Origin of the sequence: Heyndrickxia vini, from assembly GCF_016772275.1 — a bacterium.
In the GTDB taxonomy this organism is placed as follows: Bacteria; Bacillota; Bacilli; order Bacillales; family Bacillaceae_C; genus Heyndrickxia; species Heyndrickxia vini.
Genome location: NZ_CP065425.1, coordinates 230,686 through 346,028 on the forward strand (window position 1 = coordinate 230,686; position 115,343 = coordinate 346,028).

Genomic DNA, 115,343 nt, shown 5'->3' on the forward strand with positions numbered 1-115,343 from the left:
TTTTTTGTTGGTATACCAGTATTATCCCTTTCAAGAAACTTCGATGGTTTTATACAATTGTATGGTACAATAAAATCGAATGTTAAGAAAATTCAATTACCAAACTAACGGAGGCATTCCTTTAATAAGGAATGTTCTTTTCTTATTGAAGAAAAGAGGGAGGTTGGTGGAAGAAGGATTTCCTCTTTTATCGAAAAGAATATAAACCAGGTACTAACTAGAATAGTTTCCTAAAAGGATATTGAAAGGATGGTACTCAATTAATGAATATTAGAAAACCAAATGATTTGGAACTCAAAAAGATTATATCACTTTCTCCACAAGCTGTATTTGATGGCACGTTAGGTGAAGTAAGACCCACAAATCAAAAAATTGAACAACTTATTGAACAACTCTTAAAGAAGGGAAACTATTACTTAATCGCAATAGAAAACGATAGATTAATGGGTTGGATTCTAATAGGGACAAGCAAAGATCAATTTACTGATAAGATCAATGGATTTATTTATGAATTATTTGTTTTAGAAGAATTTAGAGGGAAGGGAATTTCCAAAATGTTAATGAGAACAGGTATTGATTATCTCAAACAAGATGGATATTCAGAAGTTCGTCTAAGTGCATTTGCGGGAAATCAAGCAATTAAACTGTATGAAAAGCTTGGATTTAACATCAGAACAATTACAATGAGTTTGCCAATATAAACACTCTATTTCTTCACTAACGGGGTAGTAGAGTTTAAGATAAAATGAATAAGGGGTGATTTTATGGAGAGAATTGGCTTTGCAGAATTTATTGAAAGTGAAGAAGAGTTACGTTCTTTAATTGGACACCCAAGTGAATTAGTGAAAAACAAAGTAATTACTTATTTAGATAACCATTGTAAAGAATTTATTTCTAAATCCTCGTTTTTGACCATTGCTACTGCAGATAAATTTGGCTTTTGCGATGTTTCACCAAGGGGTGACTATGCTGGATTTGTGCAAATTTTAAACGAGAAACAATTAGTTATCCCAGAAAGACCAGGGAATAAAAGAATTGATTCAATGCGAAATATCTTAACTAACCCTAGAGTCGGTATTCTTTTTTTTATCCCAGGTCTCGATGAAACATTAAGAGTAAATGGTAAGGGTTATTTAGTAAAAGATAATTACTTGCTTGAGAAAATGACTTTTAAGGAAAAGAAGCCACTATTGGGAATCGGTATAGAAGTCGAGGAATGTTTTATTCACTGTGCAAAAGCATTTAAAAGGTCTCATTTATGGGATCCTGATACTTGGTCAAAAAAAGAAACATTACCAAAGGCTGCAAAGATATTATTTGACCACGCAAATCTCCCTAATACAAGCGAATACTCTATTACTGAACAGTTAAATAAGAGTTATACAGATAGACTTTATTAACTAACGGGAATGAAACCAATCTTTTCAAGAACTATTGAAAAAAGGAGAGGGCCTGGTTAGAGAAGCAGGTAATTCACGCATAGATAGCGAAAACTGTTAAGAGAAAATTATGACGCTTTAGGAAAAAGGGAGGGAATAAATTGAGTTATGAAATTATAACGTTACCTGCTTATCGGACAGTAGGATTAAAATGGGAGGGAACATTCTCGGAAATTGTACCGAATTTAAAAAACGTCATTCAACACGTTGAAGACCGTGCCGATGAGTTAGAGAATAGGGTGAATCCTAATGTTCAATTAGGTCTATCTTATCATGTGAGAGTGAGCAAAGTTGAAAGTAAAACAACAAAAGAGAGGGAAATTAGGTAAAACGATTCAAGTGCGTTTAGTTTCAGATTTAAAAAAATCACAGGAATACTCCGGCAATAAGTCATACTTCCTTTGTTCATATTCTAATAATAAAATAACTATTACTTAGCTTAAGGAACAAATATAGGGGTTGTAGATCAATTATGATTACAGCTTTTTTTAATTAAATTTTATGGTTTATAGGTGATATAATGGCAAAACATTGGAAAAACCCTATACTTTTAATATCAGGAATTGGAGTCTCTAACTTGGGTAACTGGATTTATTTAATTGCTCTTAATATTTCCATTTTAAATTTAACGGGTTCTGCCGCTTCAGTAGCGGGTCTTTATATCATTCGACCTATCGCTGTTTTAATTACAAATTTTTGGTCAGGGAGTATCATTGATCGAGTAAATAAAAGAAAATTGATGATAGGTATTGATATTGTCAGAGGAATTTTGGTATTTTTTATCCCATTTATTGGTTCTATCTGGCTTATTTACTTTTTGTTATTGTTGATCAATATGGTTGGGGCATTTTTTGGCCCAAGTTCATCGGTTTATATAACTAAATTGGTTCCTCCTGAAAGTCGAAAGGGATTTAATTCCATTTTGGACATGACTAGTTCGGGGGCATTTTTATTAGGTCCAGCTATTGCGGGGTTCATCATTATGTATTCTGGAACAACTGTATGTATTATCATCAATTCAATTTCATTTCTTATATGTGCTTTTTTCATATACCTTCTCCCAAATGTTGATGAAAAGAAAGAAAATGTTCGTGATCCAATACATTGGAAAACACTAATAAAGGACTTGGCAGCGGTTAGAGACTCTTTAAAGAAATTAAAATTTTTTATGGTTGTCTATCTATTATTCCAAGGTTCCATGCTCATTGGATTTGCTTTGGATTCGCAAGAGGTAACGTTTATTAAGCAAAATCTGCACCTTTCCGATAAAGATTATGGATTAATCGTAAGTATTACAGGAGTAGGATCTTTAATCGGAGCATTTATTGCAGCCGTTTTGGCGAAGAAGATCAGTTTAAAAGTATATTTGGGTCTAGGAATGTTTTTAACGTCAATAGGATATATTTCGTTTTATTCATCGGTTGGCTTCATTACCGCCACCATAGCATTTGTCTTTCTCGGCTTTTTCCTTGCTTTTGCAAATGCAGGATATTCTACGTTCTTTCAAAATAATATATCAATCGATATTATGGGGAGGTTCGGCAGTATTACGGATATGGTGCAAGGGGTCATTCAAATTGTATTCACGCTCATTCTAGGATTTTTTGCAGAATGGTTTTCCTTACAATTCACTTGTATTATTTTCTCTATTGTAGGGGCATTGCTTTCATTGGTCCTATTTATTACATCGATGCAGTCATCAAATGCAAGGTATTTTACAGAAAATATCAACAAAGGAGAACTTGCAAAAGTGGTACAGTAAAAAGTTTTATTTTATCTCCTATTTATATTATATCTACAACGGGATTTGGAAAATTAGCTACTTGTTTTGGTAAAGGGGGGACACTATGCTAGCAGCAATAATTCATGGAATCGTATTAGCCTTTGGATTAATCCTTCCGCTTGGTGCACAAAATGTGTTTGTATTTAATCAAGGAGCTTCTCAACCAAAATTTAAAGGTGCAATTCCGGTTATCATAACTGCTTCACTTTGTGATACTTTTCTCATCTTACTAGCAGTGTTAGGGGTATCTGTTATTGTATTATCAGTTCCCGTTCTGCAAACAGTAATCTTTTTAATAGGGATCGTATTTCTTCTTTATATGGGGTGGTCTATTTGGAGAAGTGACCCTGTAAACCTAAATCAAAGGGAAGCAGCCATGTCACCTAAGAAACAGATTATGTTTGCAATGTCAGTATCTCTGCTTAATCCCCATGCAATTCTTGATACGATTGGTGTGATAGGAACTAGTTCCCTCAGCTACACGGGTTCAGAAAAAGTAGGATTTACTGTTGCTTGTATTTTCATCTCTTGGATTTGGTTTCTGGGCATTGCGATAGCCGGAAAAGTAGTAGGTAACTTTGATACAGAGGGCAAACTCTTAAAAATGATTAACAAAGTATCAGCAATAATTATATGGGGGGTAGCGCTATTCATAGCTATTCAATTGTACACTATGTTCTAAACGGGCCTTCTCCTGATAATTGTCGGTTTCTGTTAGTATACGAATCTTCAACAAAGAAAAATTGAAGGGATTTGTGGTGTGAAAGAAGAAATACATATTAAATCATTAGTGTATAGGGAGAGGAAGAATTCATTATGAATAAGAAGGATGATAAGAAGGTTCATATTTACCATATTACATTAACAAACGGTGAACTGCTCGAAAATATTCGAATTGAAGGTTCGCTTGAATGGAACCTTTCAGGTATTGCAGTAAATCTTATTGCTGTCGAAGATGGCAATGGGAAAAAAATTGTATTGAGCAAGTATCATATTGTCAAAGCGGAACTGGTAAACATCGAAGATTAATAGGATTGACATGTTTTGATTAATCTTTTTCAAAACACGCTTTTTATTTTTGTACTTTTCTCAAGGTTTGCTAAAGGAATTAGTATATCGAGGAGGATAAACAAATGAAATTGTATATAGATTCAGCTGATATAAAACAAATTGCTTACCTGCACGAGTATTTTCCGATTTCCGGAGTAACAACTAATCCATCTATTATAGCAAAGGAAGATCGCCCTTATTTAGACCTTCTTCAAAATATTAAAGAGGTGATCGGGGAGGAAAGGGAACTATTTGTTCAAGTCATTGGGGATACACCGGAGGAGATGGTAGAAGAAGCAAAGTTTATTAAACGTAAGCTTTCAGGAGAGATAGTTCTGAAAGTACCGGTGACGGAAGAAGGAATTAAAGCCATTAAACTACTAACCGCAGAAAACATTCCAACATTAGCCACTACAATTTATACCCCGTTTCAAGCGCTGATTGCTGCAATGGCAGGAGCAAAATATGTGGCACCTTATGTGAACAGGATTGATAATTTAATAGGTAACGGTGTAAAGGTTGTCTCCGAAATTGTTAGCTTATATTCAACTTATCAATTGCCTACCGAGATATTAGCCGCAAGTTTTAAAAATGTTCAACAGGTTCATGATGTGTGTCTTGCTGGGGCACACAGTGTTACTGTTGATCCGGAAATCATTGCAAAGTTTATTGCCTTTCCAGCTACCTCAAAGGATGTTGCTGAATTTAAAGAAACGTGGCAGAACAGGTACGGCGTGAATAAAACTAATCTAATGAACTCCTAATCTAGGATTTTTGCTGAAATTAAATGTGGCTTTTCAAATAAAGTTATCCCGTTTTGAAAAAAGATGAACCGTTAGGATATAGAAAGAGTGTATACCGCGGTTGCTGAATTATAATAAAGTTTCATTAAAATCACCTTGCCTCTTTGTTTCATAGGGGCAAGGTGATTTTTTAAATAGTTTTATCAAATGGAAAGGTTCGTTTATTGATGGTTTAGGTCATTCAAAATTAATTATCGTTTTCTATTGACTAAATGTTCATTCAATAATAAAATAAATCTGAAAATTTGTTTAATTAATAGGAGTTATTGGCGATAAGGATTTGGCAGATAATTATCGGGTTGCCCATTCACTCGGGAAGGTTCAAGCAACCACTTTAACGAAATAATGGATGCCGAACATATATTACCCCTCACACATTTTGATGATTGATATCAAAAAAGGAGGATTGAATTAAAATGCCGCGTTCACCAGAAGAAAATGACCGTATTCGCCAAGCATCCAAAGAAAAAATTCGTGCTGCAGCTATAGAATTATTTATAAAACAAGGATATTATGCTACCTCTATAAGTGATATAGCCAAACAAGCGGGCATTTCGAAAGGGTTACTCTACAGCTATTACAAAGGGAAAGAAGAGTTGCTTTCTGAAATGGTCGAGGCAAGGATTGGAGAAGTGGTTGAAGTAATGTCAGAAGCAGTCAATTTGGAGACACCTAGGGAGCAGATTAAATATATCGTCAACGGTGCTATTGATAATATCCATAAAAATCCGGAAATCCATCGATTCTATCTGCACTTGCAAACTCAGCCAAGAGAAGATGAAGAGTTGATTAAATTCAGTCATCTCATTGCTGAAGAAAATACTAGACAGTTTGAGTTGCAGTGTAAAATATTCGAAAATATGGGGGAAAGGGATTCAAGGGGACGATCGTTATATTTTTCAACTGTACTACAAGGTATTATGTTGATGATATCTACCTATCCACAGAAGTTTCCGATAGAAGAACTAAAGGAGCAGATTATAAGGGAATTTTGTAACTAGTCTATAATGAAATCTTACAAAGGGGATGATTGGAGATGGAAACACGTGTGAATCAAATTGAATTAAATGGATTTACTTTTCAATATCGCGAGACTGGGGAACCTTCTTCACCACCGATTGTTGCGCTTCACGCACTGGGAACAAGTGCAGAAACATGGGATCAAGTGGCTTCTGTTTTAGGAGAAAATTACCGTGTCTTAGCTTTGGATCAACGGGGACACGGAGGAAGCGCGAGAAGTAGTTTGTACACTTTTGAACTAATGTGTGATGACTTACTTCATTTTGCGAATGCTATGAATTTAGAAAAGTTTACCTTAATGGGACATTCGATGGGAGGGACAGTATCCTATCTATTCGCAGAGACATTTCAGACAAGGATAGAACGGTTGATCGTTGAAGATACACCGCCTCCTTTTCATGGCAAGCCGAGTGAAGTTCCTTCTAAACCTGCTGATTCTCTACCGTTTGATTGGGAGGTTGTACCTTCGATTCTACAGCAACTTAATGAACCTAACCCCGAATGGTGGGACCGTCTGACCGACATTACCGTGCCGACTCTTATTATAGGTGGTGGGTCTAGTCATATTCCTCAAAACAAATTGAAGGAAGTTTCTTTGCTAATTCCAAATTGTGAATTCGTGACGATAGAGGACGCTGGGCATTTTGTGCATGATGATAATTTACCTGTTTTTTTGTCTGCTGTAAAAAGTTTTCTTAGTTCATCCAATGTAATCTAAATGATTGGAGCGATATTGTGGCGATAGCGGCTAGTTGTGCCCATACCGTAGGTCTTAAATCAGACGGAACGGTGGTTGCAATAACTTTCACAGGCACTTGGCTCTCAGGATTAGTGGGCTGAGAAGACTTCGCAAATGCTGAAGGAGTCACCACATAACGCATCTAAATGAGGTTTACTTGGTTTTTTGAAACATAGGAAGTCTTGTCCTTACTTGAGTAACCAGTGATATTTAATAAGCGGAAATTTTTCCGTTAGACCGCAGAATAGAACACGGTTCGGGGTATATAAACGGAGTTTTTCCGATTAAGCAAAGCAAAATCACTTACTTTCAGGTTTTTTGAGTAAATAGTCGGAATCCTTCCGTCTGTTTAAGCTGTTTTCAGTGCCATTTTCCAATTAGGGGGAATTTCTCCGTTTATTTATCAAACTCTCATTAGTGTCTAATGAACTTGAACCCACTAAGAGTGCTTTAGTGAATAAAAAAAGCTTAGAGCTATTTTATTTGTATCTCTAAGCTTTTTTGATTGTGCAATATACTGTGAATTGTGTTGTGAAATTTATGTGATTTGCTATGTGATTAGGTTTGAATTTACCTTTTCCCACCTCACAAGTGAATCCGTTATTTTTCAATATCACAGTTTTTTTATTTTCCGGTTAAAAGATGTGAAGCGTAATTTGCTCCATTAATTCTTTTAATCAAGCTTGTGTAAAAAATAGAATCGTGCATAACCTCTTTATTACTAATATAAAGGTTGTTGTTGATAGCAAGAAGGGAAAGAATTTATATCTTGGATCATGTGGTAATCGTATTGTTTTAACGCAAATTGGGCTTGATAAAGATATTCAATTACATAAAGTTTTCTCCCTTGAGCACTGCATAATACTCCCGAGGTTCCTTGTCCATTAGTAAGTGAAATGCCTACAGGTTTACCAATAAGTTGTTGAATTTTATGTTGCCAGGGCATTCTAATCACACTCCTTTGAATACCTTATGTAATAAAAAAGTAAAAAGTGCATGTCGAAGGAAAAACAAAAGGTCCACAAGTATGAACACATTGTTTTTCTTAGTGATGAGGTATTAAAAAAATCATAAGTTTTTTCAAGCACCAGATGAATACCATTTAAATTAGAGGAAAGCAAAGATACCTCTATAGCCCCTAAATGAACTTGGACAGTAAGAGTAATAAATATTATACTACTTAATGTACCAAGGAGGCTGACATAATGAAACGAACAAAACACTCAAAAGATTTCAAATTACAAGTCGTAAAAGAAGCCACTGAGACAGGCAATAATTCGTTAGTAGCACGTCGATACGAACTGAATCCGAACATGGTAAGTCGTTGGATTCGTGAATATAAAGATGGCAAATACGGTGAAGTAGATGTTACTGTGCTGCCAGATATTGATTCTAAAGAGTTATCCGAGGAAAATGAAAAGCTAAAAATAATATTAGGTGAAAAAGACCTTGAAATCGCCATTCTACGAGATCTTATAAAAAAGAAAAACCCTCACTTGCTGAAAAACTTGAAGTAGCCGATCGTTGGATTCAAAAAGGCTACCCGATCAAAAAAGTGCTGAAAATCATTGGTATTTCTCGATCCACATACTATTATCAAAAGAACTATCGTGTGGAAGAGAAGAAAGTAAGTGAGGGACGGCCAGCACCCGGTTATTCCATCAAAGAGGACGGCCAAAAGGTATCTGATGAACAAATCAAAGAATACCTACTTGAAGAAATTGCAGGCGATGGCTTCAACTATGGCTATCGTAAATTAACAAAATTACTTCGTCGAAAATACCATCTTATCATTAACAAGAAAAAAGTTTACCGGTTGTGCAAAGAACTTGATATTTTACGCCCGCAACGGCAAAAGAAAGTCTCATACCCTAGAAAACTAGCACGAAATCGGACGATTAAAAGTTCGAACAAATTATGGGAAATTGACATTAAATATGGCTACATCGAAGGTGAAGACCGATTCTTCTTTGTATTGTCCATCATCGATGTGTATGATCGTAGTATTGTCGAATACTATATGGGATTAAGCTGCACAGCAAAAGACCTAAAACAAACTCTTTTGCGGGCATTATTCAAGCGCCAGCAGATAAATGAAAGGGAAAAACCTGTGATTCGCACAGACAATGGGCCACAGTTTATCTCCCATACCTTTGAAGAATTTTGTGAAAAATATACACTAGAACATGAAAGAATTCCACCAAAAACGCCAAATATGAATGCTCACATTGAGTCTTTTCATAGAATTTTTGAAGATGATTGTTTATCAAGATGGCAATTTGAAACGTATGCACAAGCCTATGAATCAGTCGCAGAGTTTATGGTGTTTTATAACGAAAGACGCATGCATTCTAGTATTTTAGACTTATCGCCAAATGAGTTTTATGAACAGCAACAATGTGAAAACGTGAAAATCAAAGAGGTACGGGTTTAATCGCCCCTTCCATTTTTTCTTCCTTTTGTCCCAAAAATTATTTCAGCCATTTCTGGAATGGAATCAAGGGCGACGATAGTCGGGCGAAGCCTTTACCCTTGAAGGAATGGAAGCAATGGCTATGATCTCAAAAGGACAAAAGGAAACGAAAAAGAATGTAATTTTAAGATAAAGTGAGATTAAGAGAAATACTGTCCAAAATTCGGGGGTTAATCCGATCGCCTAGGAAGAAGCGCAACATACAATGAAGTTTATGGCGGTTATTCAAGAGAAAAATTTAAGGAAATCACTTGTGTCATTAACCGCTTAGAAGAAAGCAAAATAAAAGAAATCATTCATGAGATTGACGAAAATGCTTTTGTTACGGTATATGACGTTGCAGAAGTTAAGGGTGGTAATTTCAGAAAGAATAATATTCATTAGATATAACAAACTTATAGTTGAATTACAAAAAGGTCTAGAATCGCATATAGATAAACTTAACGGATTCTCTCTTAAAATGCGAAAAGTGAAAAAGCATGGTAATTCGTAAAGGAATACTCCATGCTTTTTATATTTATTAAAACCCATAAAACTACAAAGTCAATTACTAAAATGCTGATATAATCCGATTTATTAACAACGAGAAATGTAACTTGAATAAACTAACGATAGTTGGAGGTAAGATGGAATGGTATGAGAATTCATAGGCGGAGAATTTCCGGCTAATGTATAAAAGGGAGGATTAAGAAGCATTAATAACCGGAGATATTCCGATTAACTTCTCTAAATAAGGAAAAATTCAAGGTTTTTTATAATATAAGCGGAAAAACTCCTCTTATTTTAAGGGAAATATAGGTATTTCCCAATTTAAACGGAGTTTTTCCGGTTATTTTTCAAACATAGGGAAATAAACATTTAGCTATAGCAACTAAAATCGAATAAATTTGTCTGATAATTTGATTCATTAGCAGGGAATGGTAATTAGCAATTCAATTATCAGATAAAGAATATCTATCCGCGAGTGGTAATTTACTATGTTACTCTTTTAAAGAAGAATGTATATACACTAATCATTTGGTTGATAAATACCCAGTTTATTTTTAATCAGAAAGTATAAATCTCTAAAATTATCTAACTATTGTTTATTTTTAGTTATGAGTATATAATTTAGAACATTAAATTAATTTTAGAGAGGATCAAAATATGAGAACATTAGAACGTTTTAGTCAGTTTGTTAGTAGTACATTTGCTATTTGGGTACTAATCTTTGCGACATTTGCTTTCTTGTCACCAAATACATTTTCTTGGATTGGTGAATATATTACTATTTTGCTAGGCATTGTTATGTTTGGGATGGGTTTAACCATTACAGTAGATGATTTTAAAGAGGTATTAACGAGACCAAAAGATGTGGCTATTGGAGTAGTTGGTCAGTTTGTTATTATGCCTAGTCTTGCTTATCTTTTGGCAAAAGGACTTAATTTACCGCCGGAGGTTGCAATAGGAGTTATATTAGTTGGATCTTGCCCGGGAGGAACTTCATCGAACGTTATGACATTTTTGTCCAAGGGAGATGTAGCACTTTCTGTAACTATTACGTCTATTACAACTCTTCTGGCACCTTTTGTTACACCAGCACTTATTTTATTATTTGCTAGTGAATGGGTTGATATAGCGCCAAGTTCGTTATTCATTTCGATTGTACAAGTTGTCCTTATTCCGATTATACTGGGAATCATCGTTCAAAAATTATTTAAAAAACCTGCACAAGCAAGTGTAAAAGTTTTACCGTTGATTTCAGTAGTTGCAATCGTAGCAATTGTATCTGCAGTAGTTGCCGGAAGCCAAGCGAAAATTGCAGAAACAGGATTGTTAATTTTTGCTGTTGTTATTTTGCACAACACACTCGGTTATTTGTTAGGTTACCTATTAGGAAAATTATTCAAAATGAATTTATCAAAGAAGAAAGCAATCGCAATCGAAGTTGGTATGCAAAATTCTGGATTAGGAGTTGCCCTTGCATCTGCTCATTTTTCACCTTTAGCAGCAGTACCAAGTGCAATCTTTAGTGTATGGCATAATATTTCAGGTCCCATTTTGGCAACCATCTTTAGACGTATGAAAGAAAAAGAAGAAGTAGTAGTTAACGAGAGTAAGGTTATATAAGAATAATAATAAAGTTGTCCCGCTTTAGGTATCATAGCTGCTTGATCTACACTTTTATCGGATCGCTTCCGGCTAATCCGATCCCATAAACTCGGAGGCGGCTTAGTTATCGGCCGCTTCAACCTCATTAGGTCCCATAGCACCCAAAGTTGCCCTGTTATCGGACTGCTTCGGGCTGTACCGAACCCATAAACGTAGAGGCGGGCATGCTATGGGTCCGCTTCAACTTCATTAGGTCCCATAGCACCCAAAGTTGCCTTGCTATCGGACTGCTTCGGGCTGTACCGAACCCATAAACGTAGAGGCGGCCTTGCCATGGGCCCGCTTTAACTTTATTAGGTCCCATAGCACCCAAAGTTGCCTTGCTATCGGACTGCTTCGGGCTGTACCGAACCCATAAACGTAGAGGCGGCCTTGCCATGGGCCCGCTTTAACTTTATTAGGTCCCATAGCACCCAAAGTTGCCCTGTTATCGGACTGCTTCGGGCTGTACCGAACCCTTAAATGTAGAGGCGGGCATGCTATCGGTCCGCTTCAACTTCATTAGGTCCCATAGCACCCAGAGTTGCCTTGCTATCGGACTGCTTCCGGCTATACCGAACCTATAAACGTAGAGGCGGCTTTGCTATGGGCCCGCTTCAATTTCTTTATTAGAGCCAGTGTCACCTTGGCTAGGGGGAAGAAAACCGTGACCATTGTAACAATATTTGCTTCGCGTTCTCCCTGTAAATAACAATTAAATCCAAATTTAATTATAAAGCGACTTCCAAAAGAGGCTGATAATTGTGTAAAATGTAAAATAAAGATAAAAAATATAGGATCTGGAGAGGTTACCATTGAGTAAACGTATTGTGATCTGGGATATTATTTGTTATTTGATATTTCCAATTGTTATTTGGAATTATGGAAAGAATCATATAGGTGAATATTATGCCATGCTAGTTTCTACATTGCCGGGAATTTTATACAGCATCGTTCGCTTCATTTTACTTAAAAGAGTAAATTTATTTGGAATTTTTATGGTTTTAAATTTATTAATTGGAACACTTGTTGATGTACTTGCGGGGTCAGCAATCCAGATGTTATGGAATGATGTATTTTATTCTTACATATTAGCTCTTATTTTTATTGTTACTATTGTCGTTAATAAACCTTTGTTTCTATTCTTCTCGCTAGATTTAGTAGAAATGCAAGGACACAATCGGACAAAAATGAAAAGTTTGTTCTATCAAAAGAAGATATTATTTATTTATAAATTAATAACTTTCGGTTTTGCTTTTAGAGAAATACTTTTATCTTCATTGAAAATTGCACTTATACTTAAATATGGTGTAAATTCATTTGATAAATCAATAATACTAAGACAAATTTTGAGTTGGGGGACTTTTGGTATTTCTTTTTACGGTTTCTTTTATATATCGAAGTTACTGAACAATCAGACAAATAGTCAAAAAACTTCCGATATATGTTAAAAAAGCAGCAGAATTAAAAAATGGAAATTTTCCGACCTGAGGTGTTTAATCGACATGTGCTTATTGCAAATAAAACAAATTGAAAAAAGTAAAGGAAATACGATTGTATTTCCAAAGATAGATTTAGATATTCATAAAGAAGAGATTGTAGCGATTCAGTGCAATCATGAAGTTGGAAAACAGTTAATCATGATGATAATTGGCGAGACACCCATTTCAAACGGGGAAGTATTGCTGGAAGGCTTGCCTATAAACCACCATTTTAAAAGCCTATCTAACCGTGTAGGGTTATTTTTATTGGATGAAGCGATGTATGAACGACTGACACCGAAGGAGTACCTTAATTTTTATAAAAGGTTATATGATGTGGACGAAGAGATTAATTCACTCCTTCAAAAAGTAGGTTTAATTGAAAAAGTGAAATCAAAAATTAGTAAACTTACATATTCAGAAAAGAAACGGTTACAGCTTGCTAGGGCAATTTTGCATCTGCCGGGCTTGCTTATTATGGAAGAGCCTGATCAAAATATTGATATCGAAAGTAAAATCATTATGCAAAGAGTATTAGAAGACTTTAAAGGACAAGGAAAAGCCGTTCTCATTACGACAAACAACTTTGAAAGTGCCATTTCTATGACAAATACGGTTTACCGTCTGAATGAGGTAGGCTTAAAGAAAATTGATGTCGTGGATGAGGAAAAGGGTACTTTGCATGCCGTTTCAATAGATGACCAGGTGATAGATTCGCCACCAACAATCGTAAATGAAGAAATAGAAAATTCAACTGCAGAAGAGGCAAATGAGGGTAAAGAAAAAGCGGAAGAGGAAGCTACTATCATTCATAGACCATTACGGATTGAAAAAATTCCGGCAAAAGTCGAAGATAAAATGATCCTATTTGATCCCACGGAGATTGTCTTCGTTGAGAGTAATGAAGGAATCTCCCACCTACATGTAAATGGAGAAGTCTTTCCTTGTTCCATTACTTTGAATGACCTATCGGAACGATTACGACCATTTGGCTTTTTTCGCTGTCATCGATCCTATATTGTCAATTTACAAAAAGTACGGGAAGTAATCACTTGGACTAGAAATAGCTATAGTCTCATTCTTGAAGATTCCAAGAAAAGCCCTGTTCCATTATCCAAAGGAAAATTAAATGAGTTAAAAGTGATCCTCGGAATTTGAGAATTTGTTCACATCTAAAAGAGCATTTTTTAGTCAAAAAAATGCTCCACTCACCCTAAAATTGGTGCCATTCAACCGTTTATATACTCCCTTCGCCTTGATATTACTGCGTTTCACTGATTTTGCAACTAAACTTAAATCAAGAAAACGAAAACGTGAAAAGGGGTAATGTAAATGGAAAATGTTATCGAAGTTCGAGAACTTGTTAAATCATTTGAAAACAAGATGGCATTAAAAAATGTAAATTTTCAAGTAAAAAAAGGAGAAACCATTGGTTTTTTAGGACCAAGTGGTTCCGGTAAAACGACAACGATCAAAATTTTAACAGCCCAACTTCATCCAACAGCTGGAGAGGTTATAGTGTTTGGTCAACCTATCCATAAATTAAAAGATCCTACTTATATGAGGAGAATCGGAATCTTAACAGATAATAGTGGCCTTTACGAACGACTTAGTATCTACGATAACCTTGCCTTATATTGTGATTTATATGATGTGGACAAAAGTAGAATCAATGAGGTTCTTGAATCTGTTAATCTAATACAAGATAAGAAGAAACCAGTTCAAAAACTATCAAAAGGGATGAAGCAGCGGGTTACATTGGCAAGAGCCATCCTACATAAACCTGATCTTCTCTTTTTAGATGAACCAACCTCTGCCTTAGATCCAGTCAATACAAAGCATATTCATGCGGGCCTAAAGAAATTGAATCAAGAAGGAACAACCATTTTTTTAACAACCCATGACATGCAAGAAGCAGAAGACCTTTGTGATCGCATTGCGTTCTTGAATAACGGTGAGATCATGCTACTGGACACACCCCGAAATGTAAGAGCACAACAAGAAAATACAACGATTTCGCTTTTATTAAAAGGAAATCGTACAGTTGTAGTTGATAAAGGTGAAGAAGGGGCAAAGGAAATCTATCAATATATGAAAGATGGACAGATTTTAACCATTCATTCCAATGAGCCGACACTTGGAGACATTTTCGTACAATTAACAGGGAGGAACTTATAATGACTTTTTCATTTAAACGAGTAAATGCCATATTTATTAAGGATTGGAAAGACCTGCAAAGAAATTCCTACATCATCTTTACATTGGCAATCCCTTTAGTTTTTGCTGCATGGTTAGGTCGTATGGGTGAAGAAGATGGCATCTTTAGCACCTATCCAATTAATCTTGCTCTTGTCATTGCAGGTGCTTTTATCCAAGCTGCAATGGTTGCAGAGGAAAAAGAGAAAAATACATTAAGAGGATTGTTGCTATCTCCTGCTAGTACAGTTGAGATTTTCGTAGGAAAAAGTGCATTATCTGCTGTCATGACAATTGTTGTGATTATTGGTTCCATCTTTTTATCAGACTTCAAAGTCCCATCACCCCTATTATTCGCAGTAAGTGTATTATTGGGTTTGGTTTTTTATATTGCTACTGGAACCATTCTTGGCTTAATATCAAGAACCGTAATGGAAACAAGTATTATTGGAATGCCTGTATTAGTAGTCTTTGGCATGAGCTCTATGTTTAAATCAATGGTGGAAAATGAAACTTTCTTAAAGATTATCGATTATTTACCAAATGAGCAGCTAAATACCATTTGGGTCGGCTTAAGCAAGGGAGAAGGCTTTAGTGGAATTATTGGAAATATGCTTATACTCCTGGTGTGGGCAGCTATATCAATAGTTACTACAGTAGTTATTTATAGAAAACGTAGGATTGATTGAAAAAAAGGATGAGAGTGTTAAGTCAATTTCCTGTAATTGGTATGTCGTATACACCATATAATTTATCAAACTTTGTTCTAAAGCTTTTGTTTTTTCTAAATTCCATCTTGAACCTCCAGTTACGTAAGGCTTTATAATGAACATATACTTTTTATGGGAGGAATGTTCATGAAAGGGAATAACAAGTATTCGATTGGGGAGTTTTCAGAAAAAACAGGAATATCAATTCGTACCTTACATTACTATGATGAAATAGGTCTTCTACAACCAGAAAAGCATCCAACGTCGGGCCACCGCATTTACGATCATCAAGATATTTTAACCTTACAGAAAATCATCAGTCTAAAGTTCCTAGGGTATAGCTTGGATAAAATCACTAACTTGTTAAAGGAATCGAGTTTTTCTGTTGATTTAAATGAAACGTTAACCCTACATTTACAAGCATTAGAAAAAGATAAAGAACGAATTGAACAATCTATCACTGCAATTAAGAGAGTTATAAAGTTATTGGAGAAGGAAGGGGAAGTAGACAGCGCCATATTATTCAGTCTTATACATGGTATACAAACGGAAAATATACAAAAAGAGTGGATGGAACGGCACATGCTTGCAGATGTAATGGAAGAGTTGTCAAACAAAACAGAAGAAGAAAAAATCACCTTAGATCAAACCTTTATTCAATTAGCTAAAGAAGTAAAACAATTGTATGGTAAACCTGTAGAGGACCTAAAAGTACAAGAAATGATTAAAACGTATATAGAAGCTTCTTTTAAGTTTCTTGGTGATGATTTGATGGAAAGACTAGCGGAAACCAATGTGGAAGAACTGGATGTACAAGAACTCGAAAATATGACATCTCCATTTACAGAAGATGAACAAGATTGGCTAAATCAAGCAATGGAATATTATATGAAACAAACGGAATCAGAATAGAAATAAGATTTTCTCGACCTCTTAATAATATTGGGGTTAGTATATGATTATGATCTATTAATTTTAAGCTACAATTAAAGGAAAAGTAACAAAGTAGGTTCCTTACGTTTTGTTGCTTTTTGTATTGAAAAATAGACAATATTATAAAAGAGGTGTAAATGAATGAAACATGCATTAGTTGTTGGAGGCACAGGAATGTTATCCAACACATCTCTTTGGCTAATGAGTAAAGGCTATCAAGTATCGGTAATTGGACGTAATGTAAATCGAATGGAAGGCTTGATAAGTAGATCAATAGATAGATCACTTATAATACCGATTTTAGTTGATTATAGTGATGTAGCGCTTTTGAAAAGGAACTTAAGACAGGCCATTGAACGGAATGGTCCTATTGAGTTAGTTATTGCATGGATACATTCGTATGCGGAGAATGCTTTAGAAATAATATCAAAGGAAGTTTCACATTGGAACGAAGGGACATGGAGTCTGTTTCATGTATTAGGAAGTAGTAGGAATCTTAGTGAAATTAAAAGTGAAATAAATGTATTTGATTCCTGTCGATACCACCAAGTACAGGTTGGTTTCGTCATTGAAAACGGTCATTCAAGATGGCTAACAAATGAGGAAATTTCCCAGGGTGTTATTGATTCTGTTCAGAATGATAAATTGACAAATATCATTGGCACTCTTGAACCTTGGGAAAAGCGCCCTTTAGCTTAGGTCTATTGTAAAATTCTATTTAATAATAGGGAATGTAAATCTTGTATCAAACATTATTTAAAATGAAAGGAAAGCAACAAAGTTTTAACTGCTTTGTTGCTTTCCCTATTAGGCGTCAGGAATCAATCTAAAAAAATGTAATTCAATTATTTTTTTAGGGAACGCCCCAAATCATTTACAACGGTTTTAAAGGTACACATATATCACAATAATCGTTGTAAATCATATTACCGATGTATCTTTCGAAAATCGGTTTGTTGTCAATTTGATATCCACTTCTGTGAATGGCAGGGAAAATTTCAGTCCATGCTTTTTGAATGTCCTCGGCTGTATGCTTTACTTTGTAAATAAGATATTTTCCACCCGCAAATTCACTTTCGCAAACTGCATCATCAATTTGCTCATCTTTTGAAATGACAATACAAGCATCATATCGACAATTTTCGAGTGGTGTCGTTTCCGGATTATCTTGTGGAATTCCGAACAGTATAGTCGATTCAGTAAGCAAATTTTTCTCTGTTGCCCATTTTTTTAACTTATCCATGGCTTGAACGTTTGCGGGACCATACGGACCTACTTGTCGCACATATGCAATGCGATACTTTGGAAGATTTTCGACTTTCATATTCATCATTTCTACTTCCCTTCTAGAAAATGTTTGATACATTTCGAATGCTATCATGATAAAAAAAAATAATCACCAAGTATTTTTAAAATTCAAAAAATAATTTGTGTAAATGGGTTGAATAATCATTTGAAAGCGTTTAAACCTTATAAAGGTTCATGTTTTAAAATCAGTTAACACGGTAAAAATGATAAGTATTATCGAATGCTATTTTAAGTTAAGAGAGCATATGACAAAGGAGATACTTATGGCTAAAAAGAACGTTTCTATTAACTATTCGGCTCGTAACCTATGGGCGGGATTTCTATTCGGTCTTGGCATTGCCGCCTTTTTTGATGAAACCGTCTTTCATCAATTACTTCGTTGGCACCATTTCTATGATAAATCTACGACAAATATTGGTCTTATATCTGACGGGCTATTTCATGCTTTTAGTTGGTTTGCAACGATTGGGGGCTTATTTCTATTTGCCGATCTTCGAAGACGGAACACATATAATTGGAAAAGATGGGGGGGGTGGGGTTTTTCTCGGTGTAGGTGGATTTCAGCTATACGATGGTATAATTCAGCACAAGCTCATGCGAATTCACCAAATTCGCTACGTTGATAATCTGCCTGTTTATGACTTAATTTGGAATATCGTTGCTATTATTATAATAATAGTGGGTATCTTTCTCATTGTCCGGTCAAAGAAGTAAAATCAGCTAAGAAAGGGTATTTTGAATGCACAACATTAATTATCATGGTGATGAGTTCGTGCCCGAGGTTCTTTTGGCATTACCGTTTATAGTAGTATTTATTTTATATATCTTCGCAGTAGTGGTCTCTAATCGACGTCATAAAAAATGGTCTTTATACCGTACAACCTCTTGGATTTTTGGAGTAATTTGCGTCTTGATTGCCGTTATTGGCCCCCTAGCAGACCGTTCCGAGGCCACTGAAAAAGTCCATTTATTATTAGGCAGATAGATGTTTGAGTTGACCAAACATTTATCTGCCTTTTTGTTTTATAATGATGATATCAAATGTATGTAGGTGATACTCAAATGATTTCTAACCAAGAATCTCTCAATCTTAGTCCATATATAGCTATTTATGATCTTGTTGTTCCCAAAGATAACATGCTTCGTCAAATCAATGAACTGGTGAATTTTTCGTTCATTATTGAAGAATTGAAAACGAAATACTGCCTCGATAATGGTCGCAATGCAGTGCCACCAATCCGCATGTTTAAGTATCTATTGCTTAAATCGATTTATGATTTGTCTGATGTAGATGTAGTAGAACGCTCTAGATATGATATGTCATTTAAGTATTTTCTCGACATGGCACCAGAAGACCCAGTAATAAATCCAAGTTCCTTAACAAAATTTCGTAAGCTCCGTCTTAAAGATGTGACCTTGTTAGATTTACTTATTGGGAAAACAGTTGAGATTGCACTTGAAAAGGAAATCATAAAAAGTAAAACAATAATCGTGGACTCCACACATACACAATCACGTTTTAACCAAAAGTCACCGAAGGAATTTTTACAAGAGAAGTCAAAAAATCTTAGAAAAGCAGTTTATCAAATTGATGACTCAATGAAAGAGAAATTTCCTCCAAAACCAACTTCCAATGAAGTTGAAGATGAATTGAATTATTGTCGCCGAGTTGTTTCTATTGTCGAATCAGAACCACAATTAGCCGCAATTCCCAAAGTAAATGAAAAATTAAATGTCCTTCATGAAGTAATAGAAGATTATACAGAACACATGAGTCAAATGAACCGTTCAACTGATACGGACGCACGGGTAGGACATAAAACAGCTGATTCCTCATTTTTCGGATACAAAACACACATCGCGATGAGCGATGAAAGAATAATAACAGCAGCGATTCCGACAACGGGAGAAAAAAGTGATGGAAAATACCTGCAAGAGTTAGTTGGGAAAAGTCAAGCTACAGGAATGGAAATTAAAACAGTAATTGGTGATACAGCCTATTCTGAAAAAGACAATATTAGTTATGCAAAAGAAAATCAACTTGAACTTATTTCTAAATTGCATCCACATATAACACATGGAACACGGGCAAAAAAGATGAATTTGAATTTAATAAAGATGCTGGAATGTTCGTTTGTAAGGCGGGGCAAATGGCTACCAAGAAAAAATATGAAGAAAGAAAGGGGCAAGATAAAAATCCAAGAATTAAGTTCTTTTTTGATATTGAGAAGTGCAAAGTCTGCCCGTTTCGTGAAGGGTGCTATAAAGAAGGAGCAAAAAGTAAGACATACTCAATAACAGTTAAATCAACTGAACATAAAGATCAGGAAGCATTTCAAGAAACGGATAAATTTAAACAACTAGCAAAAACTCGCTATAAAATTGAAGCCAAAAATAGCGAACTCAAACATAGACACGGGTTTAAAACAGCAAATTCCTCGGGTCTATTTGGCATGGAAATCCAAGGGGCAACAGCAATATTTGCGGTAAATCTCAAGCGGATTCTAAAGCTCCTAAATGAAAAAGAGTAAAAAGGGGATAGGAAAAAGGTGACATTTCATCTAATTACAGACGAAATGTCATCTTTTTTATTACCCCAAAATGAAAAGGGGAAAAAACGTAAGTTTTTCAGTGGCCTCGACCGTTCCCACGTGGATTTCTCCGCCCATATGCTTGGTCATTTGCTTCTTGGAATGCTTGCTCCACTGTTTATGGTTTTAGCTGCACCTATGACTCTTATTTTGAGAACACTCAACGTCAGAACTGCCCGTAAGTTATCACGATTACTAAGAAGTCGATTGGTTAGTGTCTTTAACAATCCCATTATCACGTCTGTGCTCAATATTGGTGGATTATGGTTACTTTATACAACTAACTTATATAACCTGATGCATGAGAACATTTTTGTCCATGTGTTCGTACATCTTCACGTTTTTATAGCCGGATACCTTTTTACAGCATCCCTGATTTACATCGACCCAACACCCCATCGGGTTAGCTTCGTTTACAGGGCAATTGTATTCATACTAGCCCTTGCAGGTCACGGCATATTGTCTAAGTATATCTATGCCCATCCTCCAAACGGTGTACCTCAAAATCAAGCGGAAGCAGGCGGTATGCTTATGTATTATGGAGGTGATGTCATTGACGCAATAATAATCTTTATTTTTTGCTTTCATTGGTATCGTGCTATTCGTCCAAAAGCATCATTTTCAAGAATTACAGGGATTTGAAGGATTTAATATTATTTGAGAAATTGCTTTAAACATTATCGAAGGAAATCCGTAAATGGGGTGATTAAAATAATGAGGAGAATAATCACCATTGCAGTTACATTTCTTTTTATACTTCATTGGTTTATACCATCATTACCTTGGTAGCAGTAATAATTCATTACATAAGTTAATTTTAGAATTATCTGTTGCACGTATAATAATTGTAAAAATAAACGGAATCAAAGGGAGGATGACATCATAGATAGACTTTATAAAAATTCATCAAAAATAGTAATTGATCTTCCAATCTACCATTCCGGTTATCGATTTTTGTCGAAGGTTGATGCTTGACAATGACTATTAATCCGTGGAAAAATTTATTTAAGAATATTTTCCTTGCATCTATTTTATCCTCATTGAATCAACTTCAAAAGTATGGCAATCTAAGAAATTAGTAAACCCTACCTCTTTTTCGTCTTCAAGACATTCTTCATTAAAATCCTTTGCATTCTGAGTTAATCACCACAGGAGTCCTACTATGTTTTACAATCATTACCCAATATGGGAGTTGATAAGCTAGTAAACAATTAATTATCTCGTTAAGTTGTATAAACTTTTTTGTTCAACCGCTTATTGCTTATAGGATTGGTAGATATAATTATTTCAAGTTTAAAGGAGGAGCTATTAATGGGGCACGATATTAGCGGATACAATAAATCAGGAGAAGAAATTTGTTATATTCGTTTTGGTAAGTTGAATCCAACAGCCACCGTATTTTACAATCTTTTTGATGCTAGAGACTTTCATGCAGGTGTAAGTGGAACAGGGGCAAGTGAAACTTACACATTGGCACATGTTGAAAAGACGTTGGCAAACTACAAGGAATTCTATGGTAATGATTTCGTGGAGTTAAAGGATGATGACTTTTTAATAAGGGAACGTAAAGAAATACTCAAATTTATAAATAATTGCTTAGAAACCGCTAAAAAAGAGGGAAGTGTTAAAGTATTCTTTGGTTAATTAAGTCTAAATCCTATGAGAAATAATATAGGAGTCTGCAGGGTGTGATGATGTTAGTATAGTTTCAATATATTTAAGACTTAACTTGCTTATCTCTCTCCTAAACATTAGAATTCCAATTCCTACTACTAAATCGAGGGAAATAAATATTCCAACAATAATACAAAACACAATGTTCAATATAACACTCCCTAAATAAATCTCCATTTTTCAAATTACAATCCATTTTGTTTGGTGAAAACTGAATTTTATTTTAAATTACTGTAAAAAAGCAATATATGTCAAAAAGACTCTTCCCTTTTTTGCTATCTTTTTTACAAGGAGGTTCAAAGAAAAGAATGAGTTATAATCCAATCATACAAAAAACGATTGAGCATATAGAGAAAAACTTACACGAAGCACTTTCGTTAGAAAGCATTGCTCAATTTGCTGGATTTTCTAAGTATCACTTTCATCGTATTTTTCAAAAGGAGATTGGTGTAACAGCATCTGAATATATTCGGTACCGTAGAATTGCTAATTCTGCAAATATGCTGCTTTATTCGGGAGAAAAAATAATAGATATCGCGGTCTATTATCGCTTTGAGTCACAAGAATCATTTACTCGTTCCTTTAAGAAGTATTATCAATTACCACCAGGAAAATATAGAAAATTTATGAGTAAATTAACCTTACAAAGGGAGGAAGTTGTTTTGAAAAATGAACAGTTAGTAAAAGGATGGCAATTAAGCGGGAGTCACCCATTTAATTACGAGATGGGAATTGATCATGAAATCTTTCATAAAGGGAACGCATCTGGATTTTTAAAATCAGTTTCTGTACAATCCCAAGGGGAGTTTGCAACGATGATGCAACAATTTAAGGCAGAGAAACATCTTGGTAAAAGAGTAAAGTTATCCGGGTTTATAAAATCTAAAGATGTTGATGGGTTCTGTGGTTTTTGGATGCGTATAGATGATGCTCTTGGGGATGTGTTGCAATTCGATAATATGGGTAACCGTCCAATAGTAGGAGATACTGAATGGAATCATTATCACATTGTTTTAGATGTACCTGAAAATAGTACAGTGATTGCTTTTGGTGTTTTGCTTTCTGGAAACGGACATGTATGGATTGATGAACTTAAATTTGAAGAAGTTGATAAAGGTACACCAACAACTAATATCGATTTTACTGGTGACCTCTTAGATGAGCCTACTAATTTGTCTTTTGCGGAGTAGGGATAGATAATTGCGAAATTTTTTAAAGTTATTTAGTGATAATTCTGACAGACTAGTGGCGTTTATGGTATGTTAAAAAAAAGGAGTGATAATGATGGAGGGATTTGTATTTAATTTTAAAAATAAACGAGTTCGAGTGTGGTTCTTAACGGTTTTACCGGCTATTATTCTTGCAATACTTTTGTATACTTTATTACCAATAAAATACAATGTTATCCCAATGCTGTTTCTTATAGCTGCAGTAATGATTTATTATAGTTGGGTTTTTATCGATAAAAAGAAACAGAGGAAAGATGATACTTTTCTCAACTAACTGGTGAACTTAATACATTTAAAAGAAAACGTCATTTTGAACTCTTTTTTCATAATGACGTTTTTAATGTTGTTAAAATAATGCATTAACATCCAGAATAACGAACTTTCACTGATGCAGTACTATCGTATATCTTTACGAATTATCATCCACATTATTATTTTCTGCCCTTTTTAATGCCTTTTGAAGCTGATAAATTTTCATCATACCAATTAATCCAGCTAATAGTGCTCCCAATAGAACCGATCCAATAATAACAAGAATTAATGGCCAATCGGCTTTTCCAAATAAATAATTAACTGTTACAGGTTCAACATTGATTACCGAAAAAATTGCAATAACTAAGACGACAATTAATGCTAATAGTAAGTTCCATTGCTTTTTCATAAGCCACCTCATTACTATTTTTTTTAATACTATCAGAATATATTCTAAAATCATAGCTTTTAGGACATACTCTTATCCATTGTAAAAAAGCATGCCTTTTGAATTTCCCCTCTTTGCAAAGAACATATTTTCCATCAGAATATTCGACTTTCGTAGAGAATAAAGCATGGGAAAAATACTTAGAATACATATATGGTAAAATTAAAAGATAAATTGATTGAATAGAGGTTCGGTATGAGCAATGTGAAAAAGTACAAATCAAAAAGGTTAAAGACAATTTTACGTGGATTGATCATTATAATTGGGGGATTTATAGCGGCATATGGTCTAGAAACTGTCTTAATCCCCAATAATGTATCTGATGGTGGGGTAACGGGGCTTAGTATCGTTGCATCGAAACTATTTGGATTACCATTAGGCGTTTTAATTGCGATTATTAACATCCCTTTTATTTGGTTAGGGTATCAACAAATTGGTAAAAGCTTTGCAGTTTTTTCGGTTATAGGAATCGTTTCATTATCTATTGGTACAAGCCTTATGCATCATATCCCAGCGATTATTGAGGGGGATACCTTGCTAGTTACCGTCGTTGGTGGTATTATCCTCGGTTTGGGAATGGGGCTAGCTTTGCGTAATGGCGGTGCATTAGATGGAATTGATATGCTAGCCGTACTACTTTCCCGGAAATTACCGTTTGGAACAAGTGATTTAATTCTTTTCTTAAACTTGTTTGTATTTATTTTTGTTACAACTATATTCGGCCTTCAAGGGGCAATTCTTTCGGCAATTGCTTACTTTATTGCTTCGAAGGTGATTCATATCGTTGAGGTAGGTTTAAGCGGCTCTAAAACCTTTAAAATTATCACCACTCAACCTGAATTAATGGTAGAGACTATACGTGATCGCTTGGGCAGAAGCGCAACGTATAATGAAGTTTACGGTGGCTATACAAGAGAAAAATTTAAAGAAATCACTTGTGTCATTAACCGCTTAGAAGAAAGTAAAATAAAAGAAATCATTCATGAAATTGACGAAACCGCTTTTGTTACAGTATATGACGTTGCAGAAGTTAAGGGTGGTAATTTCAGAAAGAATAATATTCATTAGATAAAACTAAGTAAATTTGAAACCTCAGTTAGCTGTGTAAAGTGACAATTCTGACAAATGTGTTGCGTTTATGGTATGTTATACAAGAGGGAGTGATAATGATGGACAGTTTCGAATTCAATTTTAAAAATAAACGAATACAAATGTGGCTAAAAACGGTCCTTCCAGCCATTATACTTGCGATATTTTTGTATACTTTTATACCAACAAAGTTGAATTATATCCCAACGTTGGTTCTTGTAACGGCAGTAATTATTTATTATGGTTGGGCTTTCAACGATAAAAAGAAACAGAAGAAAGATAACGCTTTGCTCAACTAACTAGAGTTAGTTACAAAAAGCCTTTAAAAATATATATCATGATATGGCTATCAAGTAATAACTTAATACACTTTAAAATAAAAATGACACAACTGTGTCATTTTTTAATACTTTTTTATGATGCGTGTTGACTAAAGTGCTTTTTCTTAAACCATAATGCGACGTTTACAATTGAAAAATAATGAGGGTGTGCAATTTATGAAGGTTATTTTAGAGCTAATTAGAATTATCCTGATATTTGGATTTTTGGGTGGTGTTTTTAGTTCTGTTTTAAACTATACATACAAATCATTAGGTGTAAACTGCTATGAATGGACAGGATTTTTAGCCGTTTTAATCTTATTGTTTGTCATGTATAGAAACAAATGGCAGTTTAATGGGTGGTACAATGGAAAAGGAAAAGAAAAACTATCTCGAAAAGTCACTAAATCTCTACTATCTTTCTCCGTATTCTTATTAATATTGCCTCCTTTTTTAAGTTATCTTTGGTGAGGAAAAAACATTCTATTTTTAAAAATTGAAAATTAAAGACTGATGGGACAACAGATTAGGTCCTTTGTCCGATTCTTGTACTGAAAAATCCCTTAAAAAACCTCACCTATTTTTAGCCCAATAAATGCAAGCAATATTCCGACTGTATAACCGATGCTTAAATACAAAACCATCACATTCCAATTTTTCTTTTCATAAAGTTGGACATTTTCTAATTTAAAGGTAGAAAAAGTGGTAAACGCCCCCGTGAATCCCGTCCCTAATAGTAATTGCCAGGACTTTTCTAAATTTGCTCCGATAATTAGACCGAGGAGAAACGAACCGATTAGATTCACAAAAAGGGTAGCTATTGGAAAAGTAGATGGGTATTTGCTCTTTATCCAGTTACTCATTCCGAAGCGGAAAATTGCGCCAAAAAATCCCCCGATTGCTACTAATGTAATATGTGCAATCATTTAGAGATCACCTCGTTTTTGGAAGTTCCTAAATTAAAACCACACCAGGAGAATAATAGCCCACCCCAAAGACTTAAGAGTACATAACCGATTGCAATAGCCCATTTCGCGTTCATTACTAGTTGAACGGTTTCCACACTAAAGGTAGAAAAAGTCGTAAAGGAGCCAATCAATCCGGTTCCTATTGCAGTAATCATATAAGGATGGAGAAATTTAAGCCGTGGTACAAAAGTTGTTATCCATCCCAAAATAAAACTTCCCGCCATATTAGTTAAAAAGGTTGCTAACGGAAAGTCGTATAGCCACCAATGGTTAAAGTAAATTCCGATTAAATAACGCAAAGATGCCCCAAGTATCCCGGCAATGCCAACGAATAAATACTGCACGAATGTTCACCTCTAGTATATAGTTCCCAAACATAAAAAGACTCCTACCAGATATTTTTTCCGGTAGGAGTCATTAGCCTAGTAGCACATCTGGCGAACTCCATCGCCCTTTACATTTATAGCGCTATTTTAGCATATAATCATAAATTTACCAATGGAATATTTATTATGGGGGCCGCTTTTCCCTTTGCCGGTCCGATAGAAGTACGCCCGGCACAGCAATGGGACTGCTTCTCCTTTAACCGGTTCCATAGCAGTACGCCCGGCACAGCAATGGTACCGCTTTTCCCTATCCCGGTCCGATAGAAGTACGACTAGCACAGCAATGGTACCGCTTCTCCTTTAACCGGTTCCATAGCAGTACGCCCGGCACAGCAATGGTACCGCTTTTCCCTATCCCGGTCCGATAGAAGTACGACCAGCACAGCAATGGTACCACTTCTCCTTTAACCGGTTCCATAGCAGTACGCCCGGCATAGCAATGGTACCGCTTTTCCCTATCCCGGTCCGATAGAAGTACGCCCGGCACAGCAATAGTACCGCTTCTCCCTTTCCCGGCACCATTCCAGCATTGCTCTATCGGACCACTTGCAATGTCCATAAACAAAAACAATTACTCCATTATTCGTACAAATAACGGAACTAGGGTCCAAACTCGCAACCATTAGAATGGATAAATATAAAATGTTAACAAACCTACTAAGATACCTGTAATGATTCCAAAGAAAACCTCAACTGGTTTATGTCCTAACAATTCTTTAAACTTCTTTTGGTACTGATACTTCGTAACATCATGATCTTTAATGATTTCAATTAATTGATTGAAATCAGCTAATAATTTATTTAACACTTCAGCATGGAACCCGGCTTCCCTTCGAACACCAATCGCATCATGAATAACGATGGCGGAAACAACGACGCAGATTGCAAACTCATTAGAATAAAAACCGGAAGTTAATCCGATGGCGGTGGTTAGGGAAATAACTGTAGCTGTATGTGAGCTGGGCATGCCACCTGTACTTAAAAATAAACTCCATTTCAATTCCCGTGAGGTTAAAAAGTGAATGGGAATTTTGACAAATTGGGCAATTAACATACCTAAAAGAGCGGCTAAAATGGGATATGACAGAAACATTTTGTCCTCCTATTCATTGGATAGGTAATAAAATCACATTATTTTCTTTTATAACATACTCTTATAGTTCCACAAAAAGTCGTATATTAAGCTACTTTTTTGATAATTAAGATTAGATTACGGATAGTGGATCAGCCTCATTGTCCCAACCTCAGTGCGAATTATCAAAAAAATCTGATTGATATATTGCATTTTGCATACAAAGATAGTATGATAGATTTCACTAATATATTGCATATAGCATTTTAGCAAAATAATCATCTTAGGGGGAACATATTATGAATGACAAACTATCATTTTCATCTTACTTTGTAGTAGGAGTCATGCTATTTGCATTGTTTTTCGGAGCGGGCAATTTAATTTTCCCAGCACAGCTTGGTCAAAATGCTGGAACAAATATTATACCTGCAGTTGTAGGCTTTTTGATTACTGGCGTCGGTTTACCTTTTCTAGGTATCTTAGTGATGGGGTTTTCAGGAAGTCGGAATTTACAAGAACTATCTGGTAGAATTCATCCAATCTATGGGGTAATTTTTACTTCTCTATTATATTTAACGATTGGACCATTTTTTGCAGCTCCACGTACGGGTGCAGTAGCATATGATATCGGTTTTGCACCATTTGTCGGAAAAGGTTTTGAACAAACAGGGTTAATTATTTTCACATTATTATTTTTCGCAATTACTCTATGGTTTTCTTTAAATCCAGCAAAGCTAGTCGATCGCGTTGGAAAAATCTTGTCGCCAGGTATTATTATTCTTTTACTTGTTTTATTAGTAATGGTGATTGTTAAACCGATGGGATCAATAGAGGCTCCACAAGGTGCATATACAGGCAATGCATTTATGAAAGGATTTACGGAAGGATATAATACAATGGATGCATTAGCTTCACTTGTATTTGGTATTATTGTCATTAATGCTATCCGTTCAATGGGTGTGAATTCAACCCGTGGAATCCTTGGTGCAACGGCAAAATCGGGATTTGTTGCCATTGCCTTTCTAGGTATCATATATGTGGGAATCGCCTATTTAGGAGCGACAAGTACAGGAAGATTCGGTCTTTTTGATACGGGTGGCCCTGTCTTAGGGAGTGCAGCATCCTATTATTTCGGTATGACGGGAACGGTTATGTTGTCCATTATTATCCTGCTTGCTTGTTTAACGACAAGTATTGGCTTAATGACAGCGTGTGGGGAATACTTTCATACACTATTTCCGAAAATTAGCTACAAAGTTTTCGTTACATTTTTCACAACCGTTACATTTATCATTGCTAATTTTGGACTTGCTAATATTATTAATTATTCAATTCCCGTATTAATGTTTCTTTATCCATTAGCCATTGTATTAATGTTATTAACCTTCTTGTCACCGCTGTTTAATCACTCACGAGTGGTTTATGTTTCAGCTACATTTGTTACATTTTTAATTAGTATTATTGATGGGATTAAAACGTTTTGTGACCTGTTTAAAATGGAGTATCCGGGTTGGGTAGCCGATATTATATCTTTCTATGAGCGGTTTTTACCTTTCTATAAAGAGGGACTTGGATGGTTGCTTCCGGTTCTTATTGTAATTCTAATCACAGGAATTATTGTGCGCTACCAACGATATTCTGAAGTACACGCCTAAGAAAAACGAAAGCGCCTCAAGGTGCCAGGTGTTGTAGCTAGCTAGATAGATAGAAAAAGCCGGTTCCTCGAGGAATCGGCTTTTTCTCATTTTATTGAATGGAATTCTTCAATCGCACGGAGCCAGTTTTGGCGCATGACTTGTGCGACGTCAGTCACGTTTTGATCTTTCATTAAATTAATGATAGTTCGATGTTCATCAATGGATTTTTTAGTTAGGATAATGGAGTTATGAAAAAATAACCTTCTAACATGAGCTTGCAAATCTGCAACGATGGAATGTATGTAAGGATTTTTTGCAGTATCAACAATAATTTGATGAAATTCTTCATCTATTCTTAGTGCAGCAAAGTAGTTTTGTGAGTGAATGGCTTCTGCAAATCTCTCATTTGTACGTTCAAGTAATTTGATCACTTCATCATTTAAATGTGAGATGGCTAGTTCAGCGGATAATGCTTGTAATGAAGCCAACGGAGGTAGCAGATCTTTAATCGATTCTTTTTTTACCTCTGTTACTTGTGTTGCTTTACCGGGATACATTTTTACGAAACCTTGGACTTCGAGCAGTTGCAAGGATTCCCTTATTGGTGTTCGACTAACACCTAGCGCTTCCGCAAGCTCGGAGTCATTTAGTTTTTCACCAGGCTTCAATGTGCCTTCAATAATCCATTGTTGGATTTGGTTAAATGCATTTTCCTTAGCGGATTTGCGCTTAGGTCTCAAATGATTAATCGGTATCGGCATGTCGATTCACCCTCAATAAAATTTTGTGTAATATCTATTATATAGTATACATGAAAAATCAAGGAAATGATATGCAATATATTACAGTGGAGGTGTTGGTTTTATACCAAGTGATATGAAAATTAAGGTTGACGTAAAAAATGTAGTTAGAATAATATGAAAATAGGAAATGTATGAAGGAGGATTATTATGCCAACAACTTTGTAATGGTTCGTTAAAATATATTTGTATGCTTGTTTTCATATGACCATTACAAGGGACGCATAGTGATTCTGTTGAAATCCGGCGGATACCTGATAAGGTCATTCCGCATGTAAAATACTACAATTGCTATTTAGCGTTCCTCATTAATAGGAGGAATAAATAGATGAGTAGTCAGTTGAGAGAGTTTCCAAGCGTTGAAACACAGCGATTAATTTTAAGAGAGCTTACAGTAGAAGATGCTTTTGATTTCTTTTCATATTATTCGGATCGTGAAATTTCAAAATACTTAGATTGGTATGGACCGCAATCCGAAGAACAAGCGATTAAAATGATTCGTTATTGGGAAAAGCAATTTCAAGAAGGTACCTTTATGCGATTCGGAATGGCGTCAAAGACCGATAATAAGATTATTGGTACGATTCCGATAAACCCCGTTCGTGGGCCTTTTGAGTGGAAACTTCCAATTGTTATAGGTTATGAATTATCACGTGATTATTGGAATCAAGGGTTGATGACAGAGGCTTTGAAGGCTGTCATTACGTATGTATTTGAAGGATTAAATAATCATCGTATCATTGCAGAGGTTTTTCCAGAAAATCTGGCTTCACTAAAAGTGTTAGAAAAGCTCGGTTTCCAAAAAGAAGGATTGTTAAAGCAGCATTTGTATCATGAAGGAACAAAAACCTGGCATGATGTGATTACATTGGCGCTATTAAAATAATGAATAAAGTTTAATTACAACCCGAATAATGGTCAAAGTTGGAAAGTGACCATTATTCGGGTTTCTATGTTCTGAGGTTACCTATTTCTTTTTTTCTCAATATAGTATTCGATGCCATCTAGAATTCTTTCAAGTCCAAATTCAAAATCATCTCCTACGTTATTTTCCTCGTTATTTTCTTCTGTATAGGCACCTGAAATAACGACATTGTAAAGGTCCGGAAAGCGTTCGGGTGTGACTAACTGCTTGAGTGCAGCACTATAATCCTGGCCACTTATGGCACTTTGCTTTTTCCCTGACTGAATCGCTTGGTTGAGATCTCGTTGAATCATTCCGGATGAGCGTGCATAACTACTTAATAAAAGTGCAACCGACATTTTTTCATGATCGTTTAATGGAAGTTCATTCATTCCACGCAATGCCCAGTCCACAATTTGAAGGTTGTTTGGGGTGAGAGGAACACTGGAGACCGGAATATCTCCAAACCAAGGATGCTTGTAAAAAACTCCAATACACGCTTGAACATACGTCCGCAAGTTTTCACGCCAAGTAGTTCCTTGTTTTATTGGTGGAATAGGGATATCGCATACTGCATCTTGCATAAGTAATAAAAGATCGTCCTTGCTAGGTATATATCGATAAAGTGACATAGGGGTAAACCCGAGCGAGGCTGCTACCTTGTTCATAGAGACTGCTGCAAGTCCGTCCTTATCAGCGATTGTTATCGCTGCATCAACAATTTGTTTTAAATTCATTTCCCGTTTTGGTCCCCGCCGAGGCTGTTTAACTAAGCCCCAACTAAGGGCCACACCACGAGGTAGATTGTCCTCAAATTGATCATTCATTTTTGTTTCCTCCTAGATTTTAGATGTGTTGAGCAGTTTGTATACATAATCGAACTATTAAAGTAAATATCATAATAGTTGAATAACCTCAATAATTTAAACAGTCGCTTGTATTAAAGTTATATTTTCTGTTTTTTATTATAAAATCTTGTTGCATTTTAATTGTATACGTAATATACTGTGTATGCAATAAACAGTTTATGATATATACAATTGTAAAGGGGAAGATATTATGGATTCATTATCTATCGAAATAACAGGGCTTAGAAAAAAGTTTGGTCATCATATAGTACTTGATGGGATAGATTTGTCCGTTCCATCTGGAAGTATTTTTGCCCTGCTTGGCCCAAATGGCGCGGGAAAAACAACAATAATTAATATTTTATCTACGTTAGTATCCCCCGATTCGGGGACTGTGCGTGTCGCAGGCCATGATGTTGTCACGGATATAGAAGGAGTAAAACAATCTATTAGTCTTACAGGTCAGTATGCAGCGGTTGATGAAATATTAACGGCGGAGGAAAATCTCCGTATGATGGGCAGACTCTCAGGTCTAAGTGCAGAAGATGCAAGATCTAGAACTGCTGAACTTCTAGAATATTTTGACCTTGTGGAATCCGCGCATAAACGGGTCAAAACATTCTCCGGAGGTATGCGCCGCCGTTTGGATTTGGCAATCAGTTTAGTTGTTAGCCGTCCCGTTTTGTTTCTCGATGAACCAACAACAGGACTGGATACGCGTAGTAGAAGGGTATTATGGGAGATTATTCTAAAGCTTGCTGCTAGTGGAATTACAATATTTTTAACGACTCAATATTTAGAAGAAGCTGATCAATTAGCAGATAATATTGCTGTTATTGCTAATGGCCGCGTTTTGGCACAGGGAACGGCAGAGGAACTTAAATCACAAATCGGGGGAGAGGTTATTGAGATTCGAAATGAAAAAGATGAAGTGATCCATGAATATCCAACGGACGGAAGTATTCGTGAGTTCATTCAAGTACTGGAACACTTTTCCAATGTTGAAGCAGGTGAAAATCGAATCAGTATTCGAAAACCGAGTATGGATGATGTGTTTATTGAATTAACATCTCAAAATAAGGAGGCCATTTAATTATGTCGAAAATGAAGGAACTTTCTTTTGGTATTACAAATGCTATCTTTATAGGAAGAAGCATCCGCCATAGTTTGCGAAATGTTGAAGCATTGGTCATGGCAATCGCTCTTCCTATTATGCTAATGCTGCTTTTTACGTATGTATTTGGTGGCGCGATTGATGCAAGTGGGGAGTACGTATCGTATGTGGTTCCAGGTATTATTTTGCTTTGTGCAGGATTTGGGTCATCAAGTACAGCGGTTGATGTCGCAAATGATATGATGAATGGCATAATTGATCGGTTTCGAACAATGCCTATTAAAAGCCATTATGTAATTACAGGGCATGTAGTTGCTAGCTTAGTACGTAATTTAGTAGCTACTGTAATTGTCATTGGAGTAGCGTTTCTTGTTGGCTTCCGGCCATCTGCTAGTTTTTTGGAATGGGTCGGTGCATTAGCTGTTATTATACTATTTATTTTAGCATTAACTTGGCTCTATGCAGCTATCGGTCTGATTGCATCCAGCCCAACAGCAGCCAGTAGTTATGGATTTGTTCTTCTATTCCTTCCATACTTGTCAAGTGCATTTGTTCCAACGGAAACAATGCCGAAATGGCTTCAAGGGATAGCAGAAAATCAACCTTTTACTCCCATAATTGAAACGATTCGAGGATTGCTTACAAATACACCAGTAAATAATAGTGCCTGGTGGGCGATAGGATGGTGTTTATTCATTCTTATTGGATCGTTTGTATGGTGTAGGTGGTTGTTTCGTCGCAAGGCGGGTCGTCGATAAAAGGACTTTCATAAATAATTTAGTGTCTTAACAAATTAAATAATTCAAAAGGCACTTGAATTATACTGAAAATTTGATAGAGTTAAAATATAATATTTCTTCGGCCCTAGCCGTTTCACCGCGGAAGGAAGGGAAGAAACGGATGATGCATTATTTATATCGACTGTTTAGATTTCATAGCTATTCTTTACAGAGTAGCGTTAATGAATCATAAAGCCAGTCTTTATCACGAAAGTATGTGATAGAGCTGGCTTTTTTGAATTACAAAAACTTCATAAAGGAGGAGATAAACTTAATGGATGATGAGGATTAATATACATATCAATCCATTAAAAAGTGATCAATAAGATGCAATTTTCTTTTTTCCTTCGTCTTAGAACTACATACTACCATTATTAAAGTAAGTGGATAGGGGGAATAAGATGTCAAAAAATAACGATTTTAGCAAAGTGTTATCACGGGCAGATGTTATTGTATTAGCTTTTGGAGCAATGATTGGTTGGGGCTGGGTCGTCTTATCAGGGGATTGGATTTCAAAGGCTGGATCATTAGGTTCAATGCTTGCCTTCCTTATTGGAGGCATTATGGTTACCTTTGTTGGTTTGGTTTATTCAGAACTTACAACAGCCTTGCCGAAAACAGGTGGCGCCCACCATTTTGCTCAAGAGGCATTTGGTTCAAAAGCGGCATTTATCGTATCGTGGTCGATTTTATTAGGATATGTTTCTGTCGTTGCATTTGAGGCAGTGGCATTACCAACGGTTATAGAATATATCTTTCCTAATTATCAAGTTGGTTATATGTGGACGATTGCTGGATGGGATGTTTACTTTTCCTGGGTGGCAGTCGGAATGGTCGGATCGATTATAGTTACTTGGATTAACTTTATTGGGGTAAAACAAGCGGCAGTATTGCAATTAGTTTTAACTGCCTTGCTAGCAATCGTAGGTCTTTTCTTAATTTTCGGTTCAGCTTTTGGTGGAGAAGTAAAAAATATGGATCCTCTTTTCACTGGAGGAATGGCTGGACTGATGGGAGTAATGATTATGACTCCATTTATGTTTGTCGGATTTGATGTTATCCCACAAATGGCTGAGGAAATGAATATTCCGAAGAAAACAGTTGGAAGGGTTCTTCTCTTATCTGTCGCTTTAGCTGTTCTATGGTATATTTTTATCATTTTAGGTGTCTCATTATCTTTAAATGAAGGTCAGTTGAAGGTATCCAGTTTACCAACAGCTGATGCAATGGGTGCGGTGTTTGGTTCAGCCGTGTTCTCCAAAATATTAATATTGGGTGGAATAGCCGGGATATTAACGAGTTGGAATGCATTTATTATTGGCGGCAGCCGTGTTATGTATGCAATGGCTCAAGACGGGATGCTGCCTGGCTGGTTTGGAAAACTTCATCCTAAATATAAAACACCGAAAAATGCCATTTTAGTTATTGGATTACTCGCTACGGTATGTCCGCTTCTTGGACGGCCAGCACTTGTTTGGTTGGTCGATGCAGGCGGATTATCTATCGTTATTGCTTACTTTATTGTTTCATTATCCTTTGTCGTTCTACGAAAAACGCAGCCTAAACTGCCAAGACCGTTTCAGGCTGGAAAAAGTAATATTGTTGGAATTTTAGCCTCAATACTAAGCATAGGCTTTATCGTATTGTATATGCCTGGTATGCCGGCTTCATTAGTTTGGCCTTATGAATGGATTATCTTTGGAGCGTGGTGGGTTGCTGGTCTGTACTTCTTTATGAAAATACCTAAAGTGGAAAGGATTCAAACGAGTACTACAGAACAAACATTTAAGGAGTGATTGGAAATGATGAAAACAGATGTCCATGAAATGTTGATCGATTTAGATAAGAAGCACTTTATCCACCCAACATCTTCTTTAAAACAACAAAATGAAAGCGGTGCACCTTTTATTTTTACGAGTGGAGATGGTGTGTATTTGACTGATACCTCAGGTCAAAAGGTGCTTGAAGGCATGGCCTCGCTTTGGAATGTGAATGTTGGATATGGTCGTAAAGAATTGGCTGAAGCTGCATATGACCAAATGACAAAGCTTGCGTTTACGAATTCGTTTTCCTCCATGAGTAATGAGCCTGCAATCCGACTGGCTAGTAAGTTAGCAGAACTTGCTCCTGGAAATTTAAACGCTGTATTTTTTACATCCGGAGGATCGGAGTCAAATGATACGGCATATAAATTGGCTCGATATTATTGGAAGCTTAAGGGACACGCGGAGAAGAAAAAAATTATTTCTCAAAAGAAAGGCTATCATGGTGTAAACATTGGAGCGACAAGTGCGACAGGGATTTCACCATTCCATTCCTTAACCAATTCCCATGCACCTGATTTTGTTCATGTAGCCACTTTTTCCTTAGATTCCCTCCGAGAATGTATTCAAAAGGAGGGTGCGAATCATATTGCAGCATTTATCACTGAGCCTGTTCAAGGTGCGGGTGGGGTAAATATAGCTCCTGATGGATATCTTCAGGAGGTACGGAAAATCTGTGATGAGAATAATATTTTGCTTATTGTTGATGAAGTCATTACCGGTTTTGGTCGTACTGGTAAGATGTTTGCATGTGAGCATTACGGAGTGACCCCAGATTTAATGTTGTTTGCGAAGGGAGTCACTAGCGGGTATATTCCACTAGGTGGTGTAATGGTAACGGATACGATTCATCAGGAGTTAATTGATTTATCAGAAGGAGTACTTCTTCACGGCTATACGTATAGTGGTCATGCGACGGCTTGTGCAGTAGGGTTAAAAAATATAGAGATCATTGAAAATGAGAATTTAGTAGAGAATTCAAGAATGATGGGTGAAGAATTGCTAAATGGTTTTAAAAGTCTTCAAATGGAATTCGATTTTATCGGTGAGGTTCGAACACTTGGTTTAATTGGTGCAATCGAAATGGTTAACCCGGAAACGAATAATCGCTTTGATACGTTGATCGCCCCACGTGTGAGTGCAGAGGCAGCAAAGAGAGGTTTAATTGTTCGGACAGTAGGATTTGAAGGAATGGATACGGTCGTTTTCTCGCCGCCACTTATTATTAATAAACAAGAAATTCACGAACTTATTTCTATTTTGAGAGAAGCATTAATTGCCGTTCAAAAAGGTTTATAGGAGGGGAAAACAATGTTAATTGGACAAAAGGAAAAAGGGATATTTATAAATGGAGAATGGCGTGAAGCGTATTCGGGTGCTTATCGGGCGATTACTAACCCAGCAACTTTAGAAAAGCTGACGGAAATATCGTATGGAGGAAAAGAGGATGCTCTAGAAGCTATCGAGGAAGCAAAAGCTGCTTTTCCTTCTTGGTCGAAAAAAAAAACGGCAAGAGAACGTTCAAGGTATTTGTACAAAGCATATGAAAAGATGCTTGAAAATAAAGAGCAGCTTGCACAAATTTTAACGTCGGAACAGGGGAAGCCTCTTTCAGAAGCTCGAACAGAAATCGAATCAGCCGCGAGTTACTTATTGTGGTATGCAGAGGAAGCAAGCCGTGTTTATGGAGAAATCATTCCACCATCTAACGCAAATAAGCGGTCACTCGTTATTCCGCAAGCAATCGGTGTAATTGCTGCGATAACGCCATGGAATTTTCCTGCCTCAATGGTGACTAGAAAACTTGGACCTTCTTTAGCTGCCGGTTGTACTGTAGTCCTGAAACCTGCATCACAAACACCATTAACGGCAATGGCCATCGTGAAACTTTTTGAAGAAATAGGTCTTCCAAAAGGAGTATTGAATCTAGTTGCAGGTGACGCAAGAGCTGTTGGAGAGGCGTTGACACAAAGTCCAGATGTTCGTTTGATTACATTCACTGGTTCAACAGAAGTAGGAAGAGATTTAATGAAAAATAGTTCCCAGCATATAAAAAAGTTATCACTAGAGTTAGGCGGACACGCACCAATTCTTGTTCTAGAAGATGCTAACCTTGAAACAGCCGTTGATTTAACAATTGCAAGTAAATTTAGAAACTGTGGGCAAACTTGTATTTGTGCGAACAGAGTCTATGTACATCAGAAGATTGCTGAAGAATTTATCGAAAAACTATCGGAAAAAGTAAAGAACCTTAAAATCGGTAATGGGAATGAGGATTCAACGGTCATCGGTCCAATGATTGATCAAAATGCGGTGGAAAAAGTAACAGAACATGTCGAGGATGCTTTGAAACATGGTGCGTCAATTGTAGCTGGGGGAAAGGAATGGAATGGAGGATTAGGCGGTCATTTCTATGAACCTACTGTTCTTGTAGATGTAAATGAACGAATGAAGGTTATGAACGAAGAAACATTTGGACCTGTTTTGCCGATTGAAACATTTGATTCATTGGAAAAGGTAATTGAAAAAGCAAATCAGCTTCCATATGGTTTAGCAGCCTATATTATTACTGAAAGCACGAACCGTCTATTTCAGCTGACAGAAGCATTAGAGTACGGCATTATAGGGGTGAATGATGTTTTTCCAGCAACAGCAGAGGCACCGTTTGGAGGGATAAAAGAATCAGGGTTTGGAAAAGAAGGTGGAAAGGAAGGAATACTAGAGTTTGTTGAAATGAAGTATGTTTCGATAGGTATGACGAAATAAACATTTTAGGCAAAAGCAGGAGAAAAAGCTTGCGATAGAGAATCTGTCTTAACTAAGCATAAAATGACAGGATAGAAAGTCATTCCCCTTTTAGAATGTAAGTAAGGAGTGAGCGATATGGCATGGGTGGAATCATTACAAAAGGCAATTAACTACATGGAAGAGCATTTGCTGGAGGAGATAACAATTGATGATATAGCTAACCAAGCTAACGCTTCAACGTTTCACTTTCAGCGAACATTTTCAGTGCTAACTGATGTCTCTGTAGGTGAATATCTTCGTCGGAGACGCTTAACACTAGCAGCCGAAGAATTAGCAAGAACAAATGCTAAAATTATTGATCTCGCCTATAAGTATGGCTACGACACTCCCGAGGCTTTCACTAAAGCCTTTCGTAAGCAGCACGGGATAACCCCAAGTGATGCACGTAAAGGCATTGGAAAGCTGCAATCTTATAACCGCCTGATGATACAGGTGAATCTGAAAGGGGTAGAACCAATGAAGTACAGTATTGTTGAGAAAGGTGCATTTCAAATCGTCGGAATTAAGCGAGAATTTTCATACGCGAACGGTGAAAATCTTGTCGGTATTCCAAAGCTTTGGGATGAAGTCAATGCAAATGGAACAGATGATGAGCTATTCAAGGTAAACAATGGTCCGGTTAATGGGGTGCTAGGTGTCTGCGTCGATAATGGTTCAACGCGACCGCAACAAATGGATTACTGGATCGCCGCTGCTCACGATGGTGATGTTCCTGATAAATTTGAAAAGCTGGAGCTACCTGCTTCTAAATGGGCTGTATTTGAAGTTCACGGTCCAATGCCTGATGCCATGCAAAAAGTGTGGAAACAGATTTTTTCGGAATGGTTCCCATCCAGTGGCTATCAACATGCGGGGACGCCAGAATTGGAAGTATATCCAAATGAAGACGCATTTAGTCCCGATTCCTATTCTGAAATTTGGATTCCGGTAAAATAAGATGTGAAAAAAAATCCTTTCAAAACGAAAGGATTTTTTTCTTGACTATGGCTATTTATCAGAGTAAATTAATATTTATCATTGTGAATAGTTCATAATGGAACAATTCTAAAATAGACAAAAGGAGCGATAAAGATCAATTGAATCAGCTTTCATTAGAAATTCTTCACGCATTCGATCATGTACAACAAAATGCGAGGAAAATCTTTCAAAAAACAGCTTCCGATCATAACCTCTCGATCCCACAATTGGTATTACTAACGAAATTGGCACCACAAATAGAAATGACACAAAAGGAGCTAGGTAAGGAAACTCAGCTACCGAAAAGTACATTAAGTCAGGCCGTTGATGGTCTTGTTTTAGCTGGATTGATTCATCGGCACCCTGTTGAAGACAATCGAAGGGAAATGCAATTGATATTGAGTGAGAAAGGCAAGAAATTTTTTAAGACGATTTGGGTTCAAAAGGGAAGTATTCATCATGCTTTCGAATGTGCACTTCAAACATTTTCTGAAAAGCAATCCGAAGATTTCCTTGCTGCACTTCGCCAAATTGCACTATTTTTAGAAAAAGAAATATTAGAACAAGGAGAATGATTGAATGGCTAAGCTATTGAAAAATTTATCATTTTATAAATGGATCGTTCTAGCAGTATTTGGCCTTGTTTTCCTACAATCGATGTCGGATCTCTATTTACCTACACTAATGGCGGATATTATCGATAAAGGTGTAGTCGTTGGGGATACGCCATATATTTGGAAAATTGGTGGGCTCATGTTGCTAGTTTCTGCTTTTGGTGCTTTAGCATCTGTTGCTGCAAGCTATTTTTCATCAAAGGCTGCTATGGGGTTCGGGCGAGATATTCGCCGAAAAGTCTTTAACCATGTAGAGAAGTTTTCACTACAAGATTTTGATGAAGTAGGTACAGCATCCTTAATTACGAGAACGACAAATGATATTACACAAGTACAGCAAGTGGTCATTATGATGCTTCGTATGGTGGTTAGTGCCCCAATTATGTTTGTAGGTGGCCTGATTATGGCGCTGTCTAAAGATGCAAAATTATCGCTAATCATCGTTGTCACCATTCCGCTATTGGTCGGTTCGATCTTATTAATTATGAATAAAGGAATTCCTCTTTTTAAAGTCGTTCAGACACGATTAGATCGTCTGAATTTAGTATTGCGTGAAAACTTGACAGGAATTCGGGTTATTCGTGCATTTAATCGTGAAAAACAAGAAAAGGTTCGACTTCAAAAGGCAAATAAAGATTTAACGGATGTTTCCATTAAAGTGAATAAGGTAATGGCACTTTTAATGCCTGTTATGATGCTTGTGATGAATTTAACGGTTGTAGGCGTCATATGGTTTGGTGGGATTCGTATTGATAATGGTGCAATGCAAGTAGGAGATCTTATGGCCTTTATTCAATACGTAATGCAAATTATGTTTGCACTTGTGATGGCATCGATGATGTTTGTTATGGTGCCTCGTGCAGCGGTATCAGCAAAACGGATTAATGAAGTTCTGGGAATGAAACCAACGTTTTTAGATGAGGGGAAACAAGCAGCTGATAAGAATCGTGGAACGCTTGAATTTGAACATGTATCATTCAGTTATCCTGGTGCAGAAGAACCTGCATTATTAGATATCGATTTTAAAGCCAATTCAGGTGAAGTGACGGCGATTATCGGTGGAACAGGAGCGGGAAAGACAACTTTAGTGAATTTAATTCCAAGGTTTTTTGATGTGTCTAGCGGAACGATTCGGGTAAATGGTGTGGATGTCCGTGATGCGTCTCAAGAGGAAGTGCGTTCAAAAATTGGTTTTGTACCTCAGAAGGCACTGCTTTTTTCGGGAACGATTGCGGAAAATATTCGTTTTGGAAAAGAAGACGCAACACAAGAAGAAATTGTCCACGCTGCAAAAGTCGCTCAAGCTGAAGATTTTATTGGCAAAATGGACGCTGGTTACGATTCTGTCATTTCACAAGGTGGTGCAAATATATCCGGTGGACAAAAACAACGTCTTTCAATAGCGAGGGCACTCGTTAGAAAGCCTGATATTTATATTTTTGATGATAGTTTTTCTGCCCTTGATTATAAAACGGATGCAAAATTACGTGCAGCACTAAAGAGTGAGACAGAAGCGGCAACAGTTATTCTCGTTGCACAGCGGGTGAGTACCGTTATCGATGCAGATCAAATTATCGTATTAGATAAAGGGAAAATTGCTGGGATAGGAACACATAAAGAATTACTAGAAACGAATGAAGTTTATCGTGAAATAGTTGAATCACAGCTTTCAGAGGAGGAGATTGCATGAGTAAGCATAAAAAATCGCATCCTCGTGGCGGTGGACCAGGGCACGGTGGCGGTCATATGATGATGGCTGGACAGAAGGCTAAAAATTTTAAAGGAACCTTCAAGCGTCTGCTTTCTTATTTAAAGCCTCTTCGCAATCAATTAGTCGCAGTGTTTTTTGCTGCAACAATGAGTACGATTTTTACCATTGCAGGCCCAAAAATTATGGGAAACGCCATTACTGAAGTTTTTAAAGGGGCATATGCAAAATTTAAAGGTGTTCCGGGTGCGGAAATAGACTTTGGTGCCATTGGCCAGCTTCTCCTCCTTTTAGGAGGTCTATATGTTATTAGTAGTTTATTTACGTACATTCAGCAATATATTATGTCAAGTGTAGCGCAGAAAACGGTGTACCATTTGAGAGAAGATGTAAATGAAAAGCTTGAGAAGCTTCCACTTAAATATTATGATGGTCGTCCAAACGGAGAGACATTAAGTCGAGTGACAAATGATATTGATTTAATAGGGAGTACATTACAGCAAAGTGTTACCCAGTTTATTACATCGATTGTTATGATTGTTGGTATCATTATTATGATGTTAACCATTAGTCCGCTCCTCACATTGATATCAATCGTTAGCTTGCCAGTGTCTATCTTTGTGATTAAACCTATTTTGAAAAAATCGCAAAAGCATTTTGCTGATCAACAACGAACACTAGGAAAGTTAAATGGACATATAGAGGAAATGTATACGGGACACCAAGTGGTAAAAGCATTTGGACATGAGAAGAAAGCACTTGAACAGTTTGATGAAGTAAATGAAGAATTATATCAAGCAGGACGTAAAGCTCAATTTATCTCAGGAATCATTATGCCGATGATGTTTTTCGTTGGAAATTTAAGCTATGTTTTAATCAGTGTAATTGGCGGAATATTAGTGACAAAACGAGCGATTTCAATAGGTGATATTCAAGCATTTATTACCTATACAAAGCAATTTACACAACCGATTACACAAACTGCGAACATCGCCAATATTATACAGTCAACGGTTGCGGCCGCGGAACGTGTTTTTGAGCTTCTCGATGAGGAAGAGGAAATTCAAGAAAAGAACACATCAACTTTAACTCATGCAAAAGGTGCGGTTACCTTTGAACATGTTGATTTCGGTTATGGAAATGATTTATTAATAGAAGATATGAATATAGATGTTCATCCGGGTCAAACGGTCGCCATTGTCGGACCAACAGGTGCCGGGAAGACGACATTGATAAATTTATTAATGAGATTTTATGAACTTAATGGTGGTGCCATTAAAATTGACGGCATCGATACGAGGGAAATATCCCGTGAAGATTTGCGGACAACATTCGGAATGGTGCTTCAGGATACGTGGTTATTTAATGGAACGATAAAAGAGAATTTAGCGTATGGAAAGAATGGTTCAACAGATGAAGAAATCTTCCAAGCAGCTAAAGCAGCTCGTGCTGATCATTTTATCCGTACACTTCCAGATGGATATGACACCGTATTGAATGAAGAAGCATCGAATATTTCTCAAGGGCAAAAACAACTTCTTACAATTGCTCGAGCAATTTTAGCCGACCCTCCGATTATGATTTTGGATGAAGCAACTTCAAGTGTTGATACACGTACCGAATTATTGATTCAGCAGGCCATGAATCGATTGATGGAAGGAAGAACAAGCTTCGTCATTGCTCACCGCCTTTCAACAATTAGAGATGCCGATTTAATTTTAGTCATGAACCAAGGTAAAGTGATTGAACAGGGTTCTCACCAAGAATTATTGGAAGCGGATGGATTTTATGCGGATCTTTATAACAGTCAGTTTTCGAAGCAAGTAGCTGGATAAATTAATATGCGGACATGGAATCCGTTATTTTTAATAAATGACTCTAATTTTGGGGTTAATCGGACACTGAGTTCGCTATTTATGAAAAAACATAAGGAAATCAATGTGTTTTTGCAAAATAGCGGACCCTCTGTCCTCAAACATAAAAAATAGCCTTGTTTTGTCACAAATAACGGTACTGGTGTCCGTTAAGCTTCTACGATTTGGTCAGCCTATTTCGTTAACTTCAGTGATAATTCGGTAGCCGCACACATAGCCTTTTTGTCATTCAAAATATCTCCTGGCTTATTTCCTTCCCCAAGAACATATCCATCAAACGACATACCCATAAAATCAAAGATATGCTGAAATTGTTGGATCATTGGTAAACCTTTTATGTAAGGGTCATCCCCGCCAACAGCGATTACATATGCTTTTTTCTTAGACATTTGCGCTTTAAATTCAGGATAGTTTGTGTCCCTCATTGTTTGTGACCAACGATCAATAAAGTTTTTCATTACTCCCGACATACTGTACCAATAGATTGGAGTGGCAAAAATCCATGTATCATGAGGTAAAAGTTGATCAATAATGAAGTTGTAATCGTCACTTACTTCCTGAAACCCTTCTTCTGAATGCCGTCCATCTATAATCGGTTGTATGATGTTGTCACTTAAGTATATCTTTTCTACTTCTACCCCGTTAACAGCTAAATCTGTTAACGTTTCTGTATTTCCATTCGTGCGCGTTCCCCCATAAATAACCGCTATTGTCATTCCGCTTCTCTCCTTTTATTTTAGTTAGTATTATCTTATAATAATCTTATAAATCGATAAAGATGATTATTTTGATTATATCAATCGATATTAATGATTAAGGTGATGTGATGGAAATAAAGCAATTAATAACATTTAAAACGGCAGCCGAAAACTTGAATTTTACCCAAACGGCGAAGATATTAAACTTTGCCCAATCAAGTGTAACGGCGCAAATAAAATCTCTTGAATCTGATTTGGGAAAGCCTTTGTTTGAACGGTTAGGAAAGCGATTAGTATTAACAGAGGCCGGAAAACAGTTTAAAATCTATGCGGAACAAATGATTCGATTAAATGAGGAAGCAAAATTGCTAATAAATGGAGTCGAAGAACAGACAGGATCTTTAACGATTGGTGCGCAGGAAAGCCAATGTACATATCGACTTCCACCGATATTAAAAGAATTCAAGTCACAATATCCAAAAATGAGAGTTGTTTTTAAACCAGCCCATTCAGATGAAATGGCAAGAGAACAATTAGAGAAGGGGCAGCTCGATGTAGCCTTTATTATGGATACATGTAGGTCAGGTGAATCCTTGAAAATTGAATCCCTTGTCAAAGAGGAATTAGTTATCGTTGCATCAGCTTCCCATCCGTTAATCGGAAAATCGGAGGTTTTACCGGAAGATTTAGAACATGAGCCACTTTTGCTTACAGAAAGCGGCTGTTCTTATCGTACGATTTTTGAAGGCCTTTTTCAGACGGCAGGAATACACCCACTAAATAAAATTGAATTTGGGAGTATTGAAGCAATTAAACAATGCGTGATAGCCGGACTTGGCATCGCCATGTTGCCAAAGATGGCAGTGGAAACCGATTTGAAAATGGAAAAAATGAAGGAATTAGTTTGGAAGTATCCTTCCACATCAGTATTTACTCAGATAGCTTGGCACAAGGATAAATGGATGTCCCCACCTTTAAAGGCATTTATTGAAATAACGCGAAAGACATTTAAAGACTCTTAAAAAGAGATGGTTGATATTGGAATTGGTTATTAATACAATGAAAACTAAATACATTGTGAGAAGGTGGAATAATGTTAGCTTCGATACAAAAAGTTGAAGATCATTATGTTGCTAAATTTGAACGTCAGTTACAACATCCCGTTGAAAAGGTATGGGCGATGTTAACGGACAATCAAAAGCTTTCGAAATGGTTTTCAGAGCTGCGAGTGAAAGATCTTCGTAAAGGTGGAATGATGTTGTTCGATATGCAGGATGGCACCTTTGAGGAGATGGAAATCACCGAATTTGAAATGTATTCTATATTGGAATATACGTGGGCAGAGGATAACGTGCGTTTTGAATTGTATAAAGAGCAAGATGGATGTTTATTAATTTTAAATGAAACAATTAACAAAATGACGAATCATACTCCAAAGGATTTGGCCGGATGGCATGTTTGTTTAGATGTTATAAGTGCTTTATTAGATGGTAGAACAATTGAATCAAGAAAAAATGAATGGGAAAAATGGTACGTAAAATATATTCAATTAACAGAAAGATATATGTAATGAAAAAGATGATTAATAATGGATTGGACTGGTTTTTAGAACCAGTCGGATAAGAAAAGACTTTTCTTGTTTATGAGCTGTGAATTGAGGGAAGCGGTCCGATGGAAGGTACGCGCCCACATGGATGGTACCGGAAAAGAGAGAAGCGGTCCGATGTCGGCGCCAATCCTGCTGAAATGGTACTGGAAAAGGGGGAGGCGGTCCGATGAAAGAGCCGCCCCCGCTGAAATGGTCCCGGAAAAGAGGAAAGCGGTCCGATAGCAGAGCCGCCCCCGCCGAAATGGAACCGGAAAAAGGAGAGGCGGTCCGATAGCAGAGCGAATCCCGCTGAGATGGTACCGGAAAAGAGAGAGGCGGTCCGATAGACGCTGCGAACCCGCTGAAATGGAACCGAAAAAAGGGAGAAGCGGTCCGATGAAAGAGCCGCCCCCGCAGCAATGGTCCCGGAAAAGAGGAAAGCGGTCCGATAGCAGAGCCGCCCCCGCTGAAATGGAACCGGAAAAAGGAGAGGCGGTCCGATAGCAGAGCGAATCCCGCTGAGATGGTACCGGAAAAGAGAGAGGCGGTCCGATAGATGCTGCGAACCCGCAGCAATGGAACAGGAAAAGCGGGAGGCGGTCCGATGAAAGAGCCGCCCCCGCTGAAATGGTCCCGTAAAAGAGGAAAGCGGTCCGATAGCAAAGCCGCCCCCGCAAAAATGGAACCGGAAAAGGAAGAAGCAGTCCGATAGCAGAGCCGCCCCCGCCGAAATGGAACCGGAAAAAGGAGAAGCGGTCCGATAGCAGAGCCGCCCCCGCAAAAGTGGAACCGGAAAAGGGAGAAACGGTCCGATAGTAACGCGAATCCCGCAACAATGGTGCCGGAAAAGAGAAAAGCGTCCCGATGGCAGCTCGGATTCCACTGAAACGGTCCCTCAAAGGTAAGAACCGTTCTGCAAACACCTCCATAAGATCCGAAACTCCCTGTCCGTTCTTTAATGTATAGTGCCCCCGACCTCTCGAATGTCCTTTTCCTCATATGCAGAAGTGATAATTGCTATTTCAAGTCCTCGTACGATGACATCTAGACTTAAACTTGGCGCGTTATTATTGGTTATTTGCTCTGGAATGAATGGAATATGGATAAAGCCTCCACGAATATGTGGGGTATTTTTTTCAATATAATTCATAACACCATAAAATAGGTGATTACAAACAAAAGTTCCGGCGGAATTTGAAACAGCTGATGGTATGCCGGCTTTTTTCATATCATGAACAATTCTTTTAATCGGTAAGGTTGACCAGTAGGCGACAGGGCCATTTTCAACAATTGCTTCGTCGACAGGCTGTTTTTGATGATTATCTGGGATGCGAGCATCATCAATATTAATTGCGACCCGTTCAGGGGTTATTTGTGTTCGACCCCCCGCTTGTCCTACACAAATGACTGCATAAGGCTGGTGTAGTTCGATCGCTTTTATCACTACTTTGATTGATTCATGAAATACAGTAGGAACTTCTAATGTAACAACTTCGACATTTTCTATGATTCTATCTTTAAATTGTTTAATTGCCTCCAATGCAGGGTTGATTTGATCTTGTCCGAATGGATCAAAGCCCGTGATTAAAACTTTTTTTCTCATCAATTATCCCTCCTACAATTAGTATAAAATATAGGAGCGAATATGACTAAGTAGAAACATACAATAAAAAAGAGGTAAGTTTCAATGCCTACTCGTAAGGGAAACATATATAAAAGAGAAAGGAAGGTAGCCATGAAGCTAAACGTAATATTTGCACCTGTTATTGCCGTTCTTTTGCTAAGTGCCTGTGCACCAAAGAGCGAGGATATAAAGGGTAATGATAAGGAGAAATCCCAAGCTCCTGCCCAAGACCAAACGAATCACAATAGAAATAACGAACATACGGGTGAGTCTAATAATGAATCGAAAAACCCCGATCAGACTTTGTCACAAGCTGAAGTAATGGATGCAATCAAAACCCAGTTGAAAACAAACATATCTAAAGTACTTCCCAATAAACTTCCTTTATCTGAAGGAAAGCATTTAACCGCAACAACTAAATCGGATGCTAATCACTATGAAATTGTTTTTTATGAAAGTGTTCAACCGATTCCAATAAATCATAATACGCTTGGAAAAGATCAATCTGCAAAAGCAATCATGCGATTACAAGTAAAAAAATATAATAGCTTGAAAGAAGCCAATGAACAAATTGGATTTCAAGATTATAGTAAGTCAGGCGCTAGTACAGTCGAACTTGGCCATGGAGTAAAAGGATACCAAGATGCTGGGGCAGGGTCGCAATGGACGAGTTGGAATGAAGGGCGTTGGGCACTTGTTTCCCGTGCAAAAACTACGGAAGGAGACAAAGGGAGGAAACTGGCTGAAAATGCGGTAAATTACTTAGAATCACATACATTACCAATTCCAAAACCACATGGCATGGTTCATATAGATGTTGATCAATCAGATAATAGAATTATGTGGCAGAAGGAAACCATCACATATACGATCGATCAAGTAAAAGATCCAATGGTTGCACTCGAAATTGCTACTTCTTTTCAATAAAATGAATAGAAAAGGAATTTTCTTACGCGGAACGTAGGATTAAAGACACCTTTTCAATGAAAAAACACAAGGAATTTCTAAGTATTCCTTGTGTTTTTGCTTCTAAAATCTCTTTAGTGGACATACTGTTTCTTAAATATGTTCTTAGGAGTGAGAAGCGTTTGAAAAAGGTAATGAAATTAGCCGATCTTTGTTGGGAAGGTCTTACTTTACAACATATTACTCATAAAGAAATTATCATTCCGTATATGTGGTTTACATTCACAGCAATATTGTTTGAAATTTTTTTAGCAATATTAATTTGTGTATCTAGTTTTATCTTTATTATTTATAATTCTCGTCCTAATTTAGAATATTATATCGCAGCAGCCATCGTATTTTTCCTTCTGATCCTACACATCGCTACTTGTGTTACTATTTTAAAAAAGAGAAAGGGTAGAAAAATTTCACTTTTCCGAAAAGAGGACCTCTGATATATTAAGTAGTAAAAACAATCATCAAGAGGGGGAGGAGAAGTGAATCAAGAAATACTTAAGTTAAAGTCGAATACATATTCCAACACGGAAGAAAGCTTTTGGAAGGGTGTAAAAGACTGTGTTCCGACATTGCTTGGATATTTAAGCATTGGGTTTGCGGCAGGTGTTGTAGAAAAAACAGCGGGATTAAGTATTATTGAGATTGCGCTTCTCAGTATTTTTGTTTATGCGGGATCAGCCCAATTTATTGCAGCGGGCATGATTGCGATGAGCAGTCCGGTTTCAGCGATTATTTTTACTATTTTCTTTGTAAATCTTCGTCATTTTTTACTTAGTGCCGCCTTATCGCCATATTTTCGGCATTTATCCCCGTGGAAAAATATGTTTGTAGGTAGCTTGTTAACTGATGAAACATTTGGTGTAGCCATCAATCACCTCTCAAATAAAGAGTTTGGCAGTTATAAATGGATGGTAGGCTTAAATATAACAGCCTATTTAAATTGGATACTTGCTAATATTGCAGGCGGGTTCTTCGGTAATTGGATACCTAATCCGGAGAGATTTGGTTTAGATTTTGCCTTGCCGGCTATGTTTATCGGTTTACTTGTACTTCAGATAGTAAGTCAAAAAAAATACTTTGTAGATATCATGGTAATTCTTAGCGCCGTGGGTATCGTAGTAGGGATAAGTTTTGTCTTCTCAGGAAGTGTCGGAATAATTGTTGCGACAATTTTAGGAGCAACGATTGGGATGGTGATAGAAAAATGGAAATAAGATATACTATTTTATTAATCATTTTTGGGTCGGCACTAGTCACCTTTATTCCAAGGGTTCTTCCCTTAATGGTTTTGAGTCGTATCCAGCTGCCGGATTGGGCGATTAGTTGGTTAAAGCATGTCCCGGTGGCTGTAATGGCCGCATTGTTGGCTCAATCACTTTTATTTTCAAATGACAAACTAGCACTTTATGAAAATAGTCTTAATTTAGTCGTAGCGTTGCCGGTTTTTTTAGTGGCTATTTTTACGAGGAGTTTATTAGGTACCGTTTTGACAGGGATTATATGTATGATGTTATTACGTTTTATTTTTTAATTAACTTTAAGCGGCAATAAAGCAGTTTCTCTTGCTTTATTGCCGTTTTTTAAATTAATTTGTTGAAACATACCCTTTCTTTCCAGCACTTATACCGGTTACAAGAATTAGGAAGGATACGATAATTAACATCCATAAAGGCATTGTCCAGCTATGGAATGTGTCATGTAGAATTCCGAACAATGTTGGTCCAGCCGCCGCAAGAAGGTAACCAAATGATTGGGCCATTCCGGATAATTCCGCAGCTTCATGTGTACTTCTTGTACGCAGACTAAAGAACATCATGGCCAAACTAAATGCAAATCCTCCTGCAATACCAATCATTATTACCCATAATGGAATGAGGGTTATACTGCCGTAAAGAATACCGAACATGCCAGCGATGAATAGAACCCCTGTAATTGCCACTAATACAAGCTGGTTCTTCATTCGTCCAGCTAAAATTGGGACGATAAAAGTAAATGGAATGACGGAGAATTGCATTAATGAAAGCATCCATCCTGCTGAACTAGAACTAACCCCTTGCTGTACAAGTATCTCGGGTAACCAAGCGACTACAGTGTAGAAAATAAGTGATTGAAGTCCCATAAAAAGGGTTACTTGCCATGCAAGCCTAGATTTCCACAAGTTAATAGATTGTTGTTTTTTTGATTCCGCTTTATCTTGTTTTTGTCTGGAACGAATTTGTGGTATCCAAAAAAGAATAGAAATGAGTGCGAAAAATCCCCAATAACCAAGAGCTCCATGCCATCCAATTTTTATAGACATAGGGATACTTACTCCCGAAGCGATTGCGCCGCAAAGATTCATTGATACTGCATAAATGCCGGTCATGACACCAAGATTTTGAGGGAATTTATGCTTGATTACACTTGGTAATAATACATTACAAATAGCAATGCCTAAGCCGACTAGAACGGTACCCGCAAATAATGAGCTGACACCCGGAATAGTTCTTAAAAAAATTCCAGCCGTCAACAAAATTAATGAAGTGAAAAGCGTACTTTCCATGCCGTATTTACGAGATAACTTTGGTGCAAACGGGGAAAGCAGGGCAAATGCAAGTAACGGAACAGTTGTCAAAGTACCTGCTAGTATGTTAGAGATTCCTAAACTTTCACGAATCGATGAAATTAATGGTCCAACAGCTGTTATAGGTGCTCGAAGGTTTGCACCAATGAAAATGATACCGATTACTAGTAACAATGTTTTTGATTTTGCACTAATTTTTGTTTGCTGATGATCTTGATGAACGGATACTTGTTGTAAACCCATGATGAACCTCCAATTTATAATAAAGTATCTTTAAATTGAGCGATGTACTCATTAACTGTATCAGCAGCCTGATTAGATTTTTGTTCTAAAATGGCCTCAATAAGTTTTTGATGGATTCCTATATGAAAATCAGAATGTGTTGTAATTTCTGCCAAGTTTTGAATTGATGTTTGAAGAGAAAGTGTCATATGTTCATATAAATCAATTAATATACTGTTATGAGATGCTTCTACAATCGATTTATGTAACTCAAAGTCAGCCTCTACATATGACTTGCTGTCCCTTTGTTCTGCGGCAATTTGGCATGCTTTCAATTTTTCTTGCAATTGATCAATGTCTTCTTTATTCCGTCGCATTGCTGCTAATTGTGCGGCTTCCCTTTCGAGTGCATGTCTAACTTCTAATGTTTCTAAGAGATTGGCTTTTTGTATTCTTTTTTCGAGTGCAGCCCCAAGGATACTTGAAGAACAAACAAATGTACCGCTCCCTTGTTTCGTCTGAAGAAGTCCAGCATGTACGAGAGCTCGAATAGCCTCTCTTAATGTATTTCTACTAACATCAAACTGTTTCATTAGTTCTAATTCAGGTGGAATGCGGCTTCCAACCGGCCAGGAATTCGACTCAATTAAAGATTCCATTTGGGAAACGATTTGTTCTACTAATGATAAACGGTTTGTTTTGGATATATCCATGAATGCACACCTCAAATTTGTAGGATGATTGGTTCATTGGGTAATTTAACATATTTTCTGTGGTAAGTAAATGATTTAGATCTATCTTTAAACAGGAAATAATTAAAAAGGAGTGCACATTCAACTGTGCGCTCCTTTTAGCTAACTTTTAAATGAATTTTTACGAATGAATAGGAATGTTCATTAACCCATTAAATCTATGAAGAATCTGTTGTACAAGTCTTCTTAAATTATATAAAAGTAATTGTAAGATTGTTTCAAGATTACTCATAGGTTTTCCCTCCATATAAAAGTTAGTTTGGTGATATCACCGCTTCTATTGTTTGTATTTTTCATTGAATATATGTGTGTATGTCATACAGATAAATGTTTCCTCTGGTTTTTGGTTTTTTATCAAGGAGAATAATAAAAAGGAATTTGGAAAATCTAGTAAGAGGAATTTGAAAATTGAGGTGAGCGAATATGCCGAATCAACCTACCATTTCTTCGAGCGAAGTAGGTACATTATGGCTAACTTATCAGGAAAAAACATTTATTCTCCGTTTATTAGAATATTTAATTCCAAAGGCAGATGATCATAAATCGGAGAAGATTATGGTTGATTTATATAAGGATTTAGATAAAAATGTTGAAAGAATTAAACATATTTTTGAAAAAGCAGGCTCTGCATTGCCAGTAGGGTTTACTTCACAAGACGTAAATGTTGAGGCACCAAGATTATTTGAAAATGGTTTGGATATTATGTTTCTTCGGATGATTAAAGAAGTTAGTATGGGGCTATATACACTTAATATGGGAAAGTCCTATCGTGAGGATATTATTAATCTTTATAAGGATTTAACTGCCATCACTCAAGGGTGTTATAATGATTGTACACAGTACTTGTTAGAAAAGGGAATTCTTACTCGTCCTCCTTTCGTACCGATGCCTAAAACAAATGTAAATATAAATGATATGAAATATTTAAGCGGATTAAATATATTAAGTAATACGAGGCATATAAACACGGTTGAGCTATCATCGTTATTTCACGGAATGGAAACGAATAATATGGGAATGACGTTAATGTTTGCTTTTACACAGGTAGCTGAAGAAAAAGAGGTAAAACAGTACTTTCATAAAGGGATGGAAATTTCTAAGAAAATTCTTAAGAATTTTGGTGGAATTCTCTTAGAAGATGATATTACACCTACTATTTCAACAGTGGGAAACGTAACTAGTTCGAAGATAAGCCCTTTTTCGGATAAATTGATGCTATATTGTAATAGCCTGCTTTGCAATCTTAGTCTCGGGGGAAATGCATTCGGATTTGCCTTCAGTCTTCGAAGCGATTTACAGATGAAAGCTTTATTGGCTGCAAAGGATGTTGCGGATTATGCAAATGAAGGAAATAAGCTTATGGTGAAAAATGGATGGTTGGAAAAGCCGCCAGCAACCAGTTTAGAACGTTAAAAGAAAATAAAATTTATTAATATAAACAAGAATGCAATGACATGATAGATTGTCCAATGCATTCTTTTTTTTGTGAATATTGTATCGATCATTTAGTAAGTATTTAATGCACGTTCAAACCTAAGATATCGGGTTCCTTGAAAATTTAACATACCCGAGTCACCTTCTGCGAGCTGACCGAATTCTTTTCCAGATATATGAAATTCGGAACGGTCCCCACTTTCAAATTCGAAATGGGCTTAAATTGGTTTCAAGGTTAGATTGTTTACCAACTGTAAAAGTTGTTGAAAAATGTCGAAAGTCTATAAAAAATGAAAGTTTTTTGTCGATAAATAAAATGTATTAATAAAAGAGTTGAAAACTCAAAAAGATGGAAAATAGTATTAATTTTTAACATAAGGAGAATGTTGTGTGGGTTTACTAAGAAATTTAAAAATATCAAAGAAATTGGCTATATTAATTATTGTTGAATTACTAGCTTTATTGATTATAGGGGTAATTAGCCTTTTCTTTATGAAAAATATTGCGAATGAAACGGAGAAGATGTTTACCCATCGGTTTATTCCAAATCAATGGTTAGGGAAAGTAATTGAAAATAATCGTGCAATTGATGAAGACATTTTAGAGTTGATGCTTACACAAAATTCAATTCGTAAAGAGGAAAAGCAAGAAGATATAGGAATGTTACAAAAGGAAACGGATAATTTAATGAAAAAGCTTCTTTCTGCAAAATTATCAAATGCAGAACAAGAAAAAATCGAAGTGCTTCAAAAAAGCAAGTTAGAATTAAGGGAAGTGCGTGAAAAAGTAATTACATTAGCTCAAAAAAATATAAATTCAGAGGCATATCAACTGTATACTGCGGAGGTACTGCCGAAAGGACTTTTAGTGACTTCAGCATTATCCGATTTACAAAAGTTAAATGAAAAAGTCGCTGCGGAGTTAAATAAAAATAATAAGCAAGAAATTCTAAAAGCAAACATGCTTATCATTCTAATCGGTCTCATTGCAATGGTTATTTCAACAGTAATTGGTCTTTTAATTACGAAAATGATTGTTAAGCCTACCAATCATATGGTTAAGCTATTGTCCAAAGCCGAGAACGGTGATTTTACAGTAAAAGGAACGTACCAATCCAAAGATGAAATCGGAATATTAACAACTTCTTTCAACAATATGATTAGCGGTCTGCAAGGGATAATTAAGACAGTGAGAGATACATCACAACAAGTGGCTGCGGCATCTGAGGAACTAACTGCCAGTGCAGATCAAACAACAGTAGCTACTGAACATGTCGCAACGGCTATTCAGGAAATTGCAAGTAGTGCGGAACAATCTTCTGTGAAGATAGAGGAAAACTCCAATTCGCTAAATGAAATTTTACATGGAGTTACACGTATTGCTGATAGCACGACGAATGTCTCCGAACTATCAAGAGAGACTTCGATTGAGGCGGAAGAAGGAGGTAAATCTGTAGAAGGTACTTTATCACAGATGAAATTTATTCATGAATCAGTAAATAACTTAAATGAAGTTATCCAAACACTTTCAAACCGTTCATATGAAATAGGTAAGATTCTTGATGTAATAAGTGGTATCTCTGATCAAACAAATCTTCTTGCGCTTAATGCAGCAATTGAAGCGGCACGGGCCGGCGAACATGGAAAAGGATTTGCGGTAGTAGCAGATGAGGTAAGAAAACTGGCTGAGCAGTCTCAAACTTCGACTCACTCCATCGCCAAAATAATTAATAGTATTCAGTTGGATATTAAAAATTCACTGGAAATGATGAATGAAGTAACAAATAATGCTGAGCAAGGTGTTTTAGTTTCAGTTGAAACATCCAAAAAGTTTAAAACAATTATTGACCAAACGAAAAATATTGCACCACAAATTGAGGAGATTACTGCCACTGTACAACAAATATCAGCAAGTGTAGAAGAAGTTTCTTCTTCCGCTAAAGAAGTCTCAACACATTCACAAGAAAACGCAGCAAGCTCCGAAGAAGTTGCTGCATCTACTGAACAGCAGCTTGCATCAATGGAGGAAATAAATGCTTCTGCAAAATCCCTTGCTTCTACAGCAGAAGAATTAAAAGAGTTAGTGAATAAATTTATTGTTAAATAATATCCGAAAGCAAGCTGATTACTTCAGTTTGCTTTATTTTTTCTTAATCTCTTCATATGTTTGAAACCATTCAGGAAAAACCTTTTTAAATTGAACAGGCTTAAAATCTTCTTTTCTCACAACAATATGTGTTGTTGTTCCTTCCGCACATATTTCATCCTTTCCATTTACAATCGTAAAACCATAGATAGTCCTCAAGTTTTTGTTTTCTTCCACCCACGTTTTTACAATGACTTTATCTCCGTACTTGATTGATTTTTTATACGTTATTTCAAGATTGTAAACGGGGGCATAATAACCTGAACTTTCCATGTTGAGATAATTATAACCAACATCTTCAATAAGTTTTGTTCTGCCAAGCTCAATCCATTTTACATAATTTCCATGGTAGATGACTCCCATCATATCTGTGTCTGCGTAGGACAGTTGGATTTCAACCGTTGAAACATACATATTGAAAACTCCTTTAAAAGTAAATTTCATTCTAATATAGTATATATTTTTTTGATGCTTTTGAAAAAAAGACTGCACAACTGCTTGCTCCTTGAGAGGGATTTTGGTAACATATTTGTCTCTAATAAAATGAATATTATGATAAATGGGGGTGTGTTAATGAAACGCATAATGATTATGGGGGTTTCAGCCGGAGTTGGGAAATCTACTTTTGCCAGAAAGCTAGGCGATATTTTACAAATGGATGTTTATCATTTGGATGCATATTACTGGAAGCCTGGATGGGTTGAAGCGCCAGCAGACGAGTTTCGTGGTGCTCAAAAGGAAATGTCGAAAAAAGAAAAATGGATTATTGAAGGGAACTACACAAGTACATACGACATTCGCGCAGCCCATGCGGACACGATTATTTACTTGGAGCTTCCTCTTACTGTTTGTTTGTTTCGGGTGTTAAAGAGATTCTTCAAGAATATTGGAAGAACCCGTCCTGACATGGGGAAGGGTTGTAAAGAAAAAATAGATTGGCAGTTTATAAAATTTATTATTACTACTTACTACCCTCGAAAGAATAAAATGGTGGAACGCTTTATGGCCTTCCAATCTTCAGGGGCAGAAAGAAAAGTTGTCATGTTAAAAAATAAACGGGCAATAAAGAATTACTTACAAGAGTCAACATTGAAATATTCGTCGAAAAAAGAAATATTTCCTGAGAAATTTATCGAATAATGTGGAAGTAGTAAAAATTTTGTTCGTTAAACAGAATTACGTTCAATTAATGTAAAAGGCAACGTAAGTCTATTAGTTGCATTCTCGTACTCTTTGATTGATTGAACGGCCAACCGTCCGATTTCTTTTGTCCGGATTTCGATTGTTGAAATCCCCATCAATTCAGAAATAGGCTGGTTATCAAAGCTTAAAATAGCGAAGTCTTTTGGAATGCTTAGGCGATAATTTATTGCAGTTAATTTTAACCCAGCGGCAACTTGGTCATTTCCCACGAGAAACGCAGTCGGTTTATCTTTTAAATGGATATATTTCATCAAGACCTCACTTCCATCTTCAATTGTTAGACAGTGATCAAAAAGCCATTCATTTCGTACTTTTTGATTTAGGTTTTTCATCATATTTTCATACGCTCTTATTCTTTTAAAACTATTTGGACCTTCTTTTCTACCAAGACAATAGGCAATTCGAGTATGGCCTTTTGAAATTAAATATTGCAGCCCGTATTGAAAGGCTCTTTCATGTGGAATACTAATTGATGGAAATATGGTTTGATCAGAATCTTCACAAAGAATGATAGGTCCATATTCCTTGTATTCTTTTATTACTTTAAGAGATATTGCACGTGAACAAAATACGAGCCCATCAATTAAATTTCCTCTTAGCATTTCGAGAGCGTCTAATTCTTTCGTTGTTTCATAATTTGTTTGAAATAAAATAAGCTGCTGATTATCCTTCATCGCTTCCTCGGCAATTCCATCTACGATACTACTGAAATAAGGATGATTGATGGTAGGAAGAACAACACCAATCATATTAGAGGCCCCTTTTGATAAATGGACAGCGTTTATATTCCTTTTATAATTTAATGCTGCCATTGCTTTTCGCACGGAATTCCTTTTTTCTTCACTCACATATGGGTGGTGGTTGAGTACTCTTGAAACAGTTGTAACGGATACACCGGCAAGCTTTGCAATTTCACGAATATTTGCCATGTAAAAATTCCTTTCAATAAAAAATCATACTTGACTTGAAACGCGTTTCATAAATTACCTTTTTCTCAATGAAGAAAAGGAGTGATTGTGTAATGTTCGAAGGATTATTCTATTAATAGCACTGTGCATTTTGGAATTAATCATAGCAAATATAGCCTTGAAAAACAAAAAGGTAGAAGTGATGGATTTTTATGAGTTTTTTGATATAAATAAGAAGGATAGGTTATAATTTTTAAAAAATAACTGTTGGGAGGTGACATTATGAACTTACAAGAAATCATGGAAAAGTTAAAAGAATTGGGGACGGAGCAAACAAAGAAAACGTTTATTCGCCATGGGGCAATGGAACCGCTTTTTGGTGTGAAAGTTGGAGATTTGAAGAAACTTGTTAAACACGTGAAAAAGGATCAGGAATTGGCTCTTTCATTATACGAAACTGGAAATTATGATGCGATGTATTTAGCAGGAATTACGGTAAATCCTAAATTGGTATCGAAAGAATTGCTGCAGAAATGGGTGAAACAAGCATATTGTTACGGATTAGCTGAATACTCGGTGGCGGGAGTGGCGGCGGAAAGTAATTATGCCATTGATTTAGCTAGGGAATGGATTGAATCTGAGAATGAAACGATCGCTACTTGTGGATGGAGTACTTATACAAATTATCTTTCTATTACACCTGATGAGAATCTTGATATCGAAGAAGTCCGCCAATTATTAAATAGAATCAAGACAACGATTCACCAAGAAAAGAATCGAGTTCGATATACAATGAACAATTTTGTGATTGCGGTTGGAACGTTTGTAAAAGTGTTACACAAAGAGGCTTATGAAGTTGGAGAAAACATTGGGAAAGTTCAAGTAAATATCGGAGAAACCGCCTGCAAGGTTCCATTAGCAACAGAGTATATAAAAAAGGTAGAAGCACGAGGGAAAATTGGTTCTAAGAAAAAGACTTGTATATGCTAGGCAAGTATGAGCCACAAACCGAAAAAAAAAGATGGCTTCACTAATGCCATCTTTTTTAACTGCTTTGCATTTCATATCTTTTTTCAAGGTGATTTTGCATTACTGCTATGATTGAACAGATTCCCCAATAGATGAGAGCGACTAAAATATACATTGTCATATAATCTAATTCCCTTCCTCCAACAATTTTTGCTTTTTGAAGAAGCTCAGGGACAGTGATCATCGCAGCTAGCGAAGTACCTTTGACTAAATCCAGTAATACATTTGATAGTGGAGGTATGGCGATTTTGACAGCCTGTGGAAGAATAATCTTTCGCATCGTCTGCCAATAGGAAAGTCCAAGGGATGCAGACGCTTCCCATTGGCCCTTATCGACAGAGGCAATCGCTGAACGATTGATTTCTGCCATATACGCAGCACTATTTAGGCTAAAGCCGAGGATCGCAGCCGTTACTGCAGAAAAAGTAATTCCAATCATCGGAAAGCCGAAATATAGAATAAACAAGAGAACAATAATTGGGACACCACGCATAAAAGAGATATAAGTACGCGCAGGAAGCTGAAAAATATAATTCTTTGACATTCGACCAAGTGCAAGAAAAAATCCCAATACTAACCCGAAGAACATACTGACTAAAGAAATATGTAGAGTATAGCCAATCCCTTTAATGACATATGGAAAGGATTCAATGGCCAATTTTGTATTAAAGATATATTCCCATTGAATAGTTCCCATGTTTCTCTCCCCTTAGTATTTAAGATCCGGTTTTTTCGTTACATCATCGCCATCGAAAAATTGTTTGGAAATTTTCGTAATAGTTCCGTCATCAAGCATTTCATGAATCGTTTTATTAATATGTTTATTTAATTCCGTATTATCTTTTTTCATGATCATCCCAACACCTTCATCACGTGTATTGAATTTTAGATCAGGATGAATGGTAATATTTAATTTCGGAAATGCAGCAAGTGCAAGTTTTTGTAAATAATAATCGTTAATAATAATATCTGTACGTCCCGAAGAAACATCACGTAAATATTGTTCGTTTGTAGCATTATCATAAGTGACTTCCTTCGCACCGTATTTACGAGCGATTTTCATATAAGTAGTAGTTGCTTCACCAGCAGCTTTTTTCCCTTTAATATCTTCAACTGTTTTTATTCCAGATAAATCGTCTTTTCTCACAATAGCTGTTGCAAATGAAAACTTATACGGTGTTGAAAAAGAAAATTTCTCTTTTCGTTCATCAGTAATTGCGATATCATTTGCAGCGACATCGACTTTTCCACTATTAATGGAAGTAAGCATTCCGTCAAAGGCCATTTCGACAAAGTCCACTTTAAGGTTCATTCTTTTTGCCATTTCACGAACGACTTCAACCTCAAAGCCCGTTAATTTATCCGTTTTAGATTCATGGAAAGAAGCAGGATAAAGTGTTCCGGCAGTGGCAACAGTTATTTTTCCTTCTTTCTGTATTTTATCCCACGCGGTTTCTTTCTTTTCTTTAGTACTGTCTGAATTCCCGCATGCGGCCGTTACAAAAGCTAAAGCTAGTACTAATAAAACCATAATTAATTGCTTAAAATGATGTGATTTGCGCATTATGTAACCTCCATATTTAACTTCAGTAAAAACATAGCATTGAAGTGGGGATTATGCAAAGGAATTTTACATAGAAAAAATTAGGCGGAATTTTCGATAAATATGACAAGTACTTCAAGATATTTTTATATTTCAATTGAATTTTTATAACAATTATGTATAATGGTCTAGGAAGTAAACTTAAAGTTTAGTATTAATAAACTTTATTTATTGGTAGTTTACTAATAGTAAACAGACTTGAGGTTATACGATGCAAATCGGAAAAAAAATCAAAAATTTACGCTTGAAAAAGGGGCTAACACAGGAAGAACTTGGCGAGAGAACAGATTTGAGTAAAGGATATATTTCGCAAATTGAACGGGATTTAAGTTCTCCTTCCATAGAAACGTTTTTTGATATTTTAGAAGTTCTAGGATGTGCACCGAAGGATTTTTTTGATGAGCAAGAACTAGAACAGAAGGTTGTTTATGGTGATGAAGATCAAACGGAATATGTTGATGAAGAACGTGGATATCAAATTCAATGGCTCGTACCAGAATCAAATGAAAAGGAAATGGAGCCCATCATTTTGATCCTTGAAGAGAAGGGTGAGTTTAAGGAATTTGAACCATCTTTATCAGAGACGTTTGCCTATGTTTTAACTGGAAAAATCAGCATTCGTTTAGGGAGACGAGTTTATTCAGCCAGAGCGGGGGAAGTCATCTACTATCACGCTGCTGAAAGACATCAAATTACGAATGATTATCCCGGTACATCACAACTACTTCTCGTTGCAACAGAATCATACTTATAAATTCAAAGGGGGGAGCCACTATGACAGATAATACAATCATTCGTTTTGAAGGTGTAACAAAACAATACGATGATGACCCTGCTGTCTTAGATAGTGTTAATTTTGAAATTGAAAGAGGAAAGTTTTATACATTACTTGGTCCATCAGGATGCGGAAAGACGACAATATTACGCCTTATTGCTGGTTTTACTGAGGCGAGTCAAGGGGAAATTTACTTCAATGGGAAAATAATCAATCATGTTCCAGCAAATGAACGACAAGTAAATACAGTTTTCCAAGATTATGCTCTCTTTCCTCATTTAAACGTATTTGAAAATGTCGCATTTGGACTGCGAATCAAGAAAATGAAAAATGCTCAAATTCAACAAAAAGTGAAAGAGGCATTAAAGTTTGTCAATTTAGAAGGCTATGAAACGCGTGAAATAAAAGAGATGTCGGGTGGTCAACGGCAACGGGTGGCAATCGCTCGTGCAATTGTCAATGAACCGGAAGTGATTCTTCTTGATGAACCACTATCGGCACTCGATTTAAAGCTTCGTACCGAAATGCAATATGAGCTTCGTGAGTTACAGCGACGACTTGGAATTACCTTTATCTTTGTTACGCATGACCAAGAAGAAGCCCTAGCGATGTCAGATGAAATTTTTGTTTTAAATAAAGGGAAAATTCAGCAGAGTGGGACACCAACGGATATTTATGATGAGCCAATTAATCGGTTTGTGGCGGATTTTATCGGGGAGTCCAATATTGTTCCTGGTAAAATGATTCAAGACTTTGAGGTAGAGTTTGTAGGAAAGCAATTTGAATGTGTCGACCGCGGATTTAATCCTAATGAATCGGTTGAAATTGTCATTCGTCCTGAGGATTTAGAAATTACGAAGAAAGACCAGGGCAAGCTGAAAGTTCGTGTGGATTCTCAATTATTCCGTGGAGTTCACTATGAGATATGCTGTTATGATGAGGCTGGAAATGAGTGGCTGGTACATTCAACGAAAAAAGCGGTTGTAGGTGATGAGATAGGTTTATATTTTGATCCGGAAGCGATTCATGTTATGAGATTTGGCGAGACGGAAGAAGAATTTGATAAACGTTTAGAGGCATATAGTGAGGACGGCCATGCAAACTAGATCGCGCAATATATATCTTATTCCTTATGTACTATGGATCATTCTCTTTGTCGTCGCACCTATTCTACTTATCCTTTACTATTCTTTCTTTAATATCGATGGGGATTTCTCTTTTGAGAATTACAAGAACTTTTTTACCCCAGTTTATTTAAAGATGACACTCAGCTCGTTTTGGTATGCATTTTTAATTACCGCGATTTCACTCATAATCGCCTACCCAACAGCCTATTTATTAACAAAAACAAAGCATAAACACCTATGGCTATTATTAATTATTTTACCAACATGGATCAATTTATTGCTGAAAGCCTATGCTTTTATCGGGATATTCGGAACATATGGAGCAGCTAATTCATTTTTAGAATGGATTGGGATTGGGACAAAACAAATTTTGTTCACTGACTTTAGTTTCTTATTTGTAGCAGTATATATTTTTATTCCGTTTATGATTATGCCGATATTCAATTCGTTGGAAGAGTTGAATCCAACACTTATTGACGCTTCAAGAGATTTAGGTGCGTCTGCATGGACGACCTTTAAACGAGTGATTTTCCCATTAACGATTGATGGAGTAAAATCTGGATGCCAAGTTGTCTTTATTCCAGCATTATCGTTATTCATGATTACCCGCTTAATTGCCGGAAATCGTGTTATCACGCTTGGTACAGCAATTGAACAACATTTTCTTGTTACCCAAGATTGGGGAATGGGTTCAACGATAGCTGTCTTTTTAATCATTGCGATGGCATTATTCATGATCGTAACAGGTAATAGAAAGTGAGGGGATACGAATGAAACGAAAGGGAAAGATTTTTAATATTTATTTAGTCATTATTTTTATCATTCTTTATGCCCCAATCTTCTATTTAATGTTTTATTCCTTTAATAGTGGGGGAGCGATGCATGACTTTGAAGGCTTTACACTTGAGTGGTACAAGGAAGTTTTTCATGATACCCGTCTATTAATTATTGTATTAAACACAGTTGTTATTGCCCTTTTATCGGCGGCACTTTCAACCATTCTTGGTGTCATTGGCGCCCTTGCCATTTACTTTGTAAAAAGAAGACGGACGAAAAATACATTATTGACATTAAATAATGTATTGATTGTTAGTCCAGATGTCATTATCGGTGCTTCATTTTTAATATTATTTACGATTATTGGGATTAAACTTGGTTTCATTTCGGTTCTACTCTCACATATCGCCTTTAGTGTACCGATTGTTGTATTAATGGTGATTCCGAAGTTACAAGAAATGAGTCCTACTCTTCTTGATGCGGCACGTGATTTGGGGGCTAGTCGTTGGAATGTCCTTACAAAGGTTGTTCTTCCATTTATCACGCCAGGAATTTTTGCCGGATTCTTTATGGCATTGACATATTCTTTAGATGATTTTGCGGTGACCTTTTTCGTAACTGGTAATGGCTTCTCGACTTTATCTGTTGAAATTTATTCGCGTGCAAGACAAGGGATTTCCTTATCTATTAATGCTTTGTCGACACTTATTTTCTTGTTTACGATCATTCTTGTCATCGGTTATTACTTTATTAATCAACGTAATAACCGTCCGAACGGAATGGGGGTAAGAAAATGAAACAGTTAGTCCGTGTGTTTGTAACGATTTTTATCGTGTCATTTGCGATTCTCTTTTTCATTAATCGGCTGAATTCGTCTCAAGGATTATCCGGTGGGAATACGTTAACTGTCTATAACTGGGGAGATTATATCGAACCGAAACTAATTAAAAAGTTTGAGAAAGAAACGGGAATTAAGGTTATCTATCAAACATTTGATTCAAATGAAGCGATGATGACAAAAATTGAACAGGGTGGAACGACATTTGATGTGGCTGTACCGTCTGAGTATGCGATTGAAAAAATGAAGGAAGAAAAGCTGCTTCTTCCTATTAATCATTCCAAATTGCCAAATTTAAAATATATTAATCCTCGTTTTCTAGATTTACCTTTTGATGAAAAAAATAAATATTCGATTCCTTACTTTTGGGGAACTGTTGGAATTGTTTACAATCCTTCGTTACTAAACGGGAAAAAGATTACGAGTTGGAATGATTTATGGGATAAGGATTTGCGAAATTCCATTTTACTTGCCGATGGTGCTCGGGAGGTAATGGGAATGGGACTAAATAGTCTTCATTACTCACTAAATGATACAAATGAAGCACATCTTCAAGAAGCAAAAAGAAAGCTTGATAAACTCACACCAAATGTAAAAGCGATTGTTGGTGATGAAATTAAAATGCTTCTTGCCAATGAAGAAGCAGCCGTCGGGGTTGTTTGGTCTGGTGATGCATCAGAAATTATTGATGAAAATGAAAAGTTAGACTATGTTGTTCCAAAGGAAGGATCTAACCTATGGTTTGATAATATGGTCATTCCGAAAACGGCAAAGAATATCGATGGGGCGCATAAGTTTATTAACTTCATGCTTGATCCAAAAAATGCAGCAGCCAATGCTGATTATGTTGGCTACTCCACACCAAATGAAAAAGCGTTAAATTACTTAGATAAAGAAGTATCAGGTGATAAGCGGTTCTATCCGGATTTAGATAAGGCAGAAGGTCTTGAAGTCTATGAAAATCTTGGGAAAAGAATGCTTGCACATTACAATGAGCTGTTCTTAGAATTTAAGATGCATCGGAAATAATTTAGAAAAACCGATTTTTAGCACGTGCTGAAAGTCGGTTTTTCTTTTACGATATAGTGAATAGACTACTAATAAATTGAGAAAGGAAATATCCTATGAAGTTGGATCGTTTGTTGGCAATTACGATGATCTTAATCAATCAAAGAAGAGTACAGGCGCAGGAGCTTGCGGACATGTTTGATGTTTCAGTAAGGACAATTTATCGTGATATTGATTCATTAAACCAAGCGGGTATTCCGATTATAACGTATCAGGGTCAAAATGGCGGAATCGGTTTGATTGAGGGCTATCGAATGGATAAGAATGTCCTGACTCGTGATGAGTTAGGGGCAATTAAACTTGCCTTAAAGAGTCTATCCACATCCTATCAAGATGCACATGCATCAGCTGTATTAGAAAAATTAAAAGGGCTATCAAATGAACAGCAAACGCTTGAATCGATATTTATCGATTTTAGTCCTTGGGGAGGAAACTCCGTTCTAAAGGAAAAGGTCACGATGCTTAAAAAGGCAATTGAATCTCATTTTTGTGTGCAGTTCTTTTATTCAAACAGTTTAGGTAAGGAATCAAATCGTGAAGTTGAACCGCATACGATTGTACTAAAGGGGCAATCCTGGTATTTATACGCATTCTGCCAGCAAAAGGAGCAGTTTCGATTGTTTAAGATTGCTAGAATGAAGGATGTCTCAATCCTTAAAAAGGAATTTGTAAGAAAAGAAGTGCAAATTGAAGATTCTCCGTGGGATAAAGAATGGTATCATCCGAAACGAACTACAGCATTAACCCTTTCATTCAAATCTAGTGATCTTGCGCTAATGGAAGAAATGTTTGGTGTAGAAAATATAATCACTAGTGACAATAATCAACCTGTTGTAACGGTTGAAATGCCTGAGGACGAGGGCATGTACCGATTTCTATTTAGTTTTATCGATCGAATCGAAGTGATTAAACCGGAACATGTAAGGCAGAAATTAAAGAATATGCTTCAGAATATGGTGGACCTATACACGGAAAAAGAATAATCGTAATGGATTATCCTTTTTCCGGAACCTTTAATACTTGATTACTTTCATCATAAATCCCTTCAATTTTTCCAATTCCATCAATTTCAATATGATTGCTAAAGATTGTAGGCTTCTTTTCAAAAATGAGATGGAGTTGATTAATCGTTTGAATCTTTTCTGTGAACCTCGCTAGGACGGGTTGTGTAAAATAATAATCTTTCCCAGATATTATTAACTTAATAAAATTTTGATGCAGTAAATGATTGTTTAAGGATACGATATTCATTGGGTCAAAAGAGGTAACGGTCATATTTCCTTCTATTAACAGATGGAATCCTTTATTATTGATAAAGGACTCAAAGACTTTTTCCTTTTCACCTTTGACATAATTAAAAATACTCATTGCTTCATCATCAGGTGAAATTTTTATTGGATGGGAAGGTAGAATGTCGATATGTTCCTTAAAAATTTCATACAAAGTCTTCTTCGAGCGGGTAAAGGCCTCTTTCCAGCTATCAGTAAGCTGATCAAGTAAAAGGCAAAGGAACATACCCGATCCGTAACAGCTTACACGAATTTGCAAATTTGATCTATATTCATCCAAAAATGTTGAACTATACGTTTTCAATATTTCATCAAATGGAAGATTGCTAGCTTTCTGTAATGCCTTTGATTCAATATACCATGCAGGACCTTCTACACTTTCAATGTGAAATTCGTATTGAGCATACTCACCCATTAGTTCTCCTCTTTTTTCTCTCGTAAAGATAAATTCATTCAGTAGTTGCAATTTCACACCTTTTTTCTGTTCGTTAAAAGCTTGATAAAGTAATTTTCTTTCCTTATTTCTCAATTTAATATTTTCTAAAAGTAAAGGATACTGTACTCCGAGCAATTCGTTTGGAAATCTTGACTCGCTATATAAGTATTGATAACCATGAAACAATTCATGAATGATTAGCGAATAGATCGTTTCACTATCTTTATAGCGTTCAATGTTAACAATTGCAGTAGGATAATCCTCATAAACTATTAACGTGTCAGCTGTAAATTGGTCGTTCCATGGAAAAATAGTATCAGACGGATAGTTCGGATGATTATAAAGATGGACTATTTCACTGTTATATAGACAATAGGCAACGCATTTAAAATTTGGCCAGTAATACTCTAAACTAATATTTTTCATCATATCTCTCACTTTTACATCGCGCATATAATCCCCCCTAAAAGTTACTATTCACTTTAAAAATAAAAAATTCCTTTAAAATCGTAAAATAAAAAATCAAACATGACAGATAGATGTCATATTCGCTCTTTTATAATAAGGAAAAAAGGAGGTAAGGAAAATGAATCAAGTTTTTTGTCAAAGCTGTGGAATGCCAATTACTGAGGATTCTCTTTTTGGGACTGAAAGCAATGGTCAAAAGGGAGTTGATTATTGTATTTATTGTTATGAAGGAGGTGCGTTTAAACAACCGAATTTAACCATGGATGAAATGATAGGAATTTGTGTTCCATACATGGTAGAGAACGGTATGGAAAAAGAAGAAGCGCTATCTATTCTCCAAAAAACGATGCCATTTTTAAAACGCTGGAGAGATGAAAAAGAACTGGTGCAACCTATATTCAAAACATTAGACGGATTTACTTTTGTTGGAATATGTACGCGAACAAATAATGCAAATGAGGCAAAGCCAAATGGAAAAATTCCAATGGCTTGGAGCAAATATTATGGCCAAGGCGTTGCCGGGAAAATTCCAAATCAATTAAATTCAAATGAAACGATTGCACTATACTCAGACTACGAGAGCGATGTTACAGGGGATTATGATTTTTCGATTGGAATAATGGTCGAACATGTGGAGGAAATTCCTGATGGGCTAGTAACGAAAACAGTCCCAGCTTCTCATTATGCTGTGTTTACTACTAAGGTAGGAAAAATTACAGATATCGTACCGATGGCATGGTTGGATATTTGGAAATGGTTTGAAACGACAGGGGTGAGGCGTATGTATAGTGGCGACTTTGAAATTTATGATGAGCGTTGTTCGGACCCAGATTTTTCACAAGTTGACATATACATTGCTATTCAACGTTGAATTTTTAAGTGGATAGTTAATCGAGTACGAGGAGATTCTAGAAGTGGCGGATACGGGCATTTGAGCATCAAAAAGATGGTAGCAAGTGCTTAAAAAAAACTAACGACTAACCAAAAGTGTTGGAAAGTCGTTAGTTTCATTCACCTGTGTACCGATGACTATCTTCCATTGAATAGCCACGATTTTGATCGACCTTATTTATTTTTTTACTTTTAATTTTTTCGTCTCTATAATCTAAAATCCAAGCAAGGGATACAACACCAACGATTGTTATGGTTAACCAAATAATAATGGTCACCCCCATATACATTGTTTTATTTAGTGTATGCAACCTTGTTTGAAAATTCTTCTTTATATCCAACCTTTATTTTGTGCGATGCTTATCGCTTCCATGCGATTTTTTGCATCTAGTTTTTGTATAATCTCAGAAACATAGTTTCTTACTGTCCCTGATGATAGAAATAATGTTCCAGTTATTTCTTTCGTTGTTTTACCTGAAGCGACTAGTCTTAAAATTTCTTGTTCACGGGAGGTCAAAGGATTTTCTTCCCTAATAATATCAAACATTAATTCTTGACTAAACACACGTTTGCCGGACATAACTTTGTGTATTGCATCAGATAAATCTTCGATCGAACCGTCTTTTAATAAGTATCCGTCCACCCCAATTTTCACTGCACGTTCAAAATATCCAGGTCGTGCAAAGGTTGTAAGAATGATAATTTTGGAAGTGATATTTAACTTTTTGAGAGCTGCTGCGACATCTAATCCACTTTTTACCGGCATTTCAATATCCATCAGACAAACATCGGGATCGAGCTTGAGTATCGAAGCAAGTGCTTCTTCCCCATTTGTCGCTTGACCAACAACTTCCATGCCTTCCTCAAGATTTAGTAATGATCCCAGTGCCCCAAGCAGCATCCGTTGATCCTCTGCAATAAAAATACGTATCATATGGCGGCACCTTCTTTCTTTAATTTTTGAATGATAGGTATTTTCATTTCTAAATGTGTGCCTTTTTGAGTGGAGAGTGTGAGTACGCCATCAATAAGTGTGAGTCGTTCTTCCATCCCTTTTAAACCATTCCCGTCTGACCCTTTATTTTTCAAGCCAATACCATCATCTTTTACGACGAGATGTAGGCTTTCAGTAGAAGTTAAAATTGTAATAGAACAGTTTTTTGCTTTACTATGTTTTACAACATTAGTCACCGCTTCACGTAAGCACATGCTGAGAATATTTTGCGATAGGGGAGGAATATCAGACACATCATTTATCCCTTGGTGATGATAAGCAACTCCTGCTGCTTCTAAAATTTCTTGAACATGGATGAGTTCCTCTGCAATAGTAATGGCTCGCATATTCGAAACAAGTTCACGAACTTGCTTTAATGCGGATCTTGATGTTCTTTCAATTTCCTTCGCCTCGATCTGTGCTCTTTCCGGGTCGATTTTGGTTAATCTTTCAACGAGCTGGCTTTTTAATGTAATGAGAGAAAGTGTATGACCAAGGGTATCATGTAAATCGCGAGCAATCCGTGTCCGTTCCTCTCTTTTTACTAACTCCTTAATTGTTTCATTGGCCAGGTCTAGTTGCTTTTCAAGTTCCATCCGTTGATTCATTGAACGAATCCCAAAAGGTGTTAAGATCATGATGGCTAAAAATGGTAAAAAGTATAGTGAGCTACTAGAAACAAAGAGGCCATGATAAAAGGCTGGGACTAGTTCAAACAATGCAAAGCAAATTAACATGGTATTGAACTTCCTCTTATCACAAAACCAACCGATAAAATTAGCGGGAAAGAAGCCCATAAACAATAAATTTGGATCATAGAATAAGCTAAAGCAAAAAACGATTCCCATTTGTATAACAAGCCAATAGGTAAAGACAACCACTTTTTCAGAGGTGGCATATAATTGGCGGTAGGTAATTAGAAAGAGACTTAATAATACAAAACCAACGATTTTCTTTATACCTGACGAACTGACTAAATAGGGAACGGGAAGAGCTAAATATACTAAAAATATATAGGGGAAAAATCCATACCGTTTAGGGAACACGTGAAATTTCCTATTCTTAAGAAAGCCGACCACTCATCATCACACCGCTTCTTGTTTTCGTCTTATATATTTCGATAGTAGCATGAAAATAATTAAATAACAGAGTAAAATAATAATATTTTTCCAATCGGGTAAATTTCCTTGAACGATTTCCCATGCGCCATTCCCAAAATTGTAGGATGGAAGCCATTTTCCGATGGATTGCATGATTTTTGGCATGACTTCTAGAGGCATCCACATTCCCCCTGAAATTGCTAAGATCATATAAAGGACATTGCTTACACCTGCGGCGGTTTCTACTTTTCGCATAGCACCAATAATTGTACCTAGCGCAAGAAATGGGATGGAGCCTATTAATATCCAAAGTCCACTCAGCAACCATTCAGAGATAGTTAAGGATATCCCGTTAATAAGTGCACCAGCTACGAAGATAACGATAATTGAAAGAATATGAATAACCGTTTGACCGGTCATTTGCCCTATAAAGTAGATTGAATCGGGCAGCGGAGTCAGTCTCATAAAAGTTGACCAGCCGTGGGCTCTTTCTTGAACGATGCGAATACCGAGAGTCATGATGGAGGAACCCATGACACTAAATGTGGTCATCGACATTAAATAATGTGCCTGCCACGCACTTTGATCGCCACCTGTATTAACGACTTTTGTAAAAATAAAATAGAAAACGATCGGCATGAGAAGGGACCAAAACACAAAATAAGGATTTCGTAATACACGTAAGATTTCAGCTTTACATTGTAACCCTATTAACTCCATTTAAATAACCTCCTTATGCTCAGTTGTAAGCTGTTCAAAAGCTTCTTCCAATTTTCCACGTTCAACCTGAATATTATAGGCATCGATTTTTTCTTTAAAAAGTAGAGCCAATACTGTATCAGTATCCTCTGTTTGTAGGAAGACTCTGTCATCTTTTTCAAAGATATTTGTAATGATTGAATGCTCATAAAGTTTAGTAAAAGAACCGGAGTTTGTCTGAAACGAGACAAATTGCTTAGTTAAACTTGCCTTTATTTCTGATGGTGTCCCATCTGCGATAATGCTTCCTTTGTTAAATAAAATGATTCTTTGCGCGACATCATCTGCTTCTTGAAGATAATGGGTAGTAAAAATAATCGTTTTCCCACTATCGGCTAATAGTTGAATCGTTTTCCAAAACCGATTGCGGGAAGTAATATCCATACCTACCGTCGGTTCATCTAATATAACTAACTCAGGATTCCCAGCTAGAGCTAACGCAAAGCTTAGCCTTCGTTTTTGCCCACCTGATAGTTTTTCAGCAAGGGTTTTTAAATCGTTGTCGGTTAAGCCAGTATAGGAAATTAACTCCTCCATAGACAACGGATTGGGATAGTATTGACGGATTAATCCCAGTAATTCACGCACTTTTAAACCATTCATCACACTTACCTCTTGTAGCATAATCCCGAGCTGTTCACGGACCTTTATTTCATTCGGATGCTGACCGAATAACCGGACTTCACCAGTTGTCGGTTTTAATAATCCTAGCATCATTGAGATGGTCGTTGTTTTTCCTGCACCATTTGGTCCAAGAATCGCTACAACCTCACCCCTATTTATTGAAAAAGAAACATCCTTAACCGCGTGTTTATGATGAAAAGATTTTGACACATTTTTAGCGCTCACAATTTCATTCATTATTCGTGACACCTCCGTAACTTATAATCTTAGTTTATTAAGTTTGGAAAAGGAGTAGTAGTAGAGGATGTCATAATCATGAGATGACAATTGTCATATTGCTTCTTGGAAATAATCAGGTGGAGGAAGATGATAAGTTTTACCCCCGTCATTCCCAGAGGTGGGGAGATTCATTGAAGCTAAAAGGCGATATACAATTTGTGGTTTAAAAACATGGAGGAATTCTTGACATTGCTTATTTGTAACGTGTGAATCTACTATTAGCAGATAATCAAGAATCGCTTGTTTATGAGCATCCTTAGAATAAGCATAACAGTTGGAACACTTCCAGGTACCATGCGCTCGAATCATAGAAAAGTTTTTACAGGCGGAGCATCTCACTCCTTTTATTATTTCCTTCTTTTGAATGCCAAAAGTATCTATAATATTTGGATTATCATCTTTGTGATTACTAAGAATTAATTGAGAAACTCTATTAAAATTAGAAGGCTTCAAAATAGTCCGTTTGTGGATTTTGCTTAGTTCCTCCATTTTAGTAATGATCTTTTCAGAGTGGAAAACTGTTTCATAAAGTCGGGAGTTATCTGGCGAGGTCTTAATTTGTGTAGTAGAGTTACCAATGATAACAAAGTGCTCAATTGGTATTGATTGAATATTGAATTGTTTAAGAAAGCGATCTAATTGAATATGTTGTCGCTGTATTTGATAAATAGGATTGGGGAATACTTCCTCTTTATTTTGATAGATTCTGATAAGTTGGTCAGAATGCTTTTCAAAAATTAAAGTTCCCGAATAATTCTTTACTTCGCAAATTATGATCAGGTTTGGAGTAAGAATAAGGGTATCAATTTGGAAAGTTTGATTACCGATTTGTAAGTGAAGGTCGAAGAAAATGTGGAAATGATTGTCTGGAAGAAATCCTAAATGGTAGAGGAAATTTTGTTCACCCCGATATCCCGCTTTCCTTTTTTTAAAATCATCTTCAATTAAACTAACTTTACAATGGGGATGGGGGAGGCGCCTCAATAAAGCGTCATTTTTTAGTACCCTATATGGAATAGTTAACTTTTTTGCAATCAAATAAATCACTCCTTTTTATTGTTAAACATACTTTCTTCATAAGAAGATGAAATACCTCTTTTTTTAAAAACCTTTTTTGAAACGGGTTAAAAAAAGAATGAGACCGATTAAAAAGAGGAAGAGACTGATTAAAAAAGAAGAGAAACCAATCAAACAGAAAAGGACCGATCAAACAGAGGAAGAGACCGATTAAAAAGGAAGAGGAACCAATCAAAAAAAGAAGTGGACCGATCAAACAGAAAAGAACCGATTAAACAGAGGAAAGAGACCGATTAAAAAAGAAGAGAAACCAATCAAAAAAAGAGGAAGACCAATCAAATAAAAAAAGACCACCTGAAAATTCAAGCGGTCAACCGTTCACTTCATTTCTTGAACTCTTCACCTTCAAAAGGACCAATATTCCGATGAGTGTCATGATAATAAGTGATCCCATAGCTAGACGGCTAGCTATATTTCCGTAACTTGCAAAGGCCCAAGTAATCGATCCGTATAAAAGAGGGCCGATAATAGATGAGACTTTTCCGGAAAAGGCAAATAATCCAAAGAATTGTCCTCGTTTATTTTCTGGACTTAGTTCAACAATATATGTTCTTGATGTTACCCACATGGCGCCAAGACTGATCCCAAACATACTTCCTGCAATCCAGAACATAGATTTAGCCGTGGCGATGCTTCCAACAAGCAATGCAAGACACATTAAAATACCAACATATAATACCGCCAGCTTTGCACCCTTCGCTTTAGTTATATATCCGAAAATAAATGAACCGATTATACTGGAAACCGTTGAAACTAAGTAAAGCAAAATAAATTCCCCGGTTGTGAAGCCAACCACTGCCTTCGTATAAATCGCCATCATGGCAATAGCTGTTGAAATCGCATCATTCAGGAAAAAATATGAAATCATGAACGTAAAAACTGCTCGATATTTTTTCATTTCTTTAAAGGTTGCCAAGATATCTTTATATCCAGATAAAAAACTCCCCGTCGCCTCTGTTTGAACTTTTCTTTTCTCCTTAGTAAAAAAGAAAAATGGAAGGGCAAAAATAAAGAATAATATCCCAGTCACTAAAAAGGCAATATAGTATTTATTATCACCGACAAGTGGATATACACCTAATCCAAGTAATGTGCCCACATATCCAACGGCAACACCAAATCCCGAAATCAAAGGAATATATGATTTGTGAGTTAAATCGGAAATCATCGTATCATAAAAGACAAGACTGGAGTGGTAAAAGAATTTAGCAATAACAAATGAAATGATGACGAGAACAAGTGAAATCGGAAGATTGAACCACTTTCCAGGTACTTGATAATACGCGAAGACTCCCATAGAGAGAGTGCCTAAAACTGTAATTAACGTAAACCAGAATATCCATATTTTCTTTTTTCCGGTCCGGTCAATCGTCGTTCCAAAAAGCGGTGAAAAGATGACCAAGAAGAAGCTGGCAACGGCATTGGCATACGAAATAAATGTGCTGGCAATTTGATTTGTTACAGGGTTCCCGCCAACCGTATGTTCTAAAAATAATGGAAAGAAAATCGTATTGATGTTAGAGGAAAAAATGGTATTCGCAAAGTCATACAGTGCCCATGACAGAATCGGTAGTGAAAAAAATAACTTCCAAGCTGAAGAAATTTGTTTCTGAGGATCGTCTAATTGTTTAGCAGAATTACTGGACATACGCTCACCTTCTTTCATTATTATTGTTTTCATTCCATGTATATAAGAGAAACTCCTGTTTCTTTACATAAATTTTACAAAATAAAAACAAGACTAAACTTAGTCTTGTTCTTCGTCTTGAGAATAGTATGGGTTCAAATGAATGAGTACTTCCTGAATATTATCATATTTACTCATCAGTGAATGTTTGATTTCATGGGAGAGATCGTGGCCTTCTTTTATGGTTTTATCATGATCAATGGAAATTCTTAAATCTACGAGTATGTAATGGCCATGATCTCTCGCTCGAATTTTATCTATTCTCTTTACTTCATGAAATTCCGAAATGATGGAGACAAAATCTTGTAGTGTGTCAAGATCAATATTACGTTCAAGAAGAATGTTAAATGCTTCGCTAAGCATTTCTTTAGAAATTCTAAATATTAAAAGGGCAACAAAAATACTAGCCACTTTATCTCCGTATAATAATATGCTAATTCCAAGCTTATCTCCAATAACAGATAATAATACCCCGACTGCTGCTGCTATAGAGGCGACAATATCTGCTTTATGATCTAAAGCAATGGCTTCAATCGCTTTACTATTATTTGCTTTAGCAACCTTCATGGATGAACGATATAAAAAGTCCTTAAAAATAAAGGAGAAAATTGCAATCCACATAGCTAACATGTTCGGTGTTGCGATAGGATGAAAGAAACCAGAAATACCTTCGTACACAATATATACTGCAACTAAGAACAATAAAATGCCAACTATTCCTGAAACGATTACTTCTGCCTTCCCGTGACCATAAGGATGTTCTTTATCTGCCGGTTTATTGGCGATTTTTATGACTAATAATACAATAACAGAGGCAAAAACATCCGCTGCGGAGTGAATCCCATCAGCAAACACCGCATCACTGTGTGCGAACCAGCCTATGACCATCTTTCCAATTGTTAATAAAATATTACTCCAAACACTAATCCAAGCAATTTTTTTAGCAATCGACTCTCTTGTCCCCAATATGTACCACTCCAATCAAAGAAAGTCTTAAACACCCTTGTAATCATAACAAACCTAGTATTGGTGGGTCTAGAGCAAGATAGTTGTTCCCATCTATCGTTTTAATCACTATCTAAAATTGTTTCCTTTATGAAAAAATAATAACCCGGTTAGTTTTTATTTTTTTCTTAAAAAATAAAAAACAGGCTAGTTTAACCTAACCTGTTGTACATGAATTGTTTATTTTGTTGCATCCTCTACTTGTTGAATAAATTCTTCATAGCTGCTTCCGGTAAATTCCTTCCCATTAATAAATAAGGTTGGCGTGGAGTCAATACCTAAATCAGTCACATAGGACTTATCTTTGTTTATAGCTTCTTTGTATTCCTTATTATTAAAGGCCTTTTCAACTTTTTTGACGTCTTCGTCACTTGAAATCTCAGCTAATGTCTTTTTAAGGAAGTCCAATTTGAAGTAATCGACTTTTTCGTACTTTTCATCTTCTGGTTGTTTGTTATAAAGAAGATGATGGAACTTCCAAAATGTTTCATTGCCTAGTTCTTGGTAGACAGTTTCCGCAAACTCTGCGGAGCGATGGGAATCTGTATTAATAAAAGGAAAATTCATAAAGTAAAATTTAGCTTTTCCCGTATCAACAAACTGCTTTTGAATAACAGGATAAACACTCTCGTTAAATTGTTTACATACCGGACATTTATAGTCGCCGAATTCAACAATCTCAACAGGAGCTTTTGCATCACCTTCGAATGGTTGGTTGCTGTAATCAAAATTAAATGCTTCTTTTTTTTCTGCTTTGTCAGAAGACTTGCTTAAGAAAATTATTAATGCAAGCAAAGCAACGGCAATAATGACCACAATCCAAAAAAATGAACTGCTGGATTTGTTTGTATTTGTTTTCTTATTTGATTTCGACATATTTGCACACCTTTATAGAATATTGGTTTTGTAATTAGAGATAGTTTTACATAAGATGAATAAGGACGTCAAGAAAATGCCTATTATGTCACTATTTTGTAAAATATAAAAAAGGTGCCCGAAGACACCTTTTTATTATGCTTCTTTCGCAGCTTCAATTTCAATCGCTACTTTTATTTCGTCACCGACTAAAACACCGCCAGTTTCTAAAGCTGCGTTCCATGTTAAACCATAATCACTACGTTTTAATTTTCCGGAAGCACTGAAACCGATTTTTTCTGCACCACTCATTGGATCTTTTGCAAGACCTTCAAATGTAACGGAGAAAGTTTCTGAACGTGTAACTCCATGAAGAGTAACATCACCGGTTACTTTATATTCATCATCATCTGTTTTTGTAATGTTTGTTGATTTAAATGTCATTGTTGGATAGTTTTCAACATCAAAGAAATCTGCTGAACGTAAATGATTATCACGATCATTATTACGAGTATCAATACTTGCTACATCGATATTGAAGTCAATATTAGCTGTTGTTAAATCAGTTGGATCGGCTTCAACACTTGCATTAAATTGTTGGAAAGCACCTTTTACTTTAGATACCATCATATGTTTTACGGAAAAATCAATACTACTATGTGCTGCATCAACTGTCCATTTAGAAATTGTCATTTTTCATTCCTCCATTTATTTAATAACTTAATGTAAGTTGCTATATAAAATATACTTAATGATTTAATTTAATTATATTTTTGTTCGGGCTATTTGTCAATTCATTTTTATATAAAAATGAAATTAAATTACTTTTTTATAGTTAGTTTATTGATGAAATCATTATTCCATTATATTCTCCGTCCATTGACTTCTTCCCTTCCTTTATGTAATATAATCATAAAAAAACATAGACGACATTGAAGGATCTATAGTAGCTGAAAATTTTCTTCTTAAGCGAATCAGGGACGGTGTAAGCCTGATAAGATGTTTTAGTGAAACGGCAATCTGGAGTCGTGACTTGAAAGTGGATGTACCTGTTTGTACATCAACTGGGGTGGAACCGCGTGAGTACAGCTCTCGTCCCCAGGCAATCATTGCCTGAGGATGGGAGCTTTTTGATTTTTATAAAAAAGGAGAGAATGATTATGTCAGTAAATATGGAACAAATCGTTTCACATGCGAAGCATCGCGGATTTGTATTTCCGGGTTCAGAAATATATGGGGGACTTGCAAACACATGGGATTATGGTCCTCTAGGAACAGAATTGAAAAACAATATTAAAAAGGCTTGGATGAAAAAGTTTGTCCAAGAATCCCCTTATAATGTCGGACTCGATTCTGCTATATTAATGAACCCAAGAACATGGGAAGCATCAGGTCATATTGGGAACTTCAATGACCCAATGATTGATTGTAAAAACTGTAAAGCAAGACATCGTGCAGATAAGTTAATTGAAAATGCGGCAGAAGAAAAAGGTGAAGAAATTATCGTAGATGGTCTCCCATTTGAAAAAATGGAAGAACTAATGAAAGAATATGATATTGCTTGTCCCGAGTGTGGCAGCAAGGATTTCACCGGAATTCGTCAATTCAACTTAATGTTTAAAACTTTCCAAGGTGTAACTGAAACGAGTACGAATGAAATATTCCTACGACCTGAAACGGCACAAGGTATTTTTGTTAACTTTAAAAATGTTCAGCGTACAATGCGTAAAAAGCTTCCATTTGGTATTGCGCAAATCGGTAAAAGTTTTCGCAATGAAATTACACCAGGTAACTTTACATTCCGTACACGTGAATTTGAACAAATGGAGCTAGAATTCTTCTGTAAACCTGGCGAAGAATTAAAGTGGTTTGATTATTGGAAAGAGTTTGCAAAGAAATGGTTGCTTACATTAGGAATTAAAGAAGAAAATCTTCGCCTTCGTGACCACTCTGAAGATGAGCTATCACATTACAGTAATGCAACGACTGATTTTGAATATAAATTCCCATTTGGCTGGGGAGAACTTTGGGGTATTGCATCAAGAACAGATTATGACTTGAAACAACATATGCAATATTCTGGTGAGGATTTCTCTTATTTAGATCAAGAAACAAATGAAAGATATGTCCCATATTGTATTGAACCTTCACTTGGAGCGGATCGGGTGACACTTGCATATTTAATCGATTCATACGAAGAAGAAGAATTAGAAGATGGTACATCAAGAACAGTGATGCATTTACATCCTGCTCTTGCACCATATAAGGCAGCTATATTACCGTTATCGAAAAAGCTTTCTGATGAAGCGCGGGAAATTTTTGCTGATCTTGCAAAACAATTCATGGTAGATTTCGACGAGACGGGTTCAATTGGTAAACGTTATCGCCGCCAAGACGAAATTGGTACTCCTTTCTGTATCACTTATGATTTTGATTCGAAGGAAGATCATATGGTAACGGTTCGTGACCGTGACACAATGGAACAAACAAGACTGCCAATCTCGGAATTAAAAAACTTCTTAGAAGAAAAAGTTCAATTTTAAATAAAAAAAAGGCTCCTAGAGCCTTTTTTTTATTATATTTATTTCTCAAGTTCTTTCCTATTGGGAGCAGCAGGGGGTTCTTCCAACCATTTTCGTTCGACCATTAACTGGAATCCCTTTTTCAAATATAATAAAATTTCTCCAATCAGCTTGCTATACTGTACAGATAAATCGGTACGTAATGAACTGGATAATGCATGTCCAATTAATGTAATATCAACAGCATTTAATGAATTAAATAAATTCATTATTAGTTTTTCTGAGAAAGGGGAAATCTGAGAATCGGTCACTTCCATATTAACTGACACAATTCCTAGAAGATCTTCATCCTTTAATAAATCATTAAAATAATTGATTTGTTTTAATGAGATATCCTTTCCTTTCTTAATATAGTTTTTAATTTCTTTATCTTTAACTACCTGTGATAGCCCTGAACATAGCAATATTGAAAAGTAATTTCGTTCAATGTTGAAGAAAATTTCGGTTACTTCACTTACATTTAATGGTCTGTCTTTATGTATGAACCCATTTATATATGAAGTAGTTTCAATATAATTAACTTCTGTTGGGTATGGAATATTTGGCGGTCTATCATAAAGTCCTTTAGATAATAATAAAGTAGTTGAATCTCCATACAATTTAGAAGCCTGCCGCAAAGAATCAGTAAAGAATGATATCATGTCCGTTCGTGAAAGATTAACTACAGTAAATGAATAAAAAATCATATCCATTCTCGCCAAATTGTATAAAAAGCTTAGTGCGAAAGGGTCGTAGAAAAGGGGTGGTGCCGTTAAGTCGATATCCTTATCAGTAAACCCATCTGGAATAGGCAGATTTTCTTGAGAAAAGATAGCAGTAAGTTTCTTTATCTGCAAATTAGTGGAATCTAACGTATTTTGAAGCATATCTTTCATCTCTTGATCTTTTATATGATGCAGAAAATAAATAAGAAGACAGCGAGACATTGTGCTATTCATGTAAGTGGACCAAAGGCCACCGATTTCAGCGCTAGTTAATCGTATATGATTTTCAGCCACTAGGTCATCACTCCTTTTCTTTATATTTTGGAGTCATTCCCTTTTTTATACTCTATATAATCATTAGTAATAATAATGAAAAAAAGAACCGTCAAATGACGGTTCCAATTAGTGACTATTTTCAGCCGTATTAAAATCACATTGTTCAAGTGGAATGACTTTTGTTTTTTTAATAAATTTGTAGCTCAGCCATACTATAATAAATAGTGGCAATCCGATATAAGATACTAAAACACTTGTCCAATCAATTTTATCACCTAAAAAGGCGGAATAGTTCTGACCCAAGATGACAAACGCGCAGAGAACGAAGGCGAAAATAGGGCCAAATGGGAACAACTTAGATTTATATGGTAAATCATTTAAGTCCTTGCCTTGCGCCACATACGCCTTACGAAATCTGTAATGACTAATGGCTATACCGAGCCATGCAATAAATCCGGACATCCCTGATGCATTTAATAACCAAACATAGACGACTCCATCACCAAAGAAGGAGGCTAAGAAGGCTAAAGTTCCAACTAAAGCGGTGACAATTAATGCATTTGCAGGTACACCATTCTTATTTAACTTTGCTAAAAACTTCGGTGCTTTCCCATCGCGAGCCAAATCCCAAAGCATACGGGTTGAAGCGTACATTCCTGAATTTCCGGCAGATAATACAGCAGTTAAAATAATGGCATTCATGACAGAAGCAGCAAAGGCAATCCCAGCCTTATCAAAAATGATCGTAAACGGACTCATTGCGACATCATCAGTAGCCAAGTTCTTATCTGTATATGGAATAAGTAAACCAATGACTAAAATGGCTAATACATAAAATAAGAGGATACGCCAGAAAACTTGACGAACAGCTTTCGGAATATTTTTCTCCGGATTATCACTTTCTCCAGCGGCAACTCCAAGAAGTTCCGTTCCTTGAAAGGAAAATCCAGCAGCCATGAATATTCCAAGCATGGACATAAATCCACCGTGGAATGGTGCATCACCAATCGTAAAGTTTTTAAAACCAACTGGTTCTCCGCCCATAATTCCAAATATCATTAAAAATCCGGTAATAATAAATACGATAACAGTTATAACTTTTATAAGTGAGAACCAAAACTCTGCTTCACCAAAGCCTTTTACAGATAGATAATTTAATAGAAACATAATAATTAAGCAAATACTGCTCCAAATAAGTGATGGTGTATGTGGGAACCAAAACTTCATAATAATGGTAACAGCAGATAATTCTGCAGCGATCGTGATTGCCCAGTTATACCAGTAGTTCCAGCCAAGTGCAAATCCAAGTGAAGGATCGACAAATTTTGAAGCATACGTACTAAAAGTTCCGGATACAGGCATATAGGCAGCCATCTCCGCAAGACTAGTCATTAAAAAGTAAACCATAATACCAATTAATAAGTAGGATACAATAACTCCACCTGGTCCGGCCGTGTGAATGGCACCGCCACTGGCTAAAAATAAACCTGTTCCAATCGTTCCTCCAAGTGAGATCATTGTTAAATGTCGGGATTTTAATTTACGTTTAAGTTGTTGGGTACTGTTTTCTTTCGATGTTTGCATGTGGTTGTTACACTCCCTTTAAAGATATTGGAAGGAGTGGGGAATAACAAAAAATGCCGCCAAAAAAGGTTCGACGACATTGTAACACCCCGCATCATACCTTCCGAAGATAGCTCAACACGTTTAGTTGGAATCAATAAACGTGACAGTTCTGTTCCTATTCGGAGACAGCCCCAGCCTATACATCCAGGGAGATGTATAAACTTCGGCAACTATTCCTTTCAGGCGGAGTCATCAATTTCTTCTGTTTCTCGTCCGTCTTACTATTAATAGCCGCGACCTCTACCCCATCGGTTTGATGAGGATTTTTATTATTAAGTTATACAATTTACTATTATAGAATAATTTTATAATTTTGCAATAGAAAAATTCGGCAATTACCTATTTTTTAAATTTATACGGAAGCGTGGCAACAACAATATCTTTTTTCCATAGTAGTCGAGCCCGAATTAATAGCGCCGATTGATTGTGTAAAATATTATGCCATCCTTTTTTCGGTATAAATTGTGGAAATAGAACCGTAACCATATAATGATTTTCTATAGCTTTTGCTTGAATCGTTTCAAGAAACTTACTTAAAGGATAGATAATGCTTCGATAGGAAGAGTATAGGGTCACTAAACGAACCCCATTATTTAATTCTTCCCATTTTTTCTCCATTTTCTTTTCATCTTCTTTATCAAAAGCGATATAAACAGCTATCACTTGATCGGTCAATGATTTTGCGTAGTTAATGGAACGTTCAACAACTGTCGTTACCCCCGCAACCGGCACAATAAACACGTTTCCTTGAATATCTTGGGCAATTGGTTGTGATACCCGCAGTTGCTCGCCGACCGCATCATAATGCCGCTTGATTTTGTGAAAGATGAGAACAACGATTGGTAAGAAAATTACAACGGCCCATACATGGTGAAATTTTGTTATAAACAGGATGGTTAATACGAGAAACGAAATCAACGCACCGACTAAATTTGTAATTAACTTAATCACCCAACCTTCAGGCTTTTGTCTTATCCATTTCAAGATCATTCCTGTTTGGGAAAGTGTAAATGGAATAAATACACCCACTGCATATAAAGGAATTAAATGCTCAGTTTTCCCTTTAAAAGCAATAATAAGAATAATCGAAGCAACACTTAAGAAAATAATTCCGTTTGAATAACCTAAACGATCCCCTCTAATCGAGAACATTCGAGGCATGTATTTATCTTTTGCTAAGCTATAGGCTAACATCGGAAATGCTGAAAATCCCGTATTTGCTGCAAGAACTAAAATTAAGGCAGTTGTCCCTTGGACGAAAAAGTAAAGGAAATTCCTCCCGAATGTTTGGGCTGCAATTTGTGAAACGACCGTCTCGTTTCCTTTTGGCGCAATTCCAAACCAGTAGGCTAAAAATGTTATCCCCGTAAAAAGAATTGCAAGGAGTATTCCCATCAAGGCAAGGGTTGCAGCAGCATTTTTTGCAGCAGGTTTTTTAAAATTGGGAACTGCATTCGATATTGCTTCTACTCCGGTAAGAGCGGAACAACCTGATGAAAAGGCCCTTAATAATAAAAATAATGAAATTCCTGCTACAGGTGTACCTAAGGAAGTGTGTAAATTCGGTGATACTTGCCCAGTCGCAATCTTAAACATTCCTACGATAATCATCATGACTAATGCAAACACAAATAAATACACAGGATAAGCAAGAACTGAGGCCGATTCAGTCAAACCACGTAAATTTAAAATGGTAATTAAAATGACTAACATAATTGCGATAAGAACATTATGCTCATGCAAAATAGGAAATGCAGACGTAATTGCATCTGTACCAGCTGAAATACTTACGGCTACAGTTAATATATAATCAACTAATAACGATCCACCAGCAATTAAACCCGGGTTCTCTCCAAGATTTTCTTTGGAAACGATATAAGCTCCTCCACCTTGCGGATAGGAAAAAATAATTTGTCGGTAAGACAAAATCAGTGCGGTTAACAGAAAAAGAACACCAATCGCAATTGGGATATTGTACCAAAAGGCCATTGTGCTTACGGTTGCTAAAACAATTAATATTTGTTCAGTCCCATATGCTACTGAAGATAACGCATCTGATGATAATATGGCTAACGCTTTTAACCTTGTTAATTTTTGTTCACCTAATTCATGTGATTTTAAAGGTCTTCCGATTAAAAAACGTTTGATTGAACTGTACATTGAATGTGGTCTCCTTATAATCTATCTTAAAGTTAGCTTTTACTTTTATTCATGACTTACCCATTAAAAATGAATAAAACACAATTTTTTAGTTGTTACTTTATATTTTTGAGAGTTTAAGATAAAAAGATGACTCCTCCTCGTTACAGCCAGGTTAAATTTGCACACAAAAAACCACAGAGGGATGTAATCCTCTGTGGTCGAACATGCGATCACAAATACACTCCTCTCCCAGAACGCTTACGAGGTTAGCTGTCGGATTCGGGTATGAGAGTAACCCTACCTTCAAAAAAAGGATTCACCCCAAGTGGCAATATTCGCCACAAAAGTGGTTCCCCCGCTTCTTACGAATTAAGCGATAAAAGTATGAAATAATTTATATTGAAATATTACTCCCGTCAAAAACAGTTGTAAAGAAGAATTTTTTTGAAGATTTTAGACGGAAAATTTCTTCGTTTTTTACTATTTTATCTTCTTCAAAACAACAAAGAGAAAGCAATGTTCACCATACGTCCATTTTTTGTTGCTTGAAAATGAAAAGATTTAGGATTAAAATAGCCGTAGAACTTATTGTGATTGTAATTATGAATGATTAATTACATTTAGGAGATGAAATAATGGGTAACTTAGGATTCGGAGAAATTATGTTAATTGTTGTTGTTGCTCTGTTAATTTTCGGACCATCTAAATTGCCTAAGCTTGGTAAAGCTGCGGGTGAAACATTAAGAGAATTTAAAAAGGGTATGAGAGGAATTATGGAAGACGATCCAAGCGAAAAGAAATAATTCTTATGACCAACTCGTTTTATTCCATTTGACAACCACAGGAGAACTGCCTGTGGTTTTTTGCTTTTTTCAATTATAGTAAGATATTTCTTTTATATATGAAGGAAATTGATTATTATAGTAGAAAAGCAGGTAATAGGGGTGTTTAAAATAAAAAGGAAGTTTTTAAATATTGGAATTGGGATTATTATCGTTCTAGTTATCATTTGGCTATTAAATCAAGTTAGTTTTGTATTTACCCCACTAGTTATTTTTATCCAAACCTTGTTTATTCCTTTTCTCATTTCAGGAATCTTATATTATTTGGCAAGACCGGTTGTGAGGCTGTTGGAAGGGTGGAAAGTTCCAAGAAAACTTGCGATTATGTTGATATTTGTCGTGTTAATTGGAATTGTTGTTACGGTTGTTGAATTAGTTGGACCATTATTACAAGACCAATTTAAACGGTTAATTGATAATGTGCCAGATATGGTAAAGGCAGCGCAGGATGCATTAAATTATTGGCAAAAAAATCAGGAATACATTCCTCAATTTGCAAAGGATATTATTGCTAATTTAACGACTAAATTACAAACGAATGCTTTATCGACGGGTGCAGTAGTCGCGAAGGTTTTAAGCAATGTATTCGGTTTTCTTTTCTCGCTTGTCATTGTACCGTTCATTTTGTTCTATATGTTAAGTGACCGCGATAAATTCGTGCCGAATGTCACTCGCTTTTTTCCAAAATCGAAAGAAAAAGAGATTCATTCTGTTTTACATGATATGGATAAGGCATTAGGCGGTTATATTCAGGGACAATTAATTGTAAGCTCTGTTGTAGGGATTCTCTTATTGATTGGCTATTTAATTATCGGATTGGATTATGCGCTAATTCTTGCTATATTCGGAATGGCGACGAATGTCATCCCGTTTCTTGGACCATTTATCGCGGCAACGCCGGCAATTATCGTCGCCTTCTTCCAAAATCCGATTATGGCCGTTTACGTTATTATTGTTATGTTTGTGGCTCAACAAATTGAAAGTAATCTCGTTTCTCCTCAAGTAATGGGGAAAACATTAAACGTACACCCGTTAACGATTATTTTACTCATTTTAGTTGGAGGAAACTTGGCTGGAGTATTAGGAATGATTTTGATTATTCCAACATACGCAGTGTTAAAAGTTGTTGTTTTACATATTTATCAATTGATACGTATAAGAAAAATAGAAGAGTAATAAAGAAAGAGCATCCCGTCAATAAAATGAGATGCTCTTTCTTTTAGTAAATTAATTTAAAATAATGATTTTTACGGTTTTCCGTCCCCATGCTTTGGCTTCTTTGCTTGAAGGTTTGAGTACGTCAATTCTATGACCAATAATGGCACTTCCAGTATCACCTGCGATCGCAACGCCATATCCTTCTACCCAAACTTTTTTGCCTAAAGGAATAACAGAAGGATCAACTGCGATTAATTTCATATTAGGATTCTTCTTTATGTTATATCCTAATGCAGTGACATTTCCTTTAGTATCCTCGTGACTATAAGCTGTAGCCGTTACATAAATTTCTTCACCTTTTTCAGGTTTCTCATAATTATCACTTTGAGCGGGCGTTTTCGCTTGTTTGACAATGATTGCTGCTCTTGCCTTAGCCGCTGCCTGTTCTTTTTTTATCGTATTTTGAATGGAATTCATCTGAGATTGAAGAGTGTCATTCTCATTTTTTGACTGCTTAATATCTTTTTCAATCATTGCATATTTAGACTGAATCTTTGTAATAGATACTTGTTTATCTTGTAAACTATTTTCTAGTTTTGCTTGAGTAGTAGCTAATGCATGCTGATCCTCTTTCATAACAGCTTCCTTTTTAGCAATTTCCTTTTTATCTTTTTCAATCTGTTTGAGATCCTTTTGTTGTTGCTCCAATATTTCATTATCAGCTCGTAATAACACAGCAACAGCACTGACACGATTTAAAAAATCCCCGATGCTATCAGAGCTTAATAATGTATCAATGATGATATTCGTGCGATCATTTTCTTGTAAAGCAACGAGCCGTTTTTTAATAACATCTTCTCTTACAAGAACTTTATCTTCTAACTTCACTATTTCTTCTTTTTTCTTTTCAATCTCATTATTTGTTTCGTTTATTTTATCTTTTAAACTACTTAACTCTTTTTGATTAGTAGAAATCTCTGATTGTAATGATTGCCATTGCTGTTGTAAAGTAGTCAGTTCTGTGTTTAAAGCTTCTTTTTCCTTTTCTTTTTCTTGGACGGCTTCCTTGTTTTGTTGCATCTTTTGTTTTACATTATGCAAGCTTTCTTGACTTGTTTCTGCATGGGCATTTATTGTCATGGGAATGAAGATAACACAAATTACAAGCATGACAATGGCTCGCCTAATTTTTTGCATAATACAACCCCTTTCTGCTGTATATATAGTTATAACATAAAAAAGAGTATATAAGATTACAAAACTATTAAATCGTTACTCGACTAATATCGTCGAAAATATATCATTTTCGTGGGTTTTTCATATTTTATTAGCGTAGGAAGTAAATATTTTTTTACCATAAAGAAGGAATTTTAGAGAATTAAGTCGAATATTTGATTATTATGGGGATTTAGAAGATTGTATAAAATAAAAATAATTAACATAGTCTAGGGAGAAGAAGATGCCCTATTTCTTAATTTATTGGGGGGGTTCGATTGATAACATTTCGAAATGTTAATAAGCATTATGGGTCATTTCATGTTTTAAAAGATATTAATCTTGAGGTCGATCAAGGTGAAGTAGTTGTAGTCATTGGTCCATCTGGATCAGGGAAAAGTACAATGCTGCGCTGCATCAACCGTTTGGAAACGATTTCGGACGGCGAACTCGTTGTAAGCGGTACAAGAGTAAATGATAAACAAACTGATATAAATGATTTACGCCGAAATATAGGAATGGTATTTCAACATTTTAATCTATATCCTCATAAGACTGTTTTACAAAATATCACTCTAGCTCCTATAAAAGTTCTTGGTGAGGATAAGAAGAAAGCCGAAGAAACAGCTATGTATTATCTAGAAAAGGTGGGGATCCCTGATAAAGCGAATTCCTATCCTTCTCAATTATCAGGCGGCCAACAACAAAGGGTAGCGATTGCTAGAGGATTGGCAATGAAACCTCAAGTGATGTTGTTTGATGAGCCAACTTCAGCATTAGACCCGGAAATGATTGGGGAAGTGCTTGAAGTAATGAAATCTTTGGCACAAGAGGGGATGACAATGGTTGTAGTCACACATGAAATGGGCTTTGCTAAAGAAGTGGCCAATCGTGTCGTTTTCATGGACGAAGGGCGAATTGTAGAGGAAGGCAAACCAGCTGACTTTTTTGCCAATCCACAAGCGGAGCGAGCTCAGCTCTTTTTAAAACGTGTGTTAAATCATTAAATATATAAGGGGGATAAGTAAATGAAGAAAATGAAAAAGTGGTTGTTCTTGGGGGTAGTGTTTACTTTAATCGCTGCATTAATGGCAGGCTGTGGCAAGTCATCGTCGGGGGATTCAAGTAAAAGTACATTAGATAAGATTAAAGATCGCGGAAAATTTGTTGTAGGTGTTAAATATGATACGTATTTATTTGGTTACAAAGACCCTAAAAGTGGTGAAGTAACTGGATTCGATATTGATATTGCTAAGGCGCTTGCAAAGAAAATCTTAGGTGATGAGAGCAAAGTAGAATTAGTTGAGATTACTTCTAAAACGCGTATTCCAAAGCTTAAAAATGGCGACATCGATGCAATCATCGCGACAATGACAATTACAGAAGATCGCAAAAAAGAAGTAAACTTCTCTGATATTTATTTTGACGCTGGTCAATCACTGCTTGTGAAAAAGGGAAGCTCAATTAAGAGTGTGGATGATTTGAAAAAAGGAACAAAAGTATTAGCAGTTAAAGGTGCTACTTCCGGAGAGAACGTGAAAAAAGCTGCTCCAGATACTGAGCTATTAGAATTCGAAAACTATGCAGAAGCTTTCACAGCATTGAAGTCTGGTAAAGGTGATGCACTTACAACTGACAACTCCATTCTATACGGTATGGCAGCACAAGACAGTAACTATGAAGTAGTTGGCGGAACATTTACAGAAGAGCCTTATGGAATCGCTGTTAAAAAGGATGATAAAGAATTCACTGATTACGTAAACAAATTTTTGAAAGAACTTAAAGACAGTGGAGAATACGACAAAATTAAAGAGAAGTGGATTAAAGAATAACTTTTTTGAATGGTGTCCAGCTCCAGCGCCTAGCCCCTCGAGGTCAAATAACCTTCGACAATTGAAGTTAAAGAGCAAACTTCATTTGTCGAAGAACATTTGCTTGTCGGGGCTGATCAAGGCGCTTGCGCTTTTCTTAGAGGATGGGCTTAGGCTTGTCCTCTTAAAAAATTAGCCTTGTTTTTAAAAAGGGAGGGAGATTATGCTTGATTTCTCCGTATTAACTAACTATTTTGATTTGTATTTGGATGGATTCCTTCAAACGATCAAGGTGAGTCTTATCGGCCTTATTGGTAGCTTTGTGTTAGGGGTAATTGTAGCAATTATGCGTATTGCTCCGTTTAAAATATTAAATTTTTTAGGTGCGTGCTTTGTTGAGTTTATAAGGAATATTCCACTTATTGTCATTTTGTTTTTCTTCTACCATGGACTAAGTTCAATATTTAATTTAAGCGGATTTGTAGCAGGAACGATTGCCCTTACAATTTATACTGCATCTTTTATAGCAGAAGCCGTTCGTGCAGGCATTCAATCTGTTGATAAAGGCCAGATGGAGGCAGCACGTTCATCAGGTCTAAATTATATTCAAACAATGAGATACATTATTTTGCCCCAGGCTGTGAAAATCGTCATCCCCCCAATAGGCAACCAATTTATTAATCTAGTTAAAAACTCATCCATTCTTGGGGTAGCAGCGGGATTAGAATTAATGTATTTTGGTGACTATATTGCTCAAAAAAACTATGCCATTTTTGATACTTATATTTTTGTAGGAATATTTTATTTAATATTAACCATCCCGTTAAGTTTATTTGTCAATTACTTAGAGAGAAGATTGGCAAAAAGCTATTAAAAGAGGGGGGATAAGAGATGGATTTTATAGGTGCGTACTCCAGTGGAAACATTAGCTATTTACTTAAAGGGTTCTTAGTTACACTAGAAGTTGCTTTTATTTCAATTATTTTAAGTTTTGTTATAGGGAGCCTTCTGGGAATATTTAGATATGCAAAAATACCTGTTTTCTCAAAAATAGTCGCTGTTCTTGTTGAGGCAATACGTAATCTGCCTCTAATATTAATTATCTTTTTTACTTATTTCGCACTGCCTGAAGTAGGAATTAAAATGGGGGTTATGACAGCTGCTATTGCTGCATTAACGATCTTTGAATCTGCGATGATATCAGAAATCGTTCGAAGTGGACTAAACTCTATTGAAAAAGGACAAATTGAGGCATCAAGATCTTCTGGATTAAATTACGTACAAACGATGTGGCATATCATTCTTCCACAAGCATTGAAAAGAATGATACCTCCATTAGTAAGTCAATTTATTTCATTGTTAAAAGATACTTCTTTAGCAGTAATTATTGCTTTACCAGAACTTCTTCATAATGCACAAGGTATCTATAGCGGTCCAAGAGGCGGGAATCAAATCATTCCAATTATTATAATGGTAGCACTAATGTATTTTGTTGTTAATTATGCATTATCATTATTATCACGAGCATTAGAGAAACGTTTGGATACAACTCACAAGAAGGGGAAAGGTAAAAATAAATTTCAAGGGAATAATCAAGAAGTATTACCAAGCAATTTATCATAAGGAGCTGCCTACTTAGGTAGCTTTTTTTGGCGCCTTTTCTATTGAATGAAGTCAACCGCTAAACCCAATAATTACGGATATAAAGAATTAGACAAATTATTAGAAACATAAAATTATAAAAAACATAAATTTTTTAGATAATATAGTATGAAAGTATGAGAAAATAAAGTAATATGGTGAGGTGTAGGTTGATTAAATTCGAGTGCTTGGGAGGAAAGCGATAAGATGGCAGAGTTCGTTGGCAGTTTTTTTCAAAAAAGGGGCGTAAAGCGTTTTATTATATTTGCTTTAATCGCGGTCATATTATATCTTTTGAGAAGTATGATGAATTTAATACTGCTAACATTTATTTTTGCGTTTCTAATGGATCGTCTATCAGTATTTGTTTCTAGGCGATTGCATGTAAACCGTAAATTAACAGTTGTTGTCCTATATGTTGCCATTGTCGGCCTATTATCGCTCGGTATAAGTAAATATTTGCCGGTACTCATCAATGAAATAACCCAACTAATCAAGCAACTGATTGAATTTTATTCCCAGCCGCAAGATAATGTAGTGGTGAACTATATTGTTGAGAAGATAGTAGAAAAAAATGAAATAACCAACTTTTTAAAGCAAGGATTTACGTTCCTTCTTGGATATTTCACTAATATAGGAAAATTGAGCATAGATGTATTTTTATCTCTCATACTAAGCATATTTTATCTATTGGAAAAAGAAAGGCTCACTGATTTCACAAAAAAATTCAAGGAGAGTAAAGTGTCTCCATTTTATGATGAGATTGAGTTTTTTAGCAAAAAATTCGCATTAACGTTTGGAAAGGTAATTGAAGCACAGTTTATTATTGCGATTGTAAATACGGTACTAACAACGATTGCTCTTTCTATCATGGGATTTCCGCAATTGTTTGGTTTAGCAATAATGATTTTCTTCCTAGGATTAATACCGGTAGCGGGGGTAATTATCTCACTTATTCCGCTTTGTTTCATAGCCTATAGTATAGGTGGGTTCATCCAAGTATTATATGTAGTGATTATTGTAGTAATTGTTCATGCTATTGAAGCATACGTATTAAATCCGAAATTAATGTCTTCAAAGACAAACCTTCCAGTATTCTATACATTTATTGTATTAATCTTTTCGGAGCACTTCTTTGGAGTGTGGGGCTTAATATTGGGAATTCCAGTTTTCGTATTCCTTTTAGATGTGCTAGATGTGAAAAATGAAAAGGTTAAAAAGGATAAATAGTATAAAGTGGCTTGACTTTGGATAAAAAAATTAGTATATTTTTAAAAAAATTATATATAAAAAACGTTGAAAAGGATTAGTAAAATGTGTCCGTCTTTTCTAGAGAGGAAACGGTTGGTGAAAAGTTTCTAAAGACTGCATTTGAACCTGCCTTGGAGTTCTGTATCGATCTTACTTAAGATACAAGCGGTTTACGCGAACCGTTATCAATAATGAAGTGTACAGCAATGCTGTAAATAAGGGTGGTACCACCAGACCTCGGTCCCTTTTTAGGGATCGAGGTCTTTTCGCGTTTAAAAAAATAGAAGGGAAGATGTTTTGTGGCAAAGGATAAAAAATTTGTTGAAGAGATTACCGCAATGGAAGATGATTTTGCGCAATGGTATACAGATGTTGTAAAAAAAGCTGATTTAGTTGATTATTCATCAGTAAGAGGATCAATGATTATCCGCCCATACGGCTTTGCCATTTGGGAAAATATCCGTGATGTATTAGACGGGAAAATTAAAGAAACAGGACATGAAAATATTTACATGCCTTTACTTATTCCTGAAAGCCTATTACAAAAGGAAAAAGATCATATTGAAGGTTTTGCACCTGAAGTTGCTTGGGTAACTCATGGGGGTTCAGAAGAATTAACAGAGCGCCTAGTCATCCGCCCAACATCAGAAGTTCTTTTTGGTGAACATTATGCCAATATTATTCACTCTTATCGTGATCTGCCTAAATTATATAATCAATGGGCGAATGTAGTTCGCTGGGAAAAAACAACAAGACCATTTTTACGCTCATTAGAGTTCTTATGGCAAGAAGGGCATACATGTCATGCTACAAGCGAAGATGCTCAGGAAGAAACAGCAAGAATGCTTGAGATGTATGCTGAAGTGTGTGAGAAATACCTTGCAATACCTGTACTTCGCGGTCGTAAAACTGATAAGGAAAAATTCGCTGGTGCAGTTCATACGTTAACGATTGAAAGTTTAATGCATGACGGAAAAGCATTACAATCCGGTACATCCCATTATTTGGGAACGGGATTTGCTGAAGCATTCGGTATCCAATTTACCGACAAAAATGGTGAACTACAAACCGTACACCAAACATCATGGGGAATAACGACAAGATTAATTGGTGCGTTAATTATGGTTCACGGTGATAATCGCGGGCTTGTTGTACCGCCAAAAGTTGCTCCAAAACAAGTGATGATTGTTCCGATTGCGCAACATAAAGAGGGCGTCCTTGATAAAGCATACGAGCTAAGAGATCAATTGAAGAAAGTAGTAAGAGTCGATATCGATGCAAGCGACAAAATGCCTGGCTGGAAATTCAATGAATCTGAAATGAAAGGAATCCCTGTTCGTCTAGAAGTGGGACCTAAAGATATTGAAAAAGGGCAAGTCGTTCTTGTTCGCCGTGACACAGGAGAAAAAGTCTTCGTTCCAATGACTGAACTTGAAACGAAAATTATAGAACTTCTTGAAGATATCCAAAATAATCTATTTGAAAAAGCAAAGGCTCATCGTGAAGAAAAAACAAGTGTTGCACGCAATATGGACGAATTCAAACAAGTACTTGTTGAAAATCCAGGCTTTATTAAAGCAATGTGGTGCGGCGATGTAGCTTGTGAAAACTTCATTAAAGATGAAACATCTGCAACATCCCGTTGTATTCCTTTTGAAGAAGAACAAGTTTCTGATACATGTGTATGCTGCGGCGGCGAAGCAAAGCATTTAGTCTACTGGGCAAAAGCATATTAATAATATGATAAAAAATGCAGATGGATGGTTCATCTGCATTTTTTTTTGATGGACCGATTGAAAAAGAGAGTGAACCGATCAAAAAGAGAAAGGGACCGATTAAAAAAGAGAGTGAACCAATCAAAAAATGGCGGACCTATCAAAAAAGGGAATGAACCGATCAAAAAAAGAAAGGAACCAATCAAGAAGAGGAGTGAACCGATCAAAAAAGAGAGTGAACCAATCAAAAGAAAGAGAACCGATCAAAAAAAGAAAGGGACCGATCAATAAGAAGAATGAACCAATCAAAGAGAGAAAGGGACCAATCAAAAAAGGGATCGAACCAATCGAAAAATGGCGGACCGATCAAAAAAAGGAGTGAACCGATCAAAAAGAGTAATTTACTTTTCGTTTAAATGCAATAACTATTTTTACTCCTCGGAGTATTTTTAAAACAAAATTGCCTAAAATATAGCAAGTTTCTACATGTAAGTAATCTAATCAAACGTTTGATTAAACATGAAAAAAGTTCAGTTATATCAGTTGAAAAGTTGAATAAGGATTTGCATATTATGTCGACGTAAGTGCTGTACTTCAAAAGTATTTCGACAGAAAAAGTCCCCGCATTTTTTTATGCAGAGACTTGATAGTACTCAATTAATTTTATTTGATAATTCTCTTTGCACCAACAAAGCGATCTTTCCAATATTTATCGGACATTTTTACGATTGTTACTCCTTTTGATGTCGCACCAATAAATTTACCGTCCCCTATATAAATGGCTACGAACGATACCTTTCCTTTTTTAGTTCCGGTAGCGTAATAGACTAGGTCACCATTTTGTAATTGGTTCAGTTTGACTGCTTTCCCTATTTTGTATTGATCAGCACTCGTTCTTGGGATCTTTAATTTGGTAGCCGCATTTTTGTAAACATATTGTGTATAGCCACTTGCATCAAAGCCTTTTGGAGTAGTGCCCCCCATTTTAAACTTTTCCCCTTCATAAAGCTTGGCAACTGACACTACTTCTTCCCCATAATTAATTGAAGCAGATGCTTTTGAAAATGGTACAAACAATAATGCTGTGGAAAGTGCAAAAATCGCTGCAATAATCACTAAAAACCTTGGTTTACGAATTGCTAGATTCATCCTCTTTTGCCCCCTAATTTTCTGTATATTTTTAAATACGATTCAATATATGAAGGTACTTTGGAAATGATTCTATAGTTTTAATTCATTCGCCATTCTATAAAACATAAAAAAACCTTAGCTCAAAATAAAAGCTAAGGTAATTCCTTATTCATTACAGCTGTTCATCGAAACCCATTTATCTGCCCAATGCTGTACCTCGTCAAGTACTGGAGTAATCGCATGGCCTTTTTCACTTAATCTGTATTCAATTCGAACTGGTGTTTCCGGGTACACATCGCGAATAACAATATTTTCGTTTTCCAATTCCTTTAATCGATCGGAAAGCATTTTTTGACTTATATGTGGAATTTGTTCAGCAATTTCATTAAAGCGCATCGGTTGTTTTTCCAGAACGCGGATAACCACCCCAATCCAACGTTTGCCTAATAACTGAAATGCCTTTTCAAATTTTGGACAAAGTCGTGAATTTTCCATATTGATACACCTCCTATATGGAACGAAGCATAACTTTTTTCCTATTTGCTATCTATTATACACCTTTTGTAAACTTACTAATAGTTAGTAAGTTTATTTTTGCAAAAAATTATTTTTACTTCTAGATTGATATTAAAATGGTGAAATATTTGTAATATATGCATGATTTCAATAAAAGGGGGTAATAAATAAAACAAGGAGATGATTAAAATGGCGAAATTAAATCGGGTAGTAATTGCAGGAATAGGAATTGCTGGTGTTTCGTTTCTTTCATCTAAGAACAATCGTGAGAAGGCACGGGTTATGTTGAATAATGTTAAGACGAAGGCGGATTCCTGGATGAAAAAGAAAAAGCATAATAAATCACCGATGACGAAGATTGGCCACTCCGATCCACACGATTTAGCTGATAATAAAATGGTCAGTGAAGGTGCTATGTACAGTGTTGATTATTATAATATGGTAGAACAAGAAGAATAGATTGGAGAGGGTTCGGTAATTATTACTGAACCCTTTCTTCATTAACCGGCTGGCCAAGTAATCCATAAAAAAACAAATTACCTAAATCAAGAAGGATGTCCATGTTATAGTTGGAAAAAAGCTCGGTACGATGTGTGAGTTCACTAAATGTTTGGATATAGATTAATATCGCATCTGTTGACATGTTGGCATTGACGTAGCCTTCGGTTCGCCCTTGTTCGATTAATTCCATGATTAAAGGAATTGCTTTATTATTTGCAAAATCATCGATAATGTTTTTTAACGAAGGATCACTTATTCCTTTAAGAAAATCTAAACTTAATGTTTTTGCCGTTTCCTTCTTATCGAATATCATTTTCTCTAACTTTTTAGGGAAAGGGATATCTACTTGAAGTAATTGCTTATATGTTTCTAATTCTTTATCCATATAGTCTGATAATACCTCTTTAAAAAGCTCTTCCTTACTTCCAAAGTAGTTATAAATTGTCACAGGGGAGACATTCGCTTTCTTGGCTATTTCCGCAATACTCACCTTTTCAATTCCGTAAATCATAAATAATTCTAAAGCCGCTTGTTGTATATACTCTTTCTTCTTTTCTGTTCTGCGCTTATATCCGTCCATTACTTTCACCTCTATTTTTTATGATACTAAATGTTTTGAAATGGAACAATAAATTTTATTCAAAACTTGTTGATTTTCGGTTTTTGTTGCTTTATTATGTAATCAATGAATTGTTTTTATACAAAACATATAAAAGAGGCGATGGAAATGGGAATACTAATAAATCATTTAACGAAAGTGTTTCCTAATGGGAAGGGGATTTTTGACTTAACTTTTGAGGTAAAACCTGGTGAAGTATTTGGTTTTTTAGGACCAAATGGTGCAGGGAAATCTACAACTATTCGACATCTCATGGGATTTATGAAGCCAAAGTCGGGTTCGACTAAAATTAATGGGTTGGACTGCTGGAGAAATAGTGCTGAAATACAAAAATCAGTCGGTTATCTTCCAGGTGAAATCGCCTTTTTAGATAATATTAATGGACTAGAACTTCTTGAATTATTAGCCGGCATGAGAGGGATGAAAGACGTTACAAGGAGAAATGAATTAATTGAAAAACTTCAATTCGATGTAAAAACGCCAATTCGTAAAATGTCAAAGGGGATGAAACAAAAAGTAGGAATTGTGGCGGCATTTATGCACGATCCTGACATTTTGATTTTAGACGAACCAACATCAGGTCTAGATCCACTGATGCAGAGCTTATTTGTTGAATTAGTATTAGAGGAAAAAGCAAAAGGAAAAACGATATTAATGTCATCCCATATGTTTCAAGAAATTGACCGAACTTGTGACCGAGTGGGGATTATAAAAGATGGAAGATTAGTTGCTGTCGAGGATGCTCAAAGTATGCAGGCAAAGCAACGTAAATTATTTGATATTGTCGTAGAAACGAAAAATGATATAGAGGCTTTCAAACACTCTGATATCGAGATTATAAGTATTGAAGGTCTTCGTTTAAGAGTGGCAATTCAAGGGGATTATAACCGGTTCATCCATGTATTGTCCCAATGCAAAATTAATCATTTAGATGTTCACTCTCAATCTTTGGAGGAAATATTCATGCACTACTATGATAAGGAGGAATCACTTTCATGAGTGCTGCACTGTTTAAAACGATGTTGAAGATGAATGGAAAGAGCATTTCTAGTTATGCATTTGGAGCAGCCTTTTATATGCTTCTTATTATTTGGATTTATCCTTCAATTGCAAAGTCGGACGCACTTGAGCAGCTTTTTAAAGAGATGCCGCAAAATTATTTAAGTGCTTTTGGATTTGATGGTGGAATGATCAATGATCTTAGTGGATTTCTTGCAGCTGAGTATTATGGTCTACTGTATTTAATCATTTTAATGATATTTAGTGTGGTTACGGCTACACAACTTATTGCTAGATTAGTAGATCGGGGTTCAATGGCTTATTTGCTGTCTACCCCTGCGTCTAGAGTAAGAATTGCTATTACGCAAAGTACGATATTGGTATTGGGTTTATTGGTTATTACGATATTTTCCATCCTTCCTGTCTTTATTGGTACGAAATGGATTATTGAAGATGCGAATATAAATAGTTGGAGATTTATAGAAATGAATATTGTTGGATTCCTCTTGTTTTTTGTAATTAGCGGCTATTCATTTTTATTTTCTTGTATGTTTAATGATGAAAAGAAAGCGTTAGCTGTTTCGGGTGGATTATCTATTATTTTTTTCGCAATCAATCTTGTAGCGAAAATGAGTACAGATTTTGAGTGGCTTAAGCATGTGACAATATTTTCTGCTTTCCAACCAACAGAAATTGCCAAAGGATCCGTAGATATTTTACCTGTTTCCCTTGCTTTAGGCGGCGCAGGCATCGTGTTATATGTTCTGGCAGTCATTATATTTAAAAAAAGGGATCTGCCTCTATAATCATTGGAACCGACCTGTTCATATGAATGGGTCCTTTTTAATATAAATTTTGGCTCTTTACATAATGATAGTTGTTTTTAGGAACATAGACCGTTACTTTCCGCTACAGGAACCTGCTTTCCGCCCGCCCCGCGGAAAGCGAGCACCCTGGAGCGGAAATCACCATCTTATTCATACTGAAAGCAACAAGTTTGCGAGGAATAGCCTAAATTTTAAAGGAATTTACTACGTCGCTAGCGAAAAGGAATACATACAAAATAACAAAGCAGGGATGGGGATGTAAATGAGTACGATAGTTAATCAATTAACAGGCTGGATTGATTATTTGAAAAATATTAAAGCAGAACAACATGAGGAGTTTTTCAAACCAATTGCTGAAGGGAAATGGTCCAAAGCAGCAATTATTGCCCATATCTTCTACTGGGATCGCTTCTTTTATGAAAAAAGACTGCCTGCAATGTTAGAGGGTGGAACGTTGCCTAGTATTGACGCAAGCTATGTTGAGGAAATGAATAATGAAGCCGATGAATATGCTCATTCGGGAATTCAGCTGTCCGACCTAATCAATAAAGCTATTAAACAAAGAGAGATACTTGTAGATTCATTAAAGGATCAGGATTTGTCACAGACCTTTATCATAAATGGAAATAAATATACTCTTGAATCTTATGTGAAAGGTGAAGTAGAACATGACCTACATCATTTAAAACAACTAAAAGGATAAAAAAGAGGAGCATGTATGGCTCCTCTAATGTAATAAATGCTGATAAATCCATGGGGAAAGACAAAATGACATAATTGCAGCTAATACCATACAAACGCTGGAGACAGCCCCAGTGGCATGGCTTAATTCTAATGCCTTTGATGTCCCGGCACCGTGTGAACTCGTACCTAGCAAAACCCCTCGTGCTATTTCACTTTTGAATCGAAAGAGGCGAATCATCCACGGTCCTAGAATCATTCCAATAATCCCGGTAATAATTACAAATACAGCAGTAATGGTGGGGATACCACCAATTTTTGTTGAAACACCCATAGCAATCGGTGTTGTAATTGAATAAGGAATAATGCTTATTGACAATGTTTTATTTAAATGGATTATGCCTGAAATTGTATACGACGCAAGAATGGACATAATCGAACCGAAAAATACACTAAATAGAATTTCACTCAAATATTTTTTTAAAATCGGATAAAAACGATAGAGTGGAATCGCTAATGCCACGGTTGCTGGTTGTAATAATTTCGTTAACCAAACGGCTCCGTGATTGTATGAATCATATGTTATATGGAAGAATACGAGCATTAATATAATCAAAAATGGGGCTACTAAAAGTGGTGAACAGTATATTTTTTTAGTTTTACTGTATCCCCATTTTGCTAGCCAATAAATACTAACGGTGAGAAGTATATACATAAGTGTCAACATGCTGAGTCTTTTTCTCCTTTCTTCGCGCCATTTTTTCTGCTAAAAAGCCGGAACATACCATGACAATCGTTGAACTAATAACAATGACAGCGAAAATTTTAAACCCATTTTCCATTAATAATTGTTTATATTGAAGGATGCCTACGGCTGAAGGAATGAAGAATAACAATAATTCCGCCACTAACCAATTTCCCCCGACTTCAATCCACTTCAACTTTATTACCTTTGTCTGTAATAAAATAAATAAAATAACCAATCCTAAAATACTGCCTGGAATGCTAAGATGCAGAAGTACGGAGAATTCTCCCATTAGATACGTAAAAACGGTTAGTATGATGATTTGAATGCATCCAATTAATAATTTTTTCATTTGTTTCTCCTCTTTTATGAAAAAAATTTCTATCTAAAGTGTACAGTGCATTTTTATATAGGTAAAATGAATATAAAGAATGATAGTCATTCTAAATAGTTATAAGAGGGTGCGGATGTATTGGATGTTCAGCATTTAAAATATTTTGTAGCAGTTGCTAAGGAAGGTAATTTCACAAAAGCAGCACAAAAGCTCTACGTTTCACAACCGACGATTAGTAAAATGGTGAAAAGTATTGAAGAAGAGCTCGGTGTTGTCCTTTTTGACCGTACAGGTAAACAGGCAAAACTAACGGACGCGGGGGAAGTTATTCTCGTTCAAGCACAAAATATTATTCGTTCATTCGAAAATCTTTCTTCAGAATTAGATGATTTAATGCAGTTAAAAAAGGGAAATATTCATATAGGATTACCGCCAATGGTTGGTTCTCGCTTTTTTCCTAAGGTTATTCAGGAATTTCACAAAAAGTATCCGCATATTACCGTGCAGCTTGTTGAGGATGGAGCAAAAAGAGTGGAAAGAGACGTTGGGAATGGTACGCTTGATTTAGGGGTTGTTGTTTTGCCGGTCAGTGAAGAAATCTTTCATACGTTTTCTTTTGTGAATGAAAATCTCATGCTACTTACTCACCCAGATCACCCTTTAAGTAAAAACAAATCAGTTTCACTTTCTGAATTGGAGCATGAGTCATTTATCTTGTTTGAAAAGGATTTTGCCCTACACGATCGGATCATTCGAGAATGCGTTCGTTCTGGTTTCCAGCCGAATATCATTTATGAAAGTTCACAGTGGGATTTTATTAGTGAAATGGTTATTGCCAATCTTGGGGTTGCTCTCCTGCCAGAAACGATTTGTAGACAAATAAATCAGAAACAAGTGTCGATTATTCCTCTTACCAATCCAGCTATCCCATGGAATCTAGGAATTATTTGGAGGAAAGACCGCTACCTATCCTTTGCAGCAAGAGAATGGATTCGATGTACCCAAATGTTTATGGAACAAAATAGATAAGAAGTTTGTAATGATAGAAACATACGTAGAAAGGAGATATTTTAAATGAAAAAAGATATGCAGCAATTTGATGAAGAAAAATTAACTAGTGAAATGCAGCGTTCGAGTAAGCATTATTCAGATGATAAATTTTGGGACAAGCTCAAAAAGTATGGTAAAAAGGCCGGAGGGGTAGTCGTCTATGCCGTTCTCTTATTGTACTACACATTACAAAAACCGACCGTTCCTAAGAAAACGAAGGTGTTTATTATCGGTGCATTAGGTTACTTTATTCTTCCAACCGATTTAATTCCCGATTTTCTGCCGGGAATTGGCTATGTAGACGATTTAGGTGCACTTGGCGCTGCAGTTTTCCAAATAGCTGCACATATAGATAAAGAAGTTAAGGCTAAAGCGAAAGATAAAGTGGTTCAATGGTTTGGTGATGAAGTTAACACGACGGTTATCGATGAAAAATTAGGACATTAAAAACGATGGATGTATTAAAATGGTACCTGTAGGTAGGACACTCGAAAAAAAGAGTGTTCAACCTGCAGGTATTTTTTATATACTTGAATTTCAGAATATGGGGATTAGAGGACAACATGAGTAAAATAACTTTTTCATCTAAAGAGATAAACACACTTCAGAAAAATCCAAATGTAAAGCGTGTCAGCGAAAAGTCTATTACCTATACAGACGAATTTAAAAATAGATTTATCGATGAATATCAAGCCGGCAAACTCCCTCGCCAGATCTTTGAGGAGAATGGCTTTGCTGCGGAGGTTATTGGCATAAAACGAATTGAACAATCAGCCTGTAGGTGGAAAAAAGCCTATGAAAAGAATGGCTTGATCGGGCTTACAGATTCAAGAAAAACAGCCTCCGGCAGACCTTTAAAACGGGAGCTAACACCGTCCGAAGTAATTGAGAGGCAAAGAGCCAGAATCGAGCTATTGGAAGGACAGGTAGAGCTGTTAAAAAAGCTAGAAACGACCGAAAGGAGGCTGCTAAACACAAACGAAAATCTAAATCCGAATAAGGCGTACCAATTGATCCGGGAAACTATTGAACAAAATGGTTTTAAGGGGATGACTGGGTATTTTTGTGATCTCCTGGGGGTATCCCGTTCGGGATATTACAGTTATCTGAAGGCATCCCCCATACGAGAAGCGAGAGAAAAACTTGACCTCGAAGCGAAAGAAATTATCTTAAAGGCCTTTGACCGTCGTGGATATAAGAAGGGGTCTCGCTCCATAAAAATGATTTTGGAGAATGATTTTAACATTGTCTTTAGCCGAAAAAAGATACAGAGAATCATGAGAAAATATGGAATCGTCTGCCCTCATAGAAGACCTAATCTTTATAAAAAAATTGCAAAAGCAACAATGGAGCATCAGGTTGTCCCGAATAAATTAAACAGGAAATTCAAGCAAGGAGTACCGGGAAAAGTTTTACTTACGGATATCACCTATTTGCCATATAGCGGTAAGTGTATGGCTTATTTGTCGACAGTAAAAGACGCTTCCACCAACGAAATCCTTGCTTACCATGTATCTGATCGAATCACACTAGACATCGCAACTCAGACGATCCATAAATTGATGACCAATAAGAAAGTTAAACTCTATGAAGATGCCTTTATCCACTCGGACCAAGGGAGCCATTACACAAGCCCGCGATACCAAAAGCTATTAAAGAAATACGGCCTAGGCCAATCCATGTCACGGAGAGGTAATTGTTGGGATAATGCCCCTCAGGAATCATTCTTTGGACATCATAAGGATGAGGTAGATTATAAATCGGCTAGAACATTGAAGGAATTGAAGTCAAAAATAAATCATTATATGGTTTACTATAACAATTACCGCTATCAATGGAATTTAAAGAAGATGACCCCCATTCAATACAGGAATCATCTTCTAACTGCTTAAACTCTTTTTTTATAGTGTCCTTGACATAGGTGCCAGTTTATATTCATCGTTTTTTTTTTTTTGTTTCCGGGGTAAGTAGTCCAGCTAATTGAGTCTTATAATATTCAGTAATAAGAGTTTTGACAGCGTATCCATAAAACTCACTATGTCTAACCTTCTTACTTACTTATTACCTATTTTGGGTAAGTGAGTAGTCTGGTTAGCTTATAAAAGAATCAATGAATAAAAATATTTGCTATTACTACCCGTAACTACGAAAACATTTTTTTGACTCCTAATTTACTAAAATCCAAGCATAATTATACATTTTTATTGAATGATTTGCGCAATGCTATTGATAAAAATAGGAATCCCTTTGGATTAAAATCTCTTTTAGGAAAAAGGGTGGATTTTTTTTTAGTGCTATAGTAATATTTACAATCTTCAGGAAATTATTATACCATAAAAGTGGGGTTTAACCCTTATTTTAACATTTTTAAAGGAGGGATTTGGATGGGACAATCAGCAGTACTTAAGATTAAAGACTTTTCCGACACAAACTCCGTTATACAACCAATCTTAATGGTATCAGAAGAGAGAGAAGCACTAAGGTTATCTGAAGTTGTCGAAATGTTTGAACAAAGATTCCAACATGAGAAACATTGCTGTAATTCATCTTCTGAACCTATAGAACATCTTTAGCATGAATGGACTCTCAAATTAACTTTTGAGAGTCCCAAGTTTAGCCAATAAAAACCGAGGTGAATAAATTGAATATAACAAAGTTTAAAAACGATATAAATATTATTAATGTTGAATTTAAAGATAGATTAGACAGAACTTTTACTATTGATGCTAGAATTAATGAACCTGTTGCAATGTTATTAAATAGAAATCATATACCTATTGATGCGGTTATTGTTAAAAGGAATGGTATAGTGATTGATGATTGGCAAGAGAGAATTGAAGCCGGTTACACATACAGTATAGAAATGGTGAGGGCTTATCACTTGCCCGACTTTTTGTCATTACTCAGACTTTGGAATACCAATGCTTACCAAGGTAAAATAAAAACAAGGGAAGATTCTTATTATACTAAAAGAATGTTTTTACACAATGATACTGATGGTGATTACACAGCTACTCAGACTTCGTTTAATAAAGAAGAATTTGTTAGTTATTTAGAAGAGACTTTTGTAGAAGGTATTTTACTGAATAATTTAATTGAAGACCAAGAAAATATTGGACTTGCCATGTCTGGTGGAAGAGATAGTCTTTCTCTTGGTTACTTCTTAAGTCGTACCAAGACAAAATTGCCGGAATTTCAAATAAAGTCAATTCATGTAGGAGCCTTTTCAAAGCCTGCTGAGACAAGATTTGCTCGAGAAATAGCTGAGAAATTTAACTTCAATTTCAGACTAGTTACTGATGATGAAGTAATAGAATTGTTCAATTTGAAAAAAACGCCGCATGAAGTTTTGGATTTTATAAAACATGACTTTAATAAATCTTACTCTATTGGTGCAACTCATATCATCATGAGGGCAGCAGTTGAAAACGCTGCAAAAGAACAAGGCATTAAAAAATTAGCCTATGGATTAATGACGGAAGATATAATGTCTTCTATTATTAAGGGTATATTTGTAGGTATGCCATTCAAAGGGCCTTTCAAAAATCAAATGGGTAATTTCGAGTTAGTATACCCTTTATGGCCAATATCTAAAAAGGAACTAACTCTTTACTTAGATGCAATTGTTCCTCATCACAATACACAAGGAAGCCCATCGGAATTTGAAAGAGGAGCATTATCACGTGATGTATATTATCTAATAACTGACACCTTAGAAAATATTCTACCGGGATTAGGTATGCAGCTATTTCAGGCACAAAAATCAACAAACACTTTTTTAACTCCATACACTTATCACGAATGCCAAAATTGTGGAGTGACCTACTCTTCATCATACAAACCCGAAATAGTTAGCAGCCAATTAAAAGAATATAAAGAAAATAATCCTGGGTTATGTGATCTATGTAATATTTTTGATGAACATAATTTAATAACAACTTGAAATCTATAAAGGATCCATTTATTTAGATATTATCTAGTAAGGTTTATAACAACCTTTACTACAACACTTTTTAGCTAGATGGATTATTAATACTACTAATTTTAAAAAAGTATTATTAATAGATTTTGTAAAGAGGGGATAACTTTAATGATTAAAGGCAATCGTAATGTTTTGTTAATTTTGGTTGCTACAAGTTTTAACTTTCTGGGGAATGGAATGCATTTAGTGGCAATATCATGGCTTATTTATGAAATTACAAAAAGTCCCTTATCTGTTGCCTTTTTGGTGACTCTTCAGTGGGTACCGGGAATAGTTTCCTCTTTTTTTACTGGATCTATAATTGATAATTTAAATAGAAAATATATATTAATATGTATGGATATTATTAGATGTATAACTGTCCTATCCTTACCAATATTATTTTATTCAACCGACTCTACAAAAGTGTGGGTTTTATATGCTGCTACTGTAATAATTACAATTTGTAGCAACTTCTTCCATCCGGCGCAAAAGGCTATACTAAAAGAGGTCATACCAGAGGATATATTTTTACGAGTAGTTAGTTTTAATTCCACTATTTTACAGTTAGGAGCAATTGTCGGTGCAGGCTCAGCAGGCTTTCTAATATCAATGTATTCTCCCTATGCTGTCTTTTTAATTGATTCCTGTACATTTTTAATTTCGGCAGTGTTATTGTCTTTTCTTCAATACAAAAGGTTATTAAAAAGAACAAACCATAAAGTAAGGCTTTCCTTTTATAAAGATTTAAAAATAGGTGCCTCTTACTTATTTCAAAGGAAAGTTTTGTTTACCCTTTATTTAATGGGGTTGATACCGTCTTTAGTAGTTAAAATAATTAACTCATTATTAAGTTCTTATACTGATACATCACTGCATATGGGTGTAAAAGAATATGGTATTTTGGACTCTGCTTTTGCAGTTGGAAGTGTTGTAACTGGTCTGTATTTGGTAGGTTTTGTTAAGAAGGGTGGTATGGAATCTACTTTCTACAATTACTCCTTTATCGGCATTGGTTTAAGTTTATTAATGCTTAGTATATTTCCTAATTATTATGTTGCAATAATAGGAATGGTAATATTAGGCGCAACGACCATGTTTGAAGTTGTTTCAAGAAGAACATTGGTAATGAAAAGTGTAGATGAGAATTATATGGGTAGGGTAGAAGGATTTTACTGGATGATTGTATCAAGTGTAACACCATTAGGTAACATTATTGCAAGTTTTATTGCAGATTTTACAGGTAGCAGAGCTGTCATATTGTCCTATGGATTAATCATGTTCATAATTTTTGTAACCCTATTTAAAGGAGGAAAGAGAAATTTTATAACTGAACTCACAAAAGAAGTGGATTTTAATACCATTAGAAAACAAAAACAAATCGAGAGCACAAATTAACTTTGAAAATTATATTAATTATTTTTTCTTTGATATACCTTTAAAAGTAATAAAGTAAGTTATTAACCTTTGCTTGAATCTTCAGAGTTATAAGGGACAGAAAAGACTACGATTAATATTTGTACTTTTCAATCTGTTTTTTTAAAATAAAATTCCTAAGAAAATTGTAGTGTCCCTTTTTGAATTTTTCCAAATATATTAGGATTTAGAGGTGAATAATGAAATATCAAATCCGTGAGGCTAATTTAAGTGATTATCAGAAAATTCAGCCGATACATAAAGAAGTTCATGACTTGCATGTTAACGGTAGACCTGATAAGTACAAACCATCAAATAATACTTTGGATTTTGACTATTTTAAATCATTGGTTTATGACAATAACTCTATAGTTTACATTATTGAAAGTGATGGGAAAATCATAGCCTTTACTTTCTTAAGAAAATATGAAGCAGCAGAGCGTGATACAATCGTAAAAAATACCTACGTTTTTATGGAAGACTTCGGTGTGGCAGGAAGCTTTAGAGGAGAAGGTTTTGGTAAATTACTTTTTAATAAAGCTATTGAGTTTGCAAAAAAAATAGGTGCAGTAAGTTTAGAACTCGGTGTGTGGGAATTTAATCGTCAGGCTATTAAGTTTTATGAAGCAATGGGGATGAAAACTCAAGCAAGAAAAATGGAAATTGAAATTTAAAAAAATGATTTTTGTTGAAATTGACTTTTATTTTTCTTTAGTCTAATAATAGCATAATCTTAGCTTAAATTTAAATATAGTAATCTTAATAAGAAAAGGATTTAGAAATACTTTTAGTGGAGTTTATATGGCTCCATTTTTTTCTGTGTAAATAAAATATGTGGGAATTTAATTGATATATACTGTAGGTAATTATCTACGAAAGGTGAGAGGTGAACATAGGGGAACTCACAAGGCGAATTCCAAAATAGTTATTTATGGGGAGAATTACCATAAAAGCGCACGTGAAAATTACTTTCTATAGCATTATCCAGCAAAAAAATTAGAAAAAAAACCTCTGCATTGAATAACTTTCTTTCATTGCTACAGCGTTGATTTGAAATTTTACAAGTTACTTATTAGATATCTAGATAAATAGGTGATTTCTTCTTCCTATTATATCTTTGACGAAATTAGTAATCATCAATTAAATGAAACTAAATCTATTGAAGATACGTTATAATAGTTGTATCCATAATTTTAAATTGTGGATGGTTAAACTATTTTTGGAGGACATGATGAGCGATTTTATTCAATCAATCTTAACCTTTTTGACGGATCTCGGTTATTTCGGTGTAGCACTAGGACTAATGATTGAAATTATTCCGAGTGAAATTGTGTTAGCGTATGCGGGCTATCTTGTATCGCAAGGACATATTAATTTTGTCGGTGCGGTCATCGCTGGTGTTATCGGTGGAACGATTGCGCAAATTTTCGTTTACTGGATTGGTGCGTATGGAGGAAGACCTTTCTTGAAAAAATACGGGAAATATATTTTTATCCATGAGAAGCATATTGATATTGCTGAAAAATGGTTTAATAAATATGGATCCGGCGTAATTTTTACAGCACGTTTTATACCAGTCGTGCGTCATGCCATTTCAATCCCAGCAGGTATTACGAAAATGTCGTTGAAAAAATTCACTATATATACGACATTAGCCATTATCCCGTGGTCGATCTTGTTTGTTGCTTTAGGGGACCAGCTATCATCAAATTGGAAGCATGTAGATGAATTTGCCAAACCATATATACAACCTGCTATGATCATTGCAATTGGATTGATTGTTTTATATTTTATTTATAAAATGTTTAAAAAAAAATAACAAAAGAAAGAATAGAATGTCTGAATCAATTAAGATTTAGGCATTTTTTTTAACCGAATTAAAGGGGAATTTAAGATGGAGGATGAAATATTTACATATGACATTAAAAGGAGTGAAGAAATATGAATTCATCAAAATTACGTGATCTATTATTATCAGAATTATACATCGCTGTTCGAACAACAAAGGAATTGCTGAAGAAAGTGTCTGAGGAGGATTTTTCCTATCAGCCAACTGAAAAGATGCGCACCTTATTGGAGCAAGCAAACCATTTAGTACAAATCCCTTTCGTTGATATCGCAATTGGACAAGAAAAAACAGAAGCTGAAATTAGACAACTTGAAAAAGAGTTATATTCGACCGATGTTATCAAACTTGGCGATGTAATGGAAAGAGGATTCCAAGAGTTAAAAGCGTATTATGAATCGCTTTCTGAAGAAGACTTTTTAGAAAAGGTAACGAAACCATTTTATTTTTCGCCTGATATGGCAGGGCATACGCAAGCGAAATGGTTGATTGAAACAACTACACATGCATTTCACCATCGCGGGCAATTTTTTAATTATTTAAAAGAGCTTGGTAAAGAAGTAAATATGTTTGATTTATATTAATGGAAAAATCCGTTGCAGAATGCAACGGATTTTTTATCGTTTTAATAAGATTCTATACGAGTCATTCGCCAATTTTTCTTGTACAACACTTCAATCATTTGATTTATCTTAGCCCTATCATTTAGTGCATTTTTTATAATTTGAACCTCATTTTTTGTAACAGAAAGTCCGAAATATTTTGCTAGTGTTTTTTCTACATTTGCACCTTTTGCAATTTCATTAGCGATTTCAGTTTCCATCCAAATACACCTCCATGAAATTCTTTAATAAAAGTTTAAATTTAAAATATTAAATTCGAATGAACTTAGATTTAAAATTTAGTAAAGATTTGACATGATTCAAATGTTTTAGCACATACTAAGTGACATAAATAGTGGAAGTGAAAAGATATTTTAGAATAGGGAATATATTGATAATTATTTGAATGTAATCCTTTTCGTTGTGAGTGAATTAATTTTATGTTTTAATTTTAAAGACCTTAAATTTTACTGAGAAAATATTGTTTGTTGTTCCGACCTTCATACATAATCAGTAGTAATCGATATTATATCGAAAAAGTAAACATGGGTATTTCAACATATGAAAAAACTTCTAGATGGAGGAAACAAAATGAAATATATTATTTCAATTATCGGTTTATTAATCGTCATAGGGTTAGCATTATTAGCGAGTAATAACCGTAAAAAAGTTAATTATAAACCGATTATTTTAATGGTAGTAATTCAAATTGTATTGGCGGCCTTATTGCTAAATACGAAGTTTGGATTAGTATTAATTAAAGCGATTGCAGAAATTTTCACGAAGCTGCTTGAATACGCTGGTGAAGGAATCTCCTTTGTATTCGGAGGAATTGCTAATAAAGGGGAAGCACCTTTCTTTTTAAACGTTCTCCTTCCGATTGTCTTTATTTCAGTATTGATAGGAATCTTTCAATATTTACGGATCCTTCCATTGATAATGAAAGGGATCGGTTTATTACTTAGTAAGATTAATGGGATGGGGAAACTGGAATCTTATAACGCCGTTGCCTCTGCTATGGTAGGACAATCCGAAGTATTTATAACGGTGAAAAAACAATTGAATCATCTCCCTCCACATCGTTTATATACGTTATGTGCGTCGGCTATGTCGACTGTTTCAATGTCTATTGTTGGCGCTTATATGACAATGATTGAACCAAAATATGTGGTTACGGCGCTCGTCATCAATTTATTTGGCGGATTTATCATCTCTTCGATTATTAATCCATACAAAGTTGATAGCAATGAGGATATTTTAGAAATTCAAGAAGAAAAGCAAAGTTTCTTTGAAATGCTAGGAGAATATATTCTTGATGGCTTTAAAGTAGCAATCATTGTTGGGGCAATGTTAATAGGATTTGTTGCGTTAATAGCAGCTATAAATAATGTGTTTGATTTGATCTTCGGTATTTCGTTCCAGCAAATCCTTGGCTATATTTTCTCCCCTGTTGCCTTTATTATGGGTATTCCTTGGGCAGATGCAGTGAAAGCGGGCGGAATCATGGCGACAAAGCTTGTAACCAATGAATTTGTGGCAATGATTGATCTGACCAAAATTCAATCAAGCTTTAGCTCGCGGACAATTGGTATCATCTCCGTGTTTCTCGTTTCCTTTGCAAACTTCTCATCCATTGGAATTATTGCAGGTGCAGTAAAGGGACTAAGTGAAAAACAAGGGAATACGGTTGCACGATTTGGATTAAAATTATTATATGGTGCTACACTTGTAAGTATATTATCTGCTATTATTGTCAGCTTTGTTTTATAATAAAAAAGGACTTATTTGTTTTTTGAGAGAACAAATGAGTCCTTTTTATTTTCATTAGAAAAAATTTTTCACAGTAGCGTTTCGGAGTATAAATTGGTAGACTTTTCAATATACACTACATCTATCAGTTATGAATGGAGATTAATATGAAGAACATATTAGTTGTTGATGACGAGAGAGAAATTGTAAATTTGATCACGATTTATCTGAAAAATGAAGGATTTCATGTGTTAAAAGCTCACAATGGGGTGGAAGCTCTAACGATTATGAATCATGAGCAGGTAGAGTTGATGATTATAGATATTATGATGCCTGAGATGGACGGGATGGAATTATGTCGCAGGATTAGGGAAAAGAATCAGGTTCCTATTATTATGTTGAGTGCAAAAGGGGAAGATATGGATAAAGTCCTTGGTCTTATGACGGGGGCGGATGATTATATGATTAAGCCATTCAATCCATTGGAGTTGATAGCTCGCGTAAAGTCATTATTAAGAAGATCCTACCAATATAAAATTGACACGCAGTCGAATGAAAGTGAAATTATCAGCATTCATTCACTTGAGATCAATCGCAGCTCACATCAAGTATTAAATGGTGGTATCCCGATTTCGCTAACGGCCAAAGAGTTTGATATTTTATATTTACTTGCTAGTCATCGAGGAAGGGTTTTTAGCACAGAAGAGATTTTTGAACGTGTATGGGATGAGAAATACTTTGCCTCTAATAATACGGTAATGGTTCATATTAGTCATCTAAGAGATAAATTGGAGAAGGAATTAGGTTATAAATTGATCAAAACCGTATGGGGGGTCGGTTACAAGATTGAAGAATAGGTTGATTAATCAAATACAAGGAAAGATTATGCTTCTTATTCTAAGCAGCTTAGTTTTATCTACAATTGTTTTCGCAATCCTTTTCGTCATATTATATATTTTGAAAAATATGTCGGTTATTCCTTATCGTGTATTATACAGTTTTTATCGATTCGATCAAAAATACGGTTATGCATATTTGGGAATGTTCATCTACTTTCTTTTATTTATCTTATTTGTACTCATCCTTAGTCGAGGATGGGGCAGGGACTTTAATAAGGTGTTGGAGGGGACGAAAAAAATATCCGAAGGTGAACTTGATTTTCAAGTTCCCGTTTATTCAAATAATGAATTAGGGGAAATGGCAGGGAATATTAATCGGATTTCCGAACAATTGCACCATTCAATACAAGAGGAACGGCGGGCAGTACAAGGGAAGAACGAATTAATTACGAATGTCTCACATGATCTCAGGACCCCTCTAACATCAATTATGGGGTACTTGCGTTTAATTGAAGAGGATCGCTATAAGGATGAGGTCGAGCTTCGTTATTACGTGAATATCGCGTATGAAAAGGCTATGAACCTAGAACGAATGGTTAGTGATTTATTTGAATACACCCGTGTAAACTTTGGTACTCAGCGGTTAGAAAAAATCGAAATTGACTTAATCCAGCTGTTATCTCAAATTACCGCTCAGTTTATTCCGATTCTTGAAGAGGCAGATATGGCGATTAATTTTATCGCTGTAGATGAAAATATTATGATTAAAGCGGATGCGGATAAATTAGTGAGGGTATTTGAAAATTTAATCTCTAATGGGATGAAGTATGGGAAAGAGGGCAAGAAAATTTTGTTAAGGGCTAAAAAAATGGATGGCCAGGCTATAGTCGAGGTCACTAATTATGGGGAACCGATTTCCTCTGCTGACCTTCCATATATTTTTGACCGGTTTTATCGAGTCGAGAAATCCCGCTCATTAGACACTGGTGGTTCGGGACTTGGTCTTGCCATTACGAAAAGTATTGTCGAACAGCATGATGGTCATATAGAAGTAACGAGTAATAAACAAGAAACAAATTTCACCATTACACTCCCATTAAATCAAATCGCCTATATTGAATAGGTGATTTTTTTTCTTAAGAAAGACTTAAGAAATATTTACATACCACTTAAACTTCACGTTTTATAGTTAAGAAAATGATTTTTAATTAAGGGGCGTTAGTGGTGAAAAAGTTTCTTATTTTATGTGTTGTGCTTTTTATAAGCGGCATTTTATATAAATATCCTGAGTATTTGAAAAAACCGTTCGGTCTTCATTTTGATTCTAATAAAAATTTGATTCAAGGAAAGGCAGGCGTACTGATGGACGAGAGTAGTGGGAAAATCCTTTATGCTAAAAATGCAAATGAACGATTATATCCTGCTAGTACGACAAAAATATTAACCGCATTGATTGCTTTGGAAAAGGCAAATGTAAATGCATCAGTGCGAATAGGAAATGAAGTATTATTAAGAGAACCTGAGGAAAGTTCTGCCGGGTTGAAACCAGGGCAGGTGCTCCCGTTAAAAGTGTTGTTACGAGCAATGTTACTCCCATCCGGGAATGATGCAGCAAGAGCAATCGCTGTCTATATCGCCAAAAAGGATAATAACCAGCCAAATATGTCTTCAGAAGCTGCGTTGGACTACTTTTCCAAATTAATGAACGCGAAAGCAAAGCAAATCGGAGCAACCCATTCACATTTTGTCAACCCACATGGACTACATAATCCTAATCATTATTCAACTGCTCAAGATTTGGCAAAGATTGCAAGAGAGGCGAGAAAATTCAAGGAATTTCGAAAAATCGTTAGTGAAGAGGTGTATAAAGACTCGTCCGAAACCTTTTATAATCGTAATGAGCTTGTAAATCGTAGCAGCCAGCATTATTTTGATGGAGCGGATGGGATAAAAACAGGATTTACAGATGAAGCAGGTTACTGTTTAGTTTCATCTGCTTCAAGAAACGGAAAAAAACTAATTGCAGTCGTGTTGCATTCTTCAAAAGAAAATGTATGGAATGATTCCACCGCCATGTTGGAATATGGATTTCAAGAGAAGTATGCAGAAAAATAGGCTATCAGTAGTTCTATGCTACACTTTAATAAAGCAACTTTTTCATCATTCTGATAGCATTCTTATTTAAAGGGGAGAGGATCTTGAAAAAACGAATTGTTCTTTCATGGAGTGGGGGGAAAGATAGTTGTCAAGCATTGTATGAATTGGTGAAACAAGGGTATGAAATAGCTTGTCTTGTTACTACTGCTCCGAAGGAAATGGGCTTAACCTTTGCGCATGGGGAAAGAATCGAATTAATCGAAGCGCAAGCAAGATCGCTTCGGATTCCAGTCTACGTTATACATTGTTCTTTCGATAGCTATACGGATGACTTCCACAGAGAAATAATAAAGCTAAAGGAAATTTACCAATTAGATGCTATTGCCTTTGGTGATTTATACTTAGATGGGCATCGGGAATGGGGCGAAAAATTAGCGAAAGGCGCGGAACTTGAAGCTCTTTACCCATTATGGATGAGACAAGAGAATGCCATTTGCGCGCTTTCTACTTTTATCGATACAGGTTACCAAGCAATAGTTATCAGAACGATGCATAATCAAGTTCCGGATAAATGGCTTGGAAAACGAATCGATAAAGAATTTTGGAAGGAAATTCAAACGTATGATGTATGTCCGATGGGTGAATCGGGTGAATACCATACATTTGTTTTTGATGGACCATTGTTTCATGAGAAAATAAACTTTCGAACCAGTTCAAAAATCGTTCAGGATCACTCTACTAAACTGGACATTTTTCTAAATGATTAAAAAAATGAATTGAGAGGAATATTTTCACTTTATGATAATAAATATTCCTCGTAAGAAACCACACTATTTATTGTTTCAATAGGCTAATTTCTAAAAAATATTGTTACTTCTAACGGTAATAAAAGCGCAGAGTGGATTGAAGCGGAAGGCACTTGACTCCTGCAGGATTAGCTGGAAAGATGAGACCCCGCAGGGAGCGAAGCGACGAGGAGGCTCATCACCAGCCCTGCGGAAAGCAAGTGCCTGTAGCGGAAAGGAACGGTCTATTACGAAAGCTTTTTAAACATGAAAAATACTATCTAAAACGGCTAATGGATGTTCATAACGACGTCCAAACTCACTTCCGGTATAAAAATACTCAGGTGTTTCCAAATAACTTGAAAGTGTTTGTTCCTTTTTAATCTCCCATTTAAGCTGGTCAATCATATGATCAAACGTATAGGAAGCTGACTGATTAGGAGTATTATATTTAACAGAAATAGAAGCGATTTGCTCTCTATCTTTCATGATAAAAATATCATTTCCGTCATTAGTAAAGGCCTTAAATTCTAATGAATCATAAGCAGCCGTGACTGAATGGTGACTTGTCCTAACAACAAATCCTCTCTCTCTAAAATAATCTTCAAAAGAAGCAAGAAATTCATCGACTTTGATTTTCATTCCGGTCAATACATTGTTTTCATAGAGTTGTTTGTTCTTTTCTTTTAAGTGAATCAATTCCGCTTGTAAGTCTTTTATTTCCGTAGTACTCATATCATCATATCTCCTTTTTTATTTCTTCCTTTAATTTTATCAAAAAAATACGGTAGGCAACAAAATGTAATGATTCATATGGTGGTATAGGAGGTGGTACGAATGGTATATGAAATACATGTGTCTACATCTAAGCGTCGCTTAGCACTTTTGAATAACGGCCGGGTAGTTAAAATCTATCCAATCGGTGTGGGGAAAATGTTAAC

General features: G+C 35.8%; 122 protein-coding genes, 5 pseudogenes, 3 riboswitches and 1 other annotated feature (1 of these 131 running past the window's edge). Of the genes and pseudogenes, 88 read left to right on the forward strand and 39 right to left on the reverse strand.

The features are described 5' to 3' along the window. Window positions 1-263 precede the first annotated feature (263 nt). From I5776_RS01240 to I5776_RS21760, 10 genes and pseudogenes are all read left to right on the forward strand, one after another. Entirely contained in the window at window positions 264-701 is a 438-nt protein-coding gene (locus I5776_RS01240; protein ID WP_202778623.1) for a GNAT family N-acetyltransferase, read from the forward strand. A gap of 63 nt (window positions 702-764) precedes the next feature. Next, window positions 765-1,400 carry a pyridoxamine 5'-phosphate oxidase family protein gene (locus tag I5776_RS01245; RefSeq protein WP_202778624.1) on the forward strand — a complete coding sequence of 212 codons (636 nt, stop codon included), beginning with the start codon at window positions 765-767 and terminating at the stop codon, window positions 1,398-1,400. 140 nt (window positions 1,401-1,540) lie between these two features. Beyond that, window positions 1,541-1,768: a GyrI-like domain-containing protein gene (locus tag I5776_RS01250; protein WP_246483870.1), complete on the forward strand. Its 228-nt coding sequence runs from the start codon at window positions 1,541-1,543 to the stop codon at window positions 1,766-1,768. Between the two features lie 191 nt (window positions 1,769-1,959). Further along, the gene (locus I5776_RS01255) at window positions 1,960-3,201 is read left to right on the forward strand and encodes an MFS transporter (protein WP_202778625.1); all 1,242 of its coding nucleotides are present in this window, start codon (window positions 1,960-1,962) and stop codon (window positions 3,199-3,201) included. 85 nt (window positions 3,202-3,286) lie between these two features. Continuing rightward, window positions 3,287-3,904, forward strand: coding sequence for a LysE/ArgO family amino acid transporter (locus I5776_RS01260; protein ID WP_202778626.1), 618 nt, complete (start codon window positions 3,287-3,289; stop codon window positions 3,902-3,904). Between the two features lie 134 nt (window positions 3,905-4,038). Then, a complete protein-coding gene (locus I5776_RS01265) occupies window positions 4,039-4,251 on the forward strand; it encodes a hypothetical protein (protein WP_202778627.1) in 213 nt (70 codons plus the stop codon). Window positions 4,252-4,355: 104 nt separating this feature from the next. Then, a complete protein-coding gene (locus tag I5776_RS01270; RefSeq protein ID WP_202778628.1) occupies window positions 4,356-5,036 on the forward strand; it encodes a transaldolase family protein in 681 nt (226 codons plus the stop codon). A 455-nt stretch (window positions 5,037-5,491) separates the two neighbouring features. Continuing rightward, a complete protein-coding gene (locus I5776_RS01275; RefSeq protein ID WP_202778629.1) occupies window positions 5,492-6,076 on the forward strand; it encodes a TetR/AcrR family transcriptional regulator in 585 nt (194 codons plus the stop codon). Between the two features lie 35 nt (window positions 6,077-6,111). Beyond that, window positions 6,112-6,813, forward strand: a complete 702-nt coding sequence (locus I5776_RS01280; RefSeq protein WP_202778630.1) for an alpha/beta fold hydrolase — start codon at window positions 6,112-6,114, stop codon at window positions 6,811-6,813. Further along, window positions 6,801-6,896 (forward strand): annotated as a pseudogene (locus I5776_RS21760) (chromosome condensation regulator); the annotation flags it as partial. The gene I5776_RS01280 and the pseudogene I5776_RS21760, both read left to right, overlap by 13 nt. A 659-nt stretch (window positions 6,897-7,555) precedes the next feature. Here I5776_RS21760 and I5776_RS01285 read toward each other — a convergent pair. Beyond that, window positions 7,556-7,780 carry a hypothetical protein gene (locus tag I5776_RS01285; protein WP_202778631.1) on the reverse strand — a complete coding sequence of 75 codons (225 nt, stop codon included), beginning with the start codon at window positions 7,778-7,780 and terminating at the stop codon, window positions 7,556-7,558. A 259-nt stretch (window positions 7,781-8,039) separates the two neighbouring features. Between I5776_RS01285 and I5776_RS21765 the strand changes: the two genes are divergently transcribed. The 10 genes and pseudogenes from I5776_RS21765 to I5776_RS01330 all read left to right on the forward strand — a co-directional run bounded on the left by I5776_RS21765 (window position 8,040) and on the right by I5776_RS01330 (window position 17,456). Continuing rightward, window positions 8,040-8,351, forward strand: a complete 312-nt coding sequence (locus I5776_RS21765; protein ID WP_107919767.1) for a transposase — start codon at window positions 8,040-8,042, stop codon at window positions 8,349-8,351. A gap of 38 nt (window positions 8,352-8,389) precedes the next feature. Then, window positions 8,390-9,268 (forward strand): IS3 family transposase, encoded by an 879-nt coding sequence (locus tag I5776_RS01290; protein WP_328797664.1) that lies wholly within the window; start codon window positions 8,390-8,392, stop codon window positions 9,266-9,268. A 216-nt stretch (window positions 9,269-9,484) separates the two neighbouring features. Beyond that, window positions 9,485-9,691 (forward strand): annotated as a pseudogene (locus I5776_RS01295) (DUF2179 domain-containing protein); the annotation flags it as partial. Between the two features lie 762 nt (window positions 9,692-10,453). Then, on the forward strand, window positions 10,454-11,416 hold the full coding sequence (locus I5776_RS01300; RefSeq protein ID WP_202778633.1) for a bile acid:sodium symporter family protein: 963 nt from the start codon (window positions 10,454-10,456) through the stop codon (window positions 11,414-11,416). 836 nt (window positions 11,417-12,252) lie between these two features. Beyond that, entirely contained in the window at window positions 12,253-12,888 is a 636-nt protein-coding gene (locus tag I5776_RS01305) for a VC0807 family protein (RefSeq protein ID WP_108072395.1), read from the forward strand. A 54-nt stretch (window positions 12,889-12,942) separates the two neighbouring features. Then, a complete protein-coding gene (locus tag I5776_RS01310) occupies window positions 12,943-14,076 on the forward strand; it encodes a LytTR family transcriptional regulator DNA-binding domain-containing protein (protein ID WP_202778634.1) in 1,134 nt (377 codons plus the stop codon). A 174-nt stretch (window positions 14,077-14,250) separates the two neighbouring features. Next, complete coding sequence (locus I5776_RS01315; protein ID WP_108072392.1) at window positions 14,251-15,096, forward strand: ABC transporter ATP-binding protein; 846 nt, start codon at window positions 14,251-14,253, stop codon at window positions 15,094-15,096. Then, window positions 15,096-15,803 carry an ABC transporter permease gene (locus I5776_RS01320; RefSeq protein ID WP_108072390.1) on the forward strand — a complete coding sequence of 236 codons (708 nt, stop codon included), beginning with the start codon at window positions 15,096-15,098 and terminating at the stop codon, window positions 15,801-15,803. The genes I5776_RS01315 and I5776_RS01320 overlap by 1 nt, the downstream gene beginning before the upstream one ends. Window positions 15,804-15,971: 168 nt before the next feature. Continuing rightward, window positions 15,972-16,736: a MerR family transcriptional regulator gene (locus tag I5776_RS01325; protein ID WP_108072387.1), complete on the forward strand. Its 765-nt coding sequence runs from the start codon at window positions 15,972-15,974 to the stop codon at window positions 16,734-16,736. A gap of 162 nt (window positions 16,737-16,898) precedes the next feature. Continuing rightward, complete coding sequence (locus tag I5776_RS01330; protein WP_066235390.1) at window positions 16,899-17,456, forward strand: short-chain dehydrogenase; 558 nt, start codon at window positions 16,899-16,901, stop codon at window positions 17,454-17,456. 175 nt (window positions 17,457-17,631) lie between these two features. On the opposite strand, the gene I5776_RS01335 is transcribed toward I5776_RS01330, so the two are convergent. Next, a complete protein-coding gene (locus I5776_RS01335) occupies window positions 17,632-18,087 on the reverse strand; it encodes an AraC family transcriptional regulator (protein WP_108072399.1) in 456 nt (151 codons plus the stop codon). A 241-nt stretch (window positions 18,088-18,328) separates the two neighbouring features. Here I5776_RS01335 and I5776_RS01340 point away from each other — a divergent pair. From I5776_RS01340 to I5776_RS01370, 7 genes and pseudogenes are all read left to right on the forward strand, one after another. After that, window positions 18,329-18,779, forward strand: a pseudogene (locus I5776_RS01340) (DUF2243 domain-containing protein). Between the two features lie 25 nt (window positions 18,780-18,804). Next, window positions 18,805-19,050 (forward strand): cytochrome c oxidase assembly protein, encoded by a 246-nt coding sequence (locus I5776_RS21770; protein WP_425490319.1) that lies wholly within the window; start codon window positions 18,805-18,807, stop codon window positions 19,048-19,050. Window positions 19,051-19,127: 77 nt separating this feature from the next. Continuing rightward, window positions 19,128-20,596 (forward strand): annotated as a pseudogene (locus I5776_RS01350) (IS1182 family transposase). An 18-nt stretch (window positions 20,597-20,614) separates the two neighbouring features. Continuing rightward, window positions 20,615-21,298: a cytochrome c oxidase assembly protein gene (locus I5776_RS01355; RefSeq protein WP_246483871.1), complete on the forward strand. Its 684-nt coding sequence runs from the start codon at window positions 20,615-20,617 to the stop codon at window positions 21,296-21,298. Between the two features lie 669 nt (window positions 21,299-21,967). Beyond that, entirely contained in the window at window positions 21,968-22,300 is a 333-nt protein-coding gene (locus tag I5776_RS01360; protein WP_107920553.1) for a hypothetical protein, read from the forward strand. A gap of 338 nt (window positions 22,301-22,638) precedes the next feature. Then, a complete protein-coding gene (locus tag I5776_RS01365; protein WP_108072385.1) occupies window positions 22,639-23,520 on the forward strand; it encodes a helix-turn-helix transcriptional regulator in 882 nt (293 codons plus the stop codon). Window positions 23,521-23,614: 94 nt separating this feature from the next. Next, window positions 23,615-23,833, forward strand: a complete 219-nt coding sequence (locus I5776_RS01370) for a hypothetical protein (protein ID WP_066235381.1) — start codon at window positions 23,615-23,617, stop codon at window positions 23,831-23,833. A 135-nt stretch (window positions 23,834-23,968) separates the two neighbouring features. On the opposite strand, the gene I5776_RS01375 is transcribed toward I5776_RS01370, so the two are convergent. Further along, the gene (locus I5776_RS01375; RefSeq protein WP_066235380.1) at window positions 23,969-24,220 is read right to left on the reverse strand and encodes a LapA family protein; all 252 of its coding nucleotides are present in this window, start codon (window positions 24,218-24,220) and stop codon (window positions 23,969-23,971) included. A gap of 234 nt (window positions 24,221-24,454) precedes the next feature. Between I5776_RS01375 and I5776_RS01380 the strand changes: the two genes are divergently transcribed. The 3 genes from I5776_RS01380 (at window position 24,455) to I5776_RS01390 (ending at window position 26,139) form a co-directional block, all read left to right on the forward strand. Then, the gene (locus tag I5776_RS01380) at window positions 24,455-25,327 is read left to right on the forward strand and encodes a YitT family protein (protein WP_066235378.1); all 873 of its coding nucleotides are present in this window, start codon (window positions 24,455-24,457) and stop codon (window positions 25,325-25,327) included. Window positions 25,328-25,428: 101 nt separating this feature from the next. Continuing rightward, window positions 25,429-25,647: a hypothetical protein gene (locus I5776_RS01385; protein WP_133174940.1), complete on the forward strand. Its 219-nt coding sequence runs from the start codon at window positions 25,429-25,431 to the stop codon at window positions 25,645-25,647. A 156-nt stretch (window positions 25,648-25,803) separates the two neighbouring features. Further along, on the forward strand, window positions 25,804-26,139 hold the full coding sequence (locus I5776_RS01390) for a hypothetical protein (RefSeq protein WP_246483872.1): 336 nt from the start codon (window positions 25,804-25,806) through the stop codon (window positions 26,137-26,139). Between the two features lie 92 nt (window positions 26,140-26,231). Here I5776_RS01390 and crcB (I5776_RS01395) read toward each other — a convergent pair whose 3' ends face one another. The 3 genes from crcB (I5776_RS01395) to I5776_RS01405 form a co-directional block, all read right to left on the reverse strand. Further along, complete coding sequence (gene crcB, locus I5776_RS01395) at window positions 26,232-26,591, reverse strand: fluoride efflux transporter CrcB (protein WP_373454637.1); 360 nt, start codon at window positions 26,589-26,591, stop codon at window positions 26,232-26,234. Then, window positions 26,591-26,980, reverse strand: coding sequence for a fluoride efflux transporter CrcB (crcB, locus tag I5776_RS01400; protein ID WP_066227994.1), 390 nt, complete (start codon window positions 26,978-26,980; stop codon window positions 26,591-26,593). The genes crcB (I5776_RS01395) and crcB (I5776_RS01400) overlap by 1 nt, the downstream gene beginning before the upstream one ends. Window positions 26,981-27,037: 57 nt before the next feature. Then, window positions 27,038-27,097, reverse strand: a riboswitch (Fluoride riboswitch). 547 nt (window positions 27,098-27,644) lie between these two features. Continuing rightward, window positions 27,645-28,115, reverse strand: a complete 471-nt coding sequence (locus tag I5776_RS01405; RefSeq protein WP_107920550.1) for a divergent PAP2 family protein — start codon at window positions 28,113-28,115, stop codon at window positions 27,645-27,647. Between the two features lie 278 nt (window positions 28,116-28,393). Between I5776_RS01405 and brnQ the strand changes: the two genes are divergently transcribed. Next, window positions 28,394-29,749 (forward strand): branched-chain amino acid transport system II carrier protein, encoded by a 1,356-nt coding sequence (brnQ, locus tag I5776_RS01410; RefSeq protein ID WP_202778636.1) that lies wholly within the window; start codon window positions 28,394-28,396, stop codon window positions 29,747-29,749. 86 nt (window positions 29,750-29,835) lie between these two features. On the opposite strand, the gene I5776_RS01415 is transcribed toward brnQ, so the two are convergent. Further along, window positions 29,836-30,492, reverse strand: a complete 657-nt coding sequence (locus I5776_RS01415; protein WP_202778637.1) for a GntR family transcriptional regulator — start codon at window positions 30,490-30,492, stop codon at window positions 29,836-29,838. Between the two features lie 367 nt (window positions 30,493-30,859). Between I5776_RS01415 and I5776_RS01420 the strand changes: the two genes are divergently transcribed. Next, window positions 30,860-31,417: a GNAT family N-acetyltransferase gene (locus tag I5776_RS01420; protein ID WP_202778638.1), complete on the forward strand. Its 558-nt coding sequence runs from the start codon at window positions 30,860-30,862 to the stop codon at window positions 31,415-31,417. A 77-nt stretch (window positions 31,418-31,494) separates the two neighbouring features. On the opposite strand, the gene I5776_RS01425 is transcribed toward I5776_RS01420, so the two are convergent. After that, window positions 31,495-32,262 (reverse strand): TetR/AcrR family transcriptional regulator, encoded by a 768-nt coding sequence (locus tag I5776_RS01425; protein WP_202778639.1) that lies wholly within the window; start codon window positions 32,260-32,262, stop codon window positions 31,495-31,497. 232 nt (window positions 32,263-32,494) lie between these two features. Here I5776_RS01425 and I5776_RS01430 point away from each other — a divergent pair, with 232 nt between their 5' ends. From I5776_RS01430 to I5776_RS01470, 9 genes are all read left to right on the forward strand, one after another. Next, window positions 32,495-33,376, forward strand: a complete 882-nt coding sequence (locus I5776_RS01430) for an ATP-binding cassette domain-containing protein (protein ID WP_202778640.1) — start codon at window positions 32,495-32,497, stop codon at window positions 33,374-33,376. Between the two features lie 2 nt (window positions 33,377-33,378). Next, complete coding sequence (locus tag I5776_RS01435) at window positions 33,379-34,155, forward strand: ABC transporter permease (RefSeq protein ID WP_202778641.1); 777 nt, start codon at window positions 33,379-33,381, stop codon at window positions 34,153-34,155. 422 nt (window positions 34,156-34,577) lie between these two features. After that, complete coding sequence (locus I5776_RS01440) at window positions 34,578-35,972, forward strand: APC family permease (protein WP_202778642.1); 1,395 nt, start codon at window positions 34,578-34,580, stop codon at window positions 35,970-35,972. A gap of 6 nt (window positions 35,973-35,978) precedes the next feature. After that, on the forward strand, window positions 35,979-37,298 hold the full coding sequence (locus I5776_RS01445) for an aminotransferase family protein (protein ID WP_202778643.1): 1,320 nt from the start codon (window positions 35,979-35,981) through the stop codon (window positions 37,296-37,298). 12 nt (window positions 37,299-37,310) lie between these two features. Next, entirely contained in the window at window positions 37,311-38,765 is a 1,455-nt protein-coding gene (locus tag I5776_RS01450) for an NAD-dependent succinate-semialdehyde dehydrogenase (protein ID WP_202778644.1), read from the forward strand. Window positions 38,766-38,882: 117 nt separating this feature from the next. Beyond that, window positions 38,883-39,743 carry an AraC family transcriptional regulator gene (locus tag I5776_RS01455; RefSeq protein ID WP_202778645.1) on the forward strand — a complete coding sequence of 287 codons (861 nt, stop codon included), beginning with the start codon at window positions 38,883-38,885 and terminating at the stop codon, window positions 39,741-39,743. Window positions 39,744-39,883: 140 nt separating this feature from the next. Beyond that, entirely contained in the window at window positions 39,884-40,339 is a 456-nt protein-coding gene (locus I5776_RS01460; RefSeq protein ID WP_202778646.1) for a MarR family winged helix-turn-helix transcriptional regulator, read from the forward strand. A gap of 4 nt (window positions 40,340-40,343) precedes the next feature. Beyond that, window positions 40,344-42,068, forward strand: a complete 1,725-nt coding sequence (locus I5776_RS01465) for an ABC transporter ATP-binding protein (RefSeq protein WP_202778647.1) — start codon at window positions 40,344-40,346, stop codon at window positions 42,066-42,068. After that, entirely contained in the window at window positions 42,065-43,921 is a 1,857-nt protein-coding gene (locus I5776_RS01470; RefSeq protein ID WP_202778648.1) for an ABC transporter ATP-binding protein, read from the forward strand. Before I5776_RS01465 ends, I5776_RS01470 begins: the two co-directional genes overlap by 4 nt. Before the next feature lie 212 nt (window positions 43,922-44,133). Here the strand turns inward: I5776_RS01470 and I5776_RS01475 are convergent, their stop codons facing one another. Further along, the gene (locus I5776_RS01475; protein ID WP_202778649.1) at window positions 44,134-44,676 is read right to left on the reverse strand and encodes a flavodoxin family protein; all 543 of its coding nucleotides are present in this window, start codon (window positions 44,674-44,676) and stop codon (window positions 44,134-44,136) included. A 110-nt stretch (window positions 44,677-44,786) separates the two neighbouring features. Here I5776_RS01475 and I5776_RS01480 point away from each other — a divergent pair, with 110 nt between their 5' ends. The 3 genes from I5776_RS01480 (at window position 44,787) to I5776_RS01490 (ending at window position 46,958) form a co-directional block, all read left to right on the forward strand. After that, window positions 44,787-45,680: a LysR family transcriptional regulator gene (locus tag I5776_RS01480; protein ID WP_202778650.1), complete on the forward strand. Its 894-nt coding sequence runs from the start codon at window positions 44,787-44,789 to the stop codon at window positions 45,678-45,680. Window positions 45,681-45,751: 71 nt separating this feature from the next. Continuing rightward, entirely contained in the window at window positions 45,752-46,228 is a 477-nt protein-coding gene (locus I5776_RS01485) for an SRPBCC family protein (RefSeq protein WP_202778651.1), read from the forward strand. 574 nt (window positions 46,229-46,802) lie between these two features. Next, window positions 46,803-46,958 (forward strand): hypothetical protein, encoded by a 156-nt coding sequence (locus tag I5776_RS01490; protein WP_202778652.1) that lies wholly within the window; start codon window positions 46,803-46,805, stop codon window positions 46,956-46,958. A 243-nt stretch (window positions 46,959-47,201) separates the two neighbouring features. Here the strand turns inward: I5776_RS01490 and pcp are convergent, their stop codons facing one another. Next, entirely contained in the window at window positions 47,202-47,849 is a 648-nt protein-coding gene (gene pcp / locus I5776_RS01495) for a pyroglutamyl-peptidase I (RefSeq protein ID WP_202778653.1), read from the reverse strand. 132 nt (window positions 47,850-47,981) lie between these two features. Here pcp and I5776_RS01500 point away from each other — a divergent pair, with 132 nt between their 5' ends. The 4 genes from I5776_RS01500 to I5776_RS01515 all read left to right on the forward strand — a co-directional run bounded on the left by I5776_RS01500 (window position 47,982) and on the right by I5776_RS01515 (window position 50,364). After that, window positions 47,982-48,797: a hypothetical protein gene (locus tag I5776_RS01500; protein ID WP_202778654.1), complete on the forward strand. Its 816-nt coding sequence runs from the start codon at window positions 47,982-47,984 to the stop codon at window positions 48,795-48,797. Window positions 48,798-48,958: 161 nt separating this feature from the next. Beyond that, a complete protein-coding gene (locus I5776_RS01505) occupies window positions 48,959-49,270 on the forward strand; it encodes a hypothetical protein (protein WP_202778655.1) in 312 nt (103 codons plus the stop codon). A 42-nt stretch (window positions 49,271-49,312) separates the two neighbouring features. Then, window positions 49,313-50,047 carry an AzlC family ABC transporter permease gene (locus I5776_RS01510; protein WP_202778656.1) on the forward strand — a complete coding sequence of 245 codons (735 nt, stop codon included), beginning with the start codon at window positions 49,313-49,315 and terminating at the stop codon, window positions 50,045-50,047. Further along, window positions 50,038-50,364, forward strand: coding sequence for an AzlD domain-containing protein (locus I5776_RS01515; protein WP_202778657.1), 327 nt, complete (start codon window positions 50,038-50,040; stop codon window positions 50,362-50,364). The genes I5776_RS01510 and I5776_RS01515 overlap by 10 nt, the downstream gene beginning before the upstream one ends. A gap of 54 nt (window positions 50,365-50,418) precedes the next feature. On the opposite strand, the gene I5776_RS01520 is transcribed toward I5776_RS01515, so the two are convergent. Continuing rightward, window positions 50,419-51,639, reverse strand: a complete 1,221-nt coding sequence (locus tag I5776_RS01520) for a CynX/NimT family MFS transporter (RefSeq protein ID WP_202778658.1) — start codon at window positions 51,637-51,639, stop codon at window positions 50,419-50,421. A gap of 14 nt (window positions 51,640-51,653) precedes the next feature. After that, window positions 51,654-52,331: a FadR/GntR family transcriptional regulator gene (locus I5776_RS01525; RefSeq protein WP_202778659.1), complete on the reverse strand. Its 678-nt coding sequence runs from the start codon at window positions 52,329-52,331 to the stop codon at window positions 51,654-51,656. A gap of 462 nt (window positions 52,332-52,793) precedes the next feature. On the opposite strand from I5776_RS01525, the gene I5776_RS01530 reads away from it, so the two are divergent. After that, the gene (locus tag I5776_RS01530) at window positions 52,794-53,783 is read left to right on the forward strand and encodes a DUF3231 family protein (RefSeq protein ID WP_202778660.1); all 990 of its coding nucleotides are present in this window, start codon (window positions 52,794-52,796) and stop codon (window positions 53,781-53,783) included. 92 nt (window positions 53,784-53,875) lie between these two features. On the opposite strand, the pseudogene I5776_RS01535 reads toward I5776_RS01530, so the two are convergent. Further along, a pseudogene (locus I5776_RS01535) lies at window positions 53,876-54,016 on the reverse strand (DUF2500 domain-containing protein); the annotation flags it as partial. Between the two features lie 178 nt (window positions 54,017-54,194). On the opposite strand from I5776_RS01535, the gene I5776_RS01540 reads away from it, so the two are divergent. Beyond that, complete coding sequence (locus tag I5776_RS01540) at window positions 54,195-55,910, forward strand: methyl-accepting chemotaxis protein (RefSeq protein ID WP_202778661.1); 1,716 nt, start codon at window positions 54,195-54,197, stop codon at window positions 55,908-55,910. 33 nt (window positions 55,911-55,943) lie between these two features. Here I5776_RS01540 and I5776_RS01545 read toward each other — a convergent pair whose 3' ends face one another. Beyond that, entirely contained in the window at window positions 55,944-56,363 is a 420-nt protein-coding gene (locus I5776_RS01545) for an acyl-CoA thioesterase (RefSeq protein ID WP_202778662.1), read from the reverse strand. A gap of 159 nt (window positions 56,364-56,522) precedes the next feature. On the opposite strand from I5776_RS01545, the gene I5776_RS01550 reads away from it, so the two are divergent. Further along, entirely contained in the window at window positions 56,523-57,089 is a 567-nt protein-coding gene (locus tag I5776_RS01550) for a P-loop NTPase family protein (protein WP_202778663.1), read from the forward strand. 26 nt (window positions 57,090-57,115) lie between these two features. On the opposite strand, the gene I5776_RS01555 is transcribed toward I5776_RS01550, so the two are convergent. Beyond that, window positions 57,116-58,081: a LacI family DNA-binding transcriptional regulator gene (locus tag I5776_RS01555; RefSeq protein WP_202778664.1), complete on the reverse strand. Its 966-nt coding sequence runs from the start codon at window positions 58,079-58,081 to the stop codon at window positions 57,116-57,118. A 261-nt stretch (window positions 58,082-58,342) separates the two neighbouring features. Here I5776_RS01555 and I5776_RS01560 point away from each other — a divergent pair, with 261 nt between their 5' ends. Then, window positions 58,343-59,050 carry a DNA alkylation repair protein gene (locus I5776_RS01560; RefSeq protein ID WP_202778665.1) on the forward strand — a complete coding sequence of 236 codons (708 nt, stop codon included), beginning with the start codon at window positions 58,343-58,345 and terminating at the stop codon, window positions 59,048-59,050. A gap of 55 nt (window positions 59,051-59,105) precedes the next feature. Here the strand turns inward: I5776_RS01560 and I5776_RS01565 are convergent, their stop codons facing one another. Together I5776_RS01565 and I5776_RS01570 are read right to left on the reverse strand one after the other, a co-directional pair. Further along, window positions 59,106-59,786, reverse strand: a complete 681-nt coding sequence (locus I5776_RS01565) for an amino acid ABC transporter permease (protein ID WP_202778666.1) — start codon at window positions 59,784-59,786, stop codon at window positions 59,106-59,108. Window positions 59,787-59,798: 12 nt separating this feature from the next. After that, complete coding sequence (locus I5776_RS01570) at window positions 59,799-60,653, reverse strand: transporter substrate-binding domain-containing protein (protein WP_202778667.1); 855 nt, start codon at window positions 60,651-60,653, stop codon at window positions 59,799-59,801. Window positions 60,654-60,903: 250 nt separating this feature from the next. Here I5776_RS01570 and I5776_RS01575 point away from each other — a divergent pair, with 250 nt between their 5' ends. The 6 genes from I5776_RS01575 (at window position 60,904) to I5776_RS01600 (ending at window position 66,260) form a co-directional block, all read left to right on the forward strand. Beyond that, the gene (locus I5776_RS01575; protein WP_202778668.1) at window positions 60,904-61,446 is read left to right on the forward strand and encodes a helix-turn-helix domain-containing protein; all 543 of its coding nucleotides are present in this window, start codon (window positions 60,904-60,906) and stop codon (window positions 61,444-61,446) included. Between the two features lie 20 nt (window positions 61,447-61,466). Beyond that, the gene (locus I5776_RS01580) at window positions 61,467-62,573 is read left to right on the forward strand and encodes an ABC transporter ATP-binding protein (protein ID WP_202778669.1); all 1,107 of its coding nucleotides are present in this window, start codon (window positions 61,467-61,469) and stop codon (window positions 62,571-62,573) included. Then, entirely contained in the window at window positions 62,563-63,354 is a 792-nt protein-coding gene (locus I5776_RS01585; protein WP_202778670.1) for an ABC transporter permease, read from the forward strand. The genes I5776_RS01580 and I5776_RS01585 overlap by 11 nt, the downstream gene beginning before the upstream one ends. A 10-nt stretch (window positions 63,355-63,364) precedes the next feature. Then, window positions 63,365-64,168, forward strand: coding sequence for an ABC transporter permease (locus I5776_RS01590; RefSeq protein WP_108072339.1), 804 nt, complete (start codon window positions 63,365-63,367; stop codon window positions 64,166-64,168). Further along, complete coding sequence (locus I5776_RS01595; protein ID WP_202778671.1) at window positions 64,165-65,238, forward strand: ABC transporter substrate-binding protein; 1,074 nt, start codon at window positions 64,165-64,167, stop codon at window positions 65,236-65,238. The genes I5776_RS01590 and I5776_RS01595 overlap by 4 nt, the downstream gene beginning before the upstream one ends. 95 nt (window positions 65,239-65,333) lie before the next feature. Beyond that, on the forward strand, window positions 65,334-66,260 hold the full coding sequence (locus I5776_RS01600) for a helix-turn-helix transcriptional regulator (RefSeq protein ID WP_202778672.1): 927 nt from the start codon (window positions 65,334-65,336) through the stop codon (window positions 66,258-66,260). Between the two features lie 10 nt (window positions 66,261-66,270). On the opposite strand, the gene I5776_RS01605 is transcribed toward I5776_RS01600, so the two are convergent. Continuing rightward, complete coding sequence (locus tag I5776_RS01605) at window positions 66,271-67,455, reverse strand: hypothetical protein (RefSeq protein WP_202778673.1); 1,185 nt, start codon at window positions 67,453-67,455, stop codon at window positions 66,271-66,273. Window positions 67,456-67,588: 133 nt separating this feature from the next. Between I5776_RS01605 and I5776_RS01610 the strand changes: the two genes are divergently transcribed. Next, a complete protein-coding gene (locus I5776_RS01610; RefSeq protein ID WP_202778674.1) occupies window positions 67,589-68,341 on the forward strand; it encodes an effector binding domain-containing protein in 753 nt (250 codons plus the stop codon). A 136-nt stretch (window positions 68,342-68,477) separates the two neighbouring features. Here I5776_RS01610 and I5776_RS01615 read toward each other — a convergent pair whose 3' ends face one another. The 10 genes from I5776_RS01615 to I5776_RS01660 all read right to left on the reverse strand — a co-directional run bounded on the left by I5776_RS01615 (window position 68,478) and on the right by I5776_RS01660 (window position 77,434). Then, on the reverse strand, window positions 68,478-68,672 hold the full coding sequence (locus tag I5776_RS01615) for a hypothetical protein (RefSeq protein ID WP_202778675.1): 195 nt from the start codon (window positions 68,670-68,672) through the stop codon (window positions 68,478-68,480). 20 nt (window positions 68,673-68,692) lie between these two features. Beyond that, on the reverse strand, window positions 68,693-69,295 hold the full coding sequence (locus I5776_RS01620; RefSeq protein ID WP_202778676.1) for a response regulator transcription factor: 603 nt from the start codon (window positions 69,293-69,295) through the stop codon (window positions 68,693-68,695). Beyond that, window positions 69,292-70,401 carry a sensor histidine kinase gene (locus I5776_RS01625; protein ID WP_246483873.1) on the reverse strand — a complete coding sequence of 370 codons (1,110 nt, stop codon included), beginning with the start codon at window positions 70,399-70,401 and terminating at the stop codon, window positions 69,292-69,294. The genes I5776_RS01620 and I5776_RS01625 overlap by 4 nt, the downstream gene beginning before the upstream one ends. 39 nt (window positions 70,402-70,440) lie before the next feature. Continuing rightward, window positions 70,441-71,175: an ABC transporter permease gene (locus I5776_RS01630; RefSeq protein ID WP_202778678.1), complete on the reverse strand. Its 735-nt coding sequence runs from the start codon at window positions 71,173-71,175 to the stop codon at window positions 70,441-70,443. Next, window positions 71,176-72,075, reverse strand: coding sequence for an ABC transporter ATP-binding protein (locus I5776_RS01635; RefSeq protein WP_202778679.1), 900 nt, complete (start codon window positions 72,073-72,075; stop codon window positions 71,176-71,178). Between the two features lie 93 nt (window positions 72,076-72,168). Next, window positions 72,169-73,155 (reverse strand): nuclease-related domain-containing protein, encoded by a 987-nt coding sequence (locus tag I5776_RS01640; protein WP_202778680.1) that lies wholly within the window; start codon window positions 73,153-73,155, stop codon window positions 72,169-72,171. Window positions 73,156-73,504: 349 nt separating this feature from the next. Continuing rightward, the gene (locus I5776_RS01645; protein ID WP_202780629.1) at window positions 73,505-74,842 is read right to left on the reverse strand and encodes an MFS transporter; all 1,338 of its coding nucleotides are present in this window, start codon (window positions 74,840-74,842) and stop codon (window positions 73,505-73,507) included. A gap of 99 nt (window positions 74,843-74,941) precedes the next feature. Beyond that, complete coding sequence (locus I5776_RS01650) at window positions 74,942-75,850, reverse strand: cation diffusion facilitator family transporter (protein ID WP_202780630.1); 909 nt, start codon at window positions 75,848-75,850, stop codon at window positions 74,942-74,944. A 216-nt stretch (window positions 75,851-76,066) separates the two neighbouring features. After that, window positions 76,067-76,762 carry a DsbA family protein gene (locus I5776_RS01655; protein WP_202778681.1) on the reverse strand — a complete coding sequence of 232 codons (696 nt, stop codon included), beginning with the start codon at window positions 76,760-76,762 and terminating at the stop codon, window positions 76,067-76,069. 135 nt (window positions 76,763-76,897) lie between these two features. Further along, the gene (locus I5776_RS01660) at window positions 76,898-77,434 is read right to left on the reverse strand and encodes a YceI family protein (protein ID WP_202778682.1); all 537 of its coding nucleotides are present in this window, start codon (window positions 77,432-77,434) and stop codon (window positions 76,898-76,900) included. A gap of 467 nt (window positions 77,435-77,901) precedes the next feature. Here I5776_RS01660 and I5776_RS01665 point away from each other — a divergent pair, with 467 nt between their 5' ends. After that, complete coding sequence (locus I5776_RS01665) at window positions 77,902-79,284, forward strand: glycine--tRNA ligase (RefSeq protein ID WP_202778683.1); 1,383 nt, start codon at window positions 77,902-77,904, stop codon at window positions 79,282-79,284. Between the two features lie 38 nt (window positions 79,285-79,322). Here the strand turns inward: I5776_RS01665 and I5776_RS01670 are convergent, their stop codons facing one another. The 3 genes from I5776_RS01670 to I5776_RS01680 form a co-directional block, all read right to left on the reverse strand. Next, a complete protein-coding gene (locus tag I5776_RS01670; RefSeq protein WP_202778684.1) occupies window positions 79,323-80,321 on the reverse strand; it encodes a DUF3231 family protein in 999 nt (332 codons plus the stop codon). 108 nt (window positions 80,322-80,429) lie between these two features. After that, on the reverse strand, window positions 80,430-81,887 hold the full coding sequence (locus I5776_RS01675) for an amino acid permease (protein WP_202778685.1): 1,458 nt from the start codon (window positions 81,885-81,887) through the stop codon (window positions 80,430-80,432). Window positions 81,888-81,989: 102 nt separating this feature from the next. After that, window positions 81,990-82,180: riboswitch (Lysine riboswitch) on the reverse strand. Window positions 82,181-82,268: 88 nt separating this feature from the next. Beyond that, window positions 82,269-84,089 carry an APC family permease gene (locus I5776_RS01680; RefSeq protein ID WP_202778686.1) on the reverse strand — a complete coding sequence of 607 codons (1,821 nt, stop codon included), beginning with the start codon at window positions 84,087-84,089 and terminating at the stop codon, window positions 82,269-82,271. A gap of 221 nt (window positions 84,090-84,310) precedes the next feature. After that, a riboswitch (cyclic di-AMP (ydaO/yuaA leader) is annotated at window positions 84,311-84,457 on the reverse strand. A 249-nt stretch (window positions 84,458-84,706) separates the two neighbouring features. Here I5776_RS01680 and I5776_RS01685 point away from each other — a divergent pair. After that, on the forward strand, window positions 84,707-84,874 hold the full coding sequence (locus I5776_RS01685) for a twin-arginine translocase TatA/TatE family subunit (RefSeq protein ID WP_202778687.1): 168 nt from the start codon (window positions 84,707-84,709) through the stop codon (window positions 84,872-84,874). Between the two features lie 141 nt (window positions 84,875-85,015). Next, window positions 85,016-86,089, forward strand: a complete 1,074-nt coding sequence (locus I5776_RS01690) for an AI-2E family transporter (protein WP_246483874.1) — start codon at window positions 85,016-85,018, stop codon at window positions 86,087-86,089. A gap of 51 nt (window positions 86,090-86,140) precedes the next feature. Here the strand turns inward: I5776_RS01690 and I5776_RS01695 are convergent, their stop codons facing one another. Further along, window positions 86,141-87,268, reverse strand: a complete 1,128-nt coding sequence (locus I5776_RS01695; RefSeq protein WP_246483875.1) for a 3D domain-containing protein — start codon at window positions 87,266-87,268, stop codon at window positions 86,141-86,143. 296 nt (window positions 87,269-87,564) lie between these two features. On the opposite strand from I5776_RS01695, the gene I5776_RS01700 reads away from it, so the two are divergent. The 7 genes from I5776_RS01700 (at window position 87,565) to I5776_RS01730 (ending at window position 94,086) form a co-directional block, all read left to right on the forward strand. Then, window positions 87,565-88,293 (forward strand): amino acid ABC transporter ATP-binding protein, encoded by a 729-nt coding sequence (locus tag I5776_RS01700; protein WP_202778688.1) that lies wholly within the window; start codon window positions 87,565-87,567, stop codon window positions 88,291-88,293. Between the two features lie 21 nt (window positions 88,294-88,314). Next, window positions 88,315-89,118, forward strand: coding sequence for a transporter substrate-binding domain-containing protein (locus tag I5776_RS01705; protein ID WP_202778689.1), 804 nt, complete (start codon window positions 88,315-88,317; stop codon window positions 89,116-89,118). A gap of 202 nt (window positions 89,119-89,320) precedes the next feature. Further along, complete coding sequence (locus tag I5776_RS01710) at window positions 89,321-89,971, forward strand: amino acid ABC transporter permease (protein ID WP_202778690.1); 651 nt, start codon at window positions 89,321-89,323, stop codon at window positions 89,969-89,971. A 17-nt stretch (window positions 89,972-89,988) separates the two neighbouring features. Beyond that, window positions 89,989-90,720 carry an amino acid ABC transporter permease gene (locus tag I5776_RS01715; protein WP_202778691.1) on the forward strand — a complete coding sequence of 244 codons (732 nt, stop codon included), beginning with the start codon at window positions 89,989-89,991 and terminating at the stop codon, window positions 90,718-90,720. 225 nt (window positions 90,721-90,945) lie between these two features. Next, window positions 90,946-91,968: an AI-2E family transporter gene (locus I5776_RS01720; RefSeq protein WP_202778692.1), complete on the forward strand. Its 1,023-nt coding sequence runs from the start codon at window positions 90,946-90,948 to the stop codon at window positions 91,966-91,968. 57 nt (window positions 91,969-92,025) lie between these two features. Then, window positions 92,026-92,238, forward strand: a binding site (T-box leader). An 89-nt stretch (window positions 92,239-92,327) separates the two neighbouring features. Then, window positions 92,328-93,725 carry a proline--tRNA ligase gene (gene proS, locus I5776_RS01725; protein ID WP_213085697.1) on the forward strand — a complete coding sequence of 466 codons (1,398 nt, stop codon included), beginning with the start codon at window positions 92,328-92,330 and terminating at the stop codon, window positions 93,723-93,725. Window positions 93,726-93,876: 151 nt separating this feature from the next. Then, window positions 93,877-94,086 (forward strand): hypothetical protein, encoded by a 210-nt coding sequence (locus I5776_RS01730; protein ID WP_202778694.1) that lies wholly within the window; start codon window positions 93,877-93,879, stop codon window positions 94,084-94,086. A 281-nt stretch (window positions 94,087-94,367) separates the two neighbouring features. On the opposite strand, the gene I5776_RS01735 is transcribed toward I5776_RS01730, so the two are convergent. Both I5776_RS01735 and I5776_RS01740 read right to left on the reverse strand, forming a co-directional pair. Then, window positions 94,368-94,853, reverse strand: a complete 486-nt coding sequence (locus I5776_RS01735; protein WP_202778695.1) for a C40 family peptidase — start codon at window positions 94,851-94,853, stop codon at window positions 94,368-94,370. A gap of 147 nt (window positions 94,854-95,000) precedes the next feature. After that, complete coding sequence (locus I5776_RS01740) at window positions 95,001-95,330, reverse strand: winged helix-turn-helix transcriptional regulator (RefSeq protein WP_202778696.1); 330 nt, start codon at window positions 95,328-95,330, stop codon at window positions 95,001-95,003. 210 nt (window positions 95,331-95,540) lie between these two features. Between I5776_RS01740 and I5776_RS01745 the strand changes: the two genes are divergently transcribed. Beyond that, the gene (locus I5776_RS01745) at window positions 95,541-95,810 is read left to right on the forward strand and encodes a hypothetical protein (RefSeq protein WP_202778697.1); all 270 of its coding nucleotides are present in this window, start codon (window positions 95,541-95,543) and stop codon (window positions 95,808-95,810) included. A 22-nt stretch (window positions 95,811-95,832) separates the two neighbouring features. Here I5776_RS01745 and I5776_RS01750 read toward each other — a convergent pair whose 3' ends face one another. Continuing rightward, window positions 95,833-96,432, reverse strand: a complete 600-nt coding sequence (locus I5776_RS01750) for a TetR/AcrR family transcriptional regulator (protein WP_202778698.1) — start codon at window positions 96,430-96,432, stop codon at window positions 95,833-95,835. Window positions 96,433-96,579: 147 nt separating this feature from the next. Here I5776_RS01750 and I5776_RS01755 point away from each other — a divergent pair, with 147 nt between their 5' ends. The 3 genes from I5776_RS01755 to I5776_RS01765 all read left to right on the forward strand — a co-directional run bounded on the left by I5776_RS01755 (window position 96,580) and on the right by I5776_RS01765 (window position 99,000). Further along, window positions 96,580-97,470 carry an ABC transporter ATP-binding protein gene (locus I5776_RS01755; RefSeq protein ID WP_202778699.1) on the forward strand — a complete coding sequence of 297 codons (891 nt, stop codon included), beginning with the start codon at window positions 96,580-96,582 and terminating at the stop codon, window positions 97,468-97,470. After that, the gene (locus I5776_RS01760) at window positions 97,467-98,276 is read left to right on the forward strand and encodes an ABC transporter permease subunit (RefSeq protein WP_202778700.1); all 810 of its coding nucleotides are present in this window, start codon (window positions 97,467-97,469) and stop codon (window positions 98,274-98,276) included. The genes I5776_RS01755 and I5776_RS01760 overlap by 4 nt, the downstream gene beginning before the upstream one ends. Window positions 98,277-98,559: 283 nt before the next feature. Beyond that, window positions 98,560-99,000, forward strand: coding sequence for a DinB family protein (locus I5776_RS01765; RefSeq protein ID WP_202778701.1), 441 nt, complete (start codon window positions 98,560-98,562; stop codon window positions 98,998-99,000). A 24-nt stretch (window positions 99,001-99,024) separates the two neighbouring features. On the opposite strand, the gene I5776_RS01770 is transcribed toward I5776_RS01765, so the two are convergent. Both I5776_RS01770 and I5776_RS01775 read right to left on the reverse strand, forming a co-directional pair. Further along, a complete protein-coding gene (locus I5776_RS01770) occupies window positions 99,025-99,705 on the reverse strand; it encodes an LrgB family protein (protein WP_202778702.1) in 681 nt (226 codons plus the stop codon). Further along, window positions 99,671-100,075, reverse strand: coding sequence for a CidA/LrgA family protein (locus tag I5776_RS01775; protein ID WP_202778703.1), 405 nt, complete (start codon window positions 100,073-100,075; stop codon window positions 99,671-99,673). Before I5776_RS01775 ends, I5776_RS01770 begins: the two co-directional genes overlap by 35 nt. Window positions 100,076-100,195: 120 nt before the next feature. On the opposite strand from I5776_RS01775, the gene cidR reads away from it, so the two are divergent. From cidR to I5776_RS01820, 9 genes are all read left to right on the forward strand, one after another. Continuing rightward, the gene (gene cidR / locus I5776_RS01780) at window positions 100,196-101,086 is read left to right on the forward strand and encodes a cidABC operon transcriptional activator CidR (protein WP_202778704.1); all 891 of its coding nucleotides are present in this window, start codon (window positions 100,196-100,198) and stop codon (window positions 101,084-101,086) included. A gap of 45 nt (window positions 101,087-101,131) precedes the next feature. Beyond that, complete coding sequence (locus I5776_RS01785; RefSeq protein ID WP_246483876.1) at window positions 101,132-101,554, forward strand: YkvA family protein; 423 nt, start codon at window positions 101,132-101,134, stop codon at window positions 101,552-101,554. Between the two features lie 116 nt (window positions 101,555-101,670). Then, window positions 101,671-102,999 carry an IS3 family transposase gene (locus I5776_RS01790; protein WP_202778705.1) on the forward strand — a complete coding sequence of 443 codons (1,329 nt, stop codon included), beginning with the start codon at window positions 101,671-101,673 and terminating at the stop codon, window positions 102,997-102,999. A gap of 492 nt (window positions 103,000-103,491) precedes the next feature. Further along, a complete protein-coding gene (locus I5776_RS01795; RefSeq protein ID WP_202778706.1) occupies window positions 103,492-103,680 on the forward strand; it encodes a hypothetical protein in 189 nt (62 codons plus the stop codon). A gap of 68 nt (window positions 103,681-103,748) precedes the next feature. Further along, window positions 103,749-105,050: a tRNA lysidine(34) synthetase gene (locus I5776_RS01800; protein WP_202778707.1), complete on the forward strand. Its 1,302-nt coding sequence runs from the start codon at window positions 103,749-103,751 to the stop codon at window positions 105,048-105,050. A gap of 147 nt (window positions 105,051-105,197) precedes the next feature. After that, the gene (locus I5776_RS01805; protein ID WP_202778708.1) at window positions 105,198-106,466 is read left to right on the forward strand and encodes an MFS transporter; all 1,269 of its coding nucleotides are present in this window, start codon (window positions 105,198-105,200) and stop codon (window positions 106,464-106,466) included. A gap of 218 nt (window positions 106,467-106,684) precedes the next feature. Beyond that, window positions 106,685-107,158, forward strand: coding sequence for a GNAT family N-acetyltransferase (locus I5776_RS01810; RefSeq protein WP_202778709.1), 474 nt, complete (start codon window positions 106,685-106,687; stop codon window positions 107,156-107,158). Window positions 107,159-107,715: 557 nt separating this feature from the next. Next, window positions 107,716-108,303 (forward strand): undecaprenyl phosphate transporter UptA, encoded by a 588-nt coding sequence (gene uptA, locus I5776_RS01815; RefSeq protein WP_202778710.1) that lies wholly within the window; start codon window positions 107,716-107,718, stop codon window positions 108,301-108,303. 122 nt (window positions 108,304-108,425) lie between these two features. After that, complete coding sequence (locus tag I5776_RS01820) at window positions 108,426-108,914, forward strand: DinB family protein (protein WP_202778711.1); 489 nt, start codon at window positions 108,426-108,428, stop codon at window positions 108,912-108,914. Window positions 108,915-108,955: 41 nt separating this feature from the next. On the opposite strand, the gene I5776_RS01825 is transcribed toward I5776_RS01820, so the two are convergent. Next, a complete protein-coding gene (locus I5776_RS01825; RefSeq protein ID WP_202778712.1) occupies window positions 108,956-109,153 on the reverse strand; it encodes a hypothetical protein in 198 nt (65 codons plus the stop codon). 370 nt (window positions 109,154-109,523) lie between these two features. Here I5776_RS01825 and I5776_RS01830 point away from each other — a divergent pair, with 370 nt between their 5' ends. From I5776_RS01830 to I5776_RS01850, 5 genes are all read left to right on the forward strand, one after another. Continuing rightward, complete coding sequence (locus tag I5776_RS01830) at window positions 109,524-110,702, forward strand: NupC/NupG family nucleoside CNT transporter (RefSeq protein ID WP_202778713.1); 1,179 nt, start codon at window positions 109,524-109,526, stop codon at window positions 110,700-110,702. Between the two features lie 134 nt (window positions 110,703-110,836). Beyond that, window positions 110,837-111,538 (forward strand): response regulator transcription factor, encoded by a 702-nt coding sequence (locus I5776_RS01835; protein WP_425490321.1) that lies wholly within the window; start codon window positions 110,837-110,839, stop codon window positions 111,536-111,538. After that, the gene (locus I5776_RS01840) at window positions 111,528-112,643 is read left to right on the forward strand and encodes a sensor histidine kinase (protein WP_246483877.1); all 1,116 of its coding nucleotides are present in this window, start codon (window positions 111,528-111,530) and stop codon (window positions 112,641-112,643) included. Before I5776_RS01835 ends, I5776_RS01840 begins: the two co-directional genes overlap by 11 nt. Before the next feature lie 170 nt (window positions 112,644-112,813). Next, window positions 112,814-113,635 (forward strand): D-alanyl-D-alanine carboxypeptidase family protein, encoded by an 822-nt coding sequence (locus I5776_RS01845; RefSeq protein WP_213085692.1) that lies wholly within the window; start codon window positions 112,814-112,816, stop codon window positions 113,633-113,635. An 83-nt stretch (window positions 113,636-113,718) separates the two neighbouring features. Further along, a complete protein-coding gene (locus tag I5776_RS01850; protein WP_202778716.1) occupies window positions 113,719-114,384 on the forward strand; it encodes a Dph6-related ATP pyrophosphatase in 666 nt (221 codons plus the stop codon). 279 nt (window positions 114,385-114,663) lie between these two features. On the opposite strand, the gene I5776_RS01855 is transcribed toward I5776_RS01850, so the two are convergent. Next, window positions 114,664-115,137 (reverse strand): hypothetical protein, encoded by a 474-nt coding sequence (locus I5776_RS01855; RefSeq protein WP_202778717.1) that lies wholly within the window; start codon window positions 115,135-115,137, stop codon window positions 114,664-114,666. 102 nt (window positions 115,138-115,239) lie between these two features. Between I5776_RS01855 and I5776_RS01860 the strand changes: the two genes are divergently transcribed. Further along, on the forward strand, window positions 115,240-115,343 hold the 5' portion of the coding sequence (locus I5776_RS01860) for a L,D-transpeptidase (protein ID WP_202778718.1). It continues 235 nt past the right edge of the window; the window shows 104 of its 339 coding nt (coding positions 1-104); its start codon is at window positions 115,240-115,242; the stop codon falls past the right edge of the window.

Excerpts from the sequence above, each read along its gene's own strand:
- I5776_RS01240 (WP_202778623.1), top strand. The coding sequence starts at position 264 with ATGAATATTAGAAAACCAAATGATTTGGAACTCAAAAAGATTATATCA.
- I5776_RS01245 (WP_202778624.1), top strand. The coding sequence starts at position 765 with ATGGAGAGAATTGGCTTTGCAGAATTTATTGAAAGTGAAGAAGAGTTA.
- I5776_RS01255 (WP_202778625.1), top strand. The coding sequence starts at position 1,960 with ATGGCAAAACATTGGAAAAACCCTATACTTTTAATATCAGGAATTGGA.
- I5776_RS01260 (WP_202778626.1), top strand. The coding sequence starts at position 3,287 with ATGCTAGCAGCAATAATTCATGGAATCGTATTAGCCTTTGGATTAATC.
- I5776_RS01265 (WP_202778627.1), top strand. The coding sequence starts at position 4,039 with ATGAATAAGAAGGATGATAAGAAGGTTCATATTTACCATATTACATTA.
- I5776_RS01270 (WP_202778628.1), top strand. The coding sequence starts at position 4,356 with ATGAAATTGTATATAGATTCAGCTGATATAAAACAAATTGCTTACCTG.
- I5776_RS01275 (WP_202778629.1), top strand. The coding sequence starts at position 5,492 with ATGCCGCGTTCACCAGAAGAAAATGACCGTATTCGCCAAGCATCCAAA.
- I5776_RS01280 (WP_202778630.1), top strand. The coding sequence starts at position 6,112 with ATGGAAACACGTGTGAATCAAATTGAATTAAATGGATTTACTTTTCAA.
- I5776_RS01285 (WP_202778631.1), bottom strand. The coding sequence starts at position 7,780 with ATGCCCTGGCAACATAAAATTCAACAACTTATTGGTAAACCTGTAGGC.
- I5776_RS21765 (WP_107919767.1), top strand. The coding sequence starts at position 8,040 with ATGAAACGAACAAAACACTCAAAAGATTTCAAATTACAAGTCGTAAAA.
- I5776_RS01300 (WP_202778633.1), top strand. The coding sequence starts at position 10,454 with ATGAGAACATTAGAACGTTTTAGTCAGTTTGTTAGTAGTACATTTGCT.
- I5776_RS01310 (WP_202778634.1), top strand. The coding sequence starts at position 12,943 with ATGTGCTTATTGCAAATAAAACAAATTGAAAAAAGTAAAGGAAATACG.
- I5776_RS01315 (WP_108072392.1), top strand. The coding sequence starts at position 14,251 with ATGGAAAATGTTATCGAAGTTCGAGAACTTGTTAAATCATTTGAAAAC.
- I5776_RS01320 (WP_108072390.1), top strand. The coding sequence starts at position 15,096 with ATGACTTTTTCATTTAAACGAGTAAATGCCATATTTATTAAGGATTGG.
- I5776_RS01325 (WP_108072387.1), top strand. The coding sequence starts at position 15,972 with ATGAAAGGGAATAACAAGTATTCGATTGGGGAGTTTTCAGAAAAAACA.
- I5776_RS01330 (WP_066235390.1), top strand. The coding sequence starts at position 16,899 with ATGAAACATGCATTAGTTGTTGGAGGCACAGGAATGTTATCCAACACA.
- I5776_RS01335 (WP_108072399.1), bottom strand. The coding sequence starts at position 18,087 with ATGAATATGAAAGTCGAAAATCTTCCAAAGTATCGCATTGCATATGTG.
- I5776_RS21770 (WP_425490319.1), top strand. The coding sequence starts at position 18,805 with ATGCACAACATTAATTATCATGGTGATGAGTTCGTGCCCGAGGTTCTT.
- I5776_RS01360 (WP_107920553.1), top strand. The coding sequence starts at position 21,968 with ATGGGGCACGATATTAGCGGATACAATAAATCAGGAGAAGAAATTTGT.
- I5776_RS01365 (WP_108072385.1), top strand. The coding sequence starts at position 22,639 with ATGAGTTATAATCCAATCATACAAAAAACGATTGAGCATATAGAGAAA.
- I5776_RS01370 (WP_066235381.1), top strand. The coding sequence starts at position 23,615 with ATGGAGGGATTTGTATTTAATTTTAAAAATAAACGAGTTCGAGTGTGG.
- I5776_RS01375 (WP_066235380.1), bottom strand. The coding sequence starts at position 24,220 with ATGAAAAAGCAATGGAACTTACTATTAGCATTAATTGTCGTCTTAGTT.
- I5776_RS01380 (WP_066235378.1), top strand. The coding sequence starts at position 24,455 with ATGAGCAATGTGAAAAAGTACAAATCAAAAAGGTTAAAGACAATTTTA.
- I5776_RS01385 (WP_133174940.1), top strand. The coding sequence starts at position 25,429 with ATGGACAGTTTCGAATTCAATTTTAAAAATAAACGAATACAAATGTGG.
- I5776_RS01390 (WP_246483872.1), top strand. The coding sequence starts at position 25,804 with ATGCGACGTTTACAATTGAAAAATAATGAGGGTGTGCAATTTATGAAG.
- I5776_RS01405 (WP_107920550.1), bottom strand. The coding sequence starts at position 28,115 with ATGTTTCTGTCATATCCCATTTTAGCCGCTCTTTTAGGTATGTTAATT.
- brnQ (WP_202778636.1), top strand. The coding sequence starts at position 28,394 with ATGAATGACAAACTATCATTTTCATCTTACTTTGTAGTAGGAGTCATG.
- I5776_RS01415 (WP_202778637.1), bottom strand. The coding sequence starts at position 30,492 with ATGCCGATACCGATTAATCATTTGAGACCTAAGCGCAAATCCGCTAAG.
- I5776_RS01420 (WP_202778638.1), top strand. The coding sequence starts at position 30,860 with ATGAGTAGTCAGTTGAGAGAGTTTCCAAGCGTTGAAACACAGCGATTA.
- I5776_RS01425 (WP_202778639.1), bottom strand. The coding sequence starts at position 32,262 with ATGAATGATCAATTTGAGGACAATCTACCTCGTGGTGTGGCCCTTAGT.
- I5776_RS01430 (WP_202778640.1), top strand. The coding sequence starts at position 32,495 with ATGGATTCATTATCTATCGAAATAACAGGGCTTAGAAAAAAGTTTGGT.
- I5776_RS01435 (WP_202778641.1), top strand. The coding sequence starts at position 33,379 with ATGTCGAAAATGAAGGAACTTTCTTTTGGTATTACAAATGCTATCTTT.
- I5776_RS01440 (WP_202778642.1), top strand. The coding sequence starts at position 34,578 with ATGTCAAAAAATAACGATTTTAGCAAAGTGTTATCACGGGCAGATGTT.
- I5776_RS01445 (WP_202778643.1), top strand. The coding sequence starts at position 35,979 with ATGATGAAAACAGATGTCCATGAAATGTTGATCGATTTAGATAAGAAG.
- I5776_RS01450 (WP_202778644.1), top strand. The coding sequence starts at position 37,311 with ATGTTAATTGGACAAAAGGAAAAAGGGATATTTATAAATGGAGAATGG.
- I5776_RS01455 (WP_202778645.1), top strand. The coding sequence starts at position 38,883 with ATGGCATGGGTGGAATCATTACAAAAGGCAATTAACTACATGGAAGAG.
- I5776_RS01465 (WP_202778647.1), top strand. The coding sequence starts at position 40,344 with ATGGCTAAGCTATTGAAAAATTTATCATTTTATAAATGGATCGTTCTA.
- I5776_RS01470 (WP_202778648.1), top strand. The coding sequence starts at position 42,065 with ATGAGTAAGCATAAAAAATCGCATCCTCGTGGCGGTGGACCAGGGCAC.
- I5776_RS01475 (WP_202778649.1), bottom strand. The coding sequence starts at position 44,676 with ATGACAATAGCGGTTATTTATGGGGGAACGCGCACGAATGGAAATACA.
- I5776_RS01480 (WP_202778650.1), top strand. The coding sequence starts at position 44,787 with ATGGAAATAAAGCAATTAATAACATTTAAAACGGCAGCCGAAAACTTG.
- I5776_RS01485 (WP_202778651.1), top strand. The coding sequence starts at position 45,752 with ATGTTAGCTTCGATACAAAAAGTTGAAGATCATTATGTTGCTAAATTT.
- I5776_RS01490 (WP_202778652.1), top strand. The coding sequence starts at position 46,803 with ATGCTGCGAACCCGCAGCAATGGAACAGGAAAAGCGGGAGGCGGTCCG.
- pcp (WP_202778653.1), bottom strand. The coding sequence starts at position 47,849 with ATGAGAAAAAAAGTTTTAATCACGGGCTTTGATCCATTCGGACAAGAT.
- I5776_RS01500 (WP_202778654.1), top strand. The coding sequence starts at position 47,982 with ATGAAGCTAAACGTAATATTTGCACCTGTTATTGCCGTTCTTTTGCTA.
- I5776_RS01515 (WP_202778657.1), top strand. The coding sequence starts at position 50,038 with ATGGAAATAAGATATACTATTTTATTAATCATTTTTGGGTCGGCACTA.
- I5776_RS01520 (WP_202778658.1), bottom strand. The coding sequence starts at position 51,639 with ATGGGTTTACAACAAGTATCCGTTCATCAAGATCATCAGCAAACAAAA.
- I5776_RS01525 (WP_202778659.1), bottom strand. The coding sequence starts at position 52,331 with ATGGATATATCCAAAACAAACCGTTTATCATTAGTAGAACAAATCGTT.
- I5776_RS01530 (WP_202778660.1), top strand. The coding sequence starts at position 52,794 with ATGCCGAATCAACCTACCATTTCTTCGAGCGAAGTAGGTACATTATGG.
- I5776_RS01545 (WP_202778662.1), bottom strand. The coding sequence starts at position 56,363 with ATGTATGTTTCAACGGTTGAAATCCAACTGTCCTACGCAGACACAGAT.
- I5776_RS01550 (WP_202778663.1), top strand. The coding sequence starts at position 56,523 with ATGAAACGCATAATGATTATGGGGGTTTCAGCCGGAGTTGGGAAATCT.
- I5776_RS01555 (WP_202778664.1), bottom strand. The coding sequence starts at position 58,081 with ATGGCAAATATTCGTGAAATTGCAAAGCTTGCCGGTGTATCCGTTACA.
- I5776_RS01560 (WP_202778665.1), top strand. The coding sequence starts at position 58,343 with ATGAACTTACAAGAAATCATGGAAAAGTTAAAAGAATTGGGGACGGAG.
- I5776_RS01565 (WP_202778666.1), bottom strand. The coding sequence starts at position 59,786 with ATGGGAACTATTCAATGGGAATATATCTTTAATACAAAATTGGCCATT.
- I5776_RS01570 (WP_202778667.1), bottom strand. The coding sequence starts at position 60,653 with ATGCGCAAATCACATCATTTTAAGCAATTAATTATGGTTTTATTAGTA.
- I5776_RS01575 (WP_202778668.1), top strand. The coding sequence starts at position 60,904 with ATGCAAATCGGAAAAAAAATCAAAAATTTACGCTTGAAAAAGGGGCTA.
- I5776_RS01580 (WP_202778669.1), top strand. The coding sequence starts at position 61,467 with ATGACAGATAATACAATCATTCGTTTTGAAGGTGTAACAAAACAATAC.
- I5776_RS01585 (WP_202778670.1), top strand. The coding sequence starts at position 62,563 with ATGCAAACTAGATCGCGCAATATATATCTTATTCCTTATGTACTATGG.
- I5776_RS01590 (WP_108072339.1), top strand. The coding sequence starts at position 63,365 with ATGAAACGAAAGGGAAAGATTTTTAATATTTATTTAGTCATTATTTTT.
- I5776_RS01595 (WP_202778671.1), top strand. The coding sequence starts at position 64,165 with ATGAAACAGTTAGTCCGTGTGTTTGTAACGATTTTTATCGTGTCATTT.
- I5776_RS01600 (WP_202778672.1), top strand. The coding sequence starts at position 65,334 with ATGAAGTTGGATCGTTTGTTGGCAATTACGATGATCTTAATCAATCAA.
- I5776_RS01605 (WP_202778673.1), bottom strand. The coding sequence starts at position 67,455 with ATGCGCGATGTAAAAGTGAGAGATATGATGAAAAATATTAGTTTAGAG.
- I5776_RS01610 (WP_202778674.1), top strand. The coding sequence starts at position 67,589 with ATGAATCAAGTTTTTTGTCAAAGCTGTGGAATGCCAATTACTGAGGAT.
- I5776_RS01620 (WP_202778676.1), bottom strand. The coding sequence starts at position 69,295 with ATGATACGTATTTTTATTGCAGAGGATCAACGGATGCTGCTTGGGGCA.
- I5776_RS01630 (WP_202778678.1), bottom strand. The coding sequence starts at position 71,175 with ATGGAGTTAATAGGGTTACAATGTAAAGCTGAAATCTTACGTGTATTA.
- I5776_RS01635 (WP_202778679.1), bottom strand. The coding sequence starts at position 72,075 with ATGAATGAAATTGTGAGCGCTAAAAATGTGTCAAAATCTTTTCATCAT.
- I5776_RS01645 (WP_202780629.1), bottom strand. The coding sequence starts at position 74,842 with ATGTCCAGTAATTCTGCTAAACAATTAGACGATCCTCAGAAACAAATT.
- I5776_RS01655 (WP_202778681.1), bottom strand. The coding sequence starts at position 76,762 with ATGTCGAAATCAAATAAGAAAACAAATACAAACAAATCCAGCAGTTCA.
- I5776_RS01660 (WP_202778682.1), bottom strand. The coding sequence starts at position 77,434 with ATGACAATTTCTAAATGGACAGTTGATGCAGCACATAGTAGTATTGAT.
- I5776_RS01665 (WP_202778683.1), top strand. The coding sequence starts at position 77,902 with ATGTCAGTAAATATGGAACAAATCGTTTCACATGCGAAGCATCGCGGA.
- I5776_RS01675 (WP_202778685.1), bottom strand. The coding sequence starts at position 81,887 with ATGCAAACATCGAAAGAAAACAGTACCCAACAACTTAAACGTAAATTA.
- I5776_RS01680 (WP_202778686.1), bottom strand. The coding sequence starts at position 84,089 with ATGTACAGTTCAATCAAACGTTTTTTAATCGGAAGACCTTTAAAATCA.
- I5776_RS01685 (WP_202778687.1), top strand. The coding sequence starts at position 84,707 with ATGGGTAACTTAGGATTCGGAGAAATTATGTTAATTGTTGTTGTTGCT.
- I5776_RS01695 (WP_246483875.1), bottom strand. The coding sequence starts at position 87,268 with ATGCAAAAAATTAGGCGAGCCATTGTCATGCTTGTAATTTGTGTTATC.
- I5776_RS01705 (WP_202778689.1), top strand. The coding sequence starts at position 88,315 with ATGAAGAAAATGAAAAAGTGGTTGTTCTTGGGGGTAGTGTTTACTTTA.
- I5776_RS01710 (WP_202778690.1), top strand. The coding sequence starts at position 89,321 with ATGCTTGATTTCTCCGTATTAACTAACTATTTTGATTTGTATTTGGAT.
- I5776_RS01715 (WP_202778691.1), top strand. The coding sequence starts at position 89,989 with ATGGATTTTATAGGTGCGTACTCCAGTGGAAACATTAGCTATTTACTT.
- I5776_RS01720 (WP_202778692.1), top strand. The coding sequence starts at position 90,946 with ATGGCAGAGTTCGTTGGCAGTTTTTTTCAAAAAAGGGGCGTAAAGCGT.
- proS (WP_213085697.1), top strand. The coding sequence starts at position 92,328 with ATGGAAGATGATTTTGCGCAATGGTATACAGATGTTGTAAAAAAAGCT.
- I5776_RS01730 (WP_202778694.1), top strand. The coding sequence starts at position 93,877 with ATGAACCGATCAAAAAAAGAAAGGAACCAATCAAGAAGAGGAGTGAAC.
- I5776_RS01735 (WP_202778695.1), bottom strand. The coding sequence starts at position 94,853 with ATGAATCTAGCAATTCGTAAACCAAGGTTTTTAGTGATTATTGCAGCG.
- I5776_RS01740 (WP_202778696.1), bottom strand. The coding sequence starts at position 95,330 with ATGGAAAATTCACGACTTTGTCCAAAATTTGAAAAGGCATTTCAGTTA.
- I5776_RS01745 (WP_202778697.1), top strand. The coding sequence starts at position 95,541 with ATGGCGAAATTAAATCGGGTAGTAATTGCAGGAATAGGAATTGCTGGT.
- I5776_RS01750 (WP_202778698.1), bottom strand. The coding sequence starts at position 96,432 with ATGGACGGATATAAGCGCAGAACAGAAAAGAAGAAAGAGTATATACAA.
- I5776_RS01755 (WP_202778699.1), top strand. The coding sequence starts at position 96,580 with ATGGGAATACTAATAAATCATTTAACGAAAGTGTTTCCTAATGGGAAG.
- I5776_RS01760 (WP_202778700.1), top strand. The coding sequence starts at position 97,467 with ATGAGTGCTGCACTGTTTAAAACGATGTTGAAGATGAATGGAAAGAGC.
- I5776_RS01765 (WP_202778701.1), top strand. The coding sequence starts at position 98,560 with ATGAGTACGATAGTTAATCAATTAACAGGCTGGATTGATTATTTGAAA.
- I5776_RS01770 (WP_202778702.1), bottom strand. The coding sequence starts at position 99,705 with ATGTTGACACTTATGTATATACTTCTCACCGTTAGTATTTATTGGCTA.
- I5776_RS01775 (WP_202778703.1), bottom strand. The coding sequence starts at position 100,075 with ATGAAAAAATTATTAATTGGATGCATTCAAATCATCATACTAACCGTT.
- I5776_RS01785 (WP_246483876.1), top strand. The coding sequence starts at position 101,132 with ATGAAAAAAGATATGCAGCAATTTGATGAAGAAAAATTAACTAGTGAA.
- I5776_RS01790 (WP_202778705.1), top strand. The coding sequence starts at position 101,671 with ATGAGTAAAATAACTTTTTCATCTAAAGAGATAAACACACTTCAGAAA.
- I5776_RS01795 (WP_202778706.1), top strand. The coding sequence starts at position 103,492 with ATGGGACAATCAGCAGTACTTAAGATTAAAGACTTTTCCGACACAAAC.
- I5776_RS01805 (WP_202778708.1), top strand. The coding sequence starts at position 105,198 with ATGATTAAAGGCAATCGTAATGTTTTGTTAATTTTGGTTGCTACAAGT.
- I5776_RS01810 (WP_202778709.1), top strand. The coding sequence starts at position 106,685 with ATGAAATATCAAATCCGTGAGGCTAATTTAAGTGATTATCAGAAAATT.
- uptA (WP_202778710.1), top strand. The coding sequence starts at position 107,716 with ATGAGCGATTTTATTCAATCAATCTTAACCTTTTTGACGGATCTCGGT.
- I5776_RS01820 (WP_202778711.1), top strand. The coding sequence starts at position 108,426 with ATGAATTCATCAAAATTACGTGATCTATTATTATCAGAATTATACATC.
- I5776_RS01825 (WP_202778712.1), bottom strand. The coding sequence starts at position 109,153 with ATGGAAACTGAAATCGCTAATGAAATTGCAAAAGGTGCAAATGTAGAA.
- I5776_RS01830 (WP_202778713.1), top strand. The coding sequence starts at position 109,524 with ATGAAATATATTATTTCAATTATCGGTTTATTAATCGTCATAGGGTTA.
- I5776_RS01835 (WP_425490321.1), top strand. The coding sequence starts at position 110,837 with ATGGAGATTAATATGAAGAACATATTAGTTGTTGATGACGAGAGAGAA.
- I5776_RS01855 (WP_202778717.1), bottom strand. The coding sequence starts at position 115,137 with ATGAGTACTACGGAAATAAAAGACTTACAAGCGGAATTGATTCACTTA.